We start from the raw sequence: 115,343 nt of genomic DNA, 5'->3' as shown, positions 1-115,343 counted from the left end.
TCTTTAGGAATTGAAACTATGGGAAGCGTTATGACGAAATTAATCGATGCGAATACTACGATTCCAACTAAAAAATCACAAGTATTCTCTACTGCGGCAGACAATCAGCCATCTGTAGAAATCCACGTGTTGCAAGGGGAGCGTCCAATGGCGAACGACAACAAAACAATCGGTCGTTTCCACTTAGACGGAATTCCGCCAGCACCAAGAGGAGTACCTCAAATCGAAGTTATTTTCGACATCGACGCGAATGGTATCATCCATGTGACTGCGGTTGATAAAGGAACTGGTAAATCACACGATATTCGTATCGAGGCTTCTTCGGGATTAACTCAGGAAGAAATCGAAAGAATGCGTAAAGAAGCTGAAATCAATGCAGAAGCAGACAAATTGGCTAAAGAGAAAGTTGATAAATTGAACGAAGCAGACGGAATGATCTTCCAAACGGAAAAGCAATTGTCTGAATTCGGAGATAAATTATCAGAAGGAAACAAAGCGAACATTCAAGCAGCTTTAGACGAGTTGAAAGCAGCCTACGAAACGAAAGAAGTAGACACAATTCAACCGGCTTTAGACAAAATCAATGAGGCGTGGAAAAATGCTTCAGAAGAAATGTACAAAGCACAAGCGGAAGGTCAAACACACGAAGCGCAGCCACAAACGGATGCAAACGGTGACCAAACTCAGGATGTAGATTTTGAAGAGGTAAAATAATCTTCTTACATTATAAAGCAGAATAGGCTGTCCTTAATTGGGCAGCCTTTTTTGTTGTGGATAATTGTTGATAATATATTTGTTAAATATTTAAAGATTTGTTTTTTTGACGAATAATTTTGTATTTTTCGTTCCAAGAAACTTGTGAAAAATTATGAAAAAAACATTTCTACTGATTGTATTATCATTAATTACCTTAACAGGCTATAGCCAAAAGAAAAAGGGAAAAAGCAAAGCAAAAGCCGAAACAGGAGTATTAGCCAAAACAGATAATCTTACTGCCGAAAAAGTAAAAAATGAGGTTCATATTTATGTGACTGCTGACGGTAAAAAAGATTTACTTTTCTCAAAACCTGTAGATGCTAAAGGAGTATTGTCTGAAGTGAAAATAACAGGTTTTACAACTAAAGAAATCCCACTATATTATATTTCCTGGACAGAAAAAGGAACCAAAAAAACCGATTTAAAAACGGAAGATTATACCAGTGTTGTTTCCGAAATCTGGGATGTACCGACTAAAACTCAGTTAATTGGTAACGATCAAAGAACGACGCATATTATTGAGAAAGTATTTTTAGACCGATTAAAAAATGCTTCAGAAACGCAAGAGAAAATGCGTCGCGAAGGTTTTGAATTTTCATTGCTGTCTAACGGGGATTTTATCCTGAAAGACAAAAAAGGTGAAACAAAGTATACTTATAATACTACGGATAAAAAATATGTTACAGCAGCAGCTGGTGGCGGAAAGAAGAAAAAATAAGCTTTCAACATTTTAAACAAAACTCCTCAAAAGGTAATTACTTTCTGAGGAGTTTTGTTTTGTATAACTGTATGTAATTTATTGTAAAGCTTCACCATCGAAGATAATACCAAGCCATCCAAATTTCATAAAGTTACGAATGTTCTGATGATCTGATCCTTCTGGATTTTGCAATACATCAATTCGGTAGTAATCGCCGAATAATTGTAAAGTTTGTTCTGCTGATAAATTGTTCAGTTTTGCGAAGTAAAAGATTTTGCAGGAACCGTTATTCTGATTGGCTTCGTTTACATTATCACCATTAGTAAAACGGGTAGGAGTGAACGTGTATTTTGAGTCAATATATGCAATGACTTCGGAAAACGATAAAGTTTCAGGCTGGTTTTGAATTTTTTCAATTAAATCCATGAAAGATATTGATTTGATTTTTGACAACTATATGCATTTTACAGGACTTATTTGTTAAAATGATTTAAGATAATCCTCAATAGATTCTAATCCCATTTCAGCTCTACGTTTATTAACGGTTTCAGGAGCTTCAAGCTTATAAGGACTGTGAACTCCCTTGTTGTCCCAAACCATTTGTGTTCCGTATAATTGCGGTTTATTTTCGTTCTTTTTAACCCTGTCATATAAATAAGCAAAATTTCTCGAACTTACATTTTGAGTTTTGAGCTCTCTTTTCATAGCGTTCAATACTTTTTTCTGAAAAGCCACATCGTGATCTCCGTGCTGAACAATCAGCCAAAAGTTTAAGGCAGTTTCCTTTCCATTTTCTTTGATACCCGGAAAGCCGTATTCCTTAAAATATTTTTTTGCAATAATTAAATTGTCCTTAGATACTTTGTCGAATTCTACTCTCATCGAGTCTGAATACGATTTGCGTCCAGCTTTTTTTAAATCATATTTTTGAGCATTCATGTCTTTGGTATACATGTCTTTCAATTCCAGTTTCATAGCATCTGTGTATGGCTTTTTTGAAGTACATGAGATGCAGAAAGATGCCAAAATAATCATTAAAACAAGCTTTGTCATTTATTGGGTTTTTTAAAGTTATGGTTAAGGTATTTTATAAACTATTCTGTAACCTTAATCTCAAACATCTTATCCCAGTTTTTACCGGTTACAAAAAGTGTCTTGGTTTTAGGATTGTAAGCGATTCCGTTTAGTACATCGATATCAGGATGTTGTGTAACTTTTGCTTTTAAATCGGATAAATTAATAACTGCTTCCACAGCGCCATTTTTCGGATTAATAACCGCGATAGCATCCATTGTATAAATGTTGGCGTAGATTTTACCGTCAATCCATTCCATTTCATTTACCGCTTTGATTTTTGTTCCGGCCGTATAAACGTTGATGTAATCCACTTCTTTGAAATCTGCCGGATTTACAAAATAGATTTTTTCTGACCCGTCAGACATTAAAAGGTTTTTCCCGTCGTTGGTTAATCCCCAGCCTTCCATTCCTGCCTTGAAGTATTTGAAGGTTTTTTCTTTTTCGAAAGTGTCTATATTATAAACATAAGCCTCACCATTTTTATAAGTTATTTGGTAAACCTTATTGTTCAAAACTGTACAGCCTTCTCCGAATACACTGTCAGGAAGCTCGACAATTTTGGTAACTTTTCCGGTTTTATAATCTGTTTTACGCAGGGAGGATTTTCCTTTTGTACCTGTTCCGTTCCCAGAGCCATTTCCAGTACTTTCAATTAAGATATCATTTTGGAATTCAAGACCTTGCGTATATGCTTTTAAATCATGAGGATAAGTATTTACAATGGTGTATTTTAATAATTTAGGCTGAATATTGGAAACCAATTCAACTCGGTAGGCAGCTTCTGTATTCTCACCTTCATAATAAGCCAATGCTTTAATGTTTTGATAGCCTAATTTTTGATCTGCAAACGCAAAATCTAATTTTTCATTTCCTTTAACCGAACCAATCTTTTTATCGTTGATATAGTAAATAACAGAATCTAAAGTTTTGTTTTCAGGGTTTTTCAGCGATAATGAAAGTGTCTCCTGAGGCTGATATTGTACTTTTAAATTGTCAGAATTGACAGAAAATAAATTTTCTGTGTTTTTTTTATTACCATCACAGGAAATGATGGCTGCACTTAATAAAATGAATGCTAATGAGTTATGTTTTTTCATTGTTTAAAAATTGATAGAAGCAATATACAACGATATTTATTATCGCACAATTGCCTTGCAAAAAAATAAAAAAGTTGTACATTTGCAACGGCAAGTCCTACACGACCAGCTCCTGCAGACTCCTCCAGGGTGGGAACGCAGCAAAGGTATGCGGTTGTAGCGGTGCGATGTAGGTCGCTTGCCATTTTTTTTAAATTTGTATATCTCCCTTGAGGAGATTTTTTTATTTTAGAGCCATTGAAATACTACAAATGGTTTTATCCTGGCAAATCGTCCGTTTTAATTTAAAAGAAACTTTTTCAATTTCTTATGGGAGTTATTCTTATAGGGAAGCACTTATTGTTCAGTTAAGTAAATTTGGTCATTCAGGGTACGGCGAATGTACCGGGATAGATTATTATCATATTAGTTTAACCGATTTTGATAAAAAACTCCATTCGGTAAAAGAGAAAATCGAAAGCCGGAAAATCAATCATCCAACAGATTTTTATCTTTTTTTAGAAGAGTTGCAATTGCCAAGTTTTTTGCGTTCTGCATTAGATTGTGCCTATTGGGATTTGTTCGGAAAACTGGAAAATAGAAGTTTTATTGAGCTTAATTCAATCAAAATAAGTGTATTACAGGAATCTTCGATTACCATCAGTACTGCACCAATAGAAGAGCAATTAACTAAAATTGAAAAGTCTTCCTGGCATAAGTTTAAAGTAAAATGCAGTCGTTTTGATGAAATGGAAATTGAAAGACTTATAAATTGCGGTAAGACAATCGCTCTTGACGCAAATGGAAGCTATTCAGCAGAACAATGTAAATGGCTGGAAAATTACGAACTTTCAAAACAGTTTACATATGTGGAGCAACCTATGAAGCCATCAGAAGAAAATTTTTCAAATCTGAAAGCCGATAAATTCCCAAATTGGATGGCTGACGAAGATTGTCAGGAGAATATCGATTTGAAAGATTTACAGCCACATTACAGAAGTATCAATATTAAATTGGTAAAATGTGGCGGTTTGACCCCGGCTTTGGAGCTGATTAAAATTGCCAGAAACCTGAACTTTAAAATCATGATCGGTTGCATGACAGAATCGACAGTGGGGATTTCTGCAGGTGCAGCTCTTGTTCCATTGGTGGATTTTGTCGATTTGGACGGTGCTAATCTGATTTCAAACGATATTGCAAGCGGTTCAAAAATTGAACTCGGTAAAGTGTTACTTTCTGAAAAACCAGGATTGGGAATCCATATTTTATAATCGAAAACTGCTAAAAATGCTTATTTTCGCTTCACTTTTATAAAAAAGATAAAATGAGTAAAGTTGTTTTAATTACCGGTGGATCTTCAGGAATCGGTAAATCGATAGGAGAATTTCTTCATCAAAAAGGATTTGTGGTTTATGGAACCAGCAGAAATCCGGAACGTGTTGAAAATTCTGTTTTTCCGTTAGTTGCTCTGGATGTAAGAAATACGGAAAGTATTCAAAGAGCTGTATCCGAAGTCATCGAAAAATCCGGTCGTCTTGATATCGTAATCAATAACGCAGGCGTTGGAATTACGGGGCCCTTAGAAGAAATTCCAGCCGAAGAAATCAAAAACAATTTCGAAACCAATTTATTTGGCCCGATTGAAGTAATGAAAGCCGCTTTACCACAAATGCGCAGTCAAAAATCCGGGTTGATTATTAATGTTACTTCCATTGCAGGATACATGGGATTGCCTTACAGAAGTATTTATTCGGCATCAAAAGGAGCTTTAGAACTAATTACGGAAGCTTTACGTATGGAAACCAAATCCTTTGGAATTCATATTGCGAATGTAGCACCCGGTGATTTTGCAACCAATATTGCTTCTGGTCGTTATCATGCACCAGTTGTTAAAGGTTCGCCTTATGAAGTACCATACGGGAATACCCTTAAAGAAATGAACGAGCATGTAGACAGCGGCAGCAATCCGAACGACATGGCCTTAGCGGTTTATGCCATCATCCAAACTCCAAATCCGAATGTACATTATAAAGTTGGTGCTTTTATGCAGAAATTTTCTATTGTGCTCAAACGAGTACTTCCGGATAAAATGTATGAGAAATTATTAATGAACCATTATAAGTTGTAATTTTGCAACCGATTTAAAAGATTTAAAAACACAACAATTTTATATATGAAGTTTTTTATTGACACAGCAAACTTAGAGCAGATTAAAGAAGCTCAGGCGTTAGGAATTTTAGATGGCGTTACCACGAATCCGTCGTTAATGGCGAAAGAAGGTATTACAGGAAAAAATAATATCCTTAAACATTACGTAGACATTTGTAATATTGTTGATGGTGACGTAAGTGCTGAAGTAAACGCTATGGATTTTGAAGGCATGATTAAAGAAGGCGAGGAGCTTGCGGATTTGCACGAGCAAATTGTTGTGAAATTGCCAATGACAAAGGAAGGAATCAAAGCATGTAAATATTTTTCAGACAGAGGTATTAAAACAAACGTGACATTAGTGTTTTCAGCTGGTCAGGCTTTATTGGCCGCTAAAGCAGGAGCTACTTATGTTTCACCGTTTTTAGGACGTTTGGACGATGTTTCAACAGATGGTTTAAATCTAATCGACGAAATCCGTCAGATTTATGATAATTATGCTTTTGAAACTCAAATTTTGGCAGCATCTGTACGTCATACGATGCACGTTGTAAATTGTGCAAAAATTGGTGCTGATGTAATGACTGGTCCATTATCTTCTATTACAGGATTATTAAAACACCCGTTAACCGATATCGGAATTGCTCAATTTATTGCAGATTACGAGAAAGGAAACAAATAGTATACAGTTGCAGTCGCAGTTTTCAGTGACTCACATTACTTAAAATAAAAAAGGATTCAATTTAATTGAATCCTTTTTTTATATACTGAAACTTAGTTTTCTTGTGACTGTAAACCACTACTGAATATTATTTTAAGTAGCTTCCAAAATCCGGTTCGAACAAACTGATGAATGCATTTTTAATGGTTCCGTCAGGATTTAACAGCATTGTTCTGTGAATCTTAGTTATTACCCATTCATCTTTCAGTTTTTGAATATCTGAAGCATGAAGCTCTACTATATTTTGGAAATCATAATTGGTTAAGGTGTTTGTCCAGACTTCTTTGGATTCATCAATGTTGATGGCAATAAAATTAAGTTCAGGATGTTTCTCTTTAAGCTCCATTGCTTTTTTATGGGCACCTTCCAAATGTGATTTTGCGCTTACAGTCCAAAAGAAAACTACTGTAGGCCCCTTTATCATATGATTAAAATCAATTTTTTCTCCGAAAACGTTGATAAATTCCTGCTTTGGTAATTCTTTTCCCGGAGTTAAAAACTGAACAGCATCACTGATTTTTTTAATTTCATTGTGCTTGCTTTTGTCAGTAGATAATTGAAAATAACGATCGAAAAATTTCTTATTATTCGACATGTTTTGATCTTCAAGCAAATACATAAAAGCGATATTATTAAGAACAGCGTTTTTAATTTTTTTATTCTCAATAAGTGTGTCCGCAATATTCAGTTTTTTAACATTGTATTCCAGAGCTTGTTTTTCATATTGATTTTCCGTGCTACAATCTTTGTACACATAATTGTTAAGCATGGCATTCAGATAACGAACAAACGGAACAAACGTACTGAGTTCTTCGTTGTTGAAATCTATATTTTTTCTGTAACTGTAATAATCTTTAGGTAATTTTTCACATACGTCTTCACCCGTTCTTCTTTTATGAGCAATCGGATAGATTTCTTTTTTAGCAAGATGACTTAAATCCAGATACGCTTTTGCATACTGATCAAATTTTTCATCCCAGCCAATTTCGGTTTTTCGTCTTAAATAAAAGGACTTTTTTACCTTGTAAGAGGAATCGATACTTTTAGAAAAACGCTTGTAATCTTTATCATAAATTGCAAAAGACGCATCCTTATCGGCTTCGTTTTTTAAAAACATTTCAATTAAGAAGTTATTTTTTAAATCACCTCTACCACAAAAAACAAGGGAATTATCAAACTCTTTTGTGTTTAAACGCAGCATTACACTGTCATTTTTATCGAAATAAATGTATTGATATTCAGGCTCATGCCTAAAAGTGTACATCCCCGGAGCTAAAGAGTCAAATTTTTTGAAGAAACGGTTTTTCTCATCCAGTAACAAAGAATCAATTACTTCATTATCTTTCATTAAAAGAACGTAACGATTATTGGGATTAACGATTTCTCCACCAAAATAAGCAGTAAAGTTATCTTCCTTAAATTCCTTCTGACAAGAAATTAAAGAACAAATTGAAACCGCGGTTAACGGAAGTAGTAGATTTTTAAAATAGGCAAACATTCAAAATCAATTAATTACCAAACAAAAGTAACTTTGTAATACTTAACTTGCTGTTAATGTACAGTTAAATTAAGCATAAAGACATTCTAAATAAACCGGCTCAAAACTCCGTTATTTTTTCTACTTTTGCAACACTTTTATAAAAAATAAGAAATCAATGTTAACAGTTTCAAATTTATCAGTACAATTTGGTAAGCGAATTTTGTTCGACGAAGTAAACGTAACTTTTACACAGGGTAACTGCTACGGAATTATCGGAGCAAATGGTGCTGGAAAATCAACGTTCTTAAAAATATTATCAGGCGATATCGATCCTACTTCAGGACGAGTTATCCTTGAACCGGGCAAACGTATGTCGGTTTTAAACCAGAACCACAACATGTTTGACGAGCATACTGTACTGGAAACCGTATTAATGGGAAATAAAGTTTTGTTTGCCATTAAAAAGGAGATGGACGAATTGTATGCCGATTATGACGATAAAAATGCAGACAGAATCGGAGAATTGCAAATGCAGTTTGACGAAATGAACGGATGGAACGCAGAGTCGGATGCCGGAGCAATGCTTTCCAATTTAGGAATCGGAGCGGAGCATCACTACACGATGATGAGTGACATGGAAGGAAAAATGAAAGTTCGTGTGTTATTGGCGCAGGCTTTATTTGGAAACCCGGACGTACTGATTATGGATGAGCCTACCAACGACCTTGACTTTGAAACGATCGGTTGGTTGGAAAATTTCTTAGCAAATTATGATAATACGGTTTTAGTTGTTTCTCACGACCGTCACTTTTTGGATGCGGTTTGTACACACGTTTCCGATATTGACTTTGGAAAAATCAATCACTATTCCGGTAATTATACGTTCTGGTATGAATCATCGCAATTAGCGGCGAAACAAAGAGCACAGCAAAATAAGAAAGCAGAAGAGAAAAAAGCTGAATTAGAAGAGTTTATACGTCGTTTCTCGGCGAACGTTGCAAAATCCAAACAGGCAACTTCCCGTAAAAAAATGATTGATAAATTAAATTTAGACGAAATCAAGCCATCAAGCCGTCGTTATCCGGCGATCATTTTCGATCAGGAAAGAGAAGCAGGTGATCAGATTTTGAATGTTGAAGGATTAAGTTATACTTTGGAAGGAGAAACCTTGTTTAAAGATATTGATTTGAACATGGCAAAAGGTGATAAAGTGGTGGTTTTCTCAAAAGATTCCCGTGCCACAACAGCCTTTTACGAAATTTTGAACGACAACTTAAAAGCAGACAGCGGTACTTTCGAATGGGGTATTACTACAAACCAATCGTATTTGCCGGCGGATAACCACAGTTTCTTCGAAAACGATTTGACCTTGGTAGACTGGTTACGTCAATGGGCGAAAACAGAACCGGAAAGAGATGAAGTATATGTTCGCGGTTTCTTAGGAAAAATGATTTTCTCCGGAGAAGAAGCTTTAAAAACAGGACGTGTGTTGTCTGGAGGAGAAAAAGTGCGTTGTATGTTATCAAGAATGATGATGTTAAGAGCTAACGTTTTAATGTTAGATGAGCCAACAAACCACTTGGATTTGGAATCGATTACCGCATTCAACAACTCTTTGAAAAACTTTAAAGGTTCGGTGTTGTTTACCACACATGACCACGAGTTTGCGCAAACGGTTGCTAACAGAGTAGTGGAAATCACACCAAAAGGTGTTATCGACCGTTACATGACGTTTGATGAATATCTGGATGATGAAAAAATTAAAGAATTAAGAAAACAGATGTATTCTTAAATAGTATAAAATCCCGCTGTAATGGCGGGATTTTTTTATGTTTTGTACGGTTGATATAAAACTATTTTTTAATTTCAATTTTACAGATCATGACACATTATGGAGAGTGAGTTCCAGTCGCATTCGGAAAAGCCTAATTGTTTCGATTTTTTAATGTCTTGACAACCCGATATTTTAAAAGTTTTCTTTGTCATATTTTTTGCTAAGCCTCTGTAAAAATAGGATTTTGACTGTTCTGGAATCAATTCAATGGCTTTGTCAAAATCAATTATTGCGTTATTGTAATCATTCAGAGCGAAATAAAACATTCCTCTTTGATTGAAAAGTTCAGCATTATTTTTTTCGGAAATTAACTGAAAATTTAGCTTTTCAATTTCTTGATTAACTAGCTTTATTTTTTCATCAGAATTTGGACTAACGGTGTAAAGGACAGGAGTATTTTTTTTAGTATCAGTATTTTGGGAGAAACTGTTTAGGGAAATAGACAGCCCTACAAATAATATTAGGTTTTTCATATCGAGTCTCTTTATTTATCACAATGAATAAATTTTGTATTATACATAAAAATTATATCTGTACTGTTTTGCAGTCTTAAATCGTTACTCTTTTTTTTCAAGGTCGAGCACGGTTTGTGAACCGTCAATGTTTTTATACTCAAGTTTTACGAATCCGAAATCAGGATTGAAATATGAAATTAATTCCGTTGTACCAATTCTGCTTTTGGCTTTTGCCTTGACAATATAACATTCTAAATTCCCTAATTTTGTAACGATTTTTTTCTTGTCGGCGATTTCATATTCATAAACATTCTCAATTCCACCTTTCCATTCCAGCCATCGTTTATCTGCCCAATGGTCGCCGATTTTGAGCTTCCAGTTCCATTTAGTGCCTATTTTATATGGTGCTTTTATATATGGAAAAGGATTCAGCTCTAATATTTCAAAATACTGACTGCGGGGCGGATGCATCCAAACATTCATTTCATTTTCAATTACACCGGTCGTTTCCATTATTGAAGAACGATTGTTGTTCATTAAATATTCATAGGAAATTACCGTTTGGGTATAATCGGATATATCTTCTTTAAATGGATTTTGAGTTACAGGCTTTAAAATTATTTTTTTTACGGTTTCGTCATTCTGTTTTTCCGCTTCAATAAATTTCCAGTCAAAAACGCTGTAATTTTCCTTTTTGATTTCTTCTCCTTTTGCAATCAATAATTTTTTTCCTTCAGAATTTTGATGGTAATAAGAATAAGTAAACGTTTTTCCGACGATATAAATTTTGTTGTCAACATTGTATTTGTTGTCATCTTGGTTTGATTTGTCTATCTTTTCAATTGTAATACCATCCTCATCAATCATATATTTGTCTGAATTGATCTGAGAAAGAGAAGCAATCGGAAATAGAAAAATCGGAATAAATTTATTGATATTCATTTTGTTGTATTTGTTTTGAATAGATTGAAAATAACCAGTATTTTCAGGAACTTTAGCATAATTCCAGCAAATGTGGACTGTAGGGTTAAATCAGCTTATACAACTCTTTTTCTGCCATTTAGCAAATAAAATAAGCCGGCAAAAAAGTTGATAAAAATAAACCCGATTGTCCACATAATTTTTTCAGATTGATTTATTCTTTTTGAAGTATTGACTTCGTAAATTCCAATTACAACATATGCCAAAGTTGAAAGTATACCGATTATCAATGCGATTTGCGCACCATCAGTATGATTAATTTTCATTATTGCACCAATTATAGTAATAGCTAATGAAAGTAGGAATGCTTTTTTAAATAAGTTGTTCATATAGTTTTATGATTTAAAAGTGTGGATAGCGTTTTTATAAATTTCAACCTACATACAGATCGTTATTTTTTTATCAGTTTAGTGTTTGTTATTCCTTTTTCGGTAAAAATTTTAAGAATATAATTTCCTGTTTTTAACTCACTTACATCTGTTTTGTTTTCTGAAACGGAATTTGAACTTAAAATTCTTCCTGAAACATCATAAATTTCAATTTTCGAAATAGTATTTACCGTTTTGAAATACAGCATATCTTTTACAGGATTTGGATAAACAGTAATGCTATTTAACAGTTCATTTTCCTGCAATCCTAATGTGTTTTGTACAGTAGTAGTATAGTTGTTTGTTACTATAGGATAATTGTAATCAAAATAAATATTTGCCGAATTACTGAATGTATTTCCAACCACCAAATTTGATTTCGTTTTAATTTTAAATAACACATAACCATCATTATTGGCATTATCAAAGGGAAGATTTATGTTTTTAAAAATAAATTCCACTTTGTTTCCGTTTGAAATTTTTGTTTCAAAAGTATGACTTCCTTTAATTGGTACCAATGTATTGATGTCAAATTTAGCGGTGTCAATCATATCTTTAACAACAATGTTTTGCGCATTTGCCGTTCCGTTATTTTCAAATCGAATTAAATAATGAACCTCTTTGCCAACCATATCCGGAGTAATTACAGCTCCTTCCAAACAGGTTTTATCATTTGGATCATAGGAGTTTACAACGGTTTGATATAAGGTTGCAAGGTTGTCATTCGGTGCCTCATCAGAAGGAACAGTAACAGAAGCAGCATAATGCAAGATACTTCCCATATTTAAAGGAGGGTTTTCCGTTGGCGTATTTAAATTCAGTACGATTTCAATTTCTTTGGTTTCAAATTGTTGTAAGTTGGTAAAATTCCAAACGTATGTTGTTTCGTTTGAAACGGTATTCTGTGAATTAAATGCAGGATTACTGGAAACATAATCGGTTACATTTTCATTATAATTGGTAAATGAAACAGTACCGTTTTCAATTTGGTTTCCTTTGTTTTTTATAATAAGTTTATAGGTTGCATCAAAACCTGGAGTTGCACGAGTTACTGGAATGATAGAAATTTCTACATCATGATGAATTCCGTTAGGACTAATGCAAAAATTTCGGGTTGCAGGACTGCTTGCTGCCGGAAAACTTACAGTTGTTGTTGCAGGGGATACCGTATAGTAACTCGGGTTATCAAGAATTGGTGTTAGCGTAAAAGAACCAGTTCCTACTGGAATAGAGTAAAGTCCCGAATTATCAGGGATTAATGTACTTGAAGTAGTTCCATCGGTAAAATTTATTCTGAAATTCGGATAATTCGGATCTGAAGCAGAGCATCCATTGCTATTGCCATCAAGTTTATTAGTACCATTGATTGTAAAATAATTTCCTCCAGGCGTAAAGGAACAATACGTATTAATTTCAGGAGTCGAATGATAGTTTCTATAATCATTTATTTCAAATTCATCACAACATATATAATTTAAAGTAGCAGGCAATCCTGATACAGTTTCTGTTCTTCCGTTCTTTACCAGTATCCCACTTAATGCAGGATTGCCAGATAGCTGTATTTCAGTAAGAGAAGTACATTGATTCAAATCTAAAAAAGTCAATTGATTATTCGATAAATAGGCCGTACCCAAATTGCTGCATCCTTCAAAAGTAACAGCGCTTAATTGGTTAGCAAGAGCTTGTATGTAAGAAAGCGTTTGCAATCCGTTTAAATTCAAACTTGTCAATTGATTGTTATTGCATGTCAGTCCATTAATAGAAGAAAGCCCTTGAACATTTAAAGAAGTAAGCTGGTTGTAACTACAATCTAAATAAGTTAAATTCGACAATCCTGAAACAACCAAATTAGTTAAAGCATTATTTTTACAACTGATGGTGTTTAATTGTGGGAAAGAGCTGAAGTCTAATGAAGTAAACGGGTTATAATTAAAATTCATTAATGTTATACTTGGGCAATTCGTAATAGTAAAACTAGTAAGATTACATTGCACAAAATAAACTTCCTCTAAATTAGGAAGCCCGTTTAAGGTAAATGTAGATAAATTTACACTTTCACAGTAAATCTTTGTCAGATTCGAAAAATAGTTAACACCAACAATAGAAGTGATATTGTTACTATTATTAAAATTGATACTCAAACCATACACTTGTTGGGCTTCTGAAACTTGTATTTCTCCATCTTGGTTAGTATCAACAGTCATGTTACTGCCAATACTGTTTCTAGCAATGCCGCCATTTTGCCAAGTCGAACTGACTAATGCTGCTTTAAAATTAGCATCCGGGAAGTTTATGATTTGCGCACTGCAAAATGTTGTAACAGCAAGCAAAAGAAAGAGTAATTTTGTTTTCATTTATTGGGTTTGGGTTTTTAAAATAAGGATCTGCTGATGTTTATGGCTTGATGAAGTTAGTTTAATTTCGGATAAAAGTCAGTTGTCGAATTCGTGTAATAACTGGTATTAATCCGAATCAGATTTTGAAAGTATTTTGGTATTTCGGCGCCTTTCGGATAAAGTGTCAATTGTTTTTTATTGCCAATTAGTCTGTCCCAGATTTCTATTTTTTCTCCTTTTAAAGTAGTCGTAAAATAATAGAGGTAGGGGCCGATCCATTTTTTATATTCTTCTCGGGTTATTGTTTGATTTGGATTTAGGATCTCAAAATTTAAGTTTCTTGAAATACAATGCTGCAATTCAACAGCATTTAATGGATTTCCTTTGTACGTCGTAATGATGTCATATTGAGGATCAATAAAAACCCATTTTTTCAAGTCGTTTAAGTATACCTCATTTACAACGTGTCCGGCTCCAGACTTCACATCATTAATATCTTTTGACATAAGCCCAAGGCCACGAACAGTAAAGCCCAGCGATTGTAAACACTGTCCTGCAACAATGCTATATTCTACACATCGGAATTGTTTACCTTTTTCAGCTTCTCTCAATATAAATAAGGCATCATTTTTTTCAGGAACATTATCCCCATTGTGTTTCCATCTGCTTTGAACCCAACTCTGAATTTTGGTAATTTTTTCAAAATCAGTTTTACATTCTTTGACTAAGCTATCCAGTTTGAATTCTTGCTTCAGGAGTTTCAGATCTTTTTGAGAAGAAACGTTTTTATAAACTAAAACATGTTCCTTTGTTGATACAGTATCAAATTCTAATTGGAAAACCTCTTTGTCGATAACTTCCTTTCCAAAATCCAAAAGCCCACCGAGTCGTGGCGACATATAAAAACTAAAGGCTGTGAATACTGTTAGAATTACTAAAAATATCTTTAAAATTTTCTTTATCATTTACGCTTTTGTATGTTTAAAAGCCCGCTAAAGTTTTGAGGCTTTATTAACGCGTGGTTTTTCGTTATTGATACTCACAAATGTATCTAAAATATTGGAAGAAAAAACTTATTTCAGGGAAGAAAGTGTAAGTGCAGGTTTTTGAAAACTGTTTACATAAAAAACCGCTGTTAGATAGAGGAGCTATTTTACTTTTATTGAGCCTAACTAACAGATGTACCTATGAATGAATTCACAGTTGTTAACTATACTAAAACTCTTTCAAGAGAATCGTTTACATCACAATAGTATAAAACAAACTGAAAAATAATAGAATCATAAATAATAAGCTAATTTGTTTTCGAATAGCTTTTTATTCATAATTATAGATAATCTCTTTTAAGTGAAATTTGCCGTAGGTGAATTTTCCATCAGGATATTGCCAGACAGCTTCTGCATCATTCATTAGATAGATTCCATTATGATTTTTATAGGATATAATAGGTGTGGAAAACGGATATGTTTTTCCTGCATTCATTTCCGTTCGATTATTGGAGATAAAGTTGATCAGCTGTCCGTTATCATTAAAAAACAATTGAGCAGAAATCATAATGTTTTTGTTTAAAAAAGTGGCTTTAACCGATTTATTATCAATTACTTTCCATTGAATACGTTTGTCTATTAAAGTGGCGGGAGCCAACAAGCACATTTCGTTAAAAAAAGTAACGGTTTCGGTTGTGTCCATTACTGCTTCAGAATGTTGAATAATTGGAAAAATACCGAATAATTCAATGTCCATTGAAGCTTTAGCCTCGGTATATTTATGATAGCCGGGAACTGTAATCCCAAACATTTCAGCCTTTATGAAGAAGAGTCGAGCGGGTTGGTCGATAAAATTATATTGTTCAGAACGGAATTTAAAATAGTCTTTACCTTTCTCGCGCATTTCGCCTTCAAAAACCACTTTCATGTTTCTGACTTTTGGTTTGTTCACTACACCGGAATATCTTAAATACTTTTGAACGGGTAGTGGAAGTGTTTGTAAATCAGCTTCTGTTAGTAGCTCTGAAACCTTATTTTTTGAATTTTCCAGATGTACTTTTACATCGTTCTTGTATTCTTTTTCGAAGCGATAACTTCCAAAGCATAGAATCAATGCAATCAGGATTATGATATTGGCAAGCGCTCCATATTTTGCATCACTCCAGCTTTTGAAAATAAGTACCTGAGAAATCATCAGTGCGGGAATTGTCGTGAACATCCAAAAATTATAGGAAAGCAATAGAAGTACTCCGCTACCAATAAAAAGAAAAGAAGCTATCAGCCAAAATATCCCTGTGAGTTTTGATATTTCAGTTTTTAGTTGTGGTATGCTCCCATACTGAAAAGCCTTCGCAAAACCCATTAAATGGATTAATCCATGAAGAAATAGGAATATTGCCAGCAGGATTTTCATAAACAAATTTACACAAGTGTTGTTGCTACTTCCGTTGGGTTCATCAGTACTTTGTGAACCGGACAACTGTCGGCAATTTTAAGTAAACGTTCGCGTTGCGCTTCGTCCAAATTCCCAATCAGTTCAATTTTTCGGGTAAAAAACGATTTTGAATTTTCTTTATCCCAGTCAAAAGCCACTTCGATATTCACATCGGTTAAATCCCAACCTTTATGATTGGCATACATTTTTAAGGTAATAATTGTACAAGAACCCAATGAAGCAGCCAACAGTTCTTTCGGATTTACACCTAAAGCTTGTCCGCCTAATTCAATAGGTTCGTCAATAATAAGTGTGTTTGAATTTCCCTGAACAGCAACTTTGTAGTTTTGTGTTCCAATATGCGCGGTTATCTTTTCCATAATTATTTGAAGTTTTTTAAAGCCGGAGGAAGCGGTACAAATTCAGTTTCACCTGGAACCTTTGGAAACGTTTGATTTTCCCAATCGGTTTTGGCCTGTTCGATTCTCTCTTTTCTTGAGGAAACGAAATTCCAGAAAATAAAGCGTTCTTCGGGGAAAGCTTCACCGCCAAAAATATATACGGTTGTGTTTTCCGCCATCTCGAATTCACATAATTTGCTGTCTTTTGCTATCAGGATTTGTTTCGGATCAAAAACATTGTTATCGCTTTTAATGCTTCCTTCTAAAATATATAAAGCACTTTCTCCAAATAAATCATCACCAATTTTTACGGTTTGTGCTGCTGTAGATTTAATTTCAAGAAAATACAATGGGCTGTAAACCGGAACAGGTGATTTTCTTCCAAAGGCTTCACCTGCAATCAGTTTAATAGAGACACCGTCTTGTTCCCAATGCGGTAAATCGTCTTTTTCTACGTGGGTAAAAGTGGGTTCCATTTCTTCTAATTCCTTAGGAAGTGCCACCCAAATTTGCAAACCATGAAGCATTTTATCCGAAGTTCGAAGATATTGCGGCGTTCTTTCAGAATGCACAATTCCCTTTCCTGCTGTCATCCAGTTTACGGCTCCGGGTTGAATTTCTACTTCAGTTCCTAAACTGTCTTTGTGCATGATGCTGCCTTCAAACAAATACGTTAAGGTAGAAAGTCCGATATGCGGATGAGGCGCAACATCTAAATTCTGATAATCTTTTAAGCAGGTCGGCCCCATATGATCAATGAAGGCAAAGGGGCCAACCGTTCTTTTTTCGCGAAAAGGAAGTAATCGCCCTACCATAAAGTTGCCAATATCGGCAGAACGCTCTTCTATGATTAATTGTATGTTTGACATTTTTTAGAATTTAGGAGTTAGAAAGTTATGAATTATTCTTCAAAACCTTTGAAATTTTCATCGACGATACGTTTCCATTCCGGATGTCTTTTGATGTAAGCAAAGACTAAAGGACAAAGTGGTACCAATTTAAAATTGTTTTGTTCAATATAATCTAAAGTCTTTTCGATTACAGCTGTTGCGGCGCCTTTACCTTCGAGTTCCGGTTCTACTTCTGTGTGGATTAATGTAATTTTACCGGGTCTTTCTTTGTAGTCGATAAAAGCTTTATGACCTTCAAATGTGATTTCAAAACGATGGTTTTCTTCGTTTTTAATTAAAGGAATATTTTCGAATTCTGGTTTCATAGATACGTTTGGGTTGATTGTTTTATTTATTTATTGAAAATCAGTAACCTTATTTAGATTACTGATTTGTATAATTAATCTTCTAAATGACCGAATTTTCCGTTGTTGAAATCTTCAATCGCCTGAACGATTTCTTCTCTGGTATTCATTACAAATGGTCCGTGAGGGAAAATAGGTTCGTTTATTGGTTCTCCACTCAACACTAAAACGATTGCGTTTTCCATAGCTTCAATGGTGAAATCTTCTCCTTCATTTTCGAACAATCCAAAATGATCGGTTGAAATGATTTCTTTGTCGTTTACTTTAATGCTCCCTTCGATTACCAATAAAGCAGTATTGTAATTTGCAGGAAAAGAAAACGCAGCTTTTCCACCTTTATTTAATTTCGCATTCTGCATGTTTACCGGTGTGAAAGTAAAAGCGGGACCTTTTACATCTTTATAATTTCCGGCAATTACTTCGATAAAACCTCCATTGTCAGGAAGTTCATACCGTCCCATTTTGCTGTTTTCAATGGCCTGATATTTTGGTTGGCTCATTTTGTCTTTCGCCGGAAGATTTACCCAAAGCTGTACCATCTGGAATTCGCCGCCGGTTTTGCTGAATTCTTCTTCATGGTATTCCTTGTGTAATACGCCTGAAGCTGCTGTCATCCATTGTACATCGCCTTCACCAATAATTCCACCGCCACCGGCACTGTCATGATGCGCCACTTTTCCTTTGTAGGCAATGGTTACGGTTTCAAAACCTCTGTGCGGATGAACGCCAACGCCTTTTGGAATTTCAGAAGGAGGAAAGTTATATTTTGAGTTGTAATCCAACATAATAAACGGACTCATTCGTTCCATGTCCAAACGAAATCCGCTCGGAATGAAGTTGTGTACCCGGAAACCGTCACCAACGAAATGCGGTGCTCTTGGCTCGGCTACTAATTCGATATTTTTTGTTGCCATTGTGTTCTTCTTTTAAATTGTTACACAAAGTTAAGATATCAATAGTGAGAATGTGCTTAATTTAGATTAAGAAATTTCATAAAAAAAGCTGTGAGTAGTCTCACAGCTTTTTTGAATTGTTGGTTGTTTAGTTGCATTCTAATCCGTTTAAAGAAGGGGCCAGTTCAGTTCCATTTTCGTCTTTAACAGACCATCCGCCGGTAATTATTCCTCCCGAATTTGTTGAATTCCAGGTGATGTGGATTGTAATTTCTTCGCATTCAGAAACATTTCCTTCTATTTTAATGATTCTGTTTGAACTTCCTCCCGGGGTTGATTGAAAAGTTGTGCAATTACCACCGGTTACTGTTACTATAGCATCTTCACCTGTGAAATTGGTTAAACCACCCTGAATTTTAATATAATCCTGATCGCTGTCTGCTGTAAATGTATAGATTGCTTCTCTTGTATTATCGCATGAAACAGCTTCTCCGCGGAATTCAGTTTCACAACCTTCCGGGCAAGTTCCAATCAGGTTGTAATTAATGGTAAAATCAGCTGGAGGACCATTTCCTGAAACTGCTAAAGCAAAAGATTCCAAATCACATGCTTGCCAACCTTCATCAAGAGGATAGCTATAGGTTCCCCAGGTGTTTGCTGTAACAGGTCCATTAGTCCAAACCGAAAGTCCGTTAATGACTAAATCGGACCAACCACTTGTGCTTTTTGCCATTATAACAAAATGTGTTTCAGTGTTATAATAAGCTATGTCAACTGTTTTACTGTTAGCGTTGCCATAACGGCCGCCCCATTGTATTACTTTAGAATCGGTGGTTTCGAAGTACGGTCCGCCGGGTACAATACAATCCAATTCACAATCACCAGTTCTTAAGTTAGTTTGATCTAAATTTGCGTTACCATTTCTTTGTGTACTTTCTTCCGGCTGGCAGGCCGTTATCATGAAGAAGCACATACACAAACAATAAATAGCCACACTACTGTTGGAGTAAGTAAAGTTTTTCATAATCAGTATTTTTTATTGTTGATAGATGTTAAAAATATTTCTATTTTATCATAAAACTTAATTTTCATTCATTTTATCGTTGATAATATTACTTATTTCGGTAAAAAACACCGAATTATATTTATTTTAGATTATAGTCAAAATTGCTCGATAAAAGGTAGCTATGAGAAACTATCTCCAAATATGGTACGCAGCATTAGCAGATTAATAAAATTATCGTATTTTTACCTCCCAAACACAACACTTCATTATGAGTCAAAAAATATTGCTCACTTCAAAGGAAGTCAATATCATTCTGCATCGTTTGGCCTGTCAGTTAATCGAAAAACACCACGATTTTTCAAATACTATTCTTATTGGAATTCAGCCAAGAGGTAAATATTTAGCCGAAAGAATCAAACAGCTTTTAGAGCAGGAATACAATATTAAAAATGTTCCGCTTGGTTTTCTGGACATTACATTCTTTAGAGATGATTTCCGCAGAAACGAAAAACCTTTGGAGGCGAACAAAACCCAAATTGATTTTTTGGTAGAAGACAAAAAAGTAGTTTTTATAGATGATGTTTTATACACTGGAAGAAGCATACGTGCGGCTTTATCAGCGATTCAATCCTTCGGAAGACCATCGGGAATTGAGCTTTTAACACTGATTGACAGACGATTCAGTCGTGATTTACCCATTCAGCCGGATTACAGGGGAAGACAGGTTGACGCCATCAACAATGAAAAAGTGATTGTAAACTGGAAGGAAAATGAGGGGGAAGATCAGGTCCTTTTGGTAGCCAAAACAATAAACAACTAAGAATACAACAACACAACATACAATGAAAGAGCTAAGTGTTAATCATTTACTTGGAATAAAATACATCAACAAAAACGATATCGATTTAATCTTCGAAACTGCCGATCAGTTTAAGGAAGTGATCAATCGTCCTATCAAAAAAGTACCGTCTTTACAGCATATTACCATTGCCAACATCTTTTTTGAAGATAGTACAAGAACCAAACTTTCGTTCGAATTAGCCCAAAAAAGGCTTTCTGCCGATGTGATGAGTTTTTCTGCGGCACAATCTTCAGTTAAAAAGGGAGAAACGCTTATCGATACAGTAAACAATATCCTTTCCATGAAAGTGGATATGGTGGTAATGCGCCATAAAAACCCGGGAGCGGCATATTTTCTTTCGCAAAATGTTAAAGCAAGTATCGTAAATGCAGGTGATGGAGCACACGAACACCCAACACAAGCCTTGTTAGACAGTTATTCAATTCGTGAAAGATTGGGTGATGTAGGAGGTAAGAAGGTTGTTATTGTTGGAGATATTTTGCATTCACGTGTGGCTTTATCCAATATTTTTGCTTTGCAAATGCAAGGTGCCGAAGTAATGGTTTGCGGGCCTAAAACCTTAATTCCAAGATACATCGAATCATTAGGAGTAAGATACGAGCCTAACTTGCGTAAAGCCTTGGAATGGTGTGATGTAGCTAACATGCTTCGTGTACAAAACGAGCGTTTAGATGTAAATTACTTCCCGTCAACGAGAGAATATTCTCAACAATATGGCGTGGATAAAGCACTTTTAGATTCGCTTAACAAAGAAATCGTAATCATGCACCCGGGACCAATTAACCGTGGGGTTGAAATTACTTCCGATGTAGCCGATTCCCAGCAATCTGTAATTTTAAATCAGGTGGAGAATGGGGTAGCGGTTCGTATGGCAGTGATTTATTTGCTTGCACAGAAGATAAAGTAATAATTAGTTAGCAGTCCCAGTTTTCGGTTTTCAGTAATCACTCAAATATTAAGTTAAGACTTAAAAAAGAAGTATGAGATTTTTAATTATACCCGTTTTAATTTTTTTAATTACTTCTTGTAAAAATTCAACCAGTAACGATTTTGCACAAGTAACGGTTTCTGGTAATATCAAAACTGTAAAGAATAAGGATTTCGAATTAATCAAAGTCCAGAATCAAAAAGGAGTTCTTATCTTATTTCCGGGTTACGGACATGTTTCCGACGATACCAAAAATGAATTTAAAGTGGTTGATACAGCCGTAAAGAATGACGTTTCAGTATTGTTAATGAGTTTTAATCAGCATGTTTTTCTAAGAGATGATGAAAAACTTGCATTGACTAATGATTTGTTGAGCATCTTTGAAAAGAACAACCTTGACTATAAAAACATTTATATCGGAGGGTTTTCCAGCGGTGGTAATGTGAGTTTACTTTTAAGCGATTATTTAGTAAAAACAAAAAATAAAATTCAGCCCAAAGGTGTTTTTATAGGAGATTCACCGGTTGATCTATTGCAGATTTATAAGAATTCTGAAAAAAACGTTGCTAAAAATTTCTCAGAAGAAACAGTTGAAGAATCGAAATGGATCATTCAAGATTTCAACAGTAAATTGGGTTCGCCAAAAGACAGTCTTCACAATTTTGAAAATTTTTCACCTTTTACTCATATAACGGGTAATATCCAGAATGTAAACGCTTTAAAAAATACAAAAATCAGATTCTATACCGAGCCTGATGTTACTTGGTGGAAAAAGGACAGCGACAATGATTATGAAGATATGAATGCCTGCTCCATTGAAAAGTTTTCCAAGGAAATGAAGAAGCAGGGATTTTCAAATATCGAATTAATTCAAACCAAAAACAAAGGTTACCGAGCCAATGGTGACCGCCATCCGCATTCTTGGTCAATTATTGATGTGCAAGATTTAATGAAATGGATGTTGCAATAATATTCTTGTAAAGAATAAAAATCCTCAGTAACTTAGCAACTCAGCCATTTAGCAATTCATCAATGAAAGTAGAGCACAAAATACATACAACCATCTTAAAAGACACCGAAGGAAATATTACAGAATTTCTTCAAAAGGTTAACAATCAATACGAAGAGTTTAAAGAACGTAATCTGATATTAGATATTACACACGACAAATCAGTTGATATCAAAGGAATTAAAACGTTCTCGGATTTATCTAAAAAGCACAAAAAAGCCAAAAAATCTTTCGTAATCGTTGCGGAGAATATTGATTTTAATGATGTTCCTGCTTCCATGTTAGTGGTTCCAACCTTATTGGAAGCCCACGACATGATTGAAATGGAAGAAATTGAACGCGATTTAGGTTTCTAAATTAGTATGCAGTCCCAGTTTACAATGTTCAGAAAATGAGACTGAGCTGCGACTCAAAACTTATTTAAGATGAAGCTCAACATCCTTGGCTGCTATGCCGCGACTCCCAGAACGATTACCAATCCAACTTCACAGGTTTTGGAAATAAAAAACCGTATGTTTTTGATCGATTGTGGGGAAGGAACACAAGTGCAACTACGTAAGAATAAAATCAAATTTTCACGAATAGAACATATTTTTATTTCGCATTTGCACGGCGATCATTTCTATGGTTTAGTTGGACTGATCTCGACTTTTATGCTTCTTAACCGACAAACAGATTTACATGTTTACGGACCTAAAGGAATTAAAGAGGTGATTCTTATACAGCTCAGATTATCAAATTCTTATACGGGATACAATCTTTATTTTCATGAATTGGAAAGCAAAGAAAGCGAAGTGATTTTTGAAGATGAAAAGGTTGTGGTAAAAACCATTCCGCTAAAACACAGAGTATATACAAACGGTTATCTTTTCATTGAGAAAAACAGAGAACGAAAACTGAATATTGATGCTATTTTAAATCATGATATTGATGTAGTGTATTACAACAAAATCAAATATGGCGGGGATATAACCTTAGAAGACGGACGAGTGATTTCAAATGAAAAACTCACTTTTGATCCCGATCCTGTTAAAAGTTATGCGTTTTGTTCTGATACCGTTTATGATGAAAGTATTATACCTTTAATTGAAAATACTACCGTTTTATATCACGAAAGTACTTTTTTAGATACTGAAGAACATTTGGCTGAAAAAACCATGCATTCCACTGCCAAACAAGCAGCCTTAATTGCTAAAAAAGCGAATGTAGAATATTTGGTACTAGGCCATTATTCCACACGATACGAAAAAATTGAGCGTTTTAAAGAAGAAGCTGAAACCGTTTTTCAAAATATTCTTCTTGCAGATGACGGAAGAGAATTTGAATTTTAGCCATAAAACTTAGTACCTTAGTGCCTTAGTAACTCAGTACCTTCAAAAATGTCCGATTTAAGCAACTATCGAAAATCTTACGAGAAAAGCGAACTTCTGGAAACCAATATCCCGGAAGATCCGATGAATTTGTTCCATCGCTGGTTTTATGAAGCCGAAGATTTAGGTGGAATAGAGGAAGTAAATGCCATGACGGTTTCTACCATTGGCTTGGATGGTTTTCCAAAGGCTAGGGTGGTATTGCTTAAAAAATTTAACGAAGAAGGATTCATTTTCTATACGAATTATAATTCTGAAAAAGGAAAAGCAATTGCTCAAAATCCGAATGTTTGTCTTTCATTTTTTTGGCATTCTATGGAAAGACAGGTAATAGTTAAAGGCATTGCTGAGAAAACTTCGGATATTATTTCGGACAATTATTTTGACAGTCGTCCTCAAGGAAGTAAGCTAGGTGCTGTTGTTTCTGCTCAAAGTGATATAATTCCTTCAAGAGATTTCCTTGAAAATAATCTTAAGATACTGGAACAAGAATATCAAAGTAAAGAAGTTCATCGACCAGAATATTGGGGAGGTTATTTAGTAAAACCTCTTTCTGTTGAGTTTTGGCAAGGTCGTCCAAACCGACTGCACGATAGAATCAGATATACAATTAAAGATGATTTTGAATGGAAAATTGATAGGTTATCTCCTTGATAATCAATAAATTAGATTTAAATGTTAAAGTTTAGTGCATTTTGTCGATTTAATTTGCGGTTAATCGAATTTAATGTACATTTGTCTCGTTATCAATTAGTTACAAAAATAAGATTGATAATGAAGCAAGCATTAACATTTAAATTTTTAGTTTATGAAAGCAACAATCATCCGCTCCATTTCGATCATTGGCTTACTACTAACTTTTGCTTCATGTTCTACAGAAAGTAATGAAGAAACCGATTCAGCTGTAAATGACACTTATCTTGTAGACAACAATTATTCATATAGCGACATCGAACTGGAAGTTGCCAGACTAATTAACGATTACCGTGTTAGCCAAGGTTTAAATCCTCTTGAAAAAATCAATCATATTTCCAATGTTTCGGAAGATCACGATCAGTATATGATTGCCAACAATACGTTATCTCACGCCCTTTTTGCCCAAAGAGAAGATAATTTAAAAGCGACTTTAGGCGCAGTAGCCGTAGGTGAGAACGTTGCATATAACTATGCAACGGCTCAATCGGTTGTGATGGCCTGGTTGAACAGTGCCTCACACAAATCGAACATTGAAGGAAATTATACACACTTTGGAATTGCCATCCGAGCCAATGCAGAAGGGAAAATGTATTTTACCAACATGTTTATCAGAAAATAATTTTAGTTACAATATATGTGTTTAGTTTCTGGGTTATTTTTAATCCAAAAGGAAAGTCCCGATACTGCATCGGGACTTTTTATTTAACGAACTGTATAAAAAATGAATGAAAGACTATTCTAAACTGATGATAATAAATTCGCTACGTCTGTTTTTCTGATGGTCTGCTTCTGAACAAGGTACATCGTCTGCGCATCCGTTAACCAATTGTGTTTCACCATATCCTTTTGCAGTTAATCGGCTTGCTTCAATGCCATTTTTAATCATGTACTGCATGGTTGATTTTGCTCTTCTGTCAGACAGACGCTCATTGTATTTATGCGTTTGACGACTATCTGTATGGGAACGAATATCAACTTTCATTTTTGGATATTTCTCCATTACGGCAATAATTTTTTCTAAATCAGTTGCTGCATCCGGACGGATATTCCATTTGTCTAAATCGAAATATATAATGCTGATGTCAAATATTTTTGCCAAATCAGTACCAACTTCAATAGGTTGGACATTTTTAGCTAAAGCAATATCCGCTCTGCTTTCTCCTGATTTTAAAGGGATCGAAACACTTACTTCGTTGGTTTCATAATCCTGTTTTTCAGCTCTTACGTAATATTTTTTATCACATTCGATATTTTCATCAAATTGATAATTACCACTTGCATCTGCTTCCACAGCCTGAATTAGTTCCATGTTTGAATCAAATAATGAAACTTTTGAACCGGGAAGTACTGCTGCTGTTGCTTTATCAGTAATTGTACCCTTAAGTAATTGTTCACAAACATTTTCTTTGAATTTGTAAATGTCGTCAGAACCTACGCCACCATCACGATTGGAAGTAACATAACCGATATGGCTGTTCGGGTTTACAATATAACCAAAATCGTCTTTTACACTGTTAACAGGAGCTCCCACATTTTTAATGGATGTAAAACTACCGTCTTTGTTCATTTTGGATTCGAAAACATCCAATCCGCCAATTCCCAAATGATCGTCGGAAGAAAAATACAATACATTTTTTTCTGTAATGTAGGGAAAGGTTTCACGCAAGGGGGAGTTTATATCTTTCCCTAAATTTTCAGGTGTACCGAATGTTCCGTTTCCGTTGATGGCAACTCTGTACAAATCGGATTCCCCAAACCCTCCGGGCATATCGGAAGCAAAATATAATGTTTTTTCATCGATACTTAAGGCCGGATGTGCTACACTGTAATTATCGTTGTTAAAAGGAAGTTCTGTTATGTCTTCCCATTTACCGTCTTTTAAAGTGGCTTTGTACACTTTAAGTTTATTGATTTTATCGTTACTTTTTCCTTTTTTCCCGTCGTTAAAATTGTTTCGGGTAAAATAAACGGTGTTGCCGTCTTTGGTAAAAACCGGTGTTGCTTCGTGAAACTTAGAATCAAGGTCTTTTGAAAATTCCTTGGCATCACTTAGTTTTCCATCTTCACCAATAGTGGCAGTATATAATTTTGTAAAATACTGACCGGTCCAACTGTGTTTTTTCTGAAAAACTTCTCCGGTTGATCGTGCTGATGTAAAAATAATATCTGAACCTTTAAAAATGGAACCGTAATCGGAATTCTCTGTATTGATACCGGAGTCTTCCAGTACATAACGGTCTGATCCTCTTCGCAGTTCGTTCAGATAATCTTTATTCTGTTTTAATACATCACCTACGGGATTATTTGTTTTCTGATAAAAATCCATTAAAAATTTATCCGCCTGATCGTTTTTACCATTGGCTTTCAGTGCTTGTGCGTATCGGAAATAGTATTGTGGTTCCACATCGTTTGTCATTGCAAACAGCTCCCCGTACCATCTTTCGGCTTTGTCATATTCACCATTGAAATAATAGGAATTACCTAATTTTTGGAATAAATCTGCCGATTTGTGTCCTTTTTCAGCTACCTTTTCGTAAACTTCTATTGCATCAATAAAAGCATATTTATCGTATTTTCTGTCACCGGTAGCAAGTTTCCCAAATTGGGAATAAACGCTACTAATGCTTAAAAAGGTAATTAGAAGTATTGCTTTAATTTTCATAATCATAGAATTTAGAAGAAACGAGGAGTTAGCATTTTGGAATTGTTAAATAATTCGAATCGTAAGAATACTTCATGTGATCCCGAATTATAGTTCTCCAATCGAGTAGTTTCCATATCATATCCATATCCGATGAAGAGTGAATTTGATATTTGAAAGCCTGCCATCACACTCCAGGCAGCGTCCCATCTGTAAGCCGCTCCAAGAGTTAATTTTTCGTATAATAAGAAATTTAATGAACCATCAACCTGAACTGGGGCTCCTTCAACAACTTTTGCCAAAACTGAAGGTTTCATTTTTACATTGGCTCCTAAATCGAATACATATCCGGTGATTCCGTAAAAATGCAGTCTTTCCTGATTAATTGAAACCGAATTGTCTTTATAACGTTTGGTTTCAAAAAAGTTTGGAACAGACAGTCCTGCATAGAATTTGTCGGAGTAAAGATAAACTCCGGCTCCAACGTTTGGACTGAAATCATTATCTAAGTTTTGAAACTGCGGGTCGTTTTCATCATGAATTCTTAATTTATTCATATCGATACTAAATAAATTTGCAGTTCCTTTTACCCCAATGGCAAGTTTATAATCTTCGGAAACATTTATAAAATAGGATAAATCCGCTGAAATTGCATTTTCATTAGCAGGACCAATTTTATCATTTACAAATGAAAGCCCGACACCAAAACTGGAGTCTCCAATAGGCGTATTCAGTGAAAAAGCATTAGTTGTAGGAGCACCATCAAGTCCAACCCACTGACTTCTGTGTAAACCAAATACACTGAATACTCCACGGGAACCGGCATAACCAGGATTTATATTAACAGTATTGTACATATACTGAGTATATTGTGAGTCTTGTTGTGAATACCCCACTATACTAACTAATCCTAAAACGAGTGTTATTAACTTTGTTTTCATAGCTACTAATTTAAATTAATTTTAGTATATAAAAGTATGGTGAGAATTATCTGTTTAAATATAAATAACCTGATCTGTCATGCCAGCCGTCTGTATCTCTAAATTTTAAGATATAGAAATACGTTCCGTCCGGTAAATCTTCATTGCCATTAAATGTTGCTCGTCCAGTAGATTTCCCTCTAAAGGCGATATCATCATTGTTGTAGCCATTTGCCTCATATACCAAAACACCCCATCTGTTATAAATTTGAACATTTTTTTCAACATAACAAGGGTCGGTAATATTCTCAATAAGGAAGACATCATTTAAATTGTCATTATTAGGTGAAACTGCATTGAAAATTTCCAAAGAGCGACAAGCTAACACACCACAATCATCAACTACGTGAATGTAAAAATGAAGTTTTCTAGGGCATGGACTTTGATTTGCATTTAATGTGTACACCAAAGTGTAATAGCCTACAGGAAGTTGTGTTACATTTAAGATGTTTCCGTTTAACCACTGGCTGTATCCAGGATTTTCTATTGTCCATATACCATCGTATTCGTCTTCGTTTACAATATCTGCTAACAATTCATTTAAATCGTAATTTGCATTGATAGGAGCATTGTTACATAATTCCGGAGTACGGGTGTCGAAATAATCGGATACGTTAACATGGATGGTTTGAATTACCACGGTTTCGTTTCCACAAACATCTGTTGCGGTCCAGGTTCTGATGATATCATAGCTGAACTCATCCTGATTTTCAGATTGATTTACTATTTCTTCAGTATAAGTTACGGTTACTACACCACCGCAATTATCTGAGAAAACCAACGCTTCAGGTTCCGGAATTTCGCTACAGGAATCTATTGTGATTTCAAGGTCAATAGCAGGACTGTAGGTAGGACCTGTTTCATCATGTACTGTAATGGTTTGATTCGTAGAAGATGAGTTTCCACAAGCGTCTTGAAAAATCCATTTTCTGATGATTGTGTATGAATTAATACATTCTCCCACATAAAATTCATCTACTCCAGTTACTGAAATTGGTCCACTACAGTCTTCAGCTGTTAAAACAGGCATTGCTGGAACTTCAGAGCTACAAGAAACGATAATGTCTTCAGGTCCTTCAGGAGCTACAGGAGGTAAGATATCCTGAACAGTAATAGTTTGTGAAGCGGTTGAAGTCATTCCACAAGCATCAGTCGCAGTCCATGTTCTGGTTACAGAATACGAACCTGCACATTGTCCCGGAGTGGTTACATCATTAAAAGTAAGGGTGAATGCAGAACCACAATTATCTGAAGCCGTAGCCTGAGCGAATTCTGGAACAGCAGGACAGTTAATAGTTGATGCAGCCGGAAGCGGATCAATCACCGGAGCCGAAACGTCTTGAACAGTAATAGTTTGTGAAGCGGTTGAAGTCATTCCACAAGCATCAGTCGCAGTCCATGTTCTGGTTACAGAATACGATCCTGCACATTGTCCCGGAGTTGTAACATCATTAAAAGAAAGTGTTACAGGTGCACTACAATTATCTGAAGCCGTAGCCTGAGCGAATTCTGGAACAGCAGGACAATTAATTGTTGATGAAGCCGGAAGTGTTGCAATTACAGGTGGAGTAGTATCATCAATACTGATAATTTGTACATCAGATCCTGAATTACCGCATACATCTGTTAATGTAAATGTACGGGTAACCACTACAGGGCAACTTCCTGAAGCAACATCCTGATAAGTAACTGTTGTTATTGATGAGGTATCTGAATAACTTCCACCGGCAGTATTAAATTGTTGCATTGTTATCACTGTCGCTGATGAAGAAAAAGGTAAATAACCTAATCCTCCAATTGAAACAGTTCCACATCCTTCAATTGATAAATCGTTGGGAGCGGTAACAACCGGATTACCACTATCGCCCGGTAGAATTGTAAAAGTTCTTGTACCGGTACAACCTACAGCGTCTGTAACCGTCACGGTATAATTTCCTGGAGCTAATCCTGTTATGTTTGGGGTGTTTGCTCCGTTACTCCATGAATATGAATAGGGAGGAGTACCACCGCTTGCCGAAACACCATCAATTGAACCATTATTACCTGTGCTGCAACTGGCAGAATGAGGAACTCCGGCAATAGTAATAGGTGTTGAGGAAATTATCTGCGTAACAGTATGAGTCATAGGAGTAGGGACGCTTGAATCGGTTACCGTAAATGTAACAGTATAAGGACCGCCCGGATATGGATATACGTGTACTGGATTTTGTTCATGTGAAACTGGCGAACCATCACCAAAATTCCAAGTATAGAAATAAGGTTCGGCTCCTCCATTTGTATCATCATCAAATGTTACTGTAGTTTGATTACCAATAGTACATGCTGTGTATTCAAATTGTACAGCCAAAGGTGCTTTAATAATCATATCACCTGAAAATTCACATTGTGATGTACTGTAGGTTCTACAGTTATATACTGGTAATTCGGGATCAAATGAATCATTTGGATCATTTGGATCATCTGCATCTCCGTTTGGCAGCCAAACTACAAGAGTTCTGGTCAGACTTAGTTCAGTACCACAAGTCCAGGTAAAGCCGTTTGTACTTCCGTTAATTGTAAGAAGTCGTCTGCCAACACCCGGATAAACACTACCTAGATAAGTATTTATCTCCGTAGGATTATTTGGATCACTGATTATATTACCATCAGCATCTCTTACAGTTAAGGTACTAAAAATTCTAACTTGTGTTATGGGGCTATTGGAATTAGAAGTGTAATTCAGCCAAATGTAAACGGGTTGTGTCGATGGAACGGCACAGGGTTCGGTTATTGGATTTCCATTAACATCAGACGCACTTAAATATACATTATCTAATGTGTAATTATTAGATGTACAATTAAAGTAGTCTAAATAAGAGTAGGGCTGACCGCCGGTACACAACCTCAAATCTGGGTGGTCTCCGGTTGTTTGCGAAACAACATTGTTAATTCCAATAACTAAAAATAATAGCAGTAATGTAATTTTTGGTTTCATGGACATTCATTTTTCAATTCATTTTTTTATTCGATAAATAGTTTTTAGTTTAATTTCCATAGCCTGACAAAGCACAAATTGAAAAATAGGTGCGTATTGTGAAAGGACAAAGAAATTCACACAGCAAAAAAATTTGTTGGAAAAAATAGAATTGAAATATTCTGATTACTAAACCGTTAACCAGAACGCATAACTATGCTGAAAAAAAATCCAAATACAAAGGTGTGGTATTTTCATATTCGGAAAAAAACTCTTTAAAAGAACTTCAGTATAGTGTTTCGATAATTTGTTAAGTCTAAATTATTCAATTAAAAACGGAACTATATTATTTACAAGCGCATTTTCGATGAAAACGCCCCTTTTATCCGTGAATTAACAATTATTTGACAAATATTCTCTGGTTTTTATGGTTTTTTTTGAGTTACTTTATAGAACTAAATTGTTGGTTATGAAAAATTTAATTCTTATTCGTCATGCAAAATCAAGTTGGGAGGCTCCTTTAAAAGATATAGACAGACCCTTATCAAAAAGAGGGATAGGAGACGCCCATATAACCTCACACGCCGTTGATCAATTCCTCCCGAAGTCTTTTATAGTTTGGAGTAGTCCTGCAAAAAGAGCAAAAGAAACCGCAATGATTTACGCACAAAATCTTGCAATACCTCTTGAGACTATTATATATAAAGACGATTTATACACCTTTGATGAAAGAAGCCTGGAAAAAACCATAAAAGACTGCGAAAACAAGTATGATAACCTAATTCTTTTCGGACATAATGAGGCTATAACAAATTTTGTTAATAAATTTGGAGATCATTATATAGATAATGTACCGACTTCAGGGTTTGTTGCCTTAAAGTTTGAAGAAGAAGAATGGAAGAACATACAAAAAGGAAAAATTCTCAAAACGATTTTTCCCAGTCATTTAAAATCATGATTGCTACACAGGAAAACAGATATATAGACAGAGAAAAAAGTTGGTTAGCCTTTAATGCCAGAGTACTACAGGAAGCAGCAGATGAAAGTGTTCCTTTATTAGACAGACTTCGTTTTTTAGGAATTTTTTCCAATAATCTGGATGAATTCTTCCGTGTTCGTTATGCGGCAATCCGACGGTTGAACTCTCAGGGAATTTCAGGAGAAAAACTTTTAGGAGGAATTTCGGCAGAACAATTACTGAAAGACATTACCGAAATCGTAATCGAGCAGCAATCAGAAAGTTTACGCATTTTGAGTGTGATTGAGAAGATGCTTGAAAAAGAGAATATCTTCATCATTAATGAAAATCAAATTAATAAAGAACAACAGGATTTCATTAAAGATTTTTTCATTCAAAAAGTTGGGCCGGAATTGGTAACCATCATCCTTAATGATTTGGATGAGTTTCCGTTACTCAAAGATACATCCGGGTATTTAGCTGTTAAACTGGTAATGAAACCTCAAACGCAAAACACGATACTTTCTAAAATTCTTCAAAAGAAAGACGTTCGTTATGCTGTTATTGAAATACCAAAAGCAATTAACCGTTTTGTAGTACTGCCATCCAATTCAGACAAACAGTACATTATCTTGCTGGATGATGTTATCCGATACAATCTTAATAACATTTTCAACATTTTTGACTATGAGAGTATTTCTGCTCACATGATAAAAATTACCCGTGATGCCGAGTTGGATATTGATTCCGATTTAAATAAAAGTTTCATGGAGAAAATTTCGTCCAGTGTAAAAGACAGGCGAATAGGAGAACCGGTACGTTTCGTTTACGACCAATCCATTGAAAAAGATACGCTTGCCTTTTTTCTTACGCGAATGGGAATTGATGCTACCGACAGTTTAATCCCTGGCGGTCGTTACCATAACCGTCGTGATTACATGGATTTTCCCAATCTTGGACGTTACGATTTATTGACCAAAAAAAATACACCGCTTCCTGTACCCGGCCTAGATTTAGAGGGAAGTATATTAGAAAAAATAAAGCATAAAGATTATCTGGTAAATGCTCCGTATCAGTCATTTGCTTATCTCATCAAATTTTTAAGAGAAGCTGCACTTGATCCAAAAGTAGTTTCTATTAAAATTACCTTGTATCGATTGGCCAAAAACTCTCAGATTATAAGCTCATTAATCAATGCTGCAAAAAACGGTAAGCGGGTAGTCGTTCAAATTGAACTACAGGCTCGTTTTGATGAAGCCAGCAATATTTCATATGCCGAAATGATGCAGACCGAAGGTGTCGAATTGATTTTCGGAGTTAAAGGTTTAAAAGTACATAGTAAAATATGTGTGATTGAACGCATGGAAGAAGGAAAGGTGAAACGTTATGGCCTTATTTCAACAGGAAACTTTAATGAAGCCACAGCCAAAGTATATACCGATGTGACGTTGTTTACCAGTCACGTTCAGATTATGCGAGATGTTTCCAAGGTTTTTGAATTTTTCGATGTGAATTACCGTGTTTATCGTTACAAACATCTTTTAGTGTCTCCGCATTATACCCGATCCAAATTTTATAAGTTGATTGATAGGGAAATCTCAAACGCTAATGCCGGAAAAGAAGCTTATATTAAGCTAAAAATGAATAGTTTATCCGACTATAAAATGATTGATAAGCTTTACGAAGCCAGTCGTGCCGGAGTAAAAGTTCAGTTAATAATTAGAGGGATATGTTGTTTAATTCCCGAAGTTACTGGAATGAGCGAAAACATTGAAGCCATCAGTATAGTAGACAATTATTTGGAGCATTCCCGAGTGTATATTTTTTCCAACAACGGAGATCCGGATATCTATATTTCATCGGCCGATTTTATGGCCCGTAATTTAGATGCCCGAGTGGAAGTAAGCTGCCCAATTTACGATGAGGAAATCAAAAAAGAAATGTTGGAAACATTCGAAATAGGATGGAGGGCTAATGTAAAAGCCCGTCTGCATTCTGAAAAACTGGATAATAAATATCGTAAGCAGCCAGACCAGAAAATGTTCCGAGCCCAACACGAAATGTACAATTACTACAGGGATAAATTGGAAGTAATTGCTGAAAACATTTGATTCGGAAGAAATTAAAAACAAATAATTAATTACTAAAAGCTAAATGCTATCCGCTAAAAGCTAACTGCTAAGATGATTACAATTAAAAAATATGCAGCAATAGACATCGGTTCCAATGCCATGCGATTGCTCATTACCAATATAGTTGAGCAACAAGGAAAAGAAACACAATTTAACAAAAGTGCTTTAATTCGGGTTCCGATTCGATTGGGACAGGATGCTTTTACTGTTGGGGAGATTACAGATGAAAACATCGACAGGATGATTGATGCCATGAAGGCCTTCAAACTGTTGATGAAAGTATATAAAGTAGAGCGTTATATGGCGTGTGCTACTTCCGCTATGCGTGAGGCATATAACGGAAAAGAAGTTACCGAAATTATCAAGAAAAAAGCGGATGTAAAGATTGAAATTATCGACGGTAAAAAAGAAGCTGCTATCATCGCTTCATCAGATTTACATCATTTCATTAAAACAGACGGAACCTATTTATATGTAGATGTTGGTGGTGGCAGTACCGAATTTTCCTTGTTTTCAGAAGGTAAAATGATTGCATCAAAATCCTTCAAAAACGGAACCGTTCGTTTACTGAACAATATGGTTAACGATATCGTTTGGCTGGAAATCGAAAAATGGATCAAAGCACAAACAGCTCCTTACGAAGACATCACTTTGATTGGTTCAGGAGGGAACATCAATAAAATATTTAAACTTTCAGGAAAAGCACAGGATAAGCCGCTTTCTTATATCTATCTGAACTCTCAGTATCAATATTTTAACTCTTTAACTTACGAACAGCGAATTGCAGAACTTGCTTTAAATACAGATCGTGCTGACGTTATCATTCCAGCCATGCGAATATATTTAAATGCCATGAAATGGAGTGGAGCAAGAAGCATTTATGTTCCTAAAATTGGGCTTTCCGATGGAATCGTAAAAGCAATGTACAACGGAAAGATTTAATACTGTTTCTTTTACAGCTTTTAATTATGGATTCAAATATTACATTTCCACTTGAAAAGATTGCAGTGGAAAGATTTGACGGTTTTCCTGGCAAACCCACTATTGTTTTCCTTCACGATTCCTTGGGTTCCATCGAATTATGGCGTGATTTCCCCGAAAAGTTAGGTGTAATTACAAAATGTAATGTACTTATCTATGACCGGCAAGGTTATGGAAAGTCTTGTGCGTTTACTTATTCCGAACGCGATAATTATTATGTGGAACTGGAGGCCGATATTTTAAATCAACTGTTGGGATTTTGGAATATTGATAAAGCTATCCTTTTCGGGCATAGTGATGGTGGTTCAATCGCATTGATCACAGCCGGAAAATATCCTGAAAATATTTTAGGAGTTATTACTGAAGGCGCACATGTTTTTGTCGAAGACATTACCGTTGAAGGTATTAAAGAAGCTATTGAACTTTATCAAACTACTGATTTAAAAGCAAAACTGGAAAAATACCACGGCGAAAAAACGGATGAAATGTTTTGGGCTTGGGGTAATATCTGGACCACCGATGAGTTTAGAAAATGGAACATTGAAAGCTTTCTGCAAAATATTACTTGTCCGACCCTTGTTATTCAAGGGGAAGAGGATGAGTACGGAACTTTGGAACAGGTAAATAAAATTGTATCGCAAATTAAAGGAAATGCTAGCAGTTTTATTATTCCGGAAGTAAAACACACACCACATAAGGAAGCTCCTGATTTAATTTTACAAAAATCAAAAGCGTTTATCAAATCCTTTTTAACGGATTAAACATCCAAATCAAACGTTTTTTTCAATAAATCCAATGCAGGATTTATTGCTTTTAGTTTATCAAATTTTTCAAGGGGAGTAAAGGCATATTTGGATTCAACAACCTCATTTACAAATACTTCAATAGCTACATCATGGTTATGAAGATGTCCTCGCAAATACCCTAACAAATCGTTTTTATTATTGTCGAAATCTACTTTAGATCCTTGGTTTGGCAAGTGCAGTTTTATGGTTGTGCCTTCTAAAGTCGGATCATCCATCAGCATATAAGTTGCCATGATATGTTGTCCTTTATACTTTAATTTTTCCGCGAAATTTGTCCAATGCAATAACATGTCCGTTTCCGTAAATGGTTCTTTGGGTAACTCGTCATGGTGTTTTACTGATGCTTTCTGATTGGCTTCCAATTCACGCTTTGCCTTAATACTGGCTAATGAAAAGGCTGAAACTTTTGGCGCATTATCAGAACCTATTTGTACTTCAATTGCAGGTTTGGAAGTTACTGAAATACTCTTTTCTTCTTTTACAGGCTCATCTGCAACAGTTTCAGTTATCGGCTGTGCAACAGTAATTTTTTGAGGTTCGGGCAGCTCTTCCGCTTGCGCTGTATTTTCCTGATTAGGCTGTAGAATTTCCGCTTTAGGTTTAACTTCGGTGATGGAATAACCTGAATTACGGTAATAAGTTGGCGGAATTATAAATTTGTCAGCTTTTTTTTTTCTCCATCAAAAGTGATAGAGGCAAGCTGCATAAGGCATAATTCAACTAAAAGTCGTTGATTTTGTGAGGCTTTGAATTTTAAATCACAATCGTTGGCAATATCAATTCCCTGTAATAAAAAATGCTGAGAAGCTTTTTGCGCCTGTTCTCCGTAAAGACGTTGGGCATGTTCGCCAGCTTCTAATAAAATCAAGGTAGCAGGATTTTTACAAACCAATAAATCACGGAAATGTGAAGCCAAACCGGCTACAAAATGATGTCCGTCAAAACCTTTGGCTAAAATATCGTTGTAAGCCAATAACAGTTCAGGGATTTTGTTCTCCAGAATTAAATCAGTTACCTTTACATAGTACTCAAAATCAAGAACATTCAGATTTTCCGTTACAGCCTGACGCGTTAGGTTTGTTCCGCAATACGAAACAACTCTATCAAAAATAGACAAAGCATCACGCATCGCACCATCTGCTTTTTGAGCTATGATATGCAAAGCATCGTCTTCAAAAGTAACACTTTGACTGCGAGCTACTTCCGCTAAATGGTCTTTAGCATCTTTAACAGTAATTCTTTTGAAATCGAATATCTGACAACGTGACAAAATCGTTGGTAAGATTTTGTGTTTTTCCGTAGTTGCTAAAATGAATATGGCATGACGTGGCGGTTCTTCCAAAGTTTTCAGAAAAGCGTTGAAAGCCGAAGTCGAAAGCATGTGAACCTCGTCAATGATATATACTTTGTATTTTCCGGTTTGTGGAGGAATTCTAACCTGATCAATCAAATTTCTGATGTCATCAACTGAGTTATTCGAAGCAGCATCCAATTCAAATACATTGAAAGCAAAATCCTCATACGGATCATCATAACCTTCCTGATTGATTTTACGCGCGAGAATTCGGGCACAAGTTGTTTTTCCAACACCTCGAGGGCCTGTAAATAATAAAGCCTGCGCTAAGTGATTGTTTTCTATGGCATTAAGCAAAGTATTTGTAATAGCCTGTTGTCCCACAACGTCTTTAAACGTTTGAGGTCTGTATTTACGGGCTGATACTATAAATTGTTCCATAGAAATTTATTGGAATACAAATATAGAATTTTTGTTGATTTTGATTCGATGCAATTTATGAATTTGAGGAAAAGTTATTCACAACAGCTTATAAGCCTTTTCGGCTTTTTATGGTAAGTCCAATCAGAAATCGAGCGGCATCACTATGGGAATTGGCATTATATCCGGAAACAAAAACGCCTTTTTTACCACTTTTAGATTTTATGCCATATACGGTCGCCTCGTCATCAGCACTGGAATCGCCTTCATAACGATAAATATGAACAATTTCAAAATCATGAGGATTCGTCTTGAATTCTTCTTCATTTTTATTGAAATCGTATTCAAAACCTAAATCTTTCAACTCTCGCAACGCAATGGAAACGCTGGCATAATTATAAGTATGTATCATGATTCAAAGGTTATATTGTTCATCAGAATAAAGTTACGCTTTTTAAGGATGATAATTTTCAAAACTATTGTTAAAGTGTGGTTATAATAATTCGCTGTTGCAACTTATTTGTTGTAAGTTTGCACCGCAGACCGCCTTATCGCTCCAATTCGTTGGGGAGGAAAGTCCGGACACCATAGAGCGGCATAGCGGGTAACGCCCGTCACCTTGAGCAATCAGGGGAGGACAAGTGCAACAGAAAGTATGTACAGGTAATGCTGTAGTGAAACCAGGTAAACTCTATGCGGTGAAATGCCATGTATATCAGCAGTTAAGGGCGGCTCGTCCGTTGCTGAGGGGTAGGCAGATGGAACTTGTGAGTAATTGCAAGTCTAGATAAATGATAAGGGCTGACTTCGGTTAGTACAGAATCCGGCTTACAGGTCTGCATTTTTTATTTTAAATTCCAAACCGATATTTCGGATGCTTTCAATGGAAATGTTCGCATCGTCCATAAAGTATTTGCGTAATTTACTGATATAGACGTCCATACTTCTTCCGGAGAAATAATCGTCGGATCCCCAAATGTTTTTCAACACATCTTCTCTTTTTAAAAGCTGGTTACGGTTTTTATGAAAGAATACAATCATGGCGGCTTCTTTTTCGGTAACACGTTGAATACCATTATCTGATTTTAATTCAAATCGTTTGTTATCAAAACTATATTTCCCGATTTTGATTTCTTCTGAAACAGTATTTAAAACTAAACTTTTTTCGGACCGTTTAATAATGTTGTTCAATCTCAAAATCAGTTCGTCAACCTCGAAAGGTTTCACGATGTAATCATCTGCACCAAGTTTTAAACCCTGAATTTTGTCTTCCTTCATTTTCTTGGCAGTCAAGAAGATAAAAGGAACTTCCGGATTGTACTGTATCATATTTTCGGCTAAAGTAAAACCGTCCATTTTCGGCATCATCACATCTAAAATGCAAATACTAAATGCTTCTTTTTGAAAGTACTGATAGGCTTCTTCACCGTCTTTTGCCCAAAAAACTGCATAACCATAGAGTTCTAAAAATTGTTTTAAAACGGAGGCAAAATCTGCATCGTCTTCGGCTAAAAGAATCTTTTTCATGGCTTAAACAGAAGGTATGCTTATAGTAAACAAAGCACCGTTGCCCAAATCACTGATTACTTTCACGGAACCTTTGTGCGCTTTTATAATCTGATCGACGTAATAAAGTCCTAATCCTAAGCCTTTTGTGTTGTGAATATTGCCATTTTCAACACGGTAGAATTTATCAAACAGTAGCAATTGTTTTTCTTTTGGGATTCCAATACCGTCATCCTGAATGTTGATTTTAAAAGAATTGCTTTCCAATGAAGTGGTAACCGAAATATTCTGACAACCATATTTCACAGCGTTTTCCAGAACATTGTTGATGGCTGTGGTTAAATGAAATTTGTCTAATTTCAGCGTTATGTTTTCAGAAATAAAATGTGTTTTGATATTGGCAGAAGGGTAAGCGATTTTAAAATCATCAACAATAGCTTTCAAGAAAACGTTAGGATTTAATTCTTCTTTCTGAAGCTGAATTTCTTCATGACCTAATGAGTTAGTAAGCACCTGATCGATTAAATTCTGAAGACGAATATTCTGTCTGTTAATTGTATCCAATACCGAATTGTAAACCGTTTCATTTTCTTTAATATCCTTACGCTCAAGTATTTTTGTAGAAACTGAAAGAGTTGTTAACGGCGTTTTGAGTTCATGCGTAATATTGTTGATAAAATCGGTTTTAATGTCGCTTATCTTCTTTTGTCGAATTAACGCTTTAAGAGTAATGACAAAAAGTGAAACCAAAATCCCCATGGAAAGAACGGCAAATACAAACAATAAAACCATTCTTCGTAAAATGATGAATTCCCAGTTTTTTATGGAAATGTATAAGGTGTCTTCCGTTAGTAATTTATAAGGTAATTTGTTGATGGTGCCACTAGTTGTTCCGACATACGTTCGTGCAGTAAAAGCATCATCTAAAGAATTTAAATTGCCACAGATTTTATTCTTGATCAGTGATTTTTCAGAGAAAACGGTATCAACTTTTTGAGCATTGTCATAAAGCACGAATTTATTCACCACGATAGCGAAATCCAGTTCATGCTCTGAAAATTCCCTTTCAAATTCTTTCTGTAATCGTGAAGTCAAATAACTTTTAAAATCGTTGTCTAAAAGTTTTTGTTTAATGGACAATCTGTTTTCAGGATTTTTGAAATAATCGTGAGCCAAATCCTTATAAAGCAGGTCTTTTTTATTGAAAACGGTTGCATCTACAGTACTGTAATCATTGGTAATGGCGGCGATTTTTTCTTTTACTTCCGATCGGAACTGTGCTACTTTATAATCGTATGTCGTTTTGATTAAATAAAACTGCATCGCGGAAAGCGCTATCAAAACCAGTGCGGAAATACCAATTAAAAGATTGATTTTTTGTTTCATCAGATTCATTAAAACGTTCAAAAATAGCTTTTTTATTGCAATGAACTCTTTTTAACCGCGCATTAACCTACGATTAACCTACGATTTGGCAAATCAAAATCATATTTGCAGTCAAATTTTAGACTATGAAAAAACATTTCGGCCTTATTTTATGTGCGCTACTTACTTCAACATTCAGCTATTCACAAGAAGAGAAAAATGAAGAGAAAAAAGAAAAAACGCTCGATGAAATTGTGGTAACAACGACCCCGAAAACCTTCGTCAATAAAAACGGAAACATAAAACTTGATGTAGCCAATTCCATTTTCAACGCTGTTCCCAATACTTTGGATTTATTGGCGAAACTGCCTAAAATACAATTAAGTCCTGACAGAGAAAGCATTACAGTTATCGGAAAAGGCAATCCTTTGATTTATATTGACAATCAAAAAGTTGGGATTAATGATTTGAATACGTTAGATGTTGCCGATATCAAAACCATTGAGATTATCAACAACCCTTCTTCAAAATACGAAGCGGAGGGAAGAGTGGTAATCTTAATAACCCGTAAACTAAGTAAAAAAGAAGGTTTTAAAGTAGATATTACCGAAAACGCAACGGTTAAGAGATATTTCAATAACTCTTTTGGCGTAAATGCAAATCTTAAGAAACAAAAAGCAGAGTTTAAGGCCAATTTCAATTACAATCAACTGACAATATGGGAAAGCAACGGGAATGATTTTTCGATTCCGGCAGAAAACATCACTTCGAATTATTTGACAAAAGCTGTTACGAAAAGACCGCAATTTGTATTCGGTACCGGGATTTTCTACAAAATAAATGCCGATGATTATCTTTCTTTTACTGTAAACGGAAGAACTCAAAATGAGCGTTTCGACATCACCACCGATACTTATAATAAAGATGCAAATGCAGAAAATTATATTGAAACCTTAAACCGAAATTCCGAAAAAAGAAACTTTTACAACGCTTTCGCAAATTACAATCATAAAATAAAAAGTGTTGACGGACAGTTGTTTACCGGTTTTCAATATTCCGATTACAGTCAACGTGTTGATGGGAATATTTTTGATGATTACAATGCTTCCGGAATGACTTTATCGCAAATACGACGTCAAAAATTCGATATTTCCGTTTTCTCCGCAAGAGCCGATTTCGAAAAAACATTTAAAAATGAAATGAAGCTGGAACTTGGAGCAGTGGCACTTACAGCTGAAGGAACGACTTATTTTCACAATGAAATTCAGAATCCGCAAGCAATTCAAGTTTCGGATTATGTACATAAGGAAAAGAATGTTGCCGGTTATGCGCAAGTATCAGGTGTTTTAAAAAAAATAAATTATTCTTTCGGTCTAAGAACGGAACAAACCATTGTAAAAGGAGAAAATGTTTTGGAAAAAGTACAGTTAGTAGATAAAAACTTCAACAATCTTTTTCCGAAAGCACAACTCAGTTTTGCAGTAGACAGCACTAAAACCATTACCCTAAATTATTCGAAAAGTATTGCAAGGCCAAGTTATTCCGCTACAAATCAGGTTTTAACATACATAAATCCCTATTTTGCTTTTGCCAATAACATCAATTTAAATCCGATGATAACGGATGAAATTGCAGGAACTTTCGATTATAATAATAAATCAGTTCGTGTGGCTTACGTCCGAAGATCAAATCCGGTGTATTATGGTACTTTTTATAATGAATCGGATAATGCACTTACTTTAATGATGACCAATTTCGAGAAACAATCCGGTTATAACATCGAGTTTACTTTGCCTTTTACTTATAAATTCTGGACGGTAACCAATGTGTTGAGCGGTACTTTAAGCAAGATTGAAGATGAAACTACTGTCGTAAACAACTCAAAACCTTATTTTTACGGTTATTCCAATTCCGTTTTTAAACTTCCTAGAGAAATTGAATTGTCGTTTACAGCTTGGGGATTGACAGATCAGTATGAAGGTGTATATAAGAACAAAGGCATATTCTCTATGGATTTAGCCATTTCAAAAACAATCTTCAAACACTTTGATTGTACGATAAGTGCCAACGATATTTTCAGGAAACTAAACTATTATGACAGTTACAATATGAACGGAATTACCACAAACGGAAAATATTATACCGATTCACGTATGATTGCATTAACCGTAAAATATACTTTCGGAAAGGTTAAAAATTCGGAATTTAAAGAAAAAAATGTGGATGAAAATGCGAACAGAATACGATAGTTAGCTGTCGAATTCGTCATCATCACCTTCTTCGTCGATGGTTTCTTCTTCGCTTCCTTCAAATTCAAAGAAAGTAAACACCGAACCACCGTAATTCCTGTCAAATGAAAAGTTTTCCATGTGATTCAGTTTGGTGTGTTTGGAATGTTCGATAACCATCATGCCATCTTCTTCAAGCAATTCATTTTCAAAGATTAAGGTGATGATTTTTTCAAAGTCCTTTTGTTCCATTCCATAAGGCGGATCGGCAAAAATGATGTCGTAACTCGCTTTGTTTTTCTCTAAAAATTTGAAAACATCACTTTTAATCGGCGTAATATCGAAGTCGAATTCTTTAGCCGTTTTTTTAATGAAACTCACGCAGCCAAAATCACCATCTACGGAAATTATAGGTTCAGCACCGCGAGAGGCAAATTCATAGCTTATATTTCCGGTTCCGGCGAACAAATCCAAAACACGCAATTCACTGAAATTGAAATGGTTGTTCAGAATATTAAACAAAGCTTCTTTAGACATATCAGTCGTTGGGCGAACAGGAAGGTTACCGGGTGGCGTAATGCGTCTTCCTTTATATTTACCGGAAATTATTCTCATGAATTTAAAAGGGTGAAGTATTGTAAAGCAGCTTCATTTTTAACAGAAAGCCTAAAAGCAATATCTGACACATCTAATAAAGCAATATGACGAATGTAGCGATAAGCCATTTCAAAACGGGCATCTTCTTCCGTAATTTTTCCAAGTAATGTAACTTGAATGGTTTCCGGATTTAATTGTAATTGTTCTAAGGTGAACAGCAAATAATACACAAAATCCTCTGGAGTTTTATACTCAAAAGAATTGTATAACAGTAATTTAGACTGATTGGTTATTACAATTTCAAAATGCGTTTCCTGCAAATGAACATAAACCTGCCTGTCTATTTTATTTTTTGATAAATCCAGTAATTTGGACACCAAAACCGAATTTACATTTTTATAATCAAAACTGCCGAACTGATCCAGTAAAAAATTGTTCACATTTACATAAGGTACGTGAACATTATTCATGTCATGGGGTTCAATTTCATCGTAAGAGAAGAAATCAGTTTCAAAAACCTTAGTATTGTATTGCAGATAACTTCCCATGGCTTCCTCTTCAAATAAAGACTTCGGAACAAAAGTGCTTAAATTGTTATCGTGCAGTACCATTATTTCATCATAGGCCTTGGTTAGCGGAGGATAATCCACGAAAGTGCGCCATAACTGATCTTCCAAAGACTGTGTATGATTAAATTTTACTTCTTGAATTTCCTTTACCGTATTGTTCAATGTATCGAAAACACAAAAGGAAAGACCATTCAGAGCAACCTGCAGGGACAGTTTTTTGTAATTTTTGGAAACTATTGAAGTGTCTGACATATAAGAAGTAAGATTATTAAGCCGGACAAATTTACATTTTTTTTCCTACTGTTACCGAATATGCTCAAATTTCATTGTTATCTTTGGATTTCTTTATCATTACTAATTCCACATGATTCCAGCTAAGTTTTATAACACACTTCGAAACAACTTTCCTTTTCAGCCTACGCTTAAACAGGACATTTTTTTTCAGAAAGTAGCTGATTTTGTGAGTAATGAGAATCAAGACGAGATTTTTTTGCTGAAAGGTTACGCCGGAACTGGAAAAACAACCGTCATTTCTACGATTGTTGAACATCTGAAAGACATCAATAAAAAATATGTTTTACTGGCGCCAACCGGTCGCGCTGCGAAAGTAATGGCGAATTATTCTGAAAAACCGGCGCATACGATTCACAAACGAATTTATTTCCCGAAAAAGGGTAGTGGTGGCGTGAGTTTTACCATGCAGACTAATAAGTTTAAGAATACGATTTTTATCGTCGATGAAGCCTCCATGATTTCCGATTCGCCTACAGAATCAAGCATGTACGAAAATGGTTCCTTGTTGGACGACTTAATTATGTACATCTATTCCGGACACAACTGTAAAATGATTTTGGTTGGCGATACTGCTCAGTTACCACCAGTAGGAATGGATGTTAGCCCTGCGTTGGATATGGATAAACTTTCTATGAATTATAACATGGAAGTACCTCATATTGAGTTAGATGAAGTAATGCGCCAGGAAGAAAAATCGGGAATTTTGTTCAACGCTACGGAATTAAGGGAGATTTTAAAATCTCATTTTATTGATACGTTTCAGTTTCAGCTACGTGGCTTCAAAGATATTGTCCGATTGACCGATGGTTACGATATTCAGGATGCGATTCATGCTGCGTATTCTAACTATTCCATTGAAGATACTGCCTTTATCGTGCGTTCCAACAAACGTGCAAATCAGTACAATCAGCAAATCCGATTAAAAATTCTGGATAAGGAAAACGAGCTTTCCGCTGGCGATTTTATGATGGTCGTAAAAAACAATTATTTCTGGCTGAAAGACAGTGACGAAGCCGGTTTTATTGCGAACGGGGATATCATCGAAATTTTAGAAATCTTCAGAATTGTAGAATTGTACGGTTTTAAATTCGCGAAAGTAAAAATCCGAATGATTGATTATCCGAACCAGATTCCGCTGGAAACCATTTTGATTTTGGATACTGTAATGAGTGAATCTCCATCTTTAACATACGATCAGAGTAACCTTCTTTATCAGGAAGTTATGAAAGATTATGAGGATGAAACCTCGCAATATCGTCGTTTACAAAAGGTGAAAAATAATGAGTATTTCAATGCACTTCAGGTGAAATTCTCGTATGCAATTACCTGTCATAAGTCGCAAGGCGGACAATGGAATACCGTTTTTATCGAACAACCGTATTTACCGGATGGAATCGACAGAGATTATATCCGATGGTTATACACTGCTGTTACCCGCGCCAAAGATAAATTGTATCTAATTGGTTTTCAGGATGAATATTTTGATAATTAGCCCTCAATTTTTATAAAAACTCCTAACCTTGGCGTCTCGAAACCTTAGTTCCTTTTTCAAAAAAAACTCAGTACCTTAGCGCCTCAGAACCTTAGTTCCTAAAATAAATGAAAATAATCGCCGTAATTCCAGCACGCTACGCCTCCACACGATTCCCTGCAAAACTCATGCAGGATTTAGGAGGAAAAACTGTTATCCTTAGAACTTACGAAGCCGCAATGCAAACCCATTTATTTGACGATGTTTTTGTGGTAACCGATTCGGATTTGATTTACAACGAAATAATTTCCAACGGAGGCAAAGCCATCATGAGTATCAAAGAGCACGAATCCGGCAGTGACCGAATTGCGGAAGCCGTTGAAAACATGGATGTTGACGTAGTTATCAATGTTCAGGGCGATGAGCCATTCATCAATAAAAAACCATTGGAACAGGTGATTGAAATCTTCAGAAATGATACTGAAAACAAAGTCGATCTGGCTTCACTCATGTTTGAAATCAAAGACAAGTCGGAAATTGAAAATCCTAATAATGTGAAAGTTATTGTGGATCAAAAAGGATTTGCCTTATATTTTTCACGTTCGGTAATCCCTTATCCGAGAGAAGAAAACGTTGGAGTTCGTTATATGAAGCATATCGGAATTTACGCATTCAGAAAAGAAGCGCTGATGGATTTTTACCGTTTACCGATGCTGTCACTGGAAGCTTCCGAAAAGCTGGAACAACTTCGATATTTAGAATACGGGAAACGCATCCGAATGGTGGAAACCGATCACGGAAGCATCGGAATTGACACACTTGAAGATTTAGAAAAAGCACGTAAACTTGTATAACATGAGTAATTCAGAGTATATCATTCGAAATGCTAAACCAGAAGAGTATCAATACATTGGTGAACTAATGGTTAAAGTGTACAGTGCACTCGACGGTTTTCCAAAGCCGGACGAGCATCCGAAATATTACCAAATGCTTGCCAACGTTGGCGAACTTACAGTAAATCCCGGAACAGAAATTTTTGTAGCAGTTTCCCTTGAAGAAGTTATTGCAGGAGCCGTTGTTTATTTTGATGATATGCAATATTACGGTTCAAAAGGAACGGCAACTCAGGAAAAAAATGCGGCGGGATTTCGTCTTCTTGCCGTCGATGATCGCTTTAGAGGAAAAGGAATCGGTAAAACTTTAACCCTTAGTTGTCTGGAAAAAGCTAAAAATCAGAAGCAAAAGCAAATGATTATTCATACAACCAACGCTATGAAACCGGCTTGGAAGATGTATGAAGCTATTGGTTTTAAGCGTTCCGATGATTTAGATTTCAAACAAGACGATTTAGAAGTTTTCGGATTCCGATTTACCTTTTGATTAAGCAGTTTTCTTTTCAATCAGGTATTTTTTCGAGGCATGACTCATGGTTACCAGTGCTGCTCCCATCATAATCACATCTTTAATAACCAATCGGCCGGCTGCACTTAAATAAGGAAACCCAAATTCAGTGTCTCCCAGATTTGGCACCCAGGTTTCGGGAGTAGTAATCAGGAAAGAGAGTGTAACAAACGACATTCCGAAAGCTAAGAAACTTCCAATGGCCGATAATTTTACTGAAATCGGATAAAGCGCAATCAAAATACCGATTCCCGCAATCACAATTCCAAGACCGTATGAAAATAAATAGGTGTTGTTTTTTTCGTGCCAAGCGATGTTTTCCGGCTTGTATTCTCCTTCTTTATTCATATGCTTCTTATATTCATATGCTTCATGTGTGTAAAAGAAATTCATGGTAGGGCTGTTTGCTACAAAAGGAACAATGCCAAGTGCTTCATAACGAAAGGCTTTCAATCCGCCAATCCAAACTAAAACGATTATTAAAGCTATTCTGGTTAGATGAATTGCTTTTTCTTCCAGAGCTACTGCATATTCAAAAAATAAACTCATAACGTATTCTTTTGATTTACAGCAAATTTCTAAAAGTATATCAGGTAATAAAATGGACAAAACCCACTAAGGAATGGACAAAAAACCACGTCGGATGTTCCATTCTTCCTCACGAAATTGTTTTGGAGCAATGCCAATGTGTTTTTTGAAGAAACGACTGAAATAGTATTCGTCCTGAAAACCTAAGCCGGCAGCGATTTGCTTAATTGGCGTATTGGTATGAAGTAATTCCCATTTTGCTTTTAATATGATTTTTTCCTGCAGCAGTGCCGTAACAGTCTTACTGAAAAACTTTTTTGTGGCATGGCTCAACGTTTTTACGGTAACATTTAGTTGTTCAGCATAGTAAGAAGGCTGATGCTCTTTATGAAAATGCTCATTGATAAGTATCGTAAGCTGTTCCAGAAAGTCGGGAAGTCGCTTACTTTTGCTACGGTTTCCCGGGTTGAATTCCGATTTTAAACGAGTGAGTTTTATCAGGAAGATTTTTAGATAGGAAAAAACCAGTTCGTTTGAAGCCAGTTCATCTTCCTTAATTTCTGAAGTAATATGATTAAAGATTTCCGTTAATTCTTCAAGATTAGCATTCGGAACATCAATTTTGGAAGTGGCATACACATTATTGAAAAGCACACCGTTACAGCCAACCTCATGATGATATGTTTCAATACAGAAAAAATTAGCATGAAACAGCAAAAGGGAGGCTTTTACAGGTGTTTTTGAAAACAAAACAAACGCCTGATACGTATTAAAACACAAAATCTGATTTGCCGAAAAACTAGTTTTCATCAAGTCGGTTTCCATGATTCCCGTTCCTTCATGAATCCAGACTATTGCAAAATAATTGGAATGCAACTGAAAAGGATATTTAGAAAATTCAAGCGCATTTACCAGAATCGGCATCTGTTCTTTAGACGCTTTTTTGATTTCAAGTTGCACATTTTGAACCAACATCACTTCAGTTTTTTGATGGTAAAAAGCTCGTTGTGAAACTCAACTTTTGGATACATTCTAACAGAATATTCCTCGGAAAATCTATTTTTGTAGGCTTCGTTTCTTTTTCTATCTCTTTCAGATAAAGTCATCGTATTAAACAAGATAAATCCATTTACTTTAAGTAAAAAATTAATCCTGTTAATGAAAAAATCTTCAAACAAAAAATTAGGCATTGTAGTATCCTGAAAGATATCAATAATAATCAAATCGTATTTTTCTTTGGTTTTCAGAACGTATTCAAAAGCATCATCAATTACAACTTCAACATTCGGAATCTTATTTAATCCAAAATACTGATTAGCAATTTCAATGACTCTAGAATCTAATTCAACACCCGTAATTTTACCACTAAATTTAATTTCATCTACCAATGTCTTAATGACACTTCCTCCGGCAACACCTAAAACGAGGACATTCTCAAAACCTCTAATTCGTTCAAAACCGATATAATGCAGTCCTTTTCGGAGAATACGCTGTAAACTTCCATAGGAATAATTTGTATTTTTTGAATCGAGCACCAATTGACCATTAGCCCAGGTAACTTCAAGGGTTTTATTGATTTCTGAATTTTTTTTATGTATGTTTATAGGGATGAAGTAACTTAGAATCTTCTTAATCATCAATCGAGACATTTTCTATTCGTAAATATAATGTTATTTTTGAACCAAACTTTTTATAATGAAACAAATTCTCTACAAGTTTATATTCTTCAAATTAATGGGATGGAAGATTGATGGTGCCATTTCTCCGGATATTAAAAAATGTGTAATGATCGTAGTACCACATACTAGTTGGCATGACTTCTACTTAGGATTATTTACCCGAGGGATATTAAAGGTTGATATGAATTTTGTGGCAAAAAAAGAATTGTTTCGATTTCCGTTTGGGGCTTATTTCCGATGGATGGGAGGCGAGCCGTTGAACCGTCAAAAGACTGAAAATAAAGTAGATGCTATTGCCAAAGTTTTTGAAACCAGAGAAGTTTTTCGGTTAGCCATCGCTCCTGAAGGCACGCGTAAAAAGGTAACCGAATGGAAAACAGGATTTTATTATATCGCAATGAAAGCCAATGTACCAATTATTCCGGTTGCTTTTGACTGGGGAAATAAAACCGTTAAATTTTTCGATCCATTTATGCCAACCGGCAATAAAGAGGAAGATTTTAAAGCATTGGAACAACATTTTAAAGGAATAATTGGGAAAGTACCGGAATACAGTTACACGCCTAAAGGCTAATTATTCAGAGATGTAATTTTTAAACGTTCCGTTTTTATAAAAGACAACGATTCGGTCAATTTCCGAGTCTTTTTTTAAACTTTCTAAATTTCGCGTATTTGAAAATTTTTCTTCAGGATTTTCATTTACGCGATTTTTTTCGATACTTGGTTCAGAAAATAAATCAGGTTGCTGAACATGAGTTTTTGAGTCTTCATTTTGCACTTCTGAAAATAGAGTAGAAGCAGGCTGATAATTCTGAACCACTTCTTCATGAGTTTCACTTTTAGGAAAATTTCCAATTCCATTCAAAATCCAATACAGATCGACTTCAGGAAAAACCTCTGCAATTTTCATGATAAAATCTAAACTCGGTTTGTTTCTGCCTGAAAGTAGATGAGACAAACTTGAACGTTGTACACCAATTTTGTCTGCAAAACCAGAAGCCGACAAACCATAATATTCGAAGATGGTTTCAAGTCTTTTTATAAAATCATCGATGTTTACCATTGTAAATAGTTTGAAATATTACCCTGAATTACAAATGTAAACAAATCATTTGTATTACACAAATCTACATCTGTAAACAGTGAAAAAAGGATGTAATTAATAGAAGTTCAGGTTCAAATGATGCATTTTAAATAATTGATAATTAATGATTTAAAATATTAGTAATTACGTTAAAAGCTTATCTATGCTTATAAGAGGTATTGAAACTCAGATGCATTGAATATTTGTTTACAAAACTAAACTATGTTATATTTTTATAAGTTTACAATTGTAAAAAATAAGATGTTTACTTTTGTAAATAGAAAAAAATCTCATGAATTACCAACACTTATTTAAAGATTGTAAAGAGCCAAATCTTTTTGGACGCTATATAACCAATAAGCATATTGAACCTCTTTTAGAGGAATTGAAAAATTATTTTGATGTTTCGGTTATTGGAGAATCTGTAAAAAAGAAACCTATATATCGAGTTAAAATCGGATCTGGGAAAACCAAAATTTACATGTGGTCACAAATGCATGGAAACGAAAGTACCTGTACTAAAGCGTTGTTCGATTTCTTTAATTTCATAAAGAGTGATAATGCCTTTGCAAAAAGTATAAAAGAAAAGTGCACAATAATATGTATTCCAATTTTAAATCCTGATGGTGCTGAGGTTTATACTAGGGTTAATGCCAATGAAGTTGATTTAAACAGGGACTCCGTTGAATTGTCACAGCCTGAAAGTCGCGTGGTAAGAGAGCTTTTCAATGTTTTTAAACCTGATTTTTGCTTTAATTTACATGATCAGCGAACCATTTTTGCAGCCGGTCATACTGCAAATCCTGCAACGGTTTCTTTTTTGGCGCCATCTTTCAATGAAGAACGATCCATTAATGACTGCCGTCAGAAAGCTATTAATATTATAGCTGCCATGAACCAAGAACTACAAAAACATATCCCAAATCAGGTAGGAAGATTTGACGACTCCTTTAATATTAACTGCATAGGCGATATGTTTCAATCCTTAGGAGCCCCTACAATTTTATTTGAGGCAGGTCATTTTCAAGAGGATTACGATAGGGAAGAAACACGAAAAATGATTTTCATTTCTTATATGGAAGCCTTAAGAGTCATTGTTGAAAATGAAATTCTTGTTAACAAAACAGATGAATATTTTAATATTCCTCAAAATATGACTGTTTTTTTAGATTTTATTTATAAAAATGTCAAAATAATACTTGATGGTTTTGAAAAAAGTATTAATTTTGCAGCCCATTACAGCGAAGAACTTGATAATGAAGAAGTTGTTTTTAAAGCAATCATTAGACAAATAGGAGGATTGGATGATAATTTTGGTCATTACACCTATGATTTCAACAATCAACTATTTGAAAATCAAGAGGGTAAAACACCAATAATAGATTCAAAAGCTGATTTTATCATAGGAAAGCATAATAAAATTGTTAATGGATTGCTAAAAAAATAATAAATTAATTATTTCTTTAATAAAAAAGTAATTATTTATTCTTAATTTTGAACATTTAAAACAAATAACAGATAAATTAATAGTATGAGTAAGTTTCGTTTGGATGAAGTAGATCATCAGATTTTAGATATGCTGATTGACAACACAAGAGTTCCTTTTACCGATATTGCTAAAAAATTACTGATTTCTGCCGGAACAGTTCACGTTCGTGTGAAAAAAATGGAGGATGCAGGAATTATTCAAGGTTCGTCTTTAACGTTAGACTATGAAAAATTAGGCTATTCATTTATTGCTTATGTAGGGGTTTTTCTTCATAACACTTCACAAACTAAATTTGTTTTGGAGCGTATTAACGAAATTCCGTTTGTAACTGTAGCTCATGTAACAACAGGGAAATTTAATATTTTCTGTAAAATCAGAGCTAAAGACACCAAACACGCTAAAGAGGTTATCTTCATGATTGACGACATTGAAGGTGTTTACAGAACAGAAACCATGATTTCATTGGAAGAAAGTATCAACGATAAAAAACGTTTGATGCACACAATTTTCAAAGACATGTAAGGCAACTTAATATAGAACCCGAAGTGAAAGCTTCGGGTTTTTTATTTATTTTTATTTAACTAATCAAAAATCAAAATATGAAACCTACACAACTGCAACAAAATGAGTACGCGCCTTTTTATCAGCCTTATCTGGATGCTTTAGAGGAAAACATTAACCTTATGGATGAACTGGAAATCAGTTTATACAAAACAATTCAATTTATTCAGGATATTCCAATGGATAAATTTGATTATCGCTATGCGGAAGGTAAGTGGACCATTAAAGAAATTATTCAGCATATTATCGATGCTGAGCGCGTTTTCAGTTACAGAGCTTTGCGTTTTTCAAGAAATGATAAAACAGAACTTCCCGGTTATGATGAAAATTTATTTGCAGATACCGTAAATCCGATTGCCAATCAAAGACATCTGAAAGATTTATTAATGGAATTATCTGCTGTTCGCCACTCGACTATAGCACTTTTCAAAAGTTTTACAGCGGATGATTTTTTAAAAACAGGAATTGCTTCTGAAAGAGAGATGTCTGTTAGAGCTGTAGGCTTTATTATTATTGGTCATCAGAATCACCATATGCGTATTTTTAAGCAACGCTATCTTTAATGAATACAAAAAAGGAACTCGAATTGAGTTCCTTTTTTTTAATCTTCTTCTGAATCGTCTTCGTCAGTTGGTTCATCTTTTGGCTCTTCTTCCTCATCATCATCAGAGTTGTCCTCAATGTCTAACTCTTTTAATGCGTCCAATGAATCTTCACTTCCGTCGATATCTTCATCGTCTTCATCATAATTTTCAATTCTGTCAGCTAGTTTTGTACTTACTTTTACCAAGTAGATGGTGTCTTCTGTACGTACTTCAACTGCTTCAATTGTTTCATTCTTAGCGTTTTTGAAACGGATAACATCAGAATCATCATATCCGTCAGGAAACTTCTCAACCAAAAGGGTTAAGATCTCATTTGTTAATTTAGCGTAATCTACAATTACTCTTTTCATTCGTTGTGCTTTAATCTTTGTATGTGGTCAAATGTAATATCCTAAATCTTATTTTCAAATAAAATTTAATTTTTTTTTTTAAAATTTTACCAGCCTAAAACGTAAGCAAAAATAAGAGGTGAAACGATTGTAGCATCAGATTCAACAATAAATTTAGGAGTTGTGATATCTAATTTACCCCAAGTGATTTTTTCATTAGGAACAGCTCCTGAATATGAACCGTAACTTGTCGTAGAATCGGAAATCTGACAGAAATAGCTCCAAAACGGAACATCGTGCATTTCCATATCCTGATACAACATCGGTACCACGCAAATAGGGAAGTCTCCTGCGATACCACCACCAATCTGGAAAAATCCTATTCCTTTTCCTTCACAGTTTTTAGTATACCAATCTGCTAACCACATCATATATTCTACACCACTTTTCATTGTTGTGGCTTTGAATTCACCTTTAATACAGTAAGATGCGAAAATATTACCCATTGTACTGTCTTCCCATCCCGGAACTACGATTGGTAAATTTTTCTCAGCAGCAGCTACCATCCATGAATCTTTTGGATCGATTTCGTAGTATTGTTCTAAAACACCGGAATTAATCATCTGATACATGAATTCGTGCGGGAAATAACGCTCTCCTTTAGAATCTGCATTGTTCCAGATATCAAATAAGTGTTGTTGCAAACGACGGAAAGCTTCTTCTTCTGGGATACAAGTATCGGTTACACGGTTGTAATGGTTTTCTAATAAATCCCATTCTTCCTGAGGACTTAAATCACGATAGTTTGGAACTCTTTTGTATGAATTGTGCGCCACAAGGTTCATAATATCTTCTTCAAGGTTGGCACCGGTACAAGAAATAATATGAACTTTATCCTGACGAATCATTTCGGCTAATGATTTTCCTAACTCAGCTGTACTCATCGCACCCGCTAGTGTAATCATCATTTTTCCGTTATCCAACAAATGTTCTTCGTATCCTTTTGCGGCATCTACAAGAGCTGCAGCATTAAAATGAAGATAATGTTTTTCAACAAACTGACTGATAGGTCCTTTACTCATTTTTATATCTCTTTTTATGTAATTTAATTATTGTTTTTTCTTATTATACCCTAAGATTTCTAAAACATCTTCGGCTTTTTGCTGCTCTGAGAACACCTCAGTTGCAAATATTCCGTTTTTATCTTTATCAATCAGAATATGCTTCGGATGAGGTAAAATACAGTGGTGTAAGCCTCCAAAACCTCCAATAGTTTCCTGGTAAGCTCCGGTGTTAAAGAAACCAATGTACAAAGGTTTTTCTTTGTTATATTTTGGTAAATATACAGCGTTCATGTGCTGTTCGGAGTTGTAATAATCGTCTCCGTCACAGGTTAAACCTCCTAAAAGTACGCGTTCATATGTGTCATTCCATCGATTTACGGCCATCATAACAAAACGTTTGTTGATTGCCCAAGTGTCCGGAAGGGTAGTAATGAAAGACGAATCAATCATGTTCCAGTTTTCACGGTCATTTTGTTTTTTCTGGTATAAAACCTGATAAACGGCGCCGCCTGATTCTCCTACGGTAAAGGATCCAAACTCAGTAAAGATATGAGGGACAGGAACTTCAGCTTCATCACAGGCGATTTTAATCTGATTTAAAATTTCATCGACCATGTATTGATAATCATAATCAAAAGCTAATGAATTTTTAATTGGGAATCCTCCACCGATATTTAAACTATCTAATGATGGGCATTCTTTTTTCAAGGCAATGTACACTTTCATACATTTTAAAAGCTCATTCCAATAATAAGCAGTATCGCGAATTCCGGCATTAATAAAAAAGTGAAGCATTTTCAACTCAACCTTCTTATTATCCTGAATTTGCTTACGATAAAACGGAACAATGTCTTTATATCCGATTCCCAAACGAGAGGTATAGAATTCGAACTTTGGTTCTTCTTCCGCAGCAATACGGATACCAATTTTGAATTTCCCTTCAATTTCTTCTTGCAATAAATCTAACTCTTCAAAGTTGTCAATTACAGGAAGTGTGTTTTTGTGTCCGTTATTAATTAGTCGTGCAATATTTGAAATATACTGATCACGTTTAAAACCGTTGCAAACAACAAAAGTATTTTTATTGATTTTTCCCTCTTCCATTAATCGCTCTACTATGTCAATATCGAAAGCGGAAGAAGTTTCAATGTGAATGTTATTCTTTAAAGCCTCATTAAGAATAAATTCAAAATGGGAACTTTTTGTGCAGTAGCAATAGAAATATTTAGCCTCATAGCCATGTCTTTCCATCGCATTTCTAAACCACATCTTTGCTTTGTTGATGTTTTCAGAAATTTTTGGAAGATAGGTGAATTTTAAAGGTGTTCCATATTGCTCCACCAATTTCATCAGGTCAATGCCATGAAATTGAAGGTTATCTTTATTTAAAGTGAATTCTTCCTGTGGGAAGTAAAAAGTCTGGTTGATTAAGTCGTAATATTTAGTATTCATTTGAATGCCTAGTTGTATAAGATTATAAATTTAATAAAATATTTCCTAAAACAACTGATTTTCAAACTCTTAAATTAGCATATACGATTTGAAGCTCCTCATGAAGCGGGTTAGTAAAATGAAAAATTTCAAAATTACGACAGCTTTTAATCGAAAAAACAATACGTTGTAATTTAGTTAACGATTTGTTTTTTCTTGCACTGATGCTGTCTGGCAATTGTATTTGCTGATCTTTTTTCATTACCGCAAATGTAAAAAATATTAAAACGTATTTTAAAAGAAATTTTACTAAAAAAACATTACATTTTATAATCCTCAAACGCCTTGTAAATCAATTCGTTATCAGAAAATTGGTTGATTTTGACATTACCGATTCCGTTCAATAATGCAAATTGCACTTTCCCAAATTCATTTTTCTTGTCATGAATCAGTAAATCCATGATGTTTTTAATATCTTCAGAATTAAAAGACACGCGTTCAAACAAATCGAGAATTATGTATTTTATTTCCTGGTATTCTTCATTCGAAATAAGGCCTTTTTCCAAAGAAAGATAACTTTCTAAAATCATTCCTACCGCTATAGCTTCACCATGCAATAATGCTTCGTTAGGTTTGTTCTCTAAAAAAAAGCTTTCTATTGCATGACCTAAAGTATGGCCAAAATTAAGAGCCTTACGGATTCCGTTTTCAGTCGGATCTTGTGAAACGATATTGTTTTTTATTTCAACTGACTGATGAATTAAAGCATCTAAATCATCTGTATTTAAACCATTTAAATTTTTAAACGTATCCCAATAACCTTTATCCTGAATAAGCCCATGTTTAAGCATTTCTGCTAAACCGGAACGCATTTGCTTTTGTGGCAAAGTCGCTAAAAATCCCGTAGAAATTAAAACCGCTTTTGGAGTTGTAATGGTTCCGATTTGATTTTTAAGGTTTCCTAAATCCACACCATTTTTCCCGCCGATAGAGGCATCAACCATAGCCAAAAGGGTAGTAGGTACATTTATATATTCAATACCACGCTTAAAGGTTGAGGCCACAAATCCTCCTAAATCGGTAACGACACCTCCGCCAAGATTAATTATAATACTCTTTCTGTCGCCGCCAAGTTCTGTCAGCGCCGACCATATTTCATAACAGGTTTCAATGTTTTTAAACTGTTCTCCGGATTCAAATTCGATAATTTCTAATGGAACATCAGTAGCCAGATTTGCTAAAAAATCAGGTAAACAATATTCACTCGTTACACTGTCAGCAAGTATAAAAATTTTTGAATATGCCTCAGGTTTAAGGATTTCGCTTAAATAATTTTGGCAATTCTCATTAAAGTAAACAGAGTATCCGTTGGCGTTTATCGTTTGCATTTTGAAGTATTGTTAAAGGATGAGCAAAATAAGGCATTTTTTATGAAATATTTTCAATCCATGCGTATATTTGCAAACCTATTTATAATAATCACGATGGAAAAAATATTCAACAATACCGAAGTAGCATTTGCTCTGAAAAACAACAGTGAATTGAACAGAGCTCATTTTCTTTTCAAAATGATTGGAAACCCTACTTTGGTAAAAATGGGAACTTCCTTGACAAATTTTGCATTAAACCTTCATTTGCCGGTTGAAGGAATTATCAGAAGTACGGTGTTTGATCATTTTTGTGGCGGTGTAAGCGAAGAAGATTGCTTAAAAGTTGTTGATAAAATGTACACCAAACGAGTGTCATCCGTTCTGGATTATTCTGTTGAAGGTAAAGAGGAAGAAGCGCAATTTGATGCCGCTTTGGAAATGACTTTAAAAACTATCGAATTTGCAAAAGCTAAAGAAGCAATTCCTTTTGCGGTTTTCAAGCCGACAGGTGTAGGCCGCATAGGATTGTATGAAAGAATAGGAGAAAACAAATCGCTTACCGATAACGAAAAAGCAGAGTGGGATAGGGTAGTAAACCGTTTTGAAGTAATCTGTAAAACTGCTTTTGATAAAGATGTAATGATTTTAATCGACGCAGAAGAAAGCTGGATGCAGGATGCCGCTGATGATTTGGTAGCCGAAATGATGCGCAAATACAACAAAGAAAAAGCGTTGATTTTCAACACCTTGCAAATGTACCGTTGGGATCGTTTGGATTATCTGAAAAAGCTTCATGAGCAAGCTAAAACTGACGGTTTTCATATTGGTATGAAAGTAGTTCGTGGTGCATATATGGAAAAAGAAGCGAAACGTGCAGACGAAAAAGGATACAAGAATCCAATTTGTCCGACAAAACAAGCTACTGATGATAATTACGATGCGTGTATCAACTACATGATGCAGCATATTGACAAAATGGCCATTTTCGCCGGAACCCATAACGAGTTGAGCTCTTATAAATTAATGGAATTAATGGCTCAAAAAGGTATTTCCAAGAATGACAACCGAATTTGGTTTGGACAATTATACGGAATGAGCGATAACATTAGTTATAATTTAGCGGAAAACGGATACAATGTAGCAAAATATCTACCTTTTGGCCCTGTTCGTGATGTGATGCCGTATTTGATTCGTCGTGCCCAAGAAAACACTTCTGTAGCAGGACAAACCGGAAGAGAGTTAATGCTTCTGGAAACAGAAAAAAAACGAAGAAAATTATAATTAAAAACTCCGAAGCGATTCGGAGTTTTTTTATTTATATACAGCAAGCGAAAAGAATAAGAACAACCGGAAAAATTATCAGGTTAATAATTATCTGAAACAATCTTCTCACTTTGTATTTTTCAAGAAGCGAATTGATAAGTATCAGTATTCCGAACAAGGCAATAAAATAAATCATAAATACCAGCCAGTTGCCACTATCTTTCATCCAACGGAAATCATAGTAACCTTCATCGATAAAGAAAAGGAGATGAGTTATTAAAAAACTGTTTATTGCAGAGAAAGATATCAGATTGAGCTTCATTTTTTTTTAGTAATAACGAAACTTCTGAAAGGAAAGTATAAAAAGTTACTTAATTGCTTAAGGATTTTTTTTTGTGGCCGATTAAGAGTTAGTACCTCTGAATTCTCAGTGCAAACGTGATGCTCTAAACCATAAGAGTTAATCACCCGATTTACTTTCTTAATTTTGAAAGCAGTAGTATACATAAGCACTATTCTTTTTGTACAAGTATTTTCTTAGTTCGAAAAGATGCTATATTGGAGACATTCAAAGTTTATTTCACTTTTTTATTAACTGAAAATTTGAAATTATCTGCACCTAACAAGCCATCTCCACTTACGCCCTCAATATTTCCTAAAAATAAGCTGTTAATATCCGAACAGAAAAATGTTATTTTAGCTTCTCCTTGCTCGTTGGTAATAATATCCGGTTTCCAAAACAAGGTGTTACGGTAATCCGGAATAGGATCATTTATTGTTACATTATCATAAACCGCTTCATAAAATACTTTCTTGCCATAATACCCCTCTACCATTGCAATATTAAACCTGTTTAGAAGCTCGGCTTCTGTAAAGACTGGATGACGACTATTTGCATTTTTATATCCTCCAATAGGATAGGGTTTATTTCTTATATATTCGTGCCCTACAACAGGCAGGGAGTTTCCTGGGGCATTCACATGATTAGGACAGTTGAAAATATTATTTATGCACACATAATCATCGTTAGGAGCTTGTAATTCTGCCCGAGCCAAACTGTCCAGTTTTCCGATATACTTGTCTCGAAATACTGTTTTCTTCCTTTTTGAGGAAATCAGAACTTCATCTAATTTATTTATGACTACACGATCTGCAAATGGAGAAATTTCTTTTGAATCTGCTTTTTCGGAACCTTGCAATGGGTAAAGTAACGTTTTTGTTTTACGTTCTCTGTCAATTTCTTCAAACGAAAAATCCTTAAAATTCATAAGATATTTTGGCTTGGGTGGGGTCATTAATTGAATATAAGTAAAACCACCTTCTCCTTTTTTTAAATCATTAGAGGTAATGGTAAAATCGCCAATTGAATCTGTCATTATAAAATCCACTCCTTTATTTTTGTCTGCAGCAGATATTTTAATCATTTTCTGCATTGATGCGTTTGCTGCGATCTTATCGGGTTTTGCTAACTGGATTTTTCCTTTTAACTCATCAAAAACAACTGGCTTTTGCATAGTGACCAACTCTTTTACATTAGCGTCATCCCACACATAATTTCTCCAGCCTTGGGTAAGCATTAACAGATTTAAGACTTGTTCGCGATCTTTATTCTGTTCGTCAAAATAATACCCTGGATTGTAAACAGTTCCTTTTAGCTGTGATGTTAGTAAAAAATGACTCTGAATATTTTTAGCGTCTTGTTTGTTTTGATACAACCCATCATACACACTTAATCCTAAATGGGCAACAACTCCTTGATTGGTTTGGTCCGTTACTTTTATTTTTAAATTTACTAACTCTCTAGTACTGTAATTACTTTTATCGAGCTCTGTCTTAATTGTTAGCTTTTGCTCTTGATTCACATACACGAGTCTTTCTGCCAGCGGAACTGCATTTTCATTGAAAAGAGTCACTTCTGCAATGCCTTGAGGAATATCCTTTAGAGGAATTTTGATTAATAAATTCTTTTGTAATATACCTGAGGCCATGCTGTAAACCACACCTCTTACTTGAAGTCGCAAGTAGACTTTTTCTTCTGGTAAAGCATCACTTTGCGAAATTTTAAATAATAAATCTTCTTTAGAATTCCTTAAGAGCCTTAATACTTTTCCATTTTGATCTATTGGTCCTACAGGAAAAGTCCCTACCAATGCGGGTTCTGTTAATTGTATATGGTATTTTTTATTGCTATTTGGCGTAAAAATAACAGCTCCCATACCCGAATGCTTACTTTTAAATTGTAGCAAAGGAATATTATTTTCAAATAAAGTACCCGAAACATCAATTGGTAATCCTTTTGAATTTACAGCTTTAAACCCTAAGGTACTCTGAATTTCAGAAACCAATCTGCCGCCCTCTGGAAAAGTAGTAAAATGAATAATACTATCTTTTTCAATAGGATTGGCAATAATTTTCTGGTTTATTGATTTTACAATTTTTATTTTTTTCAGGGCGTAAAACTCTTTACTGTTTCTGAAGAATGAATTAGCACTATAACCCGCTAAACTGTATGTTCCTTCTGGTAATGTATTTTTCAAAAAAAGATGCCCGCTGACGATGCCGTTTTCTATTTCATATTTTTTTTTCCAAACTACTTTATCCGTTTGATCTTCTATTAATTGTACAAAGAGTATTTTACTACGTTGTGATAGGGTGAAATATTGTCCATCCAAGACGTATCCTTTAAACCAAACATCTTCCTCGGTTTCATAGATGTTTTTGCTGGTTTGTAAATACACTATATCTGAACTATTGCTTCTTGTCAAACCTTGCAGCTGTTCTATTAATTGATCTACAGTTGCGATATTATTTTGAGCAAACGTGTGCAAGGAGTATATTAAAAGAAAAAAGAAAAACAGTATTTTTTTCATATTGGAAGTTAGTGAATTACTACTTTGGCATCAATTCAGATATAAAATTACAATTGAGTACCTAAATTATAGTTCCCTGCCAATATACAAATGTTTTTTATTATTTATTGAGTCTATTCTTACATTGGGCTGTAAAATTTTTAATAATTAGGCCCAGTATTCTTATGCAACTTATAATATCTGGAACAAAAATGGGTAATCTAAAAGAAGAAAAGTGAAGTTTTAATGTATAAAAAAAGGGATACTTAAAAAGTATCCCTTTTGGTGGGCGATGAGGGGTTCGAACCCCCGACCCCCTCGGTGTAAACGAGGTGCTCTGAACCAGCTGAGCTAATCGCCCGATTGTGTGTGCAAATATACATTCAATATTTGATTACACAAGGCTTTTGAGATTATTTTTATTGTTTTTGGATGCTTTTCAGGATAACTTTTTCAGACTGATTAATCATCTCAACAGTAATTTCTTCATTCTTAGTACTTAATCCTTCAATTACATATAACTTACCGCTATCAGAAGGTTTGTTACTTTTTGAAAAATCTACATCACCATTATTTAAACAAGCTTTGATATCTTCCAAAGTGATTACTTTTTCTTTCATTTTGGCATCAACATCTTTTGAAATCTCAAGAGGCTTACTTCTTAAATCTTTTAAGACGCGGCAATTAGGCATATAACAAAACTCTGTTTTCTTCTTCTGAAAGAAAAAAAACAAAAACATTCCGCCTAACAACAATCCAAAAAGATAATAGGCTAAACGATGTACAAATTTCATGGTATTTAATTTTGGGCAAAAATAAGCAATCTATTTAGCAAACACTAAAATACTATCAAATTAATATCTCTGTAAGGAATATTAAACCAATCAGCAATTGACTTATTTGTTAAAAGCCCGTGGTACATATACACACCATTTTTTAATCCGCGGTTAAAACGGATGGCACTTTCAATACCTCCATCATCAGCAATCTGGATTAAGAAAGGTGTAATAATGTTGCTAATGGTCATTGACGCGGTTTTGGAATAACGGGAAGGAATATTAGGAACGCAATAATGTATTACATTATGCTTAATAAAAATTGGTTTTTCGTGTGATGTAATTTCAGAGGTTTCAAAACATCCTCCGGTATCAATGCTTACATCTACAATAACAGCGCCTTTTTTCATGTGTTCAACCATAGTTTCTGTAACTACAATCGGCGTTCTGTTATTCCCTCGCATGGCTCCAATTGCCACATCGCAACGCATTAAGGATTTTAACAATGATTTTTCCTGAATAGTTGAGGTGAATATTGGCTGATTTAAGGTGTTTTGTAATCTACGAAGTTTGGTAATTGAATCGTCAAATACTTTCACGTTTGCACCTAATCCTAAAGCTGTCCTGGCAGCATACTCAGCTACTGTTCCAGAACCTAAAATTACTATTTCAGTTGGTCTCACTCCGGTAATATTTCCAAATAAAAGTCCTTTCCCGATAGATTGATTAATCATTAATTCGGCGGCAATTAAAACGGAAGCCGTTCCTGCTATTTCAGATAACGAACGAACTGCCGGAAACGAACCGTCTTCGTCTTTAATAAATTCGAAGGCTAAGGAGGTTATTCTTTTATTGGCTAAAGCTTCAAAATAATTTTTTTTCTGCGTTTTTATCTGTAATGCCGAGATGATAATAGTCTGAGGATTAACCATTTCAATTTCTTCCAAAGTAGGCGGTTCTACTTTAAGGAGCATAGGACATCCAAATACCTTTTTAGTATCACTTGTAATTTCCGCACCGGCTTCACTATATTCCTTGTCTGAATAACTCGAGCTTAAACCCGCTCCGGATTCCAACAAAACCCTATGTCCGTGTGAAGTTAATGACGCAACTGCATCAGGCGTTAAACAAATCCTGCGTTCCTGATAACACGTTTCTTTAGGAATTCCTATAAAAAGCTGACTTTTATGTTTTTGCACTTCCAGTTTTTCTTCCTGTGGAATTAATTGTTGTGACGTAAAAGGTGTTATAGGCATGATGCAGTTAGATTGTTTTGTACAAGTTACGAAAAATAAGCATAGGACAATTATTTAAGAATCAAAATCCGGTTCCCTGTAGGAAGCTGCCTGATGTAAATGGAAGCATGATCAAGTGGGATCAGGTGCGGTGTTTTTTCCGGCCATTCGATAAAACACCAGTTTCCGGAATAGAAGTATTCATCAAGCCCCATATCATAAGCCTCATCTTCTGAATTTAAACGGTATAAATCAAAATGATACACAATTTCACCTTTATCCGTATGATATTCGTTAACCAATGAAAAAGTAGGACTTGAGGTCATGTCTTCAACACCTAATTCTTTAACTAACGCTTTAATGAGTGTGGTTTTTCCAACGCCCATATCTGCATGAAACGTAATCACTTTTTTGAGAGGCTGCGATAAAATTTTACGGGCCACTTCCTGTATTTCGTTAAGAGAAAAGCTAATTTCCAATGGGTTACTCATCATATAAAAAAGAGGAATTAATCTTCGTCATCAAATGTAGCAAAAAGTACATAATTTCAAAGATTAATTCCTACAATTCTAAAAATCAACTTAAAGTTGCTGATTATCTGGGTTCAAACACCAAGAAAGGTATAATCATTTCCTCAAGGGATATCCCACCATGCTGATAAGTATTTCTATAATAACTTACATAATGATTATAATTATTGACATAAGCCAGAAATAAATCATTCTTTGCAAAAATAAATGAGCTGCTCATATTGATGGCTGGCAATCCTACCTTTTTCGGATCCTTAACCACATAAACGTCTTTATCTTCATACGTTAAACTGCGTCCTGTTTTATAACGCAAATTTAAACTTGTATTTTTATCACCGATTACTTTAGAAGGATTTTTACAGTTGATAGTCCCATGATCAGTTGTAAGGATCAAACGAAAACCTTGCTGTTGTGCCAATTGAATAATTTCAAGTAATGGTGAATTTCTGAACCAGCTCAACGTTAATGAACGATAGGCTTTATCGTTGGAAGCCAACTCTTTAACTACATCCATTTCGGTTTTAGCATGTGAAAGCATATCCACAAAATTGTAAACAACTGTAGTTAAATCATTGTTTTTCAATCCTTTAAAATTATCAACCAGCTTTTTACCGTCTTTAAAGTTGGTGATTTTGTAATACTCTTGCTTAATATCGATTCGCAACCGTTTTAACTGTTCCGTAAGGAATTCGCCTTCAAACAGGTTTTTCCCGCCTTCATCAGTATCATTTTTCCAGTATTGCGGATAGTTTTTTTCCATTTCCAAAGGCAACATTCCTGAAAAAATAGCATTACGCGCATACTGTGTCGCTGTCGGGAGGATAGAGAAGTAGCTGGTTTCTTTTTCTAATTTATAATGATTGTTTACCACACTTTCAAAGGCTTTCCACTGATCGTAACGCAAATTATCAATTACTACAAAAAGAATTGGCTTGTCTTTTTTTCGGATCTCCGGAACCACTAATTTCCTGAAAATTTCATGAGAAAGGTACGGTCGGTTATCCTCACTGGAAAACCATTTTTCATAATTTTTTTCGATGAATTTACCGAATTGGGAATTGGCTTCCAGCTTCTGACTTTCAAGAATTTCAACCATGCTTTGGTCCTCAATGTTTTCTAATTCGATTTCCCAAAACAGGAGTTTTTTATATAGTTCGATCCAATCTTCATAAGAATTTACCATTACCATATCCATGGCTATTTTTCGGAATTCTTTTTGATAATCCAACGTGGTTTTTTCTGAAACTAATCTTGAATGATCCAGATTCTTTTTTAAACTCAACAAAATTTGATTTGGATTCACCGGTTTAATCAGATAATCGGCTATTTTGGAACCGATTGCTTCTTCCATAATGTACTCTTCTTCACTTTTGGTAATCATAATTACCGGCGTAGCTGATTTTTTTTCCTTAATTTCAGAAAGAGTTTCAAGACCACTCAAGCCAGGCATGTTTTCGTCTAGAAAAACGATATCAAAATTATTATCCTCAAATACTTCAATGGCATCCTGACCGTTGTTACAGGTGGTTACGTTATAACCTTTCTTTTCAAGAAATAATATGTGTGGTTTCAGTAAGTCGATTTCGTCGTCTACCCAAAGTATTTTTATCTGGCTCATAATGTGTGTTGTTAATTAATGTGCAATTTATTGTTTTATCAACGGATTGAGGTTAAAATTATTGTAAAAATCTTCTCTAAAAATGAAATCCGGCAATTCATCGCATATTTTTCATTGTTATCGACAAAAAATCAGGTTACGGTTTATACTTCATAAATTAGTATGCAACTTTAAATCAATACGTTATGAAACTTACAATTTTACTCATCGCTTCCTTTATATGTTCTACATTTGCAACTAACGATACCCGTACCATTAAAATTAAAGATGTTCGAAAAATCAAAAACTGGGAACAAAACATTAAAACCTGCTATGTAAAAGACAAAACAGTAGAGGTTTACAGAGTTAATACTGGAGAAAATGGCTATCTTACAGCTATTTACAAAGCTCAGAACAATGAAGTTACCTGCAACAAAGGATTAATTTTCGAAACGGAACATGATTACGAATTTGCCGAATATACTTGGGTAAACGACAGTATTGTGAATGTATCACTCTTCAATAAAAGAAATAGAAATGTTGAAGAATACCATATAAACGATAGAACTGGATCTGTTACCAATGGTTTTCTTAAACTTCAAAAGATTGCATCAATACATTGATTTAAAATTTCGCCTTCCAACTTCTGAAAAGTTATTGAGAGAATATTTTTTAGATAAAATAATTCTGTAAGTAATTGACTATTATTTGATTACAAAGCGCTTTTTTTTATAAGATTTTTTCTATAAAATTTTTAAGATTTAGTATATATTTGTGAGATTTTTACAACTAAAACTAATCGAAAAATTCTATGAGAAAAAAATTATCTATGCTTTTTGTCTTGCTATTTAGTGCTTTTATTTATGCACAAGAGGGTAGCAACGACAATTCTTTTAACCCTTCCGATATTGGTTTTGGAAATGGTGACGCCACCAAATCCTGGTATGACGATGATAAAATATTATCAACGACAGTACAACCGGACGGCAAAATAATTATTGGAGGGAGTTTTATTCAATATAATGGCGTTCCAATAAAAGGTATTGTACGTTTAAATGCAGACGGTACTCTAGATACTTCATTTGGTACAAACACAATTATTAAGCTTATTGTAGATGGAAATGAATATGTAGGCCCGATAATACAATCGAGTGCGATTCAGCCTGATGGTAAGATCGTAATCGGAGGTACCTTTACCGAAATTAACGGTACAGCCGTTAGAGGAATTGCCCGTTTAAATTCGAATGGAACATTAGATACAAGTTTTAACACCGGAACAGGGTTAATAGATGCATACATTTCATCGGGTTCGCTGGCTTCAGTAAGATCTATAGCCATTCAAAATGATGGAAAAATTGTTGTGGGTGGAAGTTTTACCAGTTACAACGGTGTAAATAAAAGAGGCGTTTTACGTTTAAATACAGATGGAAGTTTAGATTCCGGTTTTGCCATTACAGGAACCGGGGCAGCTTACAATACGGTATATAAAGTTGTAATCCAACCAGACGGAAAAATAATTTTAGGAGGTGATTTTACCACCTACGATGGTTATACTGCTTATGGCATTTGTCGTTTAAACACTAATGGTACTAAAGATTCTTCTTTTACTCTTTCATCATTACTAACGAATTGTAAAATTAGAACCGTTTCTCTACAAAGTGATGGTAAAATAATTATAGGAGGTAGTAATATAATATATGATGGACTCAGAACCACTCTTGTTCGTTTAAATAGCTCTGGAACTGTTGATACTAGTTTTGCGGTTTATACAATTGGTGTAATGGATCCAATGGTTATTAATACTTCTTTAGTACAAGTTGACGGGAAAATACTTATAGGCGGGAATTTTGAAACGTATAATGGAACTACCGTTAACCGTATTACTCGTTTGAATAGCAACGGTTCCTTAGATACCAGCTTTTCATCCGGAACCGGAGTAGATAAAAAGATTGATTCCGGTACTGATGCCGATACTGATGTATTTGCAATGGCTTTGCTATCAAATGGGCAAATAATAATAGCTGGTGAATTTGAAAGTGTTAATCAAACGGATAGAAAAAACATAGCCCGAATCAACTCCAATCGAAGCATTGACATGACCTTCAACACTGGAAGTGGCTCAAATCAAAATATCCGTACTACAGCAATACAAGCAGATCAAAAAGTTATAATTGGCGGTGAATTTGGACTTTATAATGGTGTTGTAACCAATAGAGTTGCCCGAGTTAATACAGACGGAACGTTAGATACTAGTTTTAATGTTGGCGGAAGTGGTTTTCAGACAACATATGCAATTTTTAAGGCTGCAATATATGCCTCAGCCATTCAACCTGACGGTAAAATACTTTTAGGAGGTTTCTTTGGAAAATATAATGGTACGTTAATTAATAATTTAGTTCGTCTAAATTCTGACGGAACATTGGATACTAGTTTTAATACTGGAACAGGAGCGAACGGAATAGTTCAGTCTATTTTGGTTCAGCCTGATGGGAAAATAATAATCGGTGGTGGATTCACTACATACAATGGAACTTCTATTAATAGAATTGCAAGACTTAATTCTAATGGAACTTTAGATACTTCATTTACTCCAGGTTCAGGAGCTGAGAGTGAAGTTAGAGCTTTGGCATTACAATCTGATGGAAAAATACTAATCGGCGGTCTGTTTAACAGCTACAATGGTTCTTCAAGAAAAGGGATTGTACGTTTAAATGCTAATGGTACTTTAGATACTTCCTTTAGCGCGTTAACGTATCAATCTTTTTTCTCAATTGAAGTCATAAAAGTTCAATCTAACGGTAAAATTCTTATTGGAGGAAGTTTCGAACAATTGAATAATATCACTGAAGCCAATGGCTTTGTTCGCTTAAACGCAAACGGAACTGTTGATACAGCTTTAAGTTTTGGTTATGCTGACCCTACAATTTACAACATTGCACTACAGCCTGATGGTAAAATTATCTTAGGAGGATATTTTGCGCTAAGCAGTACCGATAAACATTTAATCCGTTTAAATGCAAACGGTACAGTAGATACTGGTTTTAACACAGGAACAGCAGCAAATTCAGTCGTTTACACAAGCGCACTTCTTCCTGACGGAAAATTAATCATCGCTGGGGCTTTTACCAATTATAATGGAACAGGGAGAAACCGTATTGCGAGAATTAATGCCACAACATTGTCTGTAAATGAAAATGTAGTTGACAACAATAACATAATTGCCTATAAAAAAGGTTCCGCTTTACACATTGTAACTGAAGGTAAAACAATGCAATCCGTTAAGCTGTTTGACATAACAGGAAAACTTGTTTATGAAAATGAGAAGGTTAATGCATCAGAAACAACAATTGAAAACTTATCGGTAAACGATCGGATTCTAATTGTTGCAATTACTGATGAAAACAACTCAGTTGCCAGTAAAAAGATAGTATTTTAGTTTTTATTATTTGTTGGTTATTAAAAGAGGCTGTTAATAAAACAGCCTCTTTTTTTATTTGTACAACAGCTAATATTTAACATCAAGACTAATTTTCTTATATTTGTTTAAAAGTAAGTACTACGTGAGTCAGATTAACAAACTTAAAATCCTCAACGATCCGATTTATGGTTTTATAACCATTCCCAATACATTAGTTTACGATTTAATCCAACACCCATATTTTCAAAGACTTAGACGCATTTCTCAAATGGGAATGTCCTATCTTGTTTATCCGGGCGCACACCACACCAGGTTTCATCATGCATTAGGCTGCATGCATTTAATGCAGAAAGCTGTGCAGACATTACGTTTTAAAGGTGTTGAAATTTCAACTGAAGAAGAAACTGCTTTATATATCGCTATTCTGCTTCATGATATCGGTCATGGTCCATTTTCCCATGCTATGGAACACAGCATTGTGGAAGATGTGCATCATGAAGAGATTTCGTTGTTGTTTATGAATCAGCTGAATAAAGAATTTGATGGGAAATTATCGCTAGCCATTCAGATTTTCAAAGGTGATTATCATCGTAAATTCATGTTACAACTTATTTCCAGTCAGTTAGATATGGATCGAATGGACTATCTGAAACGCGACAGTTTTTACAGTGGAGTAGCCGAAGGGAATATCAATTCCGAACGACTGATCCAAATGATGAATGTCGAAAATGATATTCTGGTCATCGAAGAAAAAGGGATATATTCCGTAGAGAAGTTTCTGGTAGCCAGAAGATTGATGTATTGGCAGGCCTATCTTCACAAAACCAGTGTTGTTGCAGAACTCATACTGACTAAGATCCTGAAACGCGCAAAAGAACTCACTCAGAAAGGTATTGTTTTACCTAGCAGCGAACCTTTACAGTTTTTCATGCAGAACAAAATTACTCTGAATGAATTTACACCTAACATTTTAAAACAATTTGCTTTGTTGGATGACTTCGACATCGTAAGCGCCATAAAATCATGGCAATTTCACGACGATTATGTTTTATCGTCCTTAAGTTCCATGATTATAAACAGGGATTTGATGAAAATTCAAATGTCGGAGGAGAAAATCAGCAAAGAGCAATTAATTGATTTTAAAACACGTTATATAGAAAAGCATCAGTTGTCCGAAAAAGAGGCCGAATACTTTGTTTTTAAAGGAAAGCTGAAAAATCAAGCCTATAATAAAACCGGAGAACCAATTCATATTTTAAAGAAAGACCGTTCGATTGAAGATGTAGTGGAAGCTTCCGATCAGTTACATTTAAAAGCGCTTTCAAAACCGGTGACAAAATATTACATCTGCTTTCCAAAAGTGTTGCTGGAAAGTTAAAAATGAATTAAATTTTATATTTTTGTCGGGTTAAAATGAACAAAACTAAAGAATGGGTGTATCAAACACTTTAAATAGTAGTGAGTTCCATCTTATACCGATGGGAAATTAAATCTTGTAAGATGAAATTTACAGCAGAACAAATAGCAGGAATTCTGGAAGGTGAGGTTGTGGGAAACCCTTCAGCGGAAGTCTATAAACTAGCAAAAATTGAAGAAGGTACAGAAGGTTCGCTTACTTTTTTGGCCAATCCGAAATACCTCAATTACATATATACCACTAAGGCTACCATAACAATTGTAAACAATACTTTTGTTGCAGAACAAGAAATCGAAACAACCTTAATCAAGGTTGAAGATGCTTATAAATCCTTTTCCAAATTACTGGAATACTACAATCAGGTAAAACTGATGAAATCCGGAATTGAGCAGCCTTCCGTTATTTCCGAAAATGTTACCTATGGTGAAAACCTATATTTAGGCAGTTTTTGTTATATCGGTAAAAACGTAAAAATTGGGGATAACGTAAAAATCTATCCGAACAGTTTTATTGGAGATAATGTAACCATTGGAGATGGCACAGTTCTTTTCGCAGGAGCCCGAATTTATTCGGAATCCGAAATTGGCAAAAACTGTACGATCCATTCCGGAACCATTATCGGTTCAGACGGATTTGGTTTTGCACCACAAGAAGACGGAACATATACAAAAGTACCGCAAATCGGAAACGTGATTATTGAAGACAATGTAGAAATTGGTGCTTGTTCAACAATCGACCGCGCTACTTTAGGTTCAACCATCATCAGAAAAGGCGTAAAACTAGACAATCAAATCCAGATTGCCCACAATGTTGAAATTGGCGAAAATACCGTTATTGCTTCACAAACAGGTGTTGCAGGTTCAACTAAAATTGGTAAAAACTGTATGATTGGCGGTCAGGTTGGAATTGTTGGTCATATTACCATTGGTAACAACGTACGTATTCAGGCACAATCCGGAGTAGGCCGTAATGTGAAAGACGGAGAAGCTATTCAGGGAAGTCCGGCATTGCCTTATGGCGATTTTAACAAGTCGTATGTACACTTTAAAAATCTTCCGAAAATTGTAGATGAAATTCATCAGTTGAAGAAAACAAGTAACGAAACAAATTAAAACTAAAATAACTAAGTCATGGTTAAACAAACAACCATTAAAAGTGAAATTACATTAAAAGGAGTAGGATTACACACCGGACAAGACGTTGTAATGACGTTTAAGCCGGCACCAATTAACAACGGTTATACTTTTGTACGTGTTGATCTTGAAGGTCAGCCTGTAATTGAAGCCGATGCAAATTACGTGGTAAATACTCAAAGAGGAACCAATCTTGAGAAATTGGGCGTTAAAATTCAAACTTCTGAGCACGTTTTGGCTGCTTTTGTAGGTTGTGATGTTGACAACGTAATTATCGAACTGAATGCTTCAGAACCGCCAATCATGGATGGTTCATCAAAATATTTTGTGGAAGCTATTGAAAAAGTTGGAGTAGAGGAGCAGGATGCTGAAAGAAAAGTTTACGTAGTAAAAGAAGTTATTTCTTTCACAGACGAAGCTACAGGAAGTGAAATCACTGTTATTCCGGCTGATGATTATCAGGTAACCGCAATGGTCGACTTCGGAACCAAAGTACTTGGTACACAAAATGCTACCATGAAATCCATCTCTGAATTCAAAACTGAAATTGCAGATTGTCGTACGTTTAGCTTTTTACATGAACTAGAAGGATTGTTGGAACACGGATTAATTAAAGGCGGTGATTTAAACAACGCAATTGTTTATGTCGACAAAGAAATTTCACCTGAAACCATGGAACGATTGAAAGTTGCTTTCGACAAAGATTCCATCAGTGTAAAACCAAACGGTATTTTAGACAATCTTACTTTGCATTATCCAAATGAAGCGGCGCGTCACAAATTATTAGACGTAGTTGGAGATTTAGCTTTAATCGGAATAAAAATCAAAGGAAAAGTAATTGCGAACAAGCCAGGGCATTTTGTAAATACGATGTTTGCTAAAAAAATGTCCAAAATCATTAAAAATGAACAAAAAAACCATGTTCCGGTTTACGACCTGCATAAAGAACCTTTAATGGATGTGACTAAAATCCAGTCGATGTTACCACACCGTTATCCTTTTATTTTAGTAGATAAAATTTTGGAGTTGTCTGACAATCACGTGGTAGGATTGAAAAATGTAACCATGAACGAACAATTCTTCGTAGGACATTTTCCAGGAGCTCCAGTAATGCCGGGTGTTTTAATTATTGAAGCCATGGCACAAACCGGAGGAATCCTTATTTTAAGCACTGTTCCGGATCCGGAAAATTACTTAACCTATTTCATGAAAATTGATAATGTGAAATTTAAGCATAAGGTACTTCCAGGTGATACGCTAATCTTTAAATTAGAATTACTGTCACCAATTCGACGCGGTATTTGTCATATGCAAGCCAGCGCATACGCCAATGGAAAATTGGTTACCGAAGCAGAACTTATGGCGCAAATTGTAAAAAAGAACTAAAAAAAGATTTATGAATCAACCTTTAGCATATGTACATCCTGGTGCGAAAATTGCAAAAAATGTAGTTATCGAACCGTTCACTACCATTCATAATAATGTTGAAATTGGGGAAGGTACTTGGATTGGCTCTAACGTTACTATTATGGAAGGAGCCAGAATCGGTAAAAACTGTAACATTTTCCCTGGTGCTGTAATTTCTGCAGTTCCTCAGGATTTGAAATTTGGTGGTGAAGAATCACTTGCAATAATTGGGGATAACACTACTGTAAGAGAATGTGTTACCATCAATAGAGGGACAATTGCTTCAGGTCAGACAAAAATTGGAAAAAATTGTTTGGTTATGGCAACAGCCCACATTGCACACGATTGCCATATTGGCGATAACGCTATCATCGTCAACGGCGTAGCCTTAGCAGGACACGTAATAGTTGGTGATTACGCTGTTATCGGCGGATTGGCTGCAGTACATCAGTTTATTCATATTGGTGATCATGCAATGATTTCCGGCGGTTCACTTGTTCGTAAAGATGTACCTCCTTTTACTAAAGCCGCCAAAGAACCACTTTCTTATGTAGGTATAAATTCTGTAGGGTTGAGAAGAAGAGGGTTTTCCACTGAAAAAATCAGAGAAATTCAGGATATTTACCGAATTTTGTATCAGAAGAACTATAATACCACACAGGCTTTAAGTATAATTGAAGCCGAAATGGAAGCTACACCGGAACGTGATGAAATTATCATGTTTATTCGTAACTCCTCAAGAGGAATTATGAAAGGTTATACCGGAGGCGGATTTTAATCAAAATAATAAAATTAATAAATTCAATTAACAAATACACAAATGGCAACTACAGCAGATATCAGAAACGGATTGTGCATTAAATTTAACCACGATATTTATAAAATCATCGAATTTTTACACGTTAAACCAGGAAAAGGTCCAGCTTTCGTTAGAACAAAGCTTAAAAGTTTAACAAACGGAAAAGTGTTAGACAATACTTTTTCATCGGGCCATAAAATTGACGTAGTTCGTGTCGAAACACATACTTTCCAGTATTTGTATGCAGAAGGAAGCGATTTTCATTTCATGAATAACGAAACGTTCGAGCAAATCTCTTTAAACAAAGATATTTTGGACGCTCCGGATTTATTGAAAGAAGGAACAAACGTAATGGTTCAGATCAATGCAGAAACAGAAGCACCTTTATCGGTAGATATGCCAGCTTCTGTTGTTTTAGAAGTAACTTACGCTGAGCCGGGAGTAAAAGGAAACACAGCTACAAACGCTACTAAGCCTGCAACAGTTGAAACCGGAGCACAAATCAATGTTCCTTTATTCATCAACGAAGGTGATAAAATCAAAATCGACACCGCTACAGGTTCCTATATGGAGCGTGTAAAAGAATAGTTTACGGTTTTTCAGTGTTCAGTTGTTGATCGAAATAACTGAACACTGTTTACTGATTCTAAATCATATGAAGTTTCCAAAAACACATACCCTTAAAGAAATTGCCAACATCATTCAATGTGAATTTGTTGGTGATGAGCGTTTTCCTGTTCACGGGATGAATGAAATTCATGTAGTGGAACGAGGCGATATTGTCTTTGTTGATCATCCGAAATATTATGACAAAGCACTACAATCCGCAGCAACAATCGTTTTGATCAACAAAATGGTAGATTGCCCGGAAGGAAAAGCCTTGTTGATTTCAGATGATCCTTTCCGTGATTTCAATAAGCTTACAAATCATTTCAAACCTTTTCAGGCGTCCAATTCGGCAATATCGGAAACTGCTAAAATAGGAGAGGGCACAATTATCCAGCCAAATTGCTTTATCGGAAACAATGTCACAATAGGTAAAGATTGCTTAATTCACTCCAATGTATCTATTTACGATAATGCAGTGATTGGCGACAATGTAATTATTCACTCCGGAACAATTTTAGGCGCCGATGCTTTTTATTACAAGAAAAGACCGGAAGGGTTTGATCAGTTGCTTTCAGGAGGACGCGTAATTATTGAAGACAACGTTGGCATTGGAGCACTTTGTACTATTGACAAAGGAGTTACAGGCGATACAACCATTGGTGCCGGCACAAAAATCGACAATCAGGTTCATGTGGGGCACGACACCATTATTGGTAAAAAATGTCTAATTGCAGCCCAAACAGGAATTGCCGGTTGTGTGGTTATTGAAGATGAGGTTACCTTATGGGGTCAAGTTGGTACCACAAGCGGCATTACTATTGGTGAAAAATCTGTTATTCTGGCACAGTCCGGAGTAGCAAGATCCACAGAAGCCGGTAAAGTTTATTTCGGTTCACCGGCTGAAGAGTCAAGAGAAAAAATGAAACAACTGGCCAACATCAAAAGAATACCGGACATACTTAACAAACTCAATAAGAATGAAGGCTAAAGAACTCGTAACCGAGTTTTATCAATCGGACGCATTGCGAAACAGCGAAGTGATAAAGCAATTTCTCCATGATAATATGGAATTTCATTGGTACAGCTCCAAAGGTTTTTTGAAAATGGACAAAAACGATTTGATAGAACTCTCAAACGAAATGTATCGATCGTACACCTCTTCAAGAATCAACATTTCTCATATTTTAGAGGAGGAGAACAAGGTTTCCATTCGCTATTCTTATTTTGTAACGCCTTTTGAAAATCCCGGAGAAGAAGTAGTCTTAGCACATTTCATGACGATTTGGGAACTAAAAGACAACAAACTGTACCGAGGTTATCAGATGAGTCAGTTAAGTTAAAATCTCTTTAAAAATCTTAAAAACTTTATTGCAAAATTCTTTAGATATTGCTGTCAAAAGTCTATTTTTGCAATGCAAATTTTAAAAACAACATAAAAAACGATATCATGAGTGTTTTAGTAAATAAAAATTCTAAAATAATTGTTCAGGGATTTACAGGAAGTGAAGGAACTTTCCATGCTTCCCAAATGATTGAATACGGAACAAACGTAGTAGGTGGTGTAACTCCGGGTAAGGGAGGAACTTCTCACTTAGACCGCCCTGTTTTTAACACGGTAAAAGATGCTGTGGATCAGGCTGGTGCTGATACTTCAATCATTTTCGTTCCGCCTGCATTTGCTGCTGACGCTATTATGGAAGCTGCTGATGCCGGAATCAAAGTAATCATTTGTATTACTGAAGGAATTCCTGTTGCAGACATGATTAAAGCATACGATTACATTAAAGCAAAAGACTGTCGTTTGGTTGGACCTAACTGTCCTGGAGTTATCACTCCTGAAGAGGCTAAAGTAGGTATTATGCCAGGTTTTGTTTTCAAAAAAGGTAAAATCGGTATTGTTTCTAAATCAGGAACTTTAACTTACGAAGCGGCTGATCAAGTAGTTCGCCAAGGTTTCGGTATCACAACTGCTATCGGAATCGGTGGAGATCCAATCATCGGAACCACAACAAAAGAAGCTGTTGAGTTATTAATGAACGATCCTGAAACAGAATTAATCATCATGATTGGTGAAATCGGTGGTCAATTAGAGGCTGATGCTGCTAAATGGGTAAAAGCTGATGGTAACAGAAAACCGGTTGTTGGTTTCATCGCCGGAGAAACTGCTCCAAAAGGACGTACAATGGGTCACGCTGGTGCAATCGTTGGTGGTGCTGATGATACAGCGGAAGCTAAAAAACGTATCATGAGAGAAAACGGAATCCACGTTGTTGATTCTCCTGCCGAAATCGGTAAAAAAGTAAAAGAAGTATTGGGATAACCAATTGATATAAGAATTAAGCCCTGCATTTTGTAGGGCTTTTTTTGTTGGACTAAATTCAAAAATCTATATTTGTAACTCTTTAAAAACAAACTAAACGATATATGAAACTATTAGAAGGAAAAACCGCGATCATTACCGGAGCCAGCAGAGGAATCGGAAGAGGAATTGCAGAAGTATTCGCTAAAAACGGGGCAAATGTTGCTTTCACATACAGTTCATCAGCAGCAGCTGCACAAGAATTAGAAAACGAATTAACAGCTTTGGGTATTAAAGCTAAAGGATACCAATCCAATGCTGCCGATTTTAACGAAGCTCAGAAATTAGTGGACGATGTGATTGCCGAATTCGGAAACGTTGATATCCTGATTAATAACGCGGGTATCACTAAAGACAATCTGTTAATGCGAATTTCAGAAGAGGATTTTGATACTGTAATTGATGTAAACCTGAAATCCGTTTTCAATATGACAAAAGCTGTTCAGAGAATCATGTTGAAAAACCGTGCGGGTTCTATCATTAATATGAGTTCTGTAGTTGGTGTTAAAGGAAATGCCGGACAAACAAACTATGCTGCATCTAAAGCAGGTGTGATAGGTTTCTCTAAATCTGTAGCCTTAGAATTAGGTTCAAGAAATATCCGTTGTAATGTAATTGCTCCTGGATTCATCGAAACAGAAATGACGGCAAAACTAAATGAAGATGTTGTTAACGGATGGAGAGACAGTATTCCGTTAAAACGTGGTGGTACTCCTGAAGATGTAGCTAATGCTTGTGTTTTCTTATCCTGCGACTTATCTTCTTATGTTACAGGTCAGGTACTTAACGTAGACGGTGGAATGCTAACATAGTAAACAGTTCCAGTGGTCAGTTAACAGTAACTGAATACTGAACACTTTTAACTGAACACTTATAATTATGACAACAAGCACAATTTTACTTTTACTGCTATCAGTACTGATTGCTGCTGGTTTGTCATTTTACCAATATTTATACAAAGCCAAAAGCGACTCTAAAGTGAATCGCCTTTTGGCTTTTTTACGTTTTCTTTCCCTTTTTGCCATTTTTGTTTTACTGATTAATCCGATTATATCAAGAAAAACATATGAAGTAACCAAAACACCTTTACCGATTGTAGTCGACAATTCTCAATCTGTGAAAGAATTAGGACAGGAAAATATTGCCAAAGAACTTTCGTCCAAATTATCAGCAAATGGCGCATTGAAAGACAAATATGATGTCCAGCTCTATCGTTTTGACGGTGATTTTCAGCCCGGAAGTGAATTGGATTTCAAAGGAAAACAAACGCATATTGATCAGGTTGCCAAGAATTTAAAGCAGTTTTACCGCAATCAGAATTATCCGGTTGTTTTAGTAACAGACGGTAATCAGACTGTTGGAAATGATTATGCTTACAGTTTTCAGCAAAACACTACAGTATATCCGATTGTATTAGGCGATACAACAGCATTCCTGGATTTGAAAATCAATCAGTTAAATGCTAATAAATACGCTTTTCTGAAGAATAAATTTCCGGTAGAAGTGTTTCTGCAATACAGCGGGAAAAAACCAATTAATGCCACATTCAGTATTCAACAGGGAAATGCTACGATTCACAAACAGAATGTTTCTTTTTCGTCTTCGAATAAAGCTCAGGTAATATCCGTTTTACTAAATGCAGAAAAAGTGGGTGTGCAAACATTTAAAGCAGTCATCTCATCTTCTGAAAACGAGAAGAATAAATACAATAACGTAAAGAATTTTGCTGTTGAGATAATTGATCAACGTTCCGAAATAGCAATAATATCTTCTGTAAATCACCCTGATTTAGGCGCTCTAAAACGTGCTATCGAATCCAATCAACAACGCAAAGTAACCATTATTAAACCAAACGAAATCAAATCGTTACAAGATTACAACGTCTTGGTTTTATATCAGCCTGATGCACAATTCAGAACGGTTTTGGAGCAGAACAAAAAATTACAGCTTAACAGTTTCGTAATTACAGGAATGAATACCGATTTCAATTTACTGAACCAATATCAGAATAATGTTGTTTTTAAAATTGGAGGCTTAAAAGAAGATTATACTGCCGAATTCAATTCACAGTTCAATTCTTTTGCTTTGGATGATATTGGTTTTGAACAATTTCCACCATTGGAACACCCTTTCGGAACGATAACTTTGAAAGAAAATCCGAATGTGCTGTTAAAATCAAAAGTCCGAAATATCACAACTGGAAGCCCATTGCTTACCTTTTCAGAGAACGGATTAAGGCGAAATGCTTTCCTGTTTGGAGAAAACATCTGGAAATGGCGAATGGAAACGCATCTTAAAACCAAATCCTTTGAGCAGTTTGATATTTTTACTGATAAAATCATTCAGTACCTTGCCTCTAATGCTGCTAAAAAATCTTTGGTCGTAAATCATGAAAGTTTCTATAACTCTGGAGAAACTATTCAAATTTCGGCACAATATTTCAATAAAAATTACGAGTTTGATGAAAATGCGAGGCTGACCATTCAACTCAAAAATAATCAAACCAAAACTGTAAAATCATATGATTTTCTAAAAGGAAGCAATGAGTACAAAGTAAATCTTGATGGTTTAGAGCAAGGAAATTATAGTTTTACGGTAAAAGAAAATAATTCTAAATCACAATACTCCGGAAATTTCCAAGTACTTGATTTTGAAATCGAAAAACAATTCATCAATCCTGACTCAGAACGATTAAACCAGCTGGCAGCCAATACCAACGGAAAAGTCTACTTTCCAGATCAGATTGATGTTTTAATTGATTTTCTTTCCAAAAGCGATACTTACAAACCAACCGAAAAAGCAGTAATCAAACAAATTCCTTTGATTGACTGGATTTGGTTATTACTACTTCTTGCTGTTTCCTTAGGTACGGAATGGTTTATCAGAAAATACAATGGTTTATTATAATTTTCAAAAACTGAGCCATTTGCCCTTCTTAATCTTCACTTAAGATTGCTTTATCAGTTTCGTTTAATTCATTATATTGTATAATATTACTGAAGTATATGCACATTTTAATTATTGAAGACGAAAAAGGTATTTCCGATTTTCTCAAGCAAGGTCTGGAAGAAGAGAATTACAAGGTAACTGTTGCTGGCAATGGAGAAGATGGCCTTAAAATTTTTACCGGAACCAAACCAGATTTAGTTCTTTTAGATTGGCTCATGCCTAAAATGTCTGGGCTGGAAGTGTGCAAAAAAATCAGAGAAAAAAATCTGAAAGTACCTATATTGTTTCTTACCGCCAAAGACACCGTTCAGGAAACCATTGAAGGTCTTAAGGCTGGCGCAAATGATTATATCAAGAAACCGTTCAGTTTTGAAGAATTACTGGAACGAATCAAAGTACATTTCAGAAATTCAGAAAATCAAGAAATTTTAAAATTCGGTGTCGTTGAACTGGATCCATTAAAATATAAAGTTTTTGTTCGTAAAAACGAGATTTCGCTAACCCAAAGGGAATTTGAGCTATTGAAATATCTTATGGAACACAAAGGCAGGGTTTGCACCCGAAATATGATTATTTCCGATGTTTGGGATATTCGATTTGAATACGATACAGGCGTTATCGATGTATTTATCAATGCTATCCGAAAAAAAATGAATTTAAGCAAAGAAGAAGATATTATTAAAACCATTAGAGGTGTAGGCTATATGGTTGATGAATCAGAAGTCAAATAATGCAGTTATCCTTCAGAAACAGAATCGCTTTACATTATATAATTTCCACAGCATTACTTGTGTTTGTGGTCTTTTTAGGCATTTATACTGCTGTATGTTATATCGTTTTTAAAGATGTTACAAACGACATAGAAAAAGAAATCAGGCTGCATCAGTCAGAAATGAAATTTGTCGGAAAATCAATTGTCTGGATTAACAAAGAAGAATGGGAAGAAAAAGAGCATAATGAAGTTAATGTAAATCCTGTTTTTGTTGAGATTAAAGATCTTGAGGGGCGCACAATCGAAAAATCGCCAAATCTTAAAAAGGACGAACTTGATTTTCAAAAAGATCTGAATACAAAAAGTTATAAGGACGCAAGGCTTAATAATCAGGAAATCAAATTGTCCCAAACGCCTATTTATAACAAAACTGATAAAGTAGGTTATTTACTGATTGCAATGTCAACTGAACATCCGATAGCCCTTTTAAAAAGCTTGAAGACGATTTTATTCATACTTTATCCGATTGTATTGGTTTTGTTGTTTTTAATTGCCCGATTAATTGCCGGAAGAAGCATTAAACCTGTAAATGGCATTATTGAAACATCGGGACTTATTACGAAAGACAACCTTCGATATCGGATCACCTTACCTAAAAACCGTGATGAAATTTATACATTATCTGTTACCATCAATAGTTTGTTAGATCGTATAGAAAATGCTGTAGAAAGAGAAAAACAATTTACTTCTGACGCTTCTCATGAACTCAGAACACCGCTATCCATAATCAAAGGAACACTTGAAGTTTTAATTCGTAAACCTCGTGAAATACAAGAATATGAAGAAAAAATAAACTATTGTATTCTAGAAGTTGACCGCTTAAATAATCTGGTTGACGAACTACTTTTATTGGCCCGAATTGAAAACCAAAAAGACAACCCGAAAATTATAATGGTTTCAATAAACGCACTAATTTTTGATACATTAACCCGATATTCAGAAAAAATAAACACGAGGCAAATCAATCTAACCACAGATTTTAAAGAAGATATCTATCTAGAAACTGATCCTGATAAACTCAGTATTATCATCTCTAACCTTATTTCCAATGCTTTAAAATATTGTGATGAAAAAGGCAATGTTCATCTTAAAATAAGTAAACTTGCAGAACGAATTGAATTCAGTATATCCAATACCGGAACCGGAATTCCGAAGGATGAAATTGACAAAGTTTTCAATCCCTTTTTTCGCTCACATTCCACAAATGCTTCAGTAATAAAAGGGGTAGGATTAGGGTTATCCATCGTAAAAAAACTCTGTGATCTGTTAAATATAACTATTCAAATACAAAGTTCTGAAAATGAACAAACAACCGTAAAATTATTCTTCAACACCTAAAAAAGTACTTATGAACGATGCACATTTACACATGGTTTTCAACCATTTTCCGATTATCGGCACCATTTTCGGTTTCGGAATTTTACTTGCCGGAATTTTACTTAAAAACAAATCCATTCAACACACGGCTTTCGTTTTATTGATAATCTCAGCAATTTTCGGATTATTAACTATGAGAACTGGTGAAGGCGCAGAAGAAATCGCTGAAGAATTAGGTATTTCCCACGATTTAATTCATGAGCACGAAGAAATCGCTGAAAAATTTGCTATTTTATTGTATTTAACCGGAGCTGTTAGCTTATTATCTTTAATCACATCCATTAAAAATCACGCTAAGGCAAAAGTATTTGCTTTTGTGACTTTATTTTTATCGCTTGGTGGGGCAATTCTTTCAAAATCTGTAGGGACTTCTGGCGGAGAACTTCGCCATACAGAAATTCGTGATGGTTTTTCAGCCTCTGAAGAAAATCACGAATCAACTGAAAATAAAGGTATTGAAGATCATTCCGAAGAGAACCATTCAAACCATTCACATTAAATTTTAAAAAAAATGTTGCAAGTTTGATTTTTTTAAACATAACTTTGCAGCAACAAAAGACAAATCATGTTTTTAAATCAATTACATCATCATCATTATTTCTCCGCTCAAGCGAAGTGATAATGGTATGTGTATAAATCATATATTTTTAAAACCCGTTTGAGTACATCAAACGGGTTTTTTCTTTCCATCCATTCGGTGTACTCAGGCATAATTTTCAACCAACACAATGAGTACATTAAAAATTGCAATTCAAAAATCAGGACGTTTAAGCGACGAAAGCCTGAAAATGCTAAAAGATTGTGGCATTTCCATCAACAATGGGAACGATCAGTTAAAAGCGCCTGCAACGAATTTTCCATTGGAAGTATTGTTCCTGAGAAATTCAGATATCCCTCAATATTTGCAAGATGGAGTAGTGGATGTTGCAATTGTAGGCAGTAATCTTCTTGAAGAAAAAGGCGAAACAATTTCCATTATTGAGAAACTTGGCTTTTCAAAATGCAGGGTTTCTGTAGCAGTCCCCAAAAACTTCCAATTTAAAACCATTTCCGATTTAAACGGATTGCGAATTGCCACTTCCTATCCTAATACGGTTCTGAAATACTTCAATTCGCAAAACATCGATGTTGAATTACACGAAATTTCCGGTTCGGTAGAAATCGCCCCAAATATTGGTCTGGCCGATGCTATTGTAGACATTGTTTCAAGCGGCAGTACGTTGTTTAATAACAATTTGAAAGAGGTAGCCGTAATTCTAAAAAGTGAAGCAGTGTTAGCGGTTTCTCCGAAAATTTGTGCTGAAAAAGATGCTTTACTGCAAAGACTTCGCTTCAGAATTCAATCGGTTTTAAAATCTCAAAAGTCACGATATATCCTGATGAATGTACCGAATATCAAAATTGATGCTATCAGTAAAATTCTCCCGGTTTTAAAAAGTCCGACAATTGTTCCACTCACTCAGGAAGGCTGGAGCAGTATTCAATCGGTTATTGATGAGGAAAAATTTTGGGACGTAATAGATCAATTAAAAGAAGCTGGAGCTGAAGACATTTTGGTATGTCCAATTGAGAAGATGGTAGTATAAAAACAAAGCGTAAAATGATGAAAAAAATAGATAATCCGATAGAAAAAGATTGGTCGTTACTTTTAAAGCGACCGGTTTCAAAAGCTGCAAACATTGAAGAAACGATAAAAGGGATTTTCAGAGAAGTTGAAACAAAAGGAGATAATGCAATAAAAAAATATACTGCTTTTTTTGATGGTGTAACTTTAAACGAGCTCAAGGTTTCAAAAGAAGAAATTGATTTGGCCGAGCAAGCCGTTTCAAAGGAATTGAAAAAAGCGATGCTGCAAGCTAAGACAAATATTGAAAAATTTCACGCCGTACAAAAAACAGCAAAAATTGAACTGGAAACTACTGATGGCGTTATTTGTTGGCAGGAAAAGAAACCAATTCAAAAAGTAGGTTTGTACATTCCAGGCGGAACAGCTCCTTTATTTTCAACCGTATTGATGTTGGGAATTCCGGCTCAATTGGCTGGGTGTAAGCAAATTATTTTATGCACACCTCCTGATAAATCGGGTAAAATTAATGCCGCAATTTTATATGCCGCAAGGCTTTGTGGTATCTCAGAAATATTCAAAGTTGGTGGAATTCCAGCCATTGCAGGTATGACATTTGGCACCGAAACATTACCCAAAGTATATAAAATTTTCGGCCCTGGAAATCAGTACGTGACTGCTTCAAAACAATTTGCAACGCAATTCGGTGTCGCAATTGACATGCCGGCCGGGCCATCAGAATTACTGGTGTTTTCAGACGATAGCGGAAACCCGGAGTTCATTGCTGCCGATTTGTTAAGCCAAGCAGAACATGGCTCAGACAGTCAAGTTATTCTGGTTTCAACATCCAAAAAGATAATTGCTGCGGTCGAAAAACAGCTAGTTAAACAATTGCAGGAGTTACCAAGAAAAGAAATCGCTCAAAAAGCCATTGAAAATTCAAAACTTATTTATATAGAGGATGACGAATCAGCATTGCGATTAATTAACGAGTATGCACCGGAACACTTTATAATATGCAGTGAAAAAGAAAAATATTTTGTTAACGGAATTCAAAATGCAGGCTCGGTTTTTATAGGAAATTTTACTCCGGAAAGTGCAGGAGATTATGCTTCAGGTACGAATCACACTTTGCCGACCAATGGGTTTGCTAAAAATTACAGCGGTGTAAATCTGGACAGTTTTATGAAATCGATGACCTTTCAGAAAATTTCACAAAAAGGAATTCAGAATATTGGAAATACTATAGCGCTAATGGCTGATGCTGAAGGGTTACAGGCTCACAAAAATGCAGTAACAATTCGTTTAAAAACACTAGATAATGGAAATTAATAAATTAATCCGAAAGAATATTGCGAAAATGAAACCTTATTCTTCTGCAAGAGACGAATTCAAAGCAAATGGAAAAACTATGCTGTTTCTGGATGCCAATGAAAGTCCTTTTGAAAATGGTGTAAATCGCTACCCTGATCCGCAGCAAAAAGCAGTAAAAAGGGTTGTATCTCAACTAAAAAACATTTCTGAAAATCAAATTTTATTAGGGAATGGAAGTGATGAAGTGTTGGATTTGCTTTTCAGGGCTTTTTGTGAACCGAATCAGGATAATATCATTACGCTACCGCCAACATATGGCATGTACAGTGTTTTAGCAAATTTAAATGCTGTTGACAACCGTGAAGTATTTTTATCTGAAGAATTCACCCCCATAACAGATTCAATTTTAGAAGCAATCGACAATAAAACCAAGATAATTTTCCTTTGTTCACCCAATAATCCGACTGGTAATTCCTTCCCTGAAGAAAGTGTTGTCAAAATATTGGAAAATTTCAAAGGAATAGTTGTTTTGGATGAAGCCTATATCGATTTTTCAGACAAAGAAAGCTGGTTGAACAAAATCAACGATTATCCAAATCTGGTTATCGTACAAACGTTTTCAAAAGCATACGGAATGGCGGGAATTCGAATGGGTATTTTGTATGCTTCGAAAATGATTATTGCTATTTTGAATAAAATAAAGCCCCCATACAACCTGAATATTTTATCTCAGGAAAAAGTGTTGAGCATTTTATCGTTGTCAGAATCAATTAAAAGTAAAACTGGCTGTTTAATTAGCGAAAAAGACATGTTATTTAAACAATTACTTCAAATAAAATTTGTACAAAAAACTTATCCATCAGATGCTAATTTCATACTTGTAAAAGTTGATAATGCTAATTTACGCTACCAACAATTACTTGAGAAGGGCGTAGTAATCCGAAACCGTACTAATGAGCCTCTTTGTGAAAATTGCTTACGAATTACCATCGGAACCAGTCAGGAAAACATAAAACTTATTGACGCACTAAAATCATTGCAATGAAAAAGAAAGTATTATTTATAGACCGAGACGGAACCTTGGTGTTAGAACCAAATGATTATCAGTTAGACAATTTTGAAAAATTAGTCTTTTATCCACTTGCATTACAATATCTGTCCAAAATTGTAAAAGAACTTGATTATGAAATTGTTATGATTACCAATCAGGATGGCCTTGGTACTGTTTCTTTTCCAGAGGAAACGTTCTGGCCGGTACAAAATCTTATTCTCAAAACTTTTGAAGGCGAAGGTGTTGCCTTTGATAACATATTCATAGACAGAAGTTTTCCGGAAGAAAATGCACCAACCCGAAAACCAAAAACCGGAATGTTGACCAGCTATCTGAACAATTCTGATTATGATTTGGAAAATTCATTTGTAATCGGAGACAGAATCACCGATGTCGCTCTGGCAAGAAACTTAGGTTCCAAAGCCATTTTCATCAACAATGAAGAAAAATTAGGCGAAAATGAGGTCGATTATTCATTTAATGATTTAAAAATATCGATTTCATTAACCACAACATGCTGGAAATCAATATATGAATTCTTAAAATTGAAAGAACGTTCGGCTACTGTAAATCGTAAAACCAATGAAACAGACATAAAAATTACTGTAAATCTGGATGGAAGCGGTAAAAGCAACATTAATACGGGTCTGGCCTTCTTCGATCACATGCTGGAACAAATTGCACGTCACGGTCAAATCGATTTGGACATTCAGGTAAAAGGTGATTTACAAGTAGATGAACACCACACCATTGAAGACACGGCAATCGCTCTTGGAGAAGCTTTTGCAATCGCTTTAGGTGATAAATTAGGAATGGAACGCTACGGTTTCTGTTTGCCAATGGACGATTGTCTGACGCAAGTTGCCATCGATTTCGGTGGCAGAAACTGGCTGGTTTGGGAAGTCGATTTTAAACGCGAAATGATAGGACAAATGCCTACAGAAATGTTTTTCCACTTTTTCAAATCCTTTACAGACGGGGCTAAAGCCAATCTTAATATCAAAGCAGAGGGGACCAACGAACACCACAAAATTGAAGCGATCTTCAAAGCTTTTGCAAAAGCGATAAAAATGGCTGTAAAACGCGATGCAGAAAAAATGATTTTACCAACAACAAAAGGACTTTTATAATGAAAATTGTAATTATTGATTATGGTGCCGGAAACATTCAAAGTGTTTTATTTAGTTTGGAACGTCTTGGTTATAAAGGCATTGTAAGCAATTGTTCTGATGAAATCATATCGGCTGACAAAATCATTTTTCCAGGAGTAGGTGAGGCGGGAAGCGCTATGAAGCAATTAAAATTATCTGGTTTGGATGGTTTGATACCAACTTTAAAACAACCTGTTTTGGGAATTTGTTTGGGTATGCAATTGATGTGCCGGTATTCTGAAGAAAGTAATACCGAATGCTTAGGGATTTTTGACACAAATATTATACGGTTTACCAACAACGTAAAAGTACCGCAAGTGGGCTGGAATACCATTTATAATCTGAAATCCGAGTTGTTCAAAGGTATTACTGAAGAAACTTATATGTATCTGGTTCACAGTTATTTTGCTCCAAAAAGCAAACAAAGCATTGCGAAAGCCTTTTATGATGTGGTATATGATGTGGCCTTACAAAAAGAGAATTTTTATGGGGTTCAGTTTCACCCCGAAAAGAGTGGGAGTCATGGAGAACAAATCTTGAGGAACTTTTTAGAACTGTAAAGGAATTTTAAATCTCAAAAAAATAATTAAACAATGAGAATTATACCGGCAATAGATATTATCAACGGAAAATGTGTCCGCTTAACAAAAGGCGATTACAATACAACCAAAATTTACAATGAAAACCCTCTGGAAGTAGCGAAAGCGTTCGAAAACAGCGGAATCCAATATTTACATTTAGTCGATTTAGACGGTGCAAAGTCCGGTCAGCTTGTAAATTATAAAATTCTGGAGCAGTTAGCTTCTAAAACAAGCCTTTCAATTGATTTTGGAGGTGGAATTCAATCCAATGAAGATTTGAGGATTGCTTTTGAATGTGGCGCGAATCAAATTACCGGAGGAAGCATTGCTGTAAAAAAACCGGAAACTTTCAAGCAATGGATTACAGATTTCGGAGCCTCTAAAATCATTTTAGGTGCTGATACGCAAAACAACAAAATAGCAGTTTCCGGTTGGACGGAAGAAAGTTCAGAAGACGTCATTCCATTTGTAAAAAAACACCAAGATAATGGAATTCAATATGTTATATGTACAGACATCACTAAAGACGGAATGCTGCAAGGACCAAGTTTTGACCTGTATCACAAAATTCTGCAAGCTGCTTCAAATGTAAAACTCATTGCTTCAGGAGGTATTTCCGCAATTGATGAGCTTCCGAAATTAGCCGCGTTGGGCTGCGAAGGTACAATCATCGGTAAAGCTATTTATGAAAATCGGATTTCATTAAAAGAACTTGAACAATTCATCATTCAAACGATTTAAAATGTTAGCAAAAAGAATCATTCCGTGTTTAGACATTAAAGACGGAAGAACCGTTAAAGGTGTGAATTTCATCCACTTAAAAGATGCCGGAAACCCGGTTGAATTAGCTGAAAAATATGCTGAAAGCGGCGCAGATGAATTGGTGTTTCTCGACATTTCCGCAACTGAGGAACGCAGAAAAACACTAATTCCTTTAGTTAGGAAAGTGGCGAAATCCATCAACATTCCATTTACTGTCGGTGGTGGAATTTCGTCGGTGGAGGATGTAAAACTGTTGCTTCAAAACGGCGCAGATAAAATTGCTGTAAATTCTTCGGCTATCAGTAATCCGCAATTAATCAATGAATTAGCTGACAATTTTGGAAACCAATGCATTGTAGTAGCCATTGATGCTAAGCAAATTAACGGCAACTGGAAAGTGCATAGCGTTGGGGGAAAAGTTGCTACGGAACTTAATTTATTCGATTGGGCAAAAGAGGTCGAACAAAGAGGTGCGGGAGAAATTTTGTTTACTTCAATGGATCATGACGGTACCAAAAATGGCTTTGCCGATATAGCATTGCGTACCTTATCAGAAACGGTGAGTATCCCGGTAATTGCCTCAGGAGGAGCTGGAAGTATTGCCGATTTTGTTTCTGTATTTACCAACGGAAAAGCCGATGCCGCATTGGCTGCCAGTGTGTTTCACTTTAAGAAAATTGAAATTCCGGCACTAAAAAAAGAACTAAAAAATCAGAAAATAGAAATCCGATTATAATATCAAAAAGGAACAAATGACAATAGATTTTACAAAAAATAACGGATTGGTTCCGACGATAATTCAGGACTCGATAACAAAAACGGTCCTGATGCTCGGTTATATGAATCAGGAAGCATTGGAAATTACTTTACAAACCAAAAAAGTAACATTTTACAGTCGCAGCAAAAAACGTTTGTGGACAAAAGGAGAGGAGAGTGGCAATTTTCTGAATCTCATCGATTGCAAAATGGACTGCGATAACGATACGCTTTTAATACAGGTGAAACCGGAAGGACCAACGTGTCACAAAGGTACTGCTACGTGTTGGGGAGACGATACTATTTCAAGTTTCGGCTTTCTTTCAGAACTGGAAAAAACCATAAAAGAAAGAAGATTATATCCTTCCGAAAACAGCTATATAACTTCTTTATTCGAAAAAGGAATCAATAAAATGGCACAGAAAGTAGGAGAGGAAGCGGTCGAATTAGTAATTGAAGCCAAAGACAATAATGACGATTTGTTTTTAAACGAAGCTGCCGATTTACTGTTTCACTACCTAATTTTATTGCAAGCGAAAGGTTTTAATTTGAATGCTGTTGAAGAAATCTTAAAATCCAGAAACAAATAATCAAATCTGTTAAATCCGAAAAATAAAAATTTGTATTTTTAAAAGAAAAATATGATTTCAAAAGCGACATTGGATTTTCTGAACCAATTAAAGAATAACAACAACCGCGAATGGTTTTCCGATAATAAAAAAGAGTTCCAAAAACTTGAAAAAGACTTCAAAGTGTTTGCTCAGGAAATAGTAACCGATTTAGGAAAAACCGACAGTATTGATAAAATCCAGATGTTCCGAATTTACCGTGATGTTCGTTTCTCGAAAGATAAATCGCCGTATAAAACTAATTTTGGTGTGGCTTTAGGCCGAACGAAACCTTTATTAAGAGGTGGTTATTATCTGCATATTGAACCGGGCGGAAGCTTTGTAGGAGGCGGTTTTTGGGAACCCAATGCTGAAGACTTAAACCGAATCCGTAAAGAATTTGAAATGGATGCTACCGAAATTAGAGCAATTATTTCTGATGAAAATTTTATCAGGACTTTTGGAAAATTAGAAGGTGATGAATTGAAAACGGCTCCAAAAGGTTTTGATAAAGAACATCTGGACATCGATTTAATCCGTAAAAAACAATACTTAATATCCAGGAGGTTCACCGATAAAGAAGTGATGGACAAAAATTTCAAAACGGAAGTCGTGAATACATTTCTGGCCATGCGTCCTTTTTTCGATTACATGAGCGAAGTACTGGGAACCAATTTAAACGGAGAAAGTATTTATTAATAAAAAAGCTGCCCGTTACGGCAGCTTTTTTGGTTAGTGGTATTATTGTTTTTGGTTGTGGTTACTCGTCAGTCAGAATCTGAACCTGATTTTTTAGGCGTTCAATCAGCATGTTCATCATCCTTTTGTTGATGTTTGAGGAATTTTTGATGTAGTCTTTGTATTCTTCCACCGTAAAAAGTCCGATAATAATTCCTTTCAATGAATTTCTGAATTTGATATCGCGCTGAATCACATTTTCAATGTAAGTCATTTTTTTATCCGGTGATAACGAGAAGAATACATTTTTCTGCTTGATGGCATAATTCAAGAAAACTTCAATAAAAAGTTCGTTCTGTAAAACCAGTATAGGTCGTAAAGTCCTGTTCTGAAATACTTCTTCAGAGGTAGACTGAGCCGAAATCGTTCCAAGAGGTTCGCCTCTCAAATCAATAAGAAAAGTGTCGCGATTTTCCATGGTTTCTATCCTTTGAATTAAAATTACGAAAACTGAAATGCTGATAATCGACAGATTTAAAAAGTTATTAGTAGTTTAGTGTTGAAAACTTTTACCATGAGAACATCTAAAATATTTGTTACGGTTGATGCCGTTATCCTTAGAAAATCAACCGATTATGAATTACTTCTGATTAAACGCAAAAACGAACCTTTTAAGGATTGCTGGGCTTTACCCGGCGGTTTTGTAGACGAAAATGAAGATTTAAAAACAGCAGCCATCCGAGAGCTGGAAGAAGAAACCCAAATAAAAGTTACTGATTTAGAACAGGTTGGTGCTTTTGGAAAGCCCTTTCGTGATCCTCGAAGTCATGTCGTTTCTGTTGCTTATTTCGGAATTGTTCCTGAAAATACTGTTGCCATTGCTGCTGATGATGCTAAAGAAACAGGCTGGTTTTCTGTAAAAGATTTACCAAATCTTGCTTTTGACCATATAGATATTGTAACTTTGTCCTTACATAAATTCAAATTATGAACTACCAAACCAGAAAATGGGTTCGTCCCGAGGATTTAAACGCAAACGGAACCTTATTCGGAGGAAAATTATTATCATGGATTGATGACGAAGCGGCTTTATATTCTATCATCATTCTGAAAAACAATAGAATAGTTACCAAATTCATGTCGGAAATCAATTTTATGAGTTCGGCACGACAAGGCGATATTATTGAAATCGGTTTGGATATTGTTCGTTTCGGAAAAACTTCCATAACCATGCGTTGTGAGGTGCGCAATGTAATGACCAAAGCCGTAATCATTACGGTTGATGCCATTACAATGGTAAATCTTGACAGTTTCGGACAACCGGCAATTCACGGAAAAACAAGCCCGGAAGAATAAAAAAAAGGGAATTGGTTTTTTCAGACTAATTCCCTTTTTTGTTTAATATTCAATTTTTATAGCTCCTGTTTCGTTGATTTCCATATCGAAATAATGTACGGAAGCTAAAATATGGTCAAAAATATCAGCCATTATGTGCTCGTATTCCACTAATCGTTTATCGTTTACGAAAGCATAAATCTCCAGTGGCATACCATTTTGTGTAGGTTGCAACTGACGACACATGAACAGCATGTCTTTATTTATGCCCGGATGATTGGCAATGTACTGATCGATATACTTTCTGAAAATACCGAAATTAGTAAGATTACGCCCGTTAATCAGAACCGATTTATCGATACCGTGAGCGTCATTGAATTTCTGGATATCCTTCTGACGGTGATTCAGATAAGGTGCAATCAACTGAATTCTTTTAAGGTTTTCAATTTCATCATCCGTTAAAAAACGAATACTGCTCGATTTTAAAAGGATGGAACGTTTTAAGCGTCTTCCATCGGAATCTAACATTCCGCGCCAGTTTTTAAACGAATCGGAAATCAGAAAATAGGTTGGAATCGTAGTAATGGTATTGTCAAAATTCTGCACTTTTACCGTGGCCAGGTTGATTTCAATTACATCACCATCGGCACCGTATTTTTCCATGGTAATCCAGTCACCAATGCGAACCATATCGTTTACAGTCACCTGAATACTGGCTACAAAACCTAAAATGGTATCACGGAAAATCAATAAGATTAAAGCGGAAACAGCTCCTAAAGTAGTAACAAGCGTTTTTAATTCAATATCAAACAAGGTCAATATGAAATATGTGATTCCATAAACCCACAAACAGATCATGATAACCTGAATGTAGCTGTCAATAGGCTTGTCTTTGTATTTTTCTTTGCCTTTTAAGTAATCTTTTAAAGCATTGAAAATACTTCGGATTATCCAAAGCGATAAGATAATAATGTAGAATTTGACGCCTTTTGTAAAAATGCCTTCCCAATACACAAAATCCTTCATAATAATAGGAACGGTTTTGTGAATGAAAAACAATGTAAATAAGTGCGCTACATATTTGGCCGTTTTGTTAGCCACCAAAAAATCATCAAACGTAGATTTTGTGCGGGTAGCCACAATAGCCATTAGTATGATAAGTACCTTTTTAAAGATATAATCGATAACATAAGCTGTGATTATCAGAATGATAATGTTAATCGCTAAATTGGAATAATCAGCCCAAAGTTCACTGAATCCCAATTCTTTAAATATTTTATACGCCCAGTTAAAGATTTTCATATTGCCAATGACGTTTTATACTCTAATTTACAATATTTTTTTCTCTACGTAAAAAGTTCCGAATGGTAACACAGAAGCTACACAAACAATACCGTATTTTTTCCAAGGCCAGTTTTCTTCCATTTTAAACATCGTAGCCAAAACGATATAAGCAATAAACAATAAACCATGTGCCATACCGACAGGGAAGAGTAGGGTTTTATACAGTTCTAGATTAGTGGGTTTAAGAAACAACATGTTTCCGAATAAAACCAATAACGAAATTCCTTCAAGGAGTGCAATAATTTTAAATAAACGACTCATAAATAAAGTATTGAAAATAAGATGATTAACAATTTAATTTTGACGAAAAATCAAAATCAAATCAAAAGTAAGCCAGAAAATCTTAGAATTATCAGGATTTAACTAAAACTTATAAAAAAACTACGCCAAAAGCGTAGTTTAATATTATGTAAAATAGAAATGTATTTTTACTTAAAATGCCATGAACGCTTTGTTGTATTCTTTTAAATCTGAAATGTTATTCTTATTTTTCAAATCAGTAAATAAATTCAAAAGATAATCTAAGCTTTCCATATTGTTTTCAGTTGAAGAAGAAATATCATTATTTTCTTCGAAACCTTCAATTGGTTCGTCATCCGGAATCGCAATTAAAAACGCGCCGTTTTCTTCGATATGCTCATAAGCCAAACGTATAGCTTTTACTAAAACCGGATTTTGTTCTTCAAGAGCATATTCTCTTAATTTTTTTAAATCCGTCACTAAAGGTTTGGCATCAAATCCGTTCTTAAACAAATCTAACTGGATTTTATTGATCAGTTTTTGAGCAGTAGGGTTTTCCACGATATTATATACTTGATTAGTTATTTATTTCAGGTTCGCAAATTTATTAATTAAATAAAAGTTATCATAACATTTTAAAGATGTTTTTTAAGTATTTTTGAAATGACACATTTTGAACTATAATATACATTATGTAAAATAGAATATTTATTTGCTTGAATCATAAGATTCTGCTTTCTTTGTAGTAAATCTCTGTTTTAATGATTTATATCCTATTGAGCATCCTCTGTAGTGTTGCCGTTGCAGTACTTCTTAAATATGCCAAACGCTTCCCTGTTGCGGTGGAACAGATTGTAAATACAAATTATGCAATAGCAATATTGCTTTGTTTTTTTATTTTCAAACCAGATTTTCAAATTTTACAAAATTCGGCACCATGGAAAATTTATTTTCCTTTATGGATTTTATTGCCTTCCATATTTCTTTTTTTGGCAGCTTCCATTAAAAGCATCGGAATTGCTAAAACCGATATTGCACAACGATTGTCTTTATTTATTCCGATTTTGGCTTCTTTTTTTATTTTTCATGAAACTATCGGTTTTTTAAAACTAACCGGATTGGCTGTCGGATTCCTTGCCATTTTTTTTACTTTACATAGAAACAATTCAAAAAACGAAAAGAATTTCAACTTAACATATCCGTTAATGGTATTTCTGGGATTTGGAATAATTGATGTTTTATTCAAGCAAATTGCTGCCACAAAGGAAATCCCGTTTACAACATCACTTTTCATAATTTTCTCTGGCGCCTTTGTAATTGCTACACTAATCAGTCTATTTTACATAATTAAGGGATATTCAAGATTTCAACTCAAAAATATCTATTGGGGAATTTTACTTGGTCTTCTCAATTTCGGAAATATTTTCTTCTATTTAAAAGCACATCAGTCTTTTGCGGAAAACCCATCAACGGTATTTGCAGCCATGAATTTTGGTGTAATTGCTTTTGGAAGTTTTATTGGTGTTGTAGCTTTTGAAGAAAAATTAAGTAAAATAAATTATGCCGGTATAGCGTTAGCATTAACAGCAGTGATCATAATTACATTTTCACAGCTTTATGTCTAAATATTATCCACTTCCCTCCTTTTGATTTTTATAAGAATTTAGTACTTTTAAAAAATAATGGTTTTGAAAGTACATATCTCAAAATCAAGAACTAAATAACTGAAAACGTTATGAAAAACCCAATTGCAGAACGTATTGCCGACTTTTTAAAGCATTATCCGCCATTTTCCAGCTTAAATTATGTGGAATTGGTTGCTATTGCAGAACACATTAAAGTCGTATACCTTGAAAAAAACCAGATTTTATTCAAAATTGGTGATCCGACCCACGATTCTTTTTATGTTGTGGCTTCCGGAGCAATTGGTTTGTCGGTTATTTCAGATGCTGAAGAAACATTAATTGATAAATGCGATGAAGGCGATATTTTAGGATTGCGCCCATTCTTTGCTAAAAACAATTATCTGATGACAGCAAAATCGCGTGAAGATTCTATTGTTTACGCTATTCCTATTGAAACTTTCCGTCCCTATGTTGCCGGTAATACGCACGTTTTAAGCTTTTTATTAGAAAGTTTTGCTTCAAATACAAGAAATCCTTACGATAAAGATAATCGCGGTAAACTAATCTCTGAAAATGCAATTTTCAACGAACAAAGTGCCACGGATATTCAGTATTTTCAACCGATTAAATATACCAAAAATCCAATAACGGCAAGCACTCACGATGTAGTTCGACATATTGCCCAAACGATGTCCAGCAGGCAGATTGGAAGTGTAATCATTCAGGAAAATCAAATGCCGATTGGTATTGTTACGGATTTTGAATTGACTTCTAAAATTGCTACCGGTCAGTTTCCAATAGATACTACAGTCGATAAAATCATGACTACTCCGGTAGTGACTGTTCCCGAAAACATTTCCATAGCCGAAGCTCAAATGATGATGCTGAAGCACAATGTCGGTTATTTATGTGTAACCCGTGACGGAACTGAAAAAGGTGTAATTTCCGGTATTATTTCCGAACATGATGTGGTTGCTGCTCAAGCCAATAACCCAGGAGTTTTGCTGAAGCAAGCCAAACGGGCTAATCGCTCAAAAGAGTTGAAAATCGTTCGTGATAAATTAACGGATTTGATTCAGAATTCGATTGATAAAAACATTCCAATTGCCCACATAACAAGTGTTTCAAGCGAAATTAACAATGCCATCACCAGAAGATCCATCGAATTGGGTATCGAAAAAATCGGAACGCCACCAGTTAGATTTGCTTGGTTCAGTATAGGCAGTCAAGGCCGTAGAGAACAGCTATTAATGACTGATATCAACAACTCCTTAATTTTTGAAGATGTGCCTTCCGAGCATTATGACGAAGTAAAAAACTACTTTCTGCGATTATCGGAACGCGTATTGGAAACTTTTGAAAAGATTGGTTTTGAAAGAAGTCTCCAAGGTTTAAATTCAAACAACGAACTTTGGTGTAAATCACTGACTGACTGGATAAAACAATACAACACTTGGATTAATACTCCAGGTGAAAAAGGAATTCATTTAAGTACTATTTTCTTTGATTACGATTTCGTTTACGGCGATCCTTTTATCGAAAAAGCACTAACCGATGACATCTATGCCAAAGCTAATAACAACCAGTTATTCTATGCCTTTTTAGGAACGGATGCCATTAAAAAACCAGCTCCATTAGGTTTTTTTAGACAGTTTTTATTAGAGCAGGACGAAGAACATAAAGATACATTCGATATTAAAAGCCGTGCCATTACACCTTTAGTAGATGCGGCTCGTGTTTTTGCTATTAGTAAAGACATCAGAGGCATTACTAATACCTATCAGCGTTACAAAAAATTGGCAGATTTAGAACCACAAAATGCTGATTTGTATTTAGAATGTGCCGAAGCGTTTCACACTTTACATTGGTTTAGAACGGAAGAAGGATTAAAAACGGATTCCGGCGGACAATACATTAATTTAGAAGAACTTACAAAGGTTGATAAAGTAAAGATTAAAAACTGTTTTCAGCCGATAAACGATATTCAGGATTTGATTAAAAACCGATTCCAATTAACTTATTTCACATAATTTATGCTAGACTGGCTAACAGGGAAAGGTGATCCCGATTTCTGGAAAAAGTATTCCGAAAGTTTTGATAAAGCTGATGCTAATGCCCCGGTTCGCTATATTGTATTCGATTGTGAAAAAACAGGGCAAGACTGGAAAGAAGATCAAATACTTTCCATTGGGTGTATTGGTGTGCAAAACGATGCAATTGCTATTGGTGATTTTTTCGAAGTATCTATTACAAATCAACAGGAAACAGCTCAAAATGAAGCAGTTGAGAAATTATTTAAAGTAAATACAGAATCCATTGCAGAACCGGAGGCAATGGTTCAGTTTATCAATTTCATTAAAAATGCCACACTCGTTGGACACAGTACCAACCTTGATATTGAAATGATAAACCAGGCTCTTAAAAAGATGAATCTTGGAAAACTAAAAAATGAAGTCATTGATATTAATGTAATGCATCAACGACTTAAAAATCTTTCGGAAGACCAACATCATACCTTAGACCAGCTTTGTGACATTTATAAAGTTAAGAAGAACAGCCGCAGCACAGCTTCCGGTGATGCTTACACATCAGCTTTAGTGTTTTTAAAACTGCGTCGAAAACTGAAAATGAAGTAATAAAAAAAGCCCTGAAATTCAGGGCTTTTCTTTTATACTCTACTCTCTTTTATTTCATCAACAATTTCAGGGTTTAACAGTGTGGTGGTATCACCAAAATTTGAAAAATCACCTTCTGCTATCTTTCGTAAAATTCTACGCATAATTTTTCCGGAACGGGTTTTCGGTAATCCGCTAACAAACTGAATCTTATCCAATTTGGCGATCGGTCCGATATGACTGGAAATATGCTCATTGATTTCTCTAGACAAATTATCCCTGTCACGATATTCTCCGGTTTCTTTCAGGATAATGAATCCGTAAAGTGCATTTCCTTTAATATCATGAGGGAAACCAACAATAGCTGATTCTGCTACCGCCGGATGTTCGTTAATTGCATCTTCAATCGGTGCAGTTCCTAAATTATGGCCGGAAACAATTACTACATCGTCTACCCTTCCGGTGATTCTGTAATACCCTACTTCATCACGTAAAGCGCCATCTCCAGTGAAATATTTGCCCGGGAAAGCTGAAAAATACGTTTCCTTATAACGTTCGTGATCGCCCCAAATCGTTCTCGCCATCGAAGGCCACGGAAATTTAATACACAAACTTCCCACTACTTGGTTTCCTTCAATCTCATTGCGTTTTTCATCCATTAAAACCGGTTGAATTCCTGGCAATGGCAAGGTCGCATACGTTGGTTTGGTCGGTGTAACGAAAGGAACCGGCGAAATCATAATACTTCCGGTTTCGGTTTGCCACCAGGTATCAACAATCGGACATTTTTTCTTTCCTACGTGATCGTTGTACCAGTGCCAAGCTTCTTCGTTGATAGGCTCCCCTACTGATCCGATAACTTTCAGCGTAGACAAATCGTATTTATCAACCCATTCATCATTTTCTTTGGCTAAAGAACGAATAGCTGTAGGAGCCGTGTAGAATTGCGTAACTCTATGTTTGTCAATAACTTCCCAAAAACGACCGAAATCCGGATATGATGGTACACCTTCAAAAATTACTGTAGTAGCTCCGTTTAGAAGTGGCCCGTACAAAATATAGGAATGTCCGGTAATCCAACCAATATCAGCAGTACACCAGAAAATATCGTTTTCTTCGTAATTGAAAATGTTTTTAAAGGAATAAGCCGTTTGCACCATATAACCCGCCGTGGTATGTAACATCCCTTTAGGTTTTCCAGTTGATCCTGAAGTATATAGAATGAATAACGGATCTTCAGCATCCATGATTTCGGCCACATTGTTAGGAATTGCCGCGTCTAAAAGTGGTTGTAACCATTGATCGCGTCCTTCCTTCATATTAACCTGTGTATCAGTTCTTTTTGCTACCAATACTTTAGTTACAGACGAGCATTTTTCAATGGCTTCATCAATAATTCCTTTTAAATCAATGGATTTATTTCCACGGTACGCACCATCTGAAGTAATCACCATTTTACACTCACAATCAATAATTCTCGAAGCTACTGCCGATGCAGAAAATCCTGCGAAAACAACCGAGTGAATCGCACCAATTCTAGCACAAGCCAGCACAGAAATCGCTAATTCCGGAATCATTGGAAGATAAATACAAACCCTGTCGCCTTTTTTAATCCCCTGATCACGAAGCACATTGGCCATTTTTGCTACACGGTCGTAAAGTTCGTTATAAGAAATATGCTGTGCCGCTTCATCCGGATTATTGGGTTCGAAAATGATTGCGGTTTTATCACCACGTTTCGCCAAATGTCTGTCGATACAGTTTTTGACGATATTTACTTTGGCATCGGTAAACCATTTTACGTTGGCTTCACCCATGTCAAAATCGACTACTTTGTCCCAAGCCTGATACCAAACGAAGTTTTCTTCTGCAATTTTTCCCCAGAATTTACGAGGCTCACGGATTGATTTATTGTAATGCTTAAAATATTGTTCGAGGTTATTAATTTTATAATAGCTCATAATCTAAATGTATTATTTTGTTTATTCTTTATTTTTTATTTGAATACGCCGATTTTATATTCTTGTAAATCAGCGATAATTTCTTCTATAATTGTTTCGTCGTCAATAGTTGACGGTATTTGGTACGATTCGCCGTCGACAATGTTTCGAATTAATTTTCGCAGAATTTTTCCCGATCTCGTTTTGGGTAATCGCTGTACTACTATCACATTTCTTAAAGAGGCAACGGCACCGATTTTTTCACGAACCAACTGAACCACTTCATGTTCCAATTGAAATTTTTCGATACCATCACCGGATTTTATAACAGCCAGTGCCAATGGAATTTGTCCTTTCAGATTGTCATAGATTCCGATAACCGCACATTCCGCCACAGATGGATGAGAAGCTACAACTTCTTCCATTTCAGCAGTAGATAAACGGTGACCTGCAACATTGATCACATCGTCTACTCTTCCGGTTATGAAAACGTAGCCGTTATCGTCTTTAAATCCACCATCCCCTGAAAAATAATAACCCGGAAATTTATCCAGATATCCTTTTTGGAAACGCTCGTTATCGTTCCAGATGTCAAGCATCATTCCCGGTGGCAAAGGTAATTTAATTACTACATAACCTTCCTCTTTTGGCCCTAATTCCTCACCGTTTTCGTTAAAAATTCTGATATCGTAACCTGTAACCGGCTTTCCTGAAGAGCCTGGTTTAACTGGTAAATATTCCACACCCATCATGTTAGCAATCATCGGCCAGCCGGATTCGGTTTGCCACCAATGATCGATAACCGGAATCGGAATATGTTCGCGGTACCATTCCAAAGTGGCTACATCACAACGTTCGCCAGCTAAAAACTGAGTTCGTAAATTGCTCAAATCATATTGCTTAATAAAATCACCATTCGGATCTTCTTTTTTAATGGCTCTAATAGCTGTTGGTGCGGTAAACATTACACTTACTTTATGCTCGGAAATGATTCGCCAAAACGTTGAAGCATCAGGTGTTTTCACGGGTTTCCCTTCAAAAATAACAGAGGTGTTCCGATTCAACAATGGACCATAAATTGTAAAACTATGGCCTACTGCCCAACCAATATCAGAAGCAGCCCAAAACACTTCATCTTGCCTTACACCATAAATATACTGCATTGAAAATCTAAGAGCCGTGGCATGACCACCGGAATCTCTAACAATTCCTTTTGGTTTTCCAGTAGTTCCTGAAGTATATAAAATGTATAACGGATGGGTAGCTTTTACGGAAACACAATCCGCTTCTTCTGATCCGTACACTAAAGCTTCGTAATCAATATCATATTTTTTGAATGGGATTTTAGCGCCTAATTTTCTGTTGAAAATTACCACATTATCCGGTTTGTGTTCCGCTATTTGGATAGCCTCATCAACTAATGGTTTATAAGCGATTAACCTGTCAACTTCTATTCCGGATGAAGCTGTAAGGATTACTTTGGGCTTACAATCATCAATTCGGATAGCCAATTCATTTGGAGCAAATCCACCAAAAACAACGGAATGTGTAACTCCAATTCGGGCACATGCCAATATGGCAAAAGCAGCCTGCGGAATCATCGGCATATAAATTATCGCCGTATCGCCTTTTTCCAAACCTAATGATAGCAAACCTCCGGCTAATTTTGCCACTTCGGTTTTAACTTCGTTATAGGTAAACTTCTTTATGGTTTGCGTTACTGGTGAATCATAAATGAAAGCGATATTTTCACCATATCCATCGTTAATATGCTTATCTAAAGCGAGATAACAAGTGTTTAGTTCTCCATCTTCAAACCAAAGTGGATAACCATTTGCGTCTTTGGAAAGTATGTTCTTAGGTCTTGAAAACCAATCTAAAACATCAGCTTGTTTTTTCCAGAATTGTTCCGGGTTTTCAAGGCTCTCTTTATAAAAATCGTTGTAATTCATTGTCGTTAAGTTGTTGTGTCTGAAGCTAAATCATTTACCTGTTCTACCAATTTCTTTACGGAAAATGGTTTGGTCATGTATAAATCAGCACCTAAAGCCAAACCTTTCTCAATGTCGCTTTCTTTGTTTTTAGCAGATAAGAAAATGACTTTACAATGTTGCAGCTTTTCCTCTTTCTTAATCTGTTCCAAAGTAGCGTAACCATCTACCATTGGCATCATTACGTCCAAAATGATAATATCCGGAGCATGTACTTTCAGAATTTCCAGTGCTTCAATACCATCTCGAGCAATAAATACCTCAAAATCATTCTTTTTAAAAGTATATTCCAACGACATTACGATGTTGGGTTCGTCGTCTACAATTAAAATTTTCTTTTTACTCATATGCTGTTGTGTTGTATTTTGGTAAAGTAAACGTCAAGGTAGTTACGCCATTTATGCTTTCTGCCCAGATTTTACCTTTATGATGTTCGACTATCTGTTTGCAAATAGCTAATCCTAAACCACTTCCGACCGGTTTTTTAATGTTTTGGTTTTTCGACTGATAAAATTTATCGAAGATAATTTCCAAATCTTTCGGATTAATGCCTTTGCCGTTATCCTTGATGGAAGTTACAATTTCATTTTTAGTTTCCGTGATTTGTATTTCGATTCTTCCCTCCATTTCCGGACAAAATTTTATCGCGTTGGAAACCAGATTGGTAATAACCTGAATGATGCGGTCTTGGTCGAAATACGTAACCACTTCCCTGTTTTTATCGAATTCCAGCGTAATGTTTTTATTGCGGATTAACTGTTGCAACGGTTCAATCGCTTTGCTGATGGTTTGAATAAGGTTGTTTTTAGAAAGCAGGATTTTCTGTTTACCGGTTTCGAATTTTTCCAAATCCAAAATCTTGTCAATCAAACGGTTCAAACGATCGGTTTCTGAAATGATGTTCTGTAAAAACTGTTTTTTCAGTTCTTCAGGGATCTCATCATCATCGTGTAAAATTTCACTGGCGGCTTTAATGGCGGTGATTGGCGTTCGGAGTTCGTGCGTTACCGTATCTAAAAATTCATCTTTTTGCTTGTCTTTTTCCACCAATTGTTCGTTGGCATCTTGTAGTTTACCGGTTAACGCTTTTAGTTCTTTAGACGCCTCGGTTAGTTTTTTGTTGGTGATGATGTTCTCTTTCGATTCTTCCAAAATGCTCAAAACTTCCTTAAGTGAGATTTTATCTTCTTTTACCACACTGGAAATCAATATCCTTGCAGAAGCCGTTCCGATGTGTCCGGTTAGAAGATTCTCAGCAAACTTAATCAAACGCGCATCGGCCAGCTCTTGGTTTTTATCCACGTTGTATTTCAAACTGAATAAATTTAAAGCTCTGTTGGTTCGCTCTTCGCCTAAAAAACGTACTAAAACTTTCTTGATATCAGATGTATAAGCCGTTCCTTTCCAGACAAATGCGTTTTCGTGCATCGTAATATATTTGTCGATATCCACGAACATTTCGGCATAATTGCGCTCACGGTAATTTCCTTTAAAACTCACGGAAATACCGAAATACGCCATCGCATTGAAAAACAAACTCCAAAACAAAGCATGTGAAATCGGTGAAAGATAATCCAAGCCAAATAACTGAAGTGGTTTTAAAATTTCAATACCCCAAGGCCCTTCGGTCAAAAACGTGCTATCATAATTTGAAATTCCAATCATATACGGAATCAGGATCGTGTAAACACAAACCAAAAATCCGATGATAATTCCCGTTACAGCACCATTTAAGGAGCCTCTTCGCCATAACAAAGCTCCAAAAAATGCCGGAGCCAATTGTGCAATCACCACAAACGAAACCAATCCAATGGAGAACAAATTGTAATCCAAAACGAAGAAACGGTAAATCACATACGACAAAATAATCAGCGAGAAAATACCAATTTTTCTAATGTTTACGATACGTTTGGCGTTGGTGTCTCTGTTTTCATTAATCAATCTTCCCAAGAAACCATACGGAATCAAAACGTTGTTACTGAGCATGGTAGACAAACTGATTGACGATACAATAATCATCGAAATCGCGGCCGAAAATCCGCCAAGGAAAACCAAAACCGTAATAAACTCGTTTCCAAAAAGCTGTGGAATTAATAACGAATACGTATCGGCATTGACTGTTTTTCCATCAAAAAGAATGTTTCCGCCCCAAGCAATCGGATACACAAAAATGTTGAACAACACTAAATACAACGGAAACAACCAAATCGCTTTTTTGATGTGATTTTCTTTGTTGTTTTCGATAACCGCCATTTGAAACTGTCTCGGTAACAAGAAGATAGCAAACAAAGACAACATACAAAGGAAAAACCAATCCAAAGCCTGAGACAATCCGCCAATGGTATTTTTCTGTTTGAAATCGTCAAAATGACTGGCTTGAGCATAAATGTCATCAAAACCATCGAAAGCAAAAAACGTAACGTAAATCCCAACCAATAAAAAGAAGAACAACTTTAAAACAGATTCTAAAGCAACGGCGGTTACGATGCCTCTTCTTTTCTCGGAAGCATCTACATAACGCGTTCCGTAATAGGAAGCAAAAAGCGCCAAAGCGATGGCAACATAAGTCGTAGTATCATTAAAAATATTGGAACTGAACGACGTTTGGGTAACAATGTGAAAGGTTTCCGAAATGGCTTTTAACTGTAAAGCGATATAGGGAAGAATTCCGAAAAGGCAAACGATAGTAACAATCGCGCCTAAAAATCTACTGTTTCCGTAACGTAAAGAGATGAAATCGGCAATACTGGAGATTTTATTCACGCGGGAAATTCGGATAATCTTCTTTAGAATGATCATCCATGCAGGGATCACAATAATTGGCCCTAAATAAACGGTAAGATAACTCAATCCCGATTTTGCCGCCACGCCGATACTTCCGTAATACGTCCAAGCCGTACAATAAACTGCTAAGGATAAGGTATATACATAGGGATTGTTCGTCCATTTGGTGTTGCTCTTCTTCTCTGCCCAATGTGCGATGAAGAAAAGCATTCCTAAATAAACGGTCAATATTATCAATAACCCTATGCTACTCATGGTACTTGTTTACGATATATAAGGAAATGATAATGGAAAACACACAAATCGAAATGATGTAAAAATAAATCACGGGAACGCCAAACAAAGATGCTGCGGAATCAAACAACAGCAAAATTGGCATGTTAAAGCAGATGAGCAATAACAAGGAAAGAATGATTAGTTTTTGTTCGTGACGTCGTTTCATGGTAAATAAAACCTGAAAGCCCTTTTTTAGAGAGCTTCCAGGAATTTCAGTATTAATTAATCATCGTATTCATTGGTTAAGGCATACCATCCGAAAATGGTCAAACCGGCTACAATCATAGGTAAAAGAATGAAGAAAATGATGATTCCGAAGACCAAATCGTCTTGTTTGCCGGACGTCAGTTTTCCTCCAAAAATCATGATGGAAAAATAAGCGGTTAATAAACCTAAAATAATCCAAACTATTCCTAAATATTTTTTTATAGCATTCATAATCAAAGGTATTAGTCGTGAAGTGTATTAATTTTTCTGTCGATGTAAATCATTCCGATTACAAAACAAACGGCTGCAATGCCAATCGGATACCATAAGCCTTCCAAATAAAATTCCGGATTACCCGAATCTTTTGCCGTTGTTACAAAATACGTGGAAATTGCCGGCAGCAAACCTCCGAATATTCCGTTTCCTACGTGATACGGCAACGACATCGACGTATAGCGAATCTTAACCGGGAACATTTCCACCAAGAATGCTGCAATTGGCCCGTACACCATTGTTACAAAAATTACCTGAACAAAAACCATGAACACTAAGAACCATTTATCACTGTTATTGATTGTTTTGGTGATTTTGGTTTCGATTTTCTCTTTTCCTTTATCATCTAAAACTACCTTTCCAGCTTCATAATGAATGGTTTTTATTTCTTCCACCTGAGTGCCATCCGTATACGCTTTTGTAGTAGTAAAAACGGAATCAATCTTAGTGGCATCAATCGTTTTTGCCGACGGAACGACTTTAGTATTGGCAGCGATTTCAGTTTTTAAATTCAAATCAGTGCTTTCATACATGGCGCGGTAAATTGGTCGATATAGTAGAATAGCAATCAGCATTCCGGCCATCATAACTGATTTTCTTCCTATTTTATCACTCAGCCAACCGAAAAATACAAAGAACGGTGTTCCTAAAATAAGCGCGATTCCTAATAAAGTATCTACCTGTGTCGATTCAACATTCTGAACGGTTTTCAGGAAATTCATGGCATAAAACTGTCCGGTGTACCAAACAACGCCTTGTCCCATCGTTGCGCCGAACAAAGCTAAAAGTACGAATTTTAAGTTGTATTTGTTTCCAAAACTCTCCTTTAAAGGATTGCTGCTTGTTTTTCCTTCTGATTTTGCTTTGGCGAAGGCTGGCGATTCGTCCATGTTTTTACGAATCAGGTACGATACGAAAACCATAAGGATCGAAACCCAGAACGGTACGCGCCATCCCCAAGCATCAAACTGCTCAGCAGACAATACACTTTTAGTCAACAAGATAACTACAAGAGAAATAAACAATCCTACCGTTGCCGTGGTTTGAATCCAAGAAGTCCAGTATCCTTTTTCATTTTTTGGAGCATGTTCCGCTACATAAGTTGCAGCACCACCGTATTCTCCTCCAAGTGCCAAACCTTGTAATAAACGAAGAATCAATACGATGATGGGTGCTGCATACCCTATGGTTTCATAACTTGGTATACATCCGATGATGAAAGTAGCACCTCCCATTAGCATCAATGTTGCCATGAACGTATATTTTCTTCCGATGATATCGCCTAACCTTCCGAAGAATAAAGCTCCGAACGGACGCACCACAAATCCTGCGGCAAAAGTTGCCAACGTGGATAAAAATGCTGCAGTCGGATTATCAGTAGGGAAGAATTTAGTTGATAATACTACGGCTAAACTTCCGAAGATGTAGAAATCGTACCACTCAATCATGGTTCCCATCGAGGAGGCGGAAATTACTTTCCAGATTCCTTTTGTTGATTTGTTGCTCATATAGTTTTTTGTTTGTTTGTGGTTTGTTTTTTATAAATAAATCATCGCTTGTAAGGTCACTACATTCACAGCATCACTGGCTGCATATTTAAATGTACTGTATTCCAGTGAGAGTTTGGAATGGTGTCCGGTTAAAAATAGATTTGTGCCCACTGCAAATTGAGATGCATTATCATTCAAAGCATCAATTTGTCTGTCGTTGTAGGAAACATAAGGCTGTAATTTAGTTTTGGTTTTCATCGGAATTAAATATCCTAGATGACCGTAAAGCATCGAACCAGTTTCATAAGTTGTTCCGTAAGTATAATCATGACCGTAATCCTGATTTTGATACAACACATAAGCGGTTAAAGCGCCGCCTTTCTTTCCAATTGGGGCATCATAAAAAGCATCGATACCAAAAATGGTTACGTTTTCACCTTTCAGGGTTCCGTCTAAATCTGCTGAAACAGCGCCATTCGGATGGGCGTAAAATCCTGCCCCAACGTTAAACACTTTTTTACTTCCTAAATAACTTCCCACTTTATAAGGCAAAAAGTTACTTTCATTATCTAGGAAATTATATTCGAAGTAACCAGCATAAGTTTTTCCGGCTTCTTTGGAACCTAACAAACGTTTTCCGGCATAAATTGCCGAACCTCCGTTTACAGGTGTAAGTGCCGCTTCAAAATTATTGGTAAGTGCATCATTTACGGAAACGCGATATTGTAATTTTCCTAAACTTCCTTTAGCGAAAACACCCATACTTCTCCCAAATTGATCGGACAATCCTAAAGTTGCCCAGGTTTGACGCTGGTTGTCTAACGTCATCATATTTAAGGTGCTGCTGTTGTTTAATCGGGAAATTCCGTTCCAGTAATGGATTCCGCCACCAAGTGAGTGGTTGTTATTGAGGTTGTACTGAACATAAGCATCATGCAGGAAGAATTGTGCGTTGTCTTTTGCTCCTGTTGGACTCATGTTGTCTGCATTTAAACTGTTTAATCCTAAATGGGTTACGATTAAAAATTTCGAATTAAGTTGCGCATAAAGAAGTAATCGGGCTCTTCGAATGGAAAATGTCAGATCTTCCTGCTCATTTCCGTTAGCATCTAAAGGTTTGTCCGGATTGTGTTGCGCCCAAAATTGTGCCCAGGTAATAATTCTGAAGTAATTCGAGCCGTCTTGGTTAATGTTAACTTTGAGGCCGCCGCCATACTCTGAAGAGCCTTGTGAAAATCCTATTGCACCAAAAAGCAAGAGGCTCAGTAAAACAATGTTTTTTTTCATAATTAGCAGATTAGTTTATTTCGGTTTGGCAAACCAATATTCTAAAAATGAATCGGATGGATAATAATTACATATATGTTTTTGTAAACTACTATAGCTAATCTTTAAAACGTTCCCATTTAATAAGCATAAATTTATCACCTAACTCTGTGATAATCATTCCAGCTCCAGATAATTGCGACTTGTTTTTAAGGTATTCAAGCAGCTCTAAATGATTAAGAATTTTATACGTTGGATGATAATCGGCATGAGATGGTTTCTTTACGTTGAACTCCTTTATCCAGTTACTTACAGTTACATGGGAAACACCGATGATCCGTTCAATTTCACGATAGCTTAAACCTTCCAAATACAACTGAAGCGCTTTCGTAACATAATAATTGTCAATCTTCTTACCAAGCTTATTAACTGTAAAATAGTAGTTGCATTTTTTGCACAAATATCGCTGTCTATTTCCTACAATTCCGCTTTTTACGATATTGGTATTTCCGCATTTCGGACACTCTGCTAATTCCATGTATAGTAATTTTGTATAAATATAGTAATTTAGCAACAATTAAAAATTAATAATTTATTTTTTTAGGGTAAAAATTCCATAATCTCAATAAATTCAGACCTTTATTTATTGAAAATTAAATTATTTATTCTTGAATAAGGTTAATAGCATCAAATGAACACTATATCCTTTTTATCAAAAAATGAAGAAAAAGAATATTTTTTACCACAAATTGTTTAAAATTTGATATGCTTTTTTTTCTTTTATTTGTAGTATATAATACAAACATGCACTTCGATCCAAACGAAATAGACCAAAAGGCAACATACAAACTATTAACCGGAGCTGTAATTCCCCGTCCTATCGGATGGATTTCCAGTATCAACAAAGATGGAATACCTAATCTTGCTCCTTTTTCCTTCTTTAATGCAGTTGGAGAAGATCCTCCTCATGTAATGTTCTCAACGGTTCGACCGAATAACACAAACAAAGACACCTTGAACAATGTTCTGGAAACCGGACAATTTGTAGTAAACATGGTCGTGGAAGATATCGTTGAAAAAATGAACACTACTTCTCAATCCGTTGGTCCGGAAATAAACGAATTCGAATTAGCGGGTCTCACTCCTGCCCCATCTGTTAAAGTTAAAGCACCAAGAGTATTGGAAAGCCCAATCAATATGGAATGCGAATTGGTGCATCATTACACGCTGGAAGATAACAAACACGGCGGTGCAACCATTATCATCGGAAGAGTTGTTATGTTTCATGTGGCCGAAAACGTTTTACTTGATGATTTCAAAATCAATATGGAAACCTACAAACCTGTAGCGCGTTTGGCCGGTTCGAATTATTCAAAACTGGGAGAAATCTTTTCCATCAAAAGAATTTGATATGACATCACAAAAATTAGAAATAAAAGTCGCGATGCAAATTCAAAAACCAATGAATGAGGTCTTTGAAGCAATTGTCGACCCTGAGAAAATGACCAACTACTTCATTTCCGAAAGCACCGGAAGAATGGAAGAAGGTAAAAATCTAATCTGGAAATTCCCTGAATTCGACTTTGAATGCCCCGTTCGTGTCGGTAAAATCGAAAAAGACAAATACATTTCGTACTACTGGGAAAATTCAGGAAAAGAGCTGCTGGTTGAAATTACTTTGTCAGAAAGTTTAAACAATTCAACTTTGGTTTCGATTTCCGAAAAAGACATGGAAAACAACGAAGCCGGTTTAAAATGGTTATCCGGCAATTCCTTTGGATGGTCTAATTTTTTAGCCTGCCTGAAAGCCTATTTAGAATACGGAATCAATCTTAGAAAAGGTTCCTTTGATTTTATGAATAAATAATAAATAAAAATCGTGGTATCCCCGTTTTCACTATGGTGAATCTGTTGTATCCGCGTTCCATAAAAAAATGAAAATAACAGTAATCGGAGGTGGCCCAGGCGGTCTCTACTTTTCCATATTAACTAAGAAAGCAATTCCTAACTGTCAAATTGATGTTTACGAACGCAACAAAGCCGATGACAGTTTTGGTTTTGGCGTAGTGTTTTCCGATGAAACTTTAGGTGAATTTTTAACCCGTGATACCCAATCGTACGAATTAATCCGCAGCAAATTTGCATATTGGGATGATATCGTGGTTGCTCGTGATGGTGAGCGTGTAAGTGTTTCCGGTAACGGATTCTGCGGTTGTTCCCGTAAAACCTTATTACAGCTTTTACAACAACGTTGTGCCGAAGAAGGCGTAAACCTTCATTTTGAAGCCGATGTAACCGATTTAGCGCAGTTCAAAAATAGCGACATTATTGTAGCTTCAGACGGCATCGGAAGTGCTATCAGAACACAATTCGCCGATGATTTCGGAACCAATATAAAACTTCAGAAAAACCGTTTTGTTTGGTTAGGTTCCACAAAACCATTGGATGCTTTTACTTATTTCTTCAGAACAACACCATTCGGAACTTTCGTCGCACACACTTATCAATACGAAGCCGGAATGAGTACCTGGATTTTCGAATGCTCTAATGAAACATGGGAAAAAGCCGGTTTCGAAGTAACCAATGAAGAAGATACCATTCAAAAAATAGCCGAAATTTTCAAAGAAGAATTAGACGGTCATCCATTAATCACCAATAAATCACACTGGCGTCAATTTCCGCACGTTACCAATGAAAAATGGCACAAAGACAATATCGTTTTATTAGGTGACGCAAAAGCTACGGCACACTACTCCATCGGTTCCGGAACAAAATTAGCAATGGAATGTGCTATTGCACTTTCAGATGCTGTGGTTGCTAATCAAAGTAATGTTTCAGCAGCTTTTGAACAATACGAAAATACCCGAAGAAACCGAGTGGAAATGATTCAACATGCTGCAAACGTTTCGTTGGATTGGTTTGAACACATGGATAGACACATACAGCATGATTTTCAGCAATTTGCCTTTGGTGTGATGACGCGCTCCAAGAAAGTTACCTTTGAAAATTTAGCGATTCGTGATGCTTCGTATCCTGAAAAAGTACTATCTGAATTCAATGCCAAAATTGGTACCGATGCTAAAACTCCTGCAGCCTTCACTCCTTTTAAGTTAAGGGAAATGACACTGCAAAACCGAATCGTAATGTCTCCGATGGGACAATATTCGGCTGAAAACGGTGTGGTAAACGATTGGCATTTTCAACATTATACCAGTCGTGCAATTGGCGGGGTCGGATTGATCATTGCCGAAATGACTGCCATTTCCGAAACCGGAAGAATCACTTCAAGTTGTACAGGATTATATTCAGAAGAACAAATAGTTAACTGGAAACGAATTACTGATTTTATCCATCAAAATACTCAAACTAAAATAGGAATACAATTAGGGCATTCCGGACGAAAAGGCGCCATTAAAAAACCTTGGGAAGGTGGTTCTGAACCCATAGACAATGCTTGGGAGTTACTTTCCGCTTCCCCTATTCCGTTCAATGAAAAACTGGCTGCTCCAAAAGAAATAACGTTAGCCGACATGGATAAAATCGTTTCAGAATTTGTACAGGCAACCAAAAATGCCAATGCTGCCGGATTTGACATGATTGAACTACAAGCGCATCACGGGTTTTTATTAGCTTCATTCCTTTCTCCTCTAACCAATATCAGAACAGACGAGTTTGGCGGAAGCATCGAAAACCGATTAAAATTTCCATTAAGAGTTTTTACAGAAATGCGAAAGGCGTTTCCAAAAGAAAAACCGATGTCGGTGAGAATTTCTGCTTCGGATTGGGCAGAAAACGGAATTTCAGAACAAGATGTAATTGCAATTTCAGAAGCTTTTAAAAATGCAGGAGCAGATATCATAAGTGTATCGACAGGAAATACCGTTGCACATCAAAAACCACAAACCGGAAGAATGTGGCAAACACCTTTCTCCGATATGGTTCGCAACACCGTTCATATTCCAACCATAACAGCAGGTTACATTCAAGACATTGATCAAATCAACACCATCTTATTAAACGGTCGCGCCGATTTGGTTTCACTGGGAAGACCATTGCTTTTAGATCCTTATTTTGTTCGTAATGCGCAAGCCTACGAAAATTTCAGACCAACCGACATTCCGCAGCAATACATGGCCGGAACAACCCATTTGTATCCGTTAAAAGCATCGGAACGTAAAACGGTAGAAGGCATGAAAAAAGCATTGAAGCCGGAAAGTCATAAGATAATTACGAAATAGAAATTACAAATTACGAATGAAACATTACGAAGATAATTTCGCCCATAATAGTTTACCAGCTCAGGAGTTACAACCCGATTACTCTTTTTTGGATTTAACACAATTCAACCGACCGGACATGCTTAATTGCGTGGAACGTTTGTTGGATTATCATATTCAAAACGGTCATGGAGATGCGGTTTGCATTCAGACATTTGAAGAAAAATGGACGTACAACGATTTGTTTGAGAAAGCAAATCAGATAGCCCATGTTTTGGTTGAAGATTTAGGTCTAAAATCCGGAAACCGAGTATTGATTCGTTCCGCCAACAACCCGATGATGGTAGCCTGTTGGTTCGCGATTTTAAAAGCCGGCGGAATTGTTGTGGCCACGATGCCTCTGCTTCGCTCCAAAGAGTTGACAACCATTATTGATTGTGCCGAAATCTCTCATGTTTTGTGCGACAGTTCGTTATCGGAAGAAATGGAATTGGTAAAATCTCCCTTTTTGAAAAGAACCTGTTATTACAGGGCTTCAGAATTGGAAGAGTTGATGCAGAGTAAACCGAAAACATACTCCAATTATCATTCAAAATCAGATAGTATTGCGCTGATTGGGTTTACTTCCGGAACAACGGGATTACCTAAAATGACGGCACATTATCATAAAGACGTATTGAATATCTGCGAAGCTTTTCCACAATATTCGCTACAACCTACTCCAAATGATGTATTTACAGGAAGTCCTCCTCTAGGATTTACTTTCGGATTAGGTGGTTTGGTATTATTCCCAATGTATTTTGGCGCTTCGACTTTCTTAATCGAAAAACCAACACCTGATTTATTATTACAAGCCATTCAGGATTACAAGGTTACGACTTGCTTTACAGCACCAACCGCTTGGAGAGTTTTAACAACCAAAGCAAACGAATACAATATTTCAAGTTTAAAAAAATGTGTTTCCGCTGGTGAAACCTTGCCTTTAAAAGTCTGGGAAGACTGGTATAATGCAACCGGACTGAAAATAATCGATGGAATTGGCGCCACGGAAATGCTACACATCTTCATCTCCTCTAACGAATCAAACATGAAACCTGGCGCTACGGGTGTCGCTGTTACCGGATACGAAGCCAAGATTATCGACAATAACGGAAATGAAGTTCCGAGAAACGAACCCGGAAGATTAGCAGTAAAAGGAATTACAGGCTGCAAATATTTAAACCGAGAAGAAAAGCAACGAGAGTATGTAGAAAATGGATGGAATTTAACCGGAGATATCTTTCGTCAGGATGAAGATGGATTCTTTTGGTTTGTTGCCCGTGGAGACGATATGATTATTTCTTCCGGATATAACATTGCGGCCATTGAAGTGGAAAGTGTATTGTTGACACACGAAGAAATACTGGAATGCGCCGTTATTGGTTTACCCGATGAAGAACGCGGCATGCTGGTTTGCGCACACATTGTTTTAAAAGAAAAACATAAAGCAACAGATGAATTAGCAAAAGCTATTCAACAGTGGTTCAAAGAAGTAGCTGCTCCATACAAATATCCAAGAGTTATTAATTTTATCGATGTTTTACCTAAAACGGAAACCGGTAAAATCCAACGATTTAAATTGAAATAATACTTAATTTTACAGCTATGAAGTATTTTATAAAAACAGAAAAGATTCGTTTTCAACATATTGATTTTGCAGGAATTGTGTTTTACCCAAGATTTCTGGAAATGCTTAACGGACTGGTAGAAGACTGGTTTGAGGAAGCGTTGCACCGACCTTTTTCCAAAATGCATGAAACCAACGGTATTCCAACAGTAGATTTGAAGGTACAATTCAAGAAAGCGGCTCGTTTAGGCGAAGTAATCACCAAGGAATTATGGGTTAAAGAATTGAGAAGCTCTTCTTTGCTTTGTGGCTTCCTATTTAAATGCCCACAAGGCGATACCATTTTAGAAGGCGAAGTCACGCTTGTAAACGTAAAAATTGCCGAAGACCGCAAAACAATATCTGCCGAAGCTTTTAATGAAGCTATGAGAGAAAAAATCAGTTATTTCCTTTTACCTCAATAAATTATGGAATTTAAAAAATTCAAAGCCGCCACTGTTCAAACCGCTCCCGTTTTTCTAAATGTGGAAAAAACGATTGATAAAGCTATTTCTTTTGTACAGGAAGCAGCAACTAATGGTGCTAAACTAATTGCTTTCCCGGAAGTTTTTGTAGCGGGTTATCCGTATTGGAACTGGGTGATGACGCCGGTTCAGGGCAGTAAATGGTACGAAGAACTGTATAAATGCTCCGTAACTACTGATGATGAAGACATGTTACGTTTATATCAGGCTGCTAAAGATAATGACATTCATATTGTTATTGGAATTAATGAACGAGGTAACAGCTATGGAGAAATTTACAACACGAATTTAATCATTGACAATAATGGAAACCTTATTGGAAGACACAGAAAGCTTGTCCCAACTTGGGCTGAAAAATTGACCTGGACTTCTGGAGACGGCTCATCTTTAAAGGTTTATGATACAGAAATAGGCCCTATCGGAACGTTGGCTTGTGGTGAAAACACGAATACTTTAGCCCGATTTACATTGCTTTCACAAGGCGAATTGATCCACATTGCGAATTATATTTCGTTGCCGGTTGCTCCTCCAGATTACAATATGGCGGAAGCAATCAAGATTCGTGCAGCAGCACATTCTTTTGAAGGTAAATTGTTTACGATAGTTTCCTGTTCAACGATTTCAAAAGAAATCATGGACGCTTTAAAAGACGATGTTCCTAATATCGAAGAATTGCTAACCCGTAAAAATTCCGCTTTTTCAGGTTTTATCGGACCAAACGGAGCTGTAATCGGAGAGCCTTTAATTGACGATGAAGGAATTGTGTATGCAGATATCGATTTAGCAAAATGCATTCAGCCTAAGCAAATGCACGATATTTTAGGACATTACAACCGTTTTGATATTTTCGATTTGCGAGTGAATATTGCTCCAACTAGAAAAATCACTTTTATTGACAATCACGAAGAATTCAACAAGCGATAACAAACAAGCAAATGGTTTTCTCCCCTAGCCCTGATTGCAGCGGTTGCCTTGCAAAAGCGAAAAGCAGGAAAAAGGATTCCAAAAGAGCCCAAACCATTCGCTTCAAAAAATAAAAAAATGGAAGATAAATATTCAGACGACGTAATCGGTCGCGCACGAGTTCAGGACACACCCGAGCTGGAAGCCTACTACAAAGAATTAGAAGGTTTAGGCGCCGGTGCT

General features: G+C 35.6%; 112 protein-coding genes, 1 tRNA gene, 2 other RNA genes and 1 pseudogene (2 of these 116 running past the window's edge). 64 read left to right on the top strand and 52 right to left on the bottom strand.

The window, feature by feature from the left end; translation table 11 throughout:
- Together dnaK and ABGT15_RS04085 are read left to right on the top strand one after the other, a co-directional pair.
- Nucleotides 1-714 carry the final stretch of a molecular chaperone DnaK gene (gene dnaK / locus ABGT15_RS04090; RefSeq protein WP_367230142.1) on the top strand. The gene continues 1,173 nt to the left of window position 1, outside the view, so only the last 714 of its 1,887 coding nucleotides appear in the window; its start codon lies off the left edge, out of view; the stop codon is at nt 712-714.
- 154 nt (nt 715-868) lie between these two features.
- Nucleotides 869-1,474 (top strand): hypothetical protein, encoded by a 606-nt coding sequence (locus ABGT15_RS04085; protein WP_367230141.1) that lies wholly within the window; start codon nt 869-871, stop codon nt 1,472-1,474.
- Nucleotides 1,475-1,552: 78 nt separating this feature from the next.
- Here the strand turns inward: ABGT15_RS04085 and ABGT15_RS04080 are convergent, their stop codons facing one another.
- The 3 genes from ABGT15_RS04080 to ABGT15_RS04070 are packed head-to-tail and all read right to left on the bottom strand — an operon-like array spanning nt 1,553 to nt 3,630.
- Nucleotides 1,553-1,882: a HopJ type III effector protein gene (locus ABGT15_RS04080; RefSeq protein WP_367230140.1), complete on the bottom strand. Its 330-nt coding sequence runs from the start codon at nt 1,880-1,882 to the stop codon at nt 1,553-1,555.
- A 54-nt stretch (nt 1,883-1,936) separates the two neighbouring features.
- On the bottom strand, nt 1,937-2,509 hold the full coding sequence (locus ABGT15_RS04075; protein WP_367230139.1) for a DUF6624 domain-containing protein: 573 nt from the start codon (nt 2,507-2,509) through the stop codon (nt 1,937-1,939).
- Nucleotides 2,510-2,550: 41 nt separating this feature from the next.
- Nucleotides 2,551-3,630, bottom strand: a complete 1,080-nt coding sequence (locus ABGT15_RS04070) for a glutaminyl-peptide cyclotransferase (protein ID WP_367230138.1) — start codon at nt 3,628-3,630, stop codon at nt 2,551-2,553.
- An 88-nt stretch (nt 3,631-3,718) separates the two neighbouring features.
- On the opposite strand from ABGT15_RS04070, the gene ffs reads away from it, so the two are divergent.
- The 4 genes from ffs (at nt 3,719) to fsa (ending at nt 6,439) form a co-directional block, all read left to right on the top strand.
- Nucleotides 3,719-3,817: signal recognition particle sRNA small type (gene ffs / locus ABGT15_RS04065), an RNA gene on the top strand.
- A gap of 64 nt (nt 3,818-3,881) precedes the next feature.
- Nucleotides 3,882-4,880: an enolase C-terminal domain-like protein gene (locus tag ABGT15_RS04060; protein WP_367230137.1), complete on the top strand. Its 999-nt coding sequence runs from the start codon at nt 3,882-3,884 to the stop codon at nt 4,878-4,880.
- 53 nt (nt 4,881-4,933) lie between these two features.
- Nucleotides 4,934-5,737 carry an SDR family oxidoreductase gene (locus ABGT15_RS04055; RefSeq protein ID WP_367230136.1) on the top strand — a complete coding sequence of 268 codons (804 nt, stop codon included), beginning with the start codon at nt 4,934-4,936 and terminating at the stop codon, nt 5,735-5,737.
- 45 nt (nt 5,738-5,782) lie between these two features.
- Nucleotides 5,783-6,439 (top strand): fructose-6-phosphate aldolase, encoded by a 657-nt coding sequence (fsa, locus tag ABGT15_RS04050; protein ID WP_367230135.1) that lies wholly within the window; start codon nt 5,783-5,785, stop codon nt 6,437-6,439.
- Between the two features lie 127 nt (nt 6,440-6,566).
- Here fsa and ABGT15_RS04045 read toward each other — a convergent pair whose 3' ends face one another.
- Nucleotides 6,567-7,976, bottom strand: coding sequence for a TlpA family protein disulfide reductase (locus ABGT15_RS04045; protein ID WP_367230134.1), 1,410 nt, complete (start codon nt 7,974-7,976; stop codon nt 6,567-6,569).
- Between the two features lie 157 nt (nt 7,977-8,133).
- Here ABGT15_RS04045 and ABGT15_RS04040 point away from each other — a divergent pair, with 157 nt between their 5' ends.
- Entirely contained in the window at nt 8,134-9,750 is a 1,617-nt protein-coding gene (locus ABGT15_RS04040) for an ABC-F family ATP-binding cassette domain-containing protein (RefSeq protein WP_367230133.1), read from the top strand.
- A gap of 80 nt (nt 9,751-9,830) precedes the next feature.
- On the opposite strand, the gene ABGT15_RS04035 is transcribed toward ABGT15_RS04040, so the two are convergent.
- The 11 genes from ABGT15_RS04035 to ABGT15_RS03985 form a co-directional block, all read right to left on the bottom strand.
- A complete protein-coding gene (locus ABGT15_RS04035) occupies nt 9,831-10,265 on the bottom strand; it encodes a tetratricopeptide repeat protein (protein ID WP_367230132.1) in 435 nt (144 codons plus the stop codon).
- Nucleotides 10,266-10,349: 84 nt separating this feature from the next.
- Nucleotides 10,350-11,189, bottom strand: a complete 840-nt coding sequence (locus ABGT15_RS04030) for a hypothetical protein (RefSeq protein WP_367230131.1) — start codon at nt 11,187-11,189, stop codon at nt 10,350-10,352.
- A 95-nt stretch (nt 11,190-11,284) separates the two neighbouring features.
- Nucleotides 11,285-11,557 carry a hypothetical protein gene (locus ABGT15_RS04025; protein WP_367230130.1) on the bottom strand — a complete coding sequence of 91 codons (273 nt, stop codon included), beginning with the start codon at nt 11,555-11,557 and terminating at the stop codon, nt 11,285-11,287.
- Nucleotides 11,558-11,619: 62 nt separating this feature from the next.
- On the bottom strand, nt 11,620-13,950 hold the full coding sequence (locus ABGT15_RS04020) for a DUF7619 domain-containing protein (protein WP_367230129.1): 2,331 nt from the start codon (nt 13,948-13,950) through the stop codon (nt 11,620-11,622).
- Between the two features lie 56 nt (nt 13,951-14,006).
- Nucleotides 14,007-14,897 carry a transglutaminase domain-containing protein gene (locus tag ABGT15_RS04015; protein ID WP_367230128.1) on the bottom strand — a complete coding sequence of 297 codons (891 nt, stop codon included), beginning with the start codon at nt 14,895-14,897 and terminating at the stop codon, nt 14,007-14,009.
- A 352-nt stretch (nt 14,898-15,249) separates the two neighbouring features.
- On the bottom strand, nt 15,250-16,332 hold the full coding sequence (locus tag ABGT15_RS04010) for a DUF6544 family protein (protein WP_367230127.1): 1,083 nt from the start codon (nt 16,330-16,332) through the stop codon (nt 15,250-15,252).
- 8 nt (nt 16,333-16,340) lie between these two features.
- Nucleotides 16,341-16,733, bottom strand: a complete 393-nt coding sequence (locus tag ABGT15_RS04005; protein ID WP_367230126.1) for an OsmC family protein — start codon at nt 16,731-16,733, stop codon at nt 16,341-16,343.
- Nucleotides 16,734-16,735: 2 nt separating this feature from the next.
- A complete protein-coding gene (locus ABGT15_RS04000) occupies nt 16,736-17,623 on the bottom strand; it encodes a pirin family protein (protein WP_367230125.1) in 888 nt (295 codons plus the stop codon).
- A gap of 32 nt (nt 17,624-17,655) precedes the next feature.
- A complete protein-coding gene (locus tag ABGT15_RS03995) occupies nt 17,656-17,970 on the bottom strand; it encodes a GNAT family N-acetyltransferase (RefSeq protein ID WP_367230124.1) in 315 nt (104 codons plus the stop codon).
- Nucleotides 17,971-18,044: 74 nt separating this feature from the next.
- On the bottom strand, nt 18,045-18,923 hold the full coding sequence (locus tag ABGT15_RS03990; RefSeq protein WP_367230123.1) for a pirin family protein: 879 nt from the start codon (nt 18,921-18,923) through the stop codon (nt 18,045-18,047).
- A 127-nt stretch (nt 18,924-19,050) separates the two neighbouring features.
- Nucleotides 19,051-19,926, bottom strand: a complete 876-nt coding sequence (locus ABGT15_RS03985; protein WP_367230122.1) for a hypothetical protein — start codon at nt 19,924-19,926, stop codon at nt 19,051-19,053.
- Nucleotides 19,927-20,176: 250 nt separating this feature from the next.
- Between ABGT15_RS03985 and pyrR the strand changes: the two genes are divergently transcribed.
- The 7 genes from pyrR to ABGT15_RS03950 all read left to right on the top strand — a co-directional run bounded on the left by pyrR (nt 20,177) and on the right by ABGT15_RS03950 (nt 25,392).
- The gene (gene pyrR / locus ABGT15_RS03980) at nt 20,177-20,728 is read left to right on the top strand and encodes a bifunctional pyr operon transcriptional regulator/uracil phosphoribosyltransferase PyrR (RefSeq protein WP_367230121.1); all 552 of its coding nucleotides are present in this window, start codon (nt 20,177-20,179) and stop codon (nt 20,726-20,728) included.
- 22 nt (nt 20,729-20,750) lie between these two features.
- Entirely contained in the window at nt 20,751-21,677 is a 927-nt protein-coding gene (locus ABGT15_RS03975) for an aspartate carbamoyltransferase catalytic subunit (protein WP_367230120.1), read from the top strand.
- Nucleotides 21,678-21,750: 73 nt separating this feature from the next.
- Complete coding sequence (locus ABGT15_RS03970) at nt 21,751-22,668, top strand: hypothetical protein (protein WP_367230119.1); 918 nt, start codon at nt 21,751-21,753, stop codon at nt 22,666-22,668.
- A 62-nt stretch (nt 22,669-22,730) separates the two neighbouring features.
- Nucleotides 22,731-23,063 carry a ribonuclease Z gene (locus tag ABGT15_RS03965; RefSeq protein WP_367230118.1) on the top strand — a complete coding sequence of 111 codons (333 nt, stop codon included), beginning with the start codon at nt 22,731-22,733 and terminating at the stop codon, nt 23,061-23,063.
- A 69-nt stretch (nt 23,064-23,132) separates the two neighbouring features.
- The gene (locus ABGT15_RS03960; protein ID WP_367230117.1) at nt 23,133-24,038 is read left to right on the top strand and encodes a ribonuclease Z; all 906 of its coding nucleotides are present in this window, start codon (nt 23,133-23,135) and stop codon (nt 24,036-24,038) included.
- Between the two features lie 48 nt (nt 24,039-24,086).
- A complete protein-coding gene (gene pdxH, locus ABGT15_RS03955) occupies nt 24,087-24,731 on the top strand; it encodes a pyridoxamine 5'-phosphate oxidase (protein WP_367230116.1) in 645 nt (214 codons plus the stop codon).
- A gap of 154 nt (nt 24,732-24,885) precedes the next feature.
- On the top strand, nt 24,886-25,392 hold the full coding sequence (locus ABGT15_RS03950; RefSeq protein WP_367230115.1) for a CAP domain-containing protein: 507 nt from the start codon (nt 24,886-24,888) through the stop codon (nt 25,390-25,392).
- Nucleotides 25,393-25,506: 114 nt separating this feature from the next.
- Here ABGT15_RS03950 and ABGT15_RS03945 read toward each other — a convergent pair whose 3' ends face one another.
- Genes ABGT15_RS03945 through ABGT15_RS03935 form a run of 3 tightly spaced genes read right to left on the bottom strand, consistent with a single transcriptional unit; the run spans nt 25,507 to nt 31,368 of the window.
- Nucleotides 25,507-27,435, bottom strand: coding sequence for an OmpA family protein (locus tag ABGT15_RS03945; RefSeq protein ID WP_367230114.1), 1,929 nt, complete (start codon nt 27,433-27,435; stop codon nt 25,507-25,509).
- An 11-nt stretch (nt 27,436-27,446) separates the two neighbouring features.
- On the bottom strand, nt 27,447-28,355 hold the full coding sequence (locus ABGT15_RS03940) for a PorP/SprF family type IX secretion system membrane protein (RefSeq protein WP_367230113.1): 909 nt from the start codon (nt 28,353-28,355) through the stop codon (nt 27,447-27,449).
- A 46-nt stretch (nt 28,356-28,401) separates the two neighbouring features.
- On the bottom strand, nt 28,402-31,368 hold the full coding sequence (locus ABGT15_RS03935) for an HYR-like domain-containing protein (RefSeq protein WP_367230112.1): 2,967 nt from the start codon (nt 31,366-31,368) through the stop codon (nt 28,402-28,404).
- A gap of 448 nt (nt 31,369-31,816) precedes the next feature.
- Between ABGT15_RS03935 and ABGT15_RS03930 the strand changes: the two genes are divergently transcribed.
- The 4 genes from ABGT15_RS03930 (at nt 31,817) to ABGT15_RS03915 (ending at nt 36,179) form a co-directional block, all read left to right on the top strand.
- Nucleotides 31,817-32,305: a SixA phosphatase family protein gene (locus ABGT15_RS03930; protein ID WP_367230111.1), complete on the top strand. Its 489-nt coding sequence runs from the start codon at nt 31,817-31,819 to the stop codon at nt 32,303-32,305.
- Nucleotides 32,302-34,416, top strand: coding sequence for a polyphosphate kinase 1 (gene ppk1 / locus ABGT15_RS03925; RefSeq protein WP_367230110.1), 2,115 nt, complete (start codon nt 32,302-32,304; stop codon nt 34,414-34,416). The genes ABGT15_RS03930 and ppk1 overlap by 4 nt, the downstream gene beginning before the upstream one ends.
- Before the next feature lie 72 nt (nt 34,417-34,488).
- The gene (locus ABGT15_RS03920; protein ID WP_367230109.1) at nt 34,489-35,379 is read left to right on the top strand and encodes a Ppx/GppA phosphatase family protein; all 891 of its coding nucleotides are present in this window, start codon (nt 34,489-34,491) and stop codon (nt 35,377-35,379) included.
- A 26-nt stretch (nt 35,380-35,405) separates the two neighbouring features.
- Entirely contained in the window at nt 35,406-36,179 is a 774-nt protein-coding gene (locus ABGT15_RS03915; RefSeq protein ID WP_367230108.1) for an alpha/beta fold hydrolase, read from the top strand.
- On the opposite strand, the gene ABGT15_RS03910 is transcribed toward ABGT15_RS03915, so the two are convergent.
- The 3 genes from ABGT15_RS03910 to ABGT15_RS03900 form a co-directional block, all read right to left on the bottom strand.
- Nucleotides 36,176-36,586 (bottom strand): DNA polymerase III, encoded by a 411-nt coding sequence (locus tag ABGT15_RS03910; protein WP_367230107.1) that lies wholly within the window; start codon nt 36,584-36,586, stop codon nt 36,176-36,178. The genes ABGT15_RS03915 and ABGT15_RS03910 overlap by 4 nt on opposite strands.
- A gap of 287 nt (nt 36,587-36,873) precedes the next feature.
- Nucleotides 36,874-37,959, bottom strand: a complete 1,086-nt coding sequence (dnaX, locus tag ABGT15_RS03905; protein WP_367230106.1) for a DNA polymerase III subunit gamma/tau — start codon at nt 37,957-37,959, stop codon at nt 36,874-36,876.
- Nucleotides 37,960-38,047: 88 nt separating this feature from the next.
- Nucleotides 38,048-38,350 carry a hypothetical protein gene (locus ABGT15_RS03900; RefSeq protein WP_367230105.1) on the bottom strand — a complete coding sequence of 101 codons (303 nt, stop codon included), beginning with the start codon at nt 38,348-38,350 and terminating at the stop codon, nt 38,048-38,050.
- 123 nt (nt 38,351-38,473) lie between these two features.
- Between ABGT15_RS03900 and rnpB the strand changes: the two genes are divergently transcribed.
- An RNA gene (gene rnpB / locus ABGT15_RS03895) (RNase P RNA component class A) lies at nt 38,474-38,785 on the top strand.
- Here the strand turns inward: rnpB and ABGT15_RS03890 are convergent.
- Both ABGT15_RS03890 and ABGT15_RS03885 read right to left on the bottom strand, forming a co-directional pair.
- Nucleotides 38,782-39,465: pseudogene (locus ABGT15_RS03890) on the bottom strand (response regulator transcription factor); the annotation flags it as partial. The gene rnpB and the pseudogene ABGT15_RS03890 overlap by 4 nt on opposite strands.
- Nucleotides 39,466-39,468: 3 nt before the next feature.
- Nucleotides 39,469-40,830 carry a sensor histidine kinase gene (locus ABGT15_RS03885; RefSeq protein WP_367230104.1) on the bottom strand — a complete coding sequence of 454 codons (1,362 nt, stop codon included), beginning with the start codon at nt 40,828-40,830 and terminating at the stop codon, nt 39,469-39,471.
- A gap of 125 nt (nt 40,831-40,955) precedes the next feature.
- Between ABGT15_RS03885 and ABGT15_RS03880 the strand changes: the two genes are divergently transcribed.
- Nucleotides 40,956-43,058 (top strand): TonB-dependent receptor domain-containing protein, encoded by a 2,103-nt coding sequence (locus ABGT15_RS03880; RefSeq protein WP_367230103.1) that lies wholly within the window; start codon nt 40,956-40,958, stop codon nt 43,056-43,058.
- Here ABGT15_RS03880 and rsmD read toward each other — a convergent pair whose 3' ends face one another.
- Nucleotides 43,059-43,652 (bottom strand): 16S rRNA (guanine(966)-N(2))-methyltransferase RsmD, encoded by a 594-nt coding sequence (rsmD, locus tag ABGT15_RS03875; RefSeq protein WP_367230102.1) that lies wholly within the window; start codon nt 43,650-43,652, stop codon nt 43,059-43,061. It abuts the gene before it with no gap.
- A complete protein-coding gene (locus tag ABGT15_RS03870; RefSeq protein ID WP_367230101.1) occupies nt 43,649-44,455 on the bottom strand; it encodes a DUF3822 family protein in 807 nt (268 codons plus the stop codon). The genes rsmD and ABGT15_RS03870 overlap by 4 nt, the downstream gene beginning before the upstream one ends.
- A gap of 112 nt (nt 44,456-44,567) precedes the next feature.
- Between ABGT15_RS03870 and ABGT15_RS03865 the strand changes: the two genes are divergently transcribed.
- The 3 genes from ABGT15_RS03865 to ABGT15_RS03855 all read left to right on the top strand — a co-directional run bounded on the left by ABGT15_RS03865 (nt 44,568) and on the right by ABGT15_RS03855 (nt 47,348).
- The gene (locus ABGT15_RS03865; RefSeq protein ID WP_367230100.1) at nt 44,568-45,989 is read left to right on the top strand and encodes an ATP-dependent DNA helicase; all 1,422 of its coding nucleotides are present in this window, start codon (nt 44,568-44,570) and stop codon (nt 45,987-45,989) included.
- A gap of 107 nt (nt 45,990-46,096) precedes the next feature.
- The gene (gene kdsB / locus ABGT15_RS03860; RefSeq protein ID WP_367230099.1) at nt 46,097-46,822 is read left to right on the top strand and encodes a 3-deoxy-manno-octulosonate cytidylyltransferase; all 726 of its coding nucleotides are present in this window, start codon (nt 46,097-46,099) and stop codon (nt 46,820-46,822) included.
- Nucleotide 46,823: 1 nt separating this feature from the next.
- Entirely contained in the window at nt 46,824-47,348 is a 525-nt protein-coding gene (locus ABGT15_RS03855; protein ID WP_367230098.1) for a GNAT family N-acetyltransferase, read from the top strand.
- On the opposite strand, the gene ABGT15_RS03850 is transcribed toward ABGT15_RS03855, so the two are convergent.
- The 3 genes from ABGT15_RS03850 to ABGT15_RS03840 form a co-directional block, all read right to left on the bottom strand.
- Complete coding sequence (locus tag ABGT15_RS03850) at nt 47,349-47,918, bottom strand: DUF417 family protein (protein WP_367230097.1); 570 nt, start codon at nt 47,916-47,918, stop codon at nt 47,349-47,351.
- Between the two features lie 66 nt (nt 47,919-47,984).
- On the bottom strand, nt 47,985-48,872 hold the full coding sequence (locus ABGT15_RS03845; RefSeq protein WP_367230096.1) for an AraC family transcriptional regulator: 888 nt from the start codon (nt 48,870-48,872) through the stop codon (nt 47,985-47,987).
- Nucleotides 48,872-49,534, bottom strand: a complete 663-nt coding sequence (locus ABGT15_RS03840) for a spermidine synthase (protein ID WP_367230095.1) — start codon at nt 49,532-49,534, stop codon at nt 48,872-48,874. The genes ABGT15_RS03845 and ABGT15_RS03840 overlap by 1 nt, the downstream gene beginning before the upstream one ends.
- Nucleotides 49,535-49,592: 58 nt before the next feature.
- Between ABGT15_RS03840 and ABGT15_RS03835 the strand changes: the two genes are divergently transcribed.
- Nucleotides 49,593-50,150: a 1-acyl-sn-glycerol-3-phosphate acyltransferase gene (locus ABGT15_RS03835; protein WP_367230094.1), complete on the top strand. Its 558-nt coding sequence runs from the start codon at nt 49,593-49,595 to the stop codon at nt 50,148-50,150.
- On the opposite strand, the gene ABGT15_RS03830 is transcribed toward ABGT15_RS03835, so the two are convergent.
- Nucleotides 50,151-50,639 (bottom strand): helix-turn-helix domain-containing protein, encoded by a 489-nt coding sequence (locus ABGT15_RS03830; protein ID WP_367230093.1) that lies wholly within the window; start codon nt 50,637-50,639, stop codon nt 50,151-50,153.
- A gap of 313 nt (nt 50,640-50,952) precedes the next feature.
- Between ABGT15_RS03830 and ABGT15_RS03825 the strand changes: the two genes are divergently transcribed.
- The 3 genes from ABGT15_RS03825 to ABGT15_RS03815 all read left to right on the top strand — a co-directional run bounded on the left by ABGT15_RS03825 (nt 50,953) and on the right by ABGT15_RS03815 (nt 53,273).
- Nucleotides 50,953-52,107, top strand: a complete 1,155-nt coding sequence (locus ABGT15_RS03825; RefSeq protein ID WP_367230092.1) for a M14 family metallopeptidase — start codon at nt 50,953-50,955, stop codon at nt 52,105-52,107.
- An 84-nt stretch (nt 52,108-52,191) separates the two neighbouring features.
- A complete protein-coding gene (locus ABGT15_RS03820) occupies nt 52,192-52,671 on the top strand; it encodes an Lrp/AsnC family transcriptional regulator (protein WP_026981529.1) in 480 nt (159 codons plus the stop codon).
- Between the two features lie 77 nt (nt 52,672-52,748).
- Nucleotides 52,749-53,273, top strand: a complete 525-nt coding sequence (locus ABGT15_RS03815; RefSeq protein ID WP_367230091.1) for a DinB family protein — start codon at nt 52,749-52,751, stop codon at nt 53,271-53,273.
- A gap of 38 nt (nt 53,274-53,311) precedes the next feature.
- On the opposite strand, the gene ABGT15_RS03810 is transcribed toward ABGT15_RS03815, so the two are convergent.
- From ABGT15_RS03810 to aroB, 4 genes are all read right to left on the bottom strand, one after another.
- The gene (locus tag ABGT15_RS03810) at nt 53,312-53,665 is read right to left on the bottom strand and encodes a hypothetical protein (RefSeq protein WP_367230090.1); all 354 of its coding nucleotides are present in this window, start codon (nt 53,663-53,665) and stop codon (nt 53,312-53,314) included.
- An 86-nt stretch (nt 53,666-53,751) separates the two neighbouring features.
- The gene (locus ABGT15_RS03805) at nt 53,752-54,726 is read right to left on the bottom strand and encodes a deoxyhypusine synthase family protein (protein WP_367230089.1); all 975 of its coding nucleotides are present in this window, start codon (nt 54,724-54,726) and stop codon (nt 53,752-53,754) included.
- Nucleotides 54,727-54,753: 27 nt separating this feature from the next.
- Complete coding sequence (locus ABGT15_RS03800) at nt 54,754-56,160, bottom strand: arginine decarboxylase (RefSeq protein WP_367230088.1); 1,407 nt, start codon at nt 56,158-56,160, stop codon at nt 54,754-54,756.
- A gap of 299 nt (nt 56,161-56,459) precedes the next feature.
- Nucleotides 56,460-57,527 (bottom strand): 3-dehydroquinate synthase, encoded by a 1,068-nt coding sequence (aroB, locus tag ABGT15_RS03795; protein WP_367230087.1) that lies wholly within the window; start codon nt 57,525-57,527, stop codon nt 56,460-56,462.
- Between the two features lie 96 nt (nt 57,528-57,623).
- On the opposite strand from aroB, the gene ABGT15_RS03790 reads away from it, so the two are divergent.
- Nucleotides 57,624-58,790: a proline dehydrogenase family protein gene (locus ABGT15_RS03790; protein ID WP_367230086.1), complete on the top strand. Its 1,167-nt coding sequence runs from the start codon at nt 57,624-57,626 to the stop codon at nt 58,788-58,790.
- A 557-nt stretch (nt 58,791-59,347) separates the two neighbouring features.
- On the opposite strand, the gene ABGT15_RS03785 is transcribed toward ABGT15_RS03790, so the two are convergent.
- The 6 genes from ABGT15_RS03785 to ABGT15_RS03760 all read right to left on the bottom strand — a co-directional run bounded on the left by ABGT15_RS03785 (nt 59,348) and on the right by ABGT15_RS03760 (nt 65,780).
- Entirely contained in the window at nt 59,348-61,642 is a 2,295-nt protein-coding gene (locus ABGT15_RS03785) for a hypothetical protein (RefSeq protein WP_367230085.1), read from the bottom strand.
- 262 nt (nt 61,643-61,904) lie between these two features.
- Nucleotides 61,905-61,982, bottom strand: a tRNA-Val gene (locus tag ABGT15_RS03780).
- A 58-nt stretch (nt 61,983-62,040) separates the two neighbouring features.
- A complete protein-coding gene (locus tag ABGT15_RS03775; protein WP_367230084.1) occupies nt 62,041-62,415 on the bottom strand; it encodes a DUF4258 domain-containing protein in 375 nt (124 codons plus the stop codon).
- Between the two features lie 44 nt (nt 62,416-62,459).
- The gene (locus ABGT15_RS03770) at nt 62,460-63,653 is read right to left on the bottom strand and encodes an alanine dehydrogenase (protein ID WP_367230083.1); all 1,194 of its coding nucleotides are present in this window, start codon (nt 63,651-63,653) and stop codon (nt 62,460-62,462) included.
- A 50-nt stretch (nt 63,654-63,703) separates the two neighbouring features.
- Nucleotides 63,704-64,126, bottom strand: coding sequence for a tRNA (adenosine(37)-N6)-threonylcarbamoyltransferase complex ATPase subunit type 1 TsaE (tsaE, locus tag ABGT15_RS03765; RefSeq protein WP_367230082.1), 423 nt, complete (start codon nt 64,124-64,126; stop codon nt 63,704-63,706).
- Nucleotides 64,127-64,226: 100 nt separating this feature from the next.
- Nucleotides 64,227-65,780: a response regulator gene (locus ABGT15_RS03760; RefSeq protein ID WP_367230081.1), complete on the bottom strand. Its 1,554-nt coding sequence runs from the start codon at nt 65,778-65,780 to the stop codon at nt 64,227-64,229.
- 185 nt (nt 65,781-65,965) lie between these two features.
- On the opposite strand from ABGT15_RS03760, the gene ABGT15_RS03755 reads away from it, so the two are divergent.
- From ABGT15_RS03755 to ABGT15_RS03640, 24 genes are all read left to right on the top strand, one after another.
- On the top strand, nt 65,966-66,382 hold the full coding sequence (locus ABGT15_RS03755; protein WP_367230080.1) for a hypothetical protein: 417 nt from the start codon (nt 65,966-65,968) through the stop codon (nt 66,380-66,382).
- A 188-nt stretch (nt 66,383-66,570) separates the two neighbouring features.
- Nucleotides 66,571-69,195 carry a T9SS sorting signal type C domain-containing protein gene (locus ABGT15_RS03750; RefSeq protein WP_367230079.1) on the top strand — a complete coding sequence of 875 codons (2,625 nt, stop codon included), beginning with the start codon at nt 66,571-66,573 and terminating at the stop codon, nt 69,193-69,195.
- A gap of 124 nt (nt 69,196-69,319) precedes the next feature.
- Nucleotides 69,320-70,555, top strand: a complete 1,236-nt coding sequence (locus ABGT15_RS03745) for an HD domain-containing protein (RefSeq protein ID WP_367230078.1) — start codon at nt 69,320-69,322, stop codon at nt 70,553-70,555.
- Between the two features lie 122 nt (nt 70,556-70,677).
- The gene (lpxD, locus tag ABGT15_RS03740; RefSeq protein ID WP_367230077.1) at nt 70,678-71,706 is read left to right on the top strand and encodes a UDP-3-O-(3-hydroxymyristoyl)glucosamine N-acyltransferase; all 1,029 of its coding nucleotides are present in this window, start codon (nt 70,678-70,680) and stop codon (nt 71,704-71,706) included.
- Between the two features lie 18 nt (nt 71,707-71,724).
- Nucleotides 71,725-73,113 (top strand): bifunctional UDP-3-O-[3-hydroxymyristoyl] N-acetylglucosamine deacetylase/3-hydroxyacyl-ACP dehydratase, encoded by a 1,389-nt coding sequence (locus ABGT15_RS03735; protein ID WP_367230076.1) that lies wholly within the window; start codon nt 71,725-71,727, stop codon nt 73,111-73,113.
- 10 nt (nt 73,114-73,123) lie between these two features.
- Nucleotides 73,124-73,912, top strand: coding sequence for an acyl-ACP--UDP-N-acetylglucosamine O-acyltransferase (gene lpxA / locus ABGT15_RS03730; RefSeq protein WP_367230075.1), 789 nt, complete (start codon nt 73,124-73,126; stop codon nt 73,910-73,912).
- A gap of 42 nt (nt 73,913-73,954) precedes the next feature.
- A complete protein-coding gene (efp, locus tag ABGT15_RS03725) occupies nt 73,955-74,521 on the top strand; it encodes an elongation factor P (RefSeq protein ID WP_367230074.1) in 567 nt (188 codons plus the stop codon).
- A 67-nt stretch (nt 74,522-74,588) separates the two neighbouring features.
- The gene (locus ABGT15_RS03720) at nt 74,589-75,530 is read left to right on the top strand and encodes a UDP-3-O-(3-hydroxymyristoyl)glucosamine N-acyltransferase (protein ID WP_367230073.1); all 942 of its coding nucleotides are present in this window, start codon (nt 74,589-74,591) and stop codon (nt 75,528-75,530) included.
- Nucleotides 75,520-75,882, top strand: coding sequence for a nuclear transport factor 2 family protein (locus ABGT15_RS03715; RefSeq protein ID WP_367230072.1), 363 nt, complete (start codon nt 75,520-75,522; stop codon nt 75,880-75,882). The genes ABGT15_RS03720 and ABGT15_RS03715 overlap by 11 nt, the downstream gene beginning before the upstream one ends.
- 107 nt (nt 75,883-75,989) lie before the next feature.
- Nucleotides 75,990-76,862: a succinate--CoA ligase subunit alpha gene (gene sucD, locus ABGT15_RS03710; RefSeq protein WP_367230071.1), complete on the top strand. Its 873-nt coding sequence runs from the start codon at nt 75,990-75,992 to the stop codon at nt 76,860-76,862.
- A gap of 104 nt (nt 76,863-76,966) precedes the next feature.
- The gene (fabG, locus tag ABGT15_RS03705) at nt 76,967-77,713 is read left to right on the top strand and encodes a 3-oxoacyl-[acyl-carrier-protein] reductase (protein ID WP_367230070.1); all 747 of its coding nucleotides are present in this window, start codon (nt 76,967-76,969) and stop codon (nt 77,711-77,713) included.
- 67 nt (nt 77,714-77,780) lie between these two features.
- Complete coding sequence (locus ABGT15_RS03700; RefSeq protein WP_367230069.1) at nt 77,781-79,808, top strand: hypothetical protein; 2,028 nt, start codon at nt 77,781-77,783, stop codon at nt 79,806-79,808.
- 98 nt (nt 79,809-79,906) lie between these two features.
- Nucleotides 79,907-80,581, top strand: a complete 675-nt coding sequence (locus ABGT15_RS03695; RefSeq protein WP_367230068.1) for a response regulator transcription factor — start codon at nt 79,907-79,909, stop codon at nt 80,579-80,581.
- A complete protein-coding gene (locus ABGT15_RS03690) occupies nt 80,581-81,960 on the top strand; it encodes a sensor histidine kinase (RefSeq protein WP_367230067.1) in 1,380 nt (459 codons plus the stop codon). The genes ABGT15_RS03695 and ABGT15_RS03690 overlap by 1 nt, the downstream gene beginning before the upstream one ends.
- A gap of 10 nt (nt 81,961-81,970) precedes the next feature.
- Nucleotides 81,971-82,498, top strand: coding sequence for a hypothetical protein (locus ABGT15_RS03685; RefSeq protein WP_367230066.1), 528 nt, complete (start codon nt 81,971-81,973; stop codon nt 82,496-82,498).
- A gap of 229 nt (nt 82,499-82,727) precedes the next feature.
- Nucleotides 82,728-83,585, top strand: a complete 858-nt coding sequence (hisG, locus tag ABGT15_RS03680) for an ATP phosphoribosyltransferase (RefSeq protein WP_367230065.1) — start codon at nt 82,728-82,730, stop codon at nt 83,583-83,585.
- Between the two features lie 17 nt (nt 83,586-83,602).
- Entirely contained in the window at nt 83,603-84,895 is a 1,293-nt protein-coding gene (gene hisD / locus ABGT15_RS03675; protein WP_367230460.1) for a histidinol dehydrogenase, read from the top strand.
- On the top strand, nt 84,885-85,922 hold the full coding sequence (gene hisC, locus ABGT15_RS03670) for a histidinol-phosphate transaminase (protein WP_367230064.1): 1,038 nt from the start codon (nt 84,885-84,887) through the stop codon (nt 85,920-85,922). The genes hisD and hisC overlap by 11 nt, the downstream gene beginning before the upstream one ends.
- Nucleotides 85,919-87,058, top strand: coding sequence for a bifunctional histidinol-phosphatase/imidazoleglycerol-phosphate dehydratase HisB (gene hisB / locus ABGT15_RS03665; protein ID WP_367230063.1), 1,140 nt, complete (start codon nt 85,919-85,921; stop codon nt 87,056-87,058). The genes hisC and hisB overlap by 4 nt, the downstream gene beginning before the upstream one ends.
- A complete protein-coding gene (gene hisH / locus ABGT15_RS03660) occupies nt 87,058-87,639 on the top strand; it encodes an imidazole glycerol phosphate synthase subunit HisH (RefSeq protein ID WP_367230062.1) in 582 nt (193 codons plus the stop codon). Before hisB ends, hisH begins: the two co-directional genes overlap by 1 nt.
- A gap of 33 nt (nt 87,640-87,672) precedes the next feature.
- Entirely contained in the window at nt 87,673-88,401 is a 729-nt protein-coding gene (hisA, locus tag ABGT15_RS03655) for a 1-(5-phosphoribosyl)-5-[(5-phosphoribosylamino)methylideneamino]imidazole-4-carboxamide isomerase (RefSeq protein ID WP_367230061.1), read from the top strand.
- A gap of 1 nt (nt 88,402) precedes the next feature.
- Complete coding sequence (gene hisF, locus ABGT15_RS03650) at nt 88,403-89,158, top strand: imidazole glycerol phosphate synthase subunit HisF (RefSeq protein ID WP_367230060.1); 756 nt, start codon at nt 88,403-88,405, stop codon at nt 89,156-89,158.
- Nucleotides 89,159-89,174: 16 nt separating this feature from the next.
- Nucleotides 89,175-89,768, top strand: coding sequence for a bifunctional phosphoribosyl-AMP cyclohydrolase/phosphoribosyl-ATP diphosphatase HisIE (gene hisIE, locus ABGT15_RS03645; protein WP_367230059.1), 594 nt, complete (start codon nt 89,175-89,177; stop codon nt 89,766-89,768).
- Nucleotides 89,769-89,819: 51 nt separating this feature from the next.
- Nucleotides 89,820-90,485, top strand: a complete 666-nt coding sequence (locus ABGT15_RS03640) for a DUF2461 domain-containing protein (RefSeq protein ID WP_367230058.1) — start codon at nt 89,820-89,822, stop codon at nt 90,483-90,485.
- Nucleotides 90,486-90,546: 61 nt separating this feature from the next.
- Here ABGT15_RS03640 and ABGT15_RS03635 read toward each other — a convergent pair whose 3' ends face one another.
- Nucleotides 90,547-90,942 carry a glyoxalase gene (locus ABGT15_RS03635; RefSeq protein WP_367230057.1) on the bottom strand — a complete coding sequence of 132 codons (396 nt, stop codon included), beginning with the start codon at nt 90,940-90,942 and terminating at the stop codon, nt 90,547-90,549.
- 96 nt (nt 90,943-91,038) lie between these two features.
- Between ABGT15_RS03635 and ABGT15_RS03630 the strand changes: the two genes are divergently transcribed.
- Both ABGT15_RS03630 and ABGT15_RS03625 read left to right on the top strand, forming a co-directional pair.
- Entirely contained in the window at nt 91,039-91,455 is a 417-nt protein-coding gene (locus ABGT15_RS03630; protein ID WP_367230056.1) for an NUDIX domain-containing protein, read from the top strand.
- A complete protein-coding gene (locus tag ABGT15_RS03625) occupies nt 91,452-91,820 on the top strand; it encodes an acyl-CoA thioesterase (RefSeq protein WP_367230055.1) in 369 nt (122 codons plus the stop codon). The genes ABGT15_RS03630 and ABGT15_RS03625 overlap by 4 nt, the downstream gene beginning before the upstream one ends.
- A gap of 42 nt (nt 91,821-91,862) precedes the next feature.
- On the opposite strand, the gene ABGT15_RS03620 is transcribed toward ABGT15_RS03625, so the two are convergent.
- The 3 genes from ABGT15_RS03620 to ABGT15_RS03610 form a co-directional block, all read right to left on the bottom strand.
- Complete coding sequence (locus ABGT15_RS03620; RefSeq protein WP_367230054.1) at nt 91,863-93,101, bottom strand: mechanosensitive ion channel family protein; 1,239 nt, start codon at nt 93,099-93,101, stop codon at nt 91,863-91,865.
- A gap of 27 nt (nt 93,102-93,128) precedes the next feature.
- Complete coding sequence (locus ABGT15_RS03615) at nt 93,129-93,404, bottom strand: DUF3817 domain-containing protein (protein ID WP_367230053.1); 276 nt, start codon at nt 93,402-93,404, stop codon at nt 93,129-93,131.
- 171 nt (nt 93,405-93,575) lie between these two features.
- Nucleotides 93,576-93,944 carry a hypothetical protein gene (locus ABGT15_RS03610; RefSeq protein ID WP_367230052.1) on the bottom strand — a complete coding sequence of 123 codons (369 nt, stop codon included), beginning with the start codon at nt 93,942-93,944 and terminating at the stop codon, nt 93,576-93,578.
- A gap of 200 nt (nt 93,945-94,144) precedes the next feature.
- Here ABGT15_RS03610 and ABGT15_RS03605 point away from each other — a divergent pair, with 200 nt between their 5' ends.
- The 3 genes from ABGT15_RS03605 (at nt 94,145) to ABGT15_RS03595 (ending at nt 97,644) form a co-directional block, all read left to right on the top strand.
- On the top strand, nt 94,145-95,008 hold the full coding sequence (locus ABGT15_RS03605) for an EamA/RhaT family transporter (protein ID WP_367230051.1): 864 nt from the start codon (nt 94,145-94,147) through the stop codon (nt 95,006-95,008).
- Between the two features lie 110 nt (nt 95,009-95,118).
- The gene (locus ABGT15_RS03600; RefSeq protein WP_367230050.1) at nt 95,119-97,038 is read left to right on the top strand and encodes a DUF294 nucleotidyltransferase-like domain-containing protein; all 1,920 of its coding nucleotides are present in this window, start codon (nt 95,119-95,121) and stop codon (nt 97,036-97,038) included.
- Nucleotides 97,039-97,041: 3 nt separating this feature from the next.
- Nucleotides 97,042-97,644: an exonuclease domain-containing protein gene (locus tag ABGT15_RS03595; protein WP_367230049.1), complete on the top strand. Its 603-nt coding sequence runs from the start codon at nt 97,042-97,044 to the stop codon at nt 97,642-97,644.
- A 32-nt stretch (nt 97,645-97,676) separates the two neighbouring features.
- Here the strand turns inward: ABGT15_RS03595 and acs are convergent, their stop codons facing one another.
- The 9 genes from acs to ABGT15_RS03550 form a co-directional block, all read right to left on the bottom strand.
- The gene (gene acs, locus ABGT15_RS03590) at nt 97,677-99,584 is read right to left on the bottom strand and encodes an acetate--CoA ligase (RefSeq protein WP_367230048.1); all 1,908 of its coding nucleotides are present in this window, start codon (nt 99,582-99,584) and stop codon (nt 97,677-97,679) included.
- 35 nt (nt 99,585-99,619) lie between these two features.
- Nucleotides 99,620-101,515 (bottom strand): AMP-binding protein, encoded by a 1,896-nt coding sequence (locus tag ABGT15_RS03585; RefSeq protein WP_367230047.1) that lies wholly within the window; start codon nt 101,513-101,515, stop codon nt 99,620-99,622.
- Nucleotides 101,516-101,520: 5 nt separating this feature from the next.
- A complete protein-coding gene (locus tag ABGT15_RS03580) occupies nt 101,521-101,901 on the bottom strand; it encodes a response regulator transcription factor (protein ID WP_367230046.1) in 381 nt (126 codons plus the stop codon).
- Nucleotides 101,894-104,593 carry an ATP-binding protein gene (locus ABGT15_RS03575; protein WP_367230045.1) on the bottom strand — a complete coding sequence of 900 codons (2,700 nt, stop codon included), beginning with the start codon at nt 104,591-104,593 and terminating at the stop codon, nt 101,894-101,896. Before ABGT15_RS03575 ends, ABGT15_RS03580 begins: the two co-directional genes overlap by 8 nt.
- The gene (locus ABGT15_RS03570; protein ID WP_367230044.1) at nt 104,586-104,780 is read right to left on the bottom strand and encodes a hypothetical protein; all 195 of its coding nucleotides are present in this window, start codon (nt 104,778-104,780) and stop codon (nt 104,586-104,588) included. The genes ABGT15_RS03575 and ABGT15_RS03570 overlap by 8 nt, the downstream gene beginning before the upstream one ends.
- A gap of 56 nt (nt 104,781-104,836) precedes the next feature.
- Nucleotides 104,837-105,052 carry a DUF6814 family protein gene (locus ABGT15_RS03565; protein ID WP_367230043.1) on the bottom strand — a complete coding sequence of 72 codons (216 nt, stop codon included), beginning with the start codon at nt 105,050-105,052 and terminating at the stop codon, nt 104,837-104,839.
- An 11-nt stretch (nt 105,053-105,063) separates the two neighbouring features.
- Complete coding sequence (locus tag ABGT15_RS03560; RefSeq protein ID WP_367230042.1) at nt 105,064-106,602, bottom strand: MFS transporter; 1,539 nt, start codon at nt 106,600-106,602, stop codon at nt 105,064-105,066.
- A 30-nt stretch (nt 106,603-106,632) separates the two neighbouring features.
- Nucleotides 106,633-107,871: a hypothetical protein gene (locus ABGT15_RS03555; protein WP_367230041.1), complete on the bottom strand. Its 1,239-nt coding sequence runs from the start codon at nt 107,869-107,871 to the stop codon at nt 106,633-106,635.
- Between the two features lie 97 nt (nt 107,872-107,968).
- Nucleotides 107,969-108,388 (bottom strand): transposase-like zinc-binding domain-containing protein, encoded by a 420-nt coding sequence (locus ABGT15_RS03550; protein WP_367230040.1) that lies wholly within the window; start codon nt 108,386-108,388, stop codon nt 107,969-107,971.
- 266 nt (nt 108,389-108,654) lie between these two features.
- Between ABGT15_RS03550 and ABGT15_RS03545 the strand changes: the two genes are divergently transcribed.
- The 7 genes from ABGT15_RS03545 to ABGT15_RS03515 all read left to right on the top strand — a co-directional run.
- Nucleotides 108,655-109,260 (top strand): flavin reductase family protein, encoded by a 606-nt coding sequence (locus ABGT15_RS03545; RefSeq protein WP_367230039.1) that lies wholly within the window; start codon nt 108,655-108,657, stop codon nt 109,258-109,260.
- A gap of 1 nt (nt 109,261) precedes the next feature.
- A complete protein-coding gene (locus ABGT15_RS03540) occupies nt 109,262-109,717 on the top strand; it encodes an SRPBCC domain-containing protein (protein WP_367230038.1) in 456 nt (151 codons plus the stop codon).
- Between the two features lie 67 nt (nt 109,718-109,784).
- Nucleotides 109,785-112,088 (top strand): FAD-dependent monooxygenase, encoded by a 2,304-nt coding sequence (locus tag ABGT15_RS03535; protein WP_367230037.1) that lies wholly within the window; start codon nt 109,785-109,787, stop codon nt 112,086-112,088.
- A 16-nt stretch (nt 112,089-112,104) separates the two neighbouring features.
- A complete protein-coding gene (locus tag ABGT15_RS03530; RefSeq protein ID WP_367230036.1) occupies nt 112,105-113,694 on the top strand; it encodes an AMP-binding protein in 1,590 nt (529 codons plus the stop codon).
- A gap of 17 nt (nt 113,695-113,711) precedes the next feature.
- The gene (locus tag ABGT15_RS03525) at nt 113,712-114,137 is read left to right on the top strand and encodes an acyl-CoA thioesterase (protein ID WP_367230035.1); all 426 of its coding nucleotides are present in this window, start codon (nt 113,712-113,714) and stop codon (nt 114,135-114,137) included.
- 3 nt (nt 114,138-114,140) lie between these two features.
- On the top strand, nt 114,141-115,121 hold the full coding sequence (locus ABGT15_RS03520) for a carbon-nitrogen hydrolase family protein (RefSeq protein WP_367230034.1): 981 nt from the start codon (nt 114,141-114,143) through the stop codon (nt 115,119-115,121).
- Nucleotides 115,122-115,238: 117 nt separating this feature from the next.
- Nucleotides 115,239-115,343, top strand: the 5' end (the start) of a protein-coding gene (locus ABGT15_RS03515) for a cupin domain-containing protein (protein WP_367230033.1). Its footprint extends 1,005 nt past the window's final position; only the first 105 of its 1,110 coding nucleotides appear in the window; the start codon lies at nt 115,239-115,241; the stop codon falls past the right edge of the window.

The organism is Flavobacterium enshiense (genome assembly GCF_040750275.1).
Classification (GTDB): Bacteria; Bacteroidota; Bacteroidia; order Flavobacteriales; family Flavobacteriaceae; genus Flavobacterium; species Flavobacterium enshiense_B.
This window is presented reverse-complemented; position numbering and strand designations above follow the sequence as displayed.

Coding starts and splice junctions, on each gene's coding strand:
- dnaX (WP_367230106.1), bottom strand. CDS start 37,959: ATGGAACAATTTATAGTATCAGCCCGTAAATACAGACCTCAAACGTTT.
- ABGT15_RS04080 (WP_367230140.1), bottom strand. CDS start 1,882: ATGGATTTAATTGAAAAAATTCAAAACCAGCCTGAAACTTTATCGTTT.
- ABGT15_RS03520 (WP_367230034.1), top strand. CDS start 114,141: ATGGAATTTAAAAAATTCAAAGCCGCCACTGTTCAAACCGCTCCCGTT.
- ABGT15_RS03965 (WP_367230118.1), top strand. CDS start 22,731: ATGAAAGTAGAGCACAAAATACATACAACCATCTTAAAAGACACCGAA.
- ABGT15_RS04000 (WP_367230125.1), bottom strand. CDS start 17,623: ATGTCAAACATACAATTAATCATAGAAGAGCGTTCTGCCGATATTGGC.
- ABGT15_RS03640 (WP_367230058.1), top strand. CDS start 89,820: ATGATTTCAAAAGCGACATTGGATTTTCTGAACCAATTAAAGAATAAC.
- ABGT15_RS03865 (WP_367230100.1), top strand. CDS start 44,568: ATGATTCCAGCTAAGTTTTATAACACACTTCGAAACAACTTTCCTTTT.
- ABGT15_RS03545 (WP_367230039.1), top strand. CDS start 108,655: ATGCACTTCGATCCAAACGAAATAGACCAAAAGGCAACATACAAACTA.
- ABGT15_RS03975 (WP_367230120.1), top strand. CDS start 20,751: ATGAAAGAGCTAAGTGTTAATCATTTACTTGGAATAAAATACATCAAC.
- ABGT15_RS03945 (WP_367230114.1), bottom strand. CDS start 27,435: ATGAAAATTAAAGCAATACTTCTAATTACCTTTTTAAGCATTAGTAGC.
- ABGT15_RS03845 (WP_367230096.1), bottom strand. CDS start 48,872: ATGTTGGTTCAAAATGTGCAACTTGAAATCAAAAAAGCGTCTAAAGAA.
- ABGT15_RS03930 (WP_367230111.1), top strand. CDS start 31,817: ATGAAAAATTTAATTCTTATTCGTCATGCAAAATCAAGTTGGGAGGCT.
- ABGT15_RS03885 (WP_367230104.1), bottom strand. CDS start 40,830: ATGAAACAAAAAATCAATCTTTTAATTGGTATTTCCGCACTGGTTTTG.
- ABGT15_RS03900 (WP_367230105.1), bottom strand. CDS start 38,350: ATGATACATACTTATAATTATGCCAGCGTTTCCATTGCGTTGCGAGAG.
- ABGT15_RS03785 (WP_367230085.1), bottom strand. CDS start 61,642: ATGAAAAAAATACTGTTTTTCTTTTTTCTTTTAATATACTCCTTGCAC.
- ABGT15_RS03835 (WP_367230094.1), top strand. CDS start 49,593: ATGAAACAAATTCTCTACAAGTTTATATTCTTCAAATTAATGGGATGG.
- ABGT15_RS03560 (WP_367230042.1), bottom strand. CDS start 106,602: ATGAGCAACAAATCAACAAAAGGAATCTGGAAAGTAATTTCCGCCTCC.
- ABGT15_RS03595 (WP_367230049.1), top strand. CDS start 97,042: ATGCTAGACTGGCTAACAGGGAAAGGTGATCCCGATTTCTGGAAAAAG.
- ABGT15_RS03555 (WP_367230041.1), bottom strand. CDS start 107,871: ATGAAAAAAAACATTGTTTTACTGAGCCTCTTGCTTTTTGGTGCAATA.
- ABGT15_RS03840 (WP_367230095.1), bottom strand. CDS start 49,534: ATGATTAAGAAGATTCTAAGTTACTTCATCCCTATAAACATACATAAA.
- ABGT15_RS03585 (WP_367230047.1), bottom strand. CDS start 101,515: ATGAATTACAACGATTTTTATAAAGAGAGCCTTGAAAACCCGGAACAA.
- acs (WP_367230048.1), bottom strand. CDS start 99,584: ATGAGCTATTATAAAATTAATAACCTCGAACAATATTTTAAGCATTAC.
- lpxD (WP_367230077.1), top strand. CDS start 70,678: ATGAAATTTACAGCAGAACAAATAGCAGGAATTCTGGAAGGTGAGGTT.
- ABGT15_RS04085 (WP_367230141.1), top strand. CDS start 869: ATGAAAAAAACATTTCTACTGATTGTATTATCATTAATTACCTTAACA.
- ABGT15_RS03695 (WP_367230068.1), top strand. CDS start 79,907: ATGCACATTTTAATTATTGAAGACGAAAAAGGTATTTCCGATTTTCTC.
- ABGT15_RS04060 (WP_367230137.1), top strand. CDS start 3,882: ATGGTTTTATCCTGGCAAATCGTCCGTTTTAATTTAAAAGAAACTTTT.
- ABGT15_RS04055 (WP_367230136.1), top strand. CDS start 4,934: ATGAGTAAAGTTGTTTTAATTACCGGTGGATCTTCAGGAATCGGTAAA.
- hisG (WP_367230065.1), top strand. CDS start 82,728: ATGAGTACATTAAAAATTGCAATTCAAAAATCAGGACGTTTAAGCGAC.
- hisH (WP_367230062.1), top strand. CDS start 87,058: ATGAAAATTGTAATTATTGATTATGGTGCCGGAAACATTCAAAGTGTT.
- ABGT15_RS03920 (WP_367230109.1), top strand. CDS start 34,489: ATGATTACAATTAAAAAATATGCAGCAATAGACATCGGTTCCAATGCC.
- ABGT15_RS03810 (WP_367230090.1), bottom strand. CDS start 53,665: ATGAAAAGAGTAATTGTAGATTACGCTAAATTAACAAATGAGATCTTA.
- ABGT15_RS03970 (WP_367230119.1), top strand. CDS start 21,751: ATGAGATTTTTAATTATACCCGTTTTAATTTTTTTAATTACTTCTTGT.
- ABGT15_RS03715 (WP_367230072.1), top strand. CDS start 75,520: ATGAAGGCTAAAGAACTCGTAACCGAGTTTTATCAATCGGACGCATTG.
- ABGT15_RS03685 (WP_367230066.1), top strand. CDS start 81,971: ATGAACGATGCACATTTACACATGGTTTTCAACCATTTTCCGATTATC.
- hisF (WP_367230060.1), top strand. CDS start 88,403: ATGTTAGCAAAAAGAATCATTCCGTGTTTAGACATTAAAGACGGAAGA.
- efp (WP_367230074.1), top strand. CDS start 73,955: ATGGCAACTACAGCAGATATCAGAAACGGATTGTGCATTAAATTTAAC.
- ABGT15_RS03985 (WP_367230122.1), bottom strand. CDS start 19,926: ATGAAAAACTTTACTTACTCCAACAGTAGTGTGGCTATTTATTGTTTG.
- ABGT15_RS03755 (WP_367230080.1), top strand. CDS start 65,966: ATGAAACTTACAATTTTACTCATCGCTTCCTTTATATGTTCTACATTT.
- ABGT15_RS03870 (WP_367230101.1), bottom strand. CDS start 44,455: ATGTCAGACACTTCAATAGTTTCCAAAAATTACAAAAAACTGTCCCTG.
- ABGT15_RS03530 (WP_367230036.1), top strand. CDS start 112,105: ATGAAACATTACGAAGATAATTTCGCCCATAATAGTTTACCAGCTCAG.
- hisB (WP_367230063.1), top strand. CDS start 85,919: ATGAAAAAGAAAGTATTATTTATAGACCGAGACGGAACCTTGGTGTTA.
- ABGT15_RS03600 (WP_367230050.1), top strand. CDS start 95,119: ATGAAAAACCCAATTGCAGAACGTATTGCCGACTTTTTAAAGCATTAT.
- ABGT15_RS03805 (WP_367230089.1), bottom strand. CDS start 54,726: ATGAGTAAAGGACCTATCAGTCAGTTTGTTGAAAAACATTATCTTCAT.
- ABGT15_RS03575 (WP_367230045.1), bottom strand. CDS start 104,593: ATGAGTAGCATAGGGTTATTGATAATATTGACCGTTTATTTAGGAATG.
- ABGT15_RS03625 (WP_367230055.1), top strand. CDS start 91,452: ATGAACTACCAAACCAGAAAATGGGTTCGTCCCGAGGATTTAAACGCA.
- ABGT15_RS04035 (WP_367230132.1), bottom strand. CDS start 10,265: ATGAAAAACCTAATATTATTTGTAGGGCTGTCTATTTCCCTAAACAGT.
- ABGT15_RS03760 (WP_367230081.1), bottom strand. CDS start 65,780: ATGAGCCAGATAAAAATACTTTGGGTAGACGACGAAATCGACTTACTG.
- ABGT15_RS04005 (WP_367230126.1), bottom strand. CDS start 16,733: ATGGAAAAGATAACCGCGCATATTGGAACACAAAACTACAAAGTTGCT.
- ABGT15_RS03535 (WP_367230037.1), top strand. CDS start 109,785: ATGAAAATAACAGTAATCGGAGGTGGCCCAGGCGGTCTCTACTTTTCC.
- pyrR (WP_367230121.1), top strand. CDS start 20,177: ATGAGTCAAAAAATATTGCTCACTTCAAAGGAAGTCAATATCATTCTG.
- ABGT15_RS03850 (WP_367230097.1), bottom strand. CDS start 47,918: ATGAGTTTATTTTTTGAATATGCAGTAGCTCTGGAAGAAAAAGCAATT.
- ABGT15_RS04070 (WP_367230138.1), bottom strand. CDS start 3,630: ATGAAAAAACATAACTCATTAGCATTCATTTTATTAAGTGCAGCCATC.
- ABGT15_RS03825 (WP_367230092.1), top strand. CDS start 50,953: ATGAATTACCAACACTTATTTAAAGATTGTAAAGAGCCAAATCTTTTT.
- ABGT15_RS03635 (WP_367230057.1), bottom strand. CDS start 90,942: ATGGAAAATCGCGACACTTTTCTTATTGATTTGAGAGGCGAACCTCTT.
- hisIE (WP_367230059.1), top strand. CDS start 89,175: ATGACAATAGATTTTACAAAAAATAACGGATTGGTTCCGACGATAATT.
- fsa (WP_367230135.1), top strand. CDS start 5,783: ATGAAGTTTTTTATTGACACAGCAAACTTAGAGCAGATTAAAGAAGCT.
- ABGT15_RS03950 (WP_367230115.1), top strand. CDS start 24,886: ATGAAAGCAACAATCATCCGCTCCATTTCGATCATTGGCTTACTACTA.
- ABGT15_RS03800 (WP_367230088.1), bottom strand. CDS start 56,160: ATGAATACTAAATATTACGACTTAATCAACCAGACTTTTTACTTCCCA.
- hisA (WP_367230061.1), top strand. CDS start 87,673: ATGAGAATTATACCGGCAATAGATATTATCAACGGAAAATGTGTCCGC.
- ABGT15_RS04010 (WP_367230127.1), bottom strand. CDS start 16,332: ATGAAAATCCTGCTGGCAATATTCCTATTTCTTCATGGATTAATCCAT.
- ppk1 (WP_367230110.1), top strand. CDS start 32,302: ATGATTGCTACACAGGAAAACAGATATATAGACAGAGAAAAAAGTTGG.
- ABGT15_RS03790 (WP_367230086.1), top strand. CDS start 57,624: ATGGAAAAAATATTCAACAATACCGAAGTAGCATTTGCTCTGAAAAAC.
- ABGT15_RS03820 (WP_026981529.1), top strand. CDS start 52,192: ATGAGTAAGTTTCGTTTGGATGAAGTAGATCATCAGATTTTAGATATG.
- hisD (WP_367230460.1), top strand. CDS start 83,603: ATGAAAAAAATAGATAATCCGATAGAAAAAGATTGGTCGTTACTTTTA.
- ABGT15_RS03940 (WP_367230113.1), bottom strand. CDS start 28,355: ATGAAAACAAAGTTAATAACACTCGTTTTAGGATTAGTTAGTATAGTG.
- ABGT15_RS03815 (WP_367230091.1), top strand. CDS start 52,749: ATGAAACCTACACAACTGCAACAAAATGAGTACGCGCCTTTTTATCAG.
- kdsB (WP_367230099.1), top strand. CDS start 46,097: ATGAAAATAATCGCCGTAATTCCAGCACGCTACGCCTCCACACGATTC.
- ABGT15_RS03995 (WP_367230124.1), bottom strand. CDS start 17,970: ATGAAACCAGAATTCGAAAATATTCCTTTAATTAAAAACGAAGAAAAC.
- ABGT15_RS03960 (WP_367230117.1), top strand. CDS start 23,133: ATGAAGCTCAACATCCTTGGCTGCTATGCCGCGACTCCCAGAACGATT.
- hisC (WP_367230064.1), top strand. CDS start 84,885: ATGGAAATTAATAAATTAATCCGAAAGAATATTGCGAAAATGAAACCT.
- ABGT15_RS03750 (WP_367230079.1), top strand. CDS start 66,571: ATGAGAAAAAAATTATCTATGCTTTTTGTCTTGCTATTTAGTGCTTTT.
- ABGT15_RS03720 (WP_367230073.1), top strand. CDS start 74,589: ATGAAGTTTCCAAAAACACATACCCTTAAAGAAATTGCCAACATCATT.
- sucD (WP_367230071.1), top strand. CDS start 75,990: ATGAGTGTTTTAGTAAATAAAAATTCTAAAATAATTGTTCAGGGATTT.
- ABGT15_RS03880 (WP_367230103.1), top strand. CDS start 40,956: ATGAAAAAACATTTCGGCCTTATTTTATGTGCGCTACTTACTTCAACA.
- aroB (WP_367230087.1), bottom strand. CDS start 57,527: ATGCAAACGATAAACGCCAACGGATACTCTGTTTACTTTAATGAGAAT.
- ABGT15_RS03620 (WP_367230054.1), bottom strand. CDS start 93,101: ATGAAAATCTTTAACTGGGCGTATAAAATATTTAAAGAATTGGGATTC.
- ABGT15_RS03700 (WP_367230069.1), top strand. CDS start 77,781: ATGACAACAAGCACAATTTTACTTTTACTGCTATCAGTACTGATTGCT.
- lpxA (WP_367230075.1), top strand. CDS start 73,124: ATGAATCAACCTTTAGCATATGTACATCCTGGTGCGAAAATTGCAAAA.
- ABGT15_RS03990 (WP_367230123.1), bottom strand. CDS start 18,923: ATGGCAACAAAAAATATCGAATTAGTAGCCGAGCCAAGAGCACCGCAT.
- ABGT15_RS04015 (WP_367230128.1), bottom strand. CDS start 14,897: ATGATAAAGAAAATTTTAAAGATATTTTTAGTAATTCTAACAGTATTC.
- ABGT15_RS03605 (WP_367230051.1), top strand. CDS start 94,145: ATGATTTATATCCTATTGAGCATCCTCTGTAGTGTTGCCGTTGCAGTA.
- ABGT15_RS03935 (WP_367230112.1), bottom strand. CDS start 31,368: ATGAAACCAAAAATTACATTACTGCTATTATTTTTAGTTATTGGAATT.
- ABGT15_RS03550 (WP_367230040.1), bottom strand. CDS start 108,388: ATGGAATTAGCAGAGTGTCCGAAATGCGGAAATACCAATATCGTAAAA.
- ABGT15_RS03580 (WP_367230046.1), bottom strand. CDS start 101,901: ATGAGTAAAAAGAAAATTTTAATTGTAGACGACGAACCCAACATCGTA.
- ABGT15_RS03615 (WP_367230053.1), bottom strand. CDS start 93,404: ATGAGTCGTTTATTTAAAATTATTGCACTCCTTGAAGGAATTTCGTTA.
- ABGT15_RS03690 (WP_367230067.1), top strand. CDS start 80,581: ATGCAGTTATCCTTCAGAAACAGAATCGCTTTACATTATATAATTTCC.
- ABGT15_RS03775 (WP_367230084.1), bottom strand. CDS start 62,415: ATGAAATTTGTACATCGTTTAGCCTATTATCTTTTTGGATTGTTGTTA.
- pdxH (WP_367230116.1), top strand. CDS start 24,087: ATGTCCGATTTAAGCAACTATCGAAAATCTTACGAGAAAAGCGAACTT.
- ABGT15_RS04045 (WP_367230134.1), bottom strand. CDS start 7,976: ATGTTTGCCTATTTTAAAAATCTACTACTTCCGTTAACCGCGGTTTCA.
- ABGT15_RS03570 (WP_367230044.1), bottom strand. CDS start 104,780: ATGAAACGACGTCACGAACAAAAACTAATCATTCTTTCCTTGTTATTG.
- ABGT15_RS03770 (WP_367230083.1), bottom strand. CDS start 63,653: ATGCCTATAACACCTTTTACGTCACAACAATTAATTCCACAGGAAGAA.
- ABGT15_RS03735 (WP_367230076.1), top strand. CDS start 71,725: ATGGTTAAACAAACAACCATTAAAAGTGAAATTACATTAAAAGGAGTA.
- ABGT15_RS04075 (WP_367230139.1), bottom strand. CDS start 2,509: ATGACAAAGCTTGTTTTAATGATTATTTTGGCATCTTTCTGCATCTCA.
- tsaE (WP_367230082.1), bottom strand. CDS start 64,126: ATGATGAGTAACCCATTGGAAATTAGCTTTTCTCTTAACGAAATACAG.
- ABGT15_RS03630 (WP_367230056.1), top strand. CDS start 91,039: ATGAGAACATCTAAAATATTTGTTACGGTTGATGCCGTTATCCTTAGA.
- ABGT15_RS03565 (WP_367230043.1), bottom strand. CDS start 105,052: ATGAATGCTATAAAAAAATATTTAGGAATAGTTTGGATTATTTTAGGT.
- ABGT15_RS03525 (WP_367230035.1), top strand. CDS start 113,712: ATGAAGTATTTTATAAAAACAGAAAAGATTCGTTTTCAACATATTGAT.
- ABGT15_RS04040 (WP_367230133.1), top strand. CDS start 8,134: ATGTTAACAGTTTCAAATTTATCAGTACAATTTGGTAAGCGAATTTTG.
- ABGT15_RS04030 (WP_367230131.1), bottom strand. CDS start 11,189: ATGAATATCAATAAATTTATTCCGATTTTTCTATTTCCGATTGCTTCT.
- ABGT15_RS04020 (WP_367230129.1), bottom strand. CDS start 13,950: ATGAAAACAAAATTACTCTTTCTTTTGCTTGCTGTTACAACATTTTGC.
- rsmD (WP_367230102.1), bottom strand. CDS start 43,652: ATGAGAATAATTTCCGGTAAATATAAAGGAAGACGCATTACGCCACCC.
- fabG (WP_367230070.1), top strand. CDS start 76,967: ATGAAACTATTAGAAGGAAAAACCGCGATCATTACCGGAGCCAGCAGA.
- ABGT15_RS04025 (WP_367230130.1), bottom strand. CDS start 11,557: ATGAACAACTTATTTAAAAAAGCATTCCTACTTTCATTAGCTATTACT.
- ABGT15_RS03915 (WP_367230108.1), top strand. CDS start 35,406: ATGGATTCAAATATTACATTTCCACTTGAAAAGATTGCAGTGGAAAGA.
- ABGT15_RS03830 (WP_367230093.1), bottom strand. CDS start 50,639: ATGGTAAACATCGATGATTTTATAAAAAGACTTGAAACCATCTTCGAA.
- ABGT15_RS03855 (WP_367230098.1), top strand. CDS start 46,824: ATGAGTAATTCAGAGTATATCATTCGAAATGCTAAACCAGAAGAGTAT.
- ABGT15_RS03540 (WP_367230038.1), top strand. CDS start 109,262: ATGACATCACAAAAATTAGAAATAAAAGTCGCGATGCAAATTCAAAAA.